Origin of the sequence: Pseudomonas sp. GD04015 (genome assembly GCF_029837675.1) — a bacterium.
GTDB lineage: Bacteria > Pseudomonadota > Gammaproteobacteria > Pseudomonadales > Pseudomonadaceae > Aquipseudomonas > Aquipseudomonas paralcaligenes.
The window spans coordinates 112,586-226,384 of sequence record NZ_JAOEEE010000004.1 but is presented as its reverse complement, the minus strand read 5'-3'; the positions used below and the strand labels follow the sequence as shown (position 1 = coordinate 226,384).

Below are 113,799 nucleotides of genomic sequence, written 5' to 3'. Positions count from 1 at the left end.
GCATGAGCGGCCACCTGGAGAACTGGTTCTTCGGCGGCGACATGCGCCTGTGGATCAGCAACGACCTCGGCATCGCCTTCGACCAGCGCAACGCCCTGGTGGTGGGCCTGGCCATGGGCTTCGCGGTGATCCCGAACATCTACTCGATCGCCGAGGACGCCGTGTTCAGCGTGCCCAAGAGCCTCACCTTCGGCTCCCTGGCTCTGGGCGCCACGCCCTGGCAGACCCTGACCCGCGTGGTGATCCTCACCGCCAGCCCGGGCATCTTCTCGGCGCTGATGATTGGCATGGGCCGCGCGGTGGGCGAGACCATGATCGTGCTGATGGCCACCGGCAACACGCCGATCATGGACATGAACATCTTCCAGGGCCTGCGCACCCTGGCCGCCAACGTGGCGGTGGAGATGCCGGAATCCGAGGTGGGCAGTACCCACTACCGCGTGCTGTTCCTCTCGGCGCTGGTGTTGCTGGCCTTCACCTTCGTGATGAACACCCTGGCGGAGCTGATCCGCACCCGCCTGCGCAAGAAATATGCGTCGCTCTGAGAACTGGGGAAGGTAGACGTCCGTGAAAACCAAAGAGCAAAACTTCAGTACCTGGTTCAAGAGTGGTTCGCCCTGGGTCTGGATGACCGCCAGCGGCGTGTCCATCGCCGTGATCATGACCATCGGCCTGCTCGCCGTGATCGCCGTGCGCGGCCTGGGCCACTTCTGGCCCGCCGACGTGGTCGAGGCCAGGTACCAGGTGCCGGGCGAGGCCGCCCGCGTCATGGCCGGCGAGCTAGTGCAGGAAGAACAGGTGCCGCGCGCCCGCCTGGCCGCCGCCGGCATGCCGGTGGATGTGAAGGGCGGCGAGTTCATGACCCGCGAGCTGTTCAAGGTCGGCAACCGCGAGGTCTACGGCGCCGACTTCAGCTGGGTGGTGGCCGAATGGACGAGCGAGCCGCGCACCCCGGAGAACCTGGTGGTCATGGAGCGCCGCGAGTGGGGCAACTTCTACGGCTACCTGGTCGACGTCAAGGAAGGCGGCCAGGTGGTCGCCCGTGGCGATAACGCCTGGGGCGAGCTGCAGAACCGCATCGCCCGAGTCGACGACCTGCACGCGCAACTGGTGCGGCTGGAGAAGAAGGAGATCGGCCACATCAACCATGGCCTCGAACAGCTGCGCCTCGAAGGTCGCCGTCTGGAGCTGAGGGACCGCCTGGACGCCGCCGCCCAGGCCGACCTCGACGCCCAGCGCGCCGAGCTGGATGCCCGCTACAAGGTGCTGGAGGGCAAGCTGGTCGAGCTGAATCAGCAGCTCGCCCGCGACAGCGTGACGGTGAAGACCGTCGACGGTCGCGAGCAGGAGATCGCCCTGAGCAAGGTGGTCCGCGCCTTCCAGCCGAACGCCATGGGCGTCGGCGCCAAGCTGGGCTTCTACTTCGCCAAGCTGTGGGAGTTCGTCAGCGACGAGCCGCGCGAGGCCAACACCGAGGGTGGCATCTTCCCGGCCATCTTCGGCACCGTGATGATGACCCTGATCATGGCCGTGATCGTCACCCCGTTCGGCGTGCTGGCGGCCATCTACCTGCGCGAGTACGCCAAGCAGGGCCCGCTGACCCGCATCATCCGCATCGCCGTGAACAACCTGGCCGGCGTGCCGGCCATCGTCTACGGCGTGTTCGGCCTGGGCTTCTTCGTCTACGTGCTAGGCGGCTCGATCGACCGGCTGTTCTTCGCCGAGGCCGCGCCGGCGCCGACCTTCGGCACGCCGGGCCTGATGTGGGCCTCGCTGACCCTGGCGATCCTCGCGGTGCCGGTGGTGATCGTCGCCACCGAGGAAGGCCTGGCGCGCATCCCGCGCGCCCTGCGCGAAGGCTCCTTGGCGCTCGGCGCGACCAAGGCCGAGACCCTGTGGAAGGTGGTGCTGCCGATGGCCAGCCCGGCCATGATGACCGGCATGATCCTCGCCGTGGCCCGCGCCGCCGGCGAAGTGGCGCCGCTGATGCTGGTCGGCGTGGTCAAGCTGGCCCCGGCGCTGCCGGTGGACGGCAACTACCCGTACCTGCACCTGGACCAGAAGATCATGCACCTGGGCTTCCACATCTACGACGTCGGCTTCCAGAGCCCCAACGTCGAGGCCGCCCGGCCGCTGGTGTACGCCACCGCGCTGCTGCTGGTGCTGGTGATCGCGCTGCTCAACCTGAGCGCCGTGTTCATCCGCAACCACCTGCGCGAGAAGTACAAGGCGCTGGATCACTAACGGCAGTTGCAAGCCTCAAGCCGCAAGCTTCAAGTAGAAGCGCGGCTTGACTTGTGGCTTATAGCTTGCAGCTTGCAGCTGCGAACGGAGTGAGCATATGCAACACGAAGTACACACCCACGGTATCGACATGGCCGCCCTCGGCCGGCAGAAGCAGGGCCTCAACCTGGCGGACGAGACCGTCGCCCTGGAAGTGCCCGGCCTCAACCTGTTCTACGGCGACAAGCAGGCGCTGTTCGACGTGTCGATGAACATCCCCAAGCAGCGCGTGACCGCCTTCATCGGCCCGTCCGGCTGCGGCAAGTCGACCCTGCTGCGCACCTTCAACCGGATGAACGACCTGGTCGACGGCTGCCGCGTGGAAGGCGAGATCCGCCTCGATGGCCACGACATCTACAAGAAGGGCGTGGACGTCGCCGAGCTGCGCCGCCGCGTCGGCATGGTGTTCCAGAAGCCCAACCCGTTCCCCAAGAGCATCTACGAGAACGTGGTCTACGGCCTGCGCATCCAGGGCGTGAACCAGAAGCGCGTGCTCGACGAGACCGTGGAGTGGGCGCTGAAGAGCGCCGCCCTGTGGGACGAAGTGAAGGACCGCCTGCACGACTCCGCCCTCGGTCTGTCCGGCGGCCAGCAGCAGCGCCTGGTGATCGCCCGTACCGTGGCGGTGCAGCCGGAAGTGCTGCTGCTCGACGAACCCTGCTCGGCGCTCGACCCGATCTCCACCCTCAAGGTCGAGGAGCTGATCTACGAGCTGAAGAGCAAGTACACCATCGTCATCGTCACCCACAACATGCAGCAGGCGGCGCGCGTCTCCGACTACACCGCGTTCATGTACATGGGCAAGCTGATCGAGTTCGGCGATACCGACACGCTGTTCACCAACCCGGCGAAGAAACAGACGGAAGACTACATCACCGGCCGTTACGGCTAACGGCAGCTGCAAGCCGCAAGCTTCAAGCGGCAAGGAAGCGCGACCTCGACGACGATTAACTTGCGGCTTGAAGCTTGCAGCTTGAAGCTCGCGGAGCGACCAAGATGATCAACAAAGACAGCCTCACCCATCACATCTCCCAGCAGTTCAACGCCGAGCTGGAGGAAGTGCGCAGCCACCTCCTGGCGATGGGCGGCCTGGTCGAGAAGCAGGTCAACGACGCGGTCACCGCGCTGATCGAGGCCGACTCCGGCCTGGCCCAGCAGGTGCGCGAGATCGACGACCAGATCAACCAGATGGAAACCAACATCGACGAGGAATGCCTGCGCATCCTCGCCCGCCGCCAACCGGCCGCCTCCGACCTGCGCCTGATCATCAGCGTGTCGAAGTCGGTGATCGACCTCGAGCGCATCGGCGACGAGGCCTCGAAGATCGCCAAGCGCGCCATCGAGCTGTGCGAGAGCGGCGAGGCGCCGCGCGGCTACGTCGAGGTGCGCCACATCGGCGACCAGGTGCGCAAGATGGTGCAGGAGTCGCTGGACGCCTTCGCCCGTTTCGACGCCGAACTGGCCCTGTCCGTGGCCCAGTACGACAAGACCATCGACCGCGAGTACAAGAGCGCCCTGCGCGAACTGGTCACCTACATGATGGAAGACCCGCGTTCGATCACCCGCGTGCTGTCGATCATCTGGGTGCTGCGTTCGCTGGAGCGCATCGGCGACCACGCGCGCAACATCGCCGAGCTCGTCATCTACCTGGTGCGCGGCACCGACGTGCGCCACATGGGGCTGGCGCGCATGCAGGAAGAAGTGCAGGGCGGCAAGAGCGAGTGAGGTTGCCGGGCGGCTTCGTGCCGCCCGGACGACCATCGGGGCGACTCGTTGGCCTTGAGCCACCATCCGCAGCTATGCTTGTCGGCATCGTTGTCGGGAGTGGTCGATGAGCAAAGTCAGTGTGCTGGTGGTGGACGACGCCACCTTTATCCGTGATCTGGTGAAGAAGGGCCTGCGCGACCACTTCCCCGGCATCCAGATCGACGAAGCGATCAACGGCCGCAAGGCCCAGCAGATGCTCGCCCGCCAGCCGGCCGACCTGATCCTCTGTGATTGGGAAATGCCGGAGCTGTCCGGCCTCGAACTGCTCACCTGGTGCCGCGAGCAGGACGAACTCAAGACCACCCCGTTCATCATGGTCACCAGTCGCGGCGACAAGGAGAACGTGGTGCAGGCCATCCAGGCCGGCGTCTCCGACTACATCGGCAAGCCCTTCTCCAACGACCAGCTGGTGACCAAGGTCAAGAAGGCCCTGCACCGCGCCGGCAAGCTGCAGGCCCTGGCCGCCAGCGCGCCGCCGAAGATGCTCAGCAGCGGCGCCTTCGCCAACGACTCCCTGGCCGCCCTGACCGGCGGCAAGGCCGAGGTGGTACAACCCGCCGCCAAGCCGGCCGCCGCGCCCAGGGCGGCGCCCGCCCCGGCCCCCGCCAGCGCATCGAAGCCCTCGGCCAGCAGCGGCGGCCGTGGCCAGGGCCAGTTGCGCCTGCCCTCCGGCAGCATGGCCTGCGTGATCAAGGCGCTGAGCCTCAAGGAGGCCCTGCTGGTGGTCCGGCGCACCGAGCAGCTGCCCCAGGTGCTGGAGAGCGCCGTGCTCGACCTGGAGCAGGGCGAGGCCGCCGAGACCGCGCGCCTCAATGGCTACCTGCACGCCGTGGCGGCCCTGGAGCCGAAGCCGGACAGCGAATGGCTGCAGCTGACCTTCAAGTTCGTCGACCGCGACCCGCAGAAGCTCGACTACCTGTCCCGCCTGATCGCCCGCGGCACCGCGCAGAAGCACTTCGTCCCGGGCGCGTAACCCCGCTGCACTTCCGTAGGGTGCGCCGTGCGCACCGTCTCGGCGCCATTGGTGCGCACGGCGCACCCTACGGCACCGGCCATCGATAAAAAAAGCCGCTTCCGGTCGTGGCGGAAGCGGCTTCGGGCATCCGGGCCGAGGCCCGAAATCAGCTCGCCATCATGCGTCCGGTTTCTTCCAGGTTGATGTGCCACTGCAGCGCCTCGCGCAGCAGGTGCGGGGTGTGGCCGCCGCGATCGCAGGCGCGGGCGAAGTAGTCGTTCAGCGGGCCGCGGAAGTCCGGGTGCACGCAGTTGTCGATGATCGCCCGGGCGCGCTCGCGCGGCGCCAGGCCGCGCAGATCGGCCAGGCCCTGCTCGGTGACCAGGATGTCGACGTCGTGCTCGCTGTGGTCCACGTGGCTGACCATCGGCACCACGCTGGAGATCGCGCCGCCCTTGGCGATGGATTTGGTGACGAAGATCGCCAGGTGGGCGTTGCGGGCGAAATCGCCGGATCCGCCGATGCCGTTCATCATCCGGGTGCCGCCCACGTGGGTGGAGTTGACGTTGCCGTACAGGTCGAACTCTAGCGCGGTGTTGATGCCGATGATGCCCAGCCGGCGCACCAGCTCGGGGTGGTTGGAGATTTCCTGCGGGCGCAGCACCAGCTTGTCCTTGTAGCGCTCCAGGTTGCCGAACACCCGCTCGTTGCAGCGTGCCGACAGGGTGATCGAGCAGCCGGAGGCGAAGCGCATCTTGCCGGCGTCGATCAGCTCGAAAGTGGAGTCCTGCAGCACCTCGGAGTACATCACCAGGTCCTCGAAAGGCGATTCCAGCAGGCCGCACATCACCGCGTTGGCGATGCTGCCGATGCCGGCCTGCAGCGGGCCGAGGTTCTTCGGCAGGCGGCCGGCCTCGACCTCGCGGCCGAAGAAGGCGATCAGGTGGTCGGCGATGGCCTGGGTGTCGGCGTCCGGCGGGGTGACCGTGGAGTAGGAGTCGGCCTGGTCGGTAACGACGATGGCGACGATCTTCTCCGGCGGGATCGGGATGGCGCCGCTGCCGATGCGCTGGTCGGCGCGCACCAGCGGGATCGGCGTGCGCGTCGGCCGGTAGGTCGGGATATAGATGTCGTGCAGGCCTTCGAGGTTGGGGTTGTGCGCCAGGTTGATCTCGACGATCACCTTGTCGGCGAAGATCGCGAAGCTGGCCGAGTTGCCCACGGAGGTGGTCGGCACGATGTGGCCTTCCTCGGTGATGGCCACCGCCTCGATCACCGCGATGTCCGGCTTCTTCAGCTGCAGGTTGCGGATCTGCTCGACGGTGTCGGACAGGTGCTGGTCGATGAACATCACGCTGCCGTCGTTGATCGCCTTGCGCAGGGTCGAGTCGACCTGGAACGGCATGCGCCGGGCCAGCACGCCGGCCTCGGTGAGCTGCTTGTCGAGGTCGTTGCCCAGGCTGGCGCCGGTCATCAGGCTGATCCGCAGCGGCTGGGCCTTGGCCCGCTCGGCCAGCGCGCGGGGCACCGCCTTGGCCTCGCCGGCGCGGGTGAAGCCGCTCATGCCGACGGTCATGCCGTCTTCGATCAGGGCCGCGGCCTCGGCCGCACTCATCAGCTTGTCCAGCAGGGCTGGCAGGCGCACGCGATCAGAATACATGGGGGCTTACTCGGCGGCGGAAAGAACAGCGGCGGAGTCTAGGGGCTGGGTCCGGCCGTGCCAGTTCGACCAAGGTCGGATTGAGCGCCTTTCGTCGGCGGGTGTGGATTTCCTCGCAGCCTGGCGCCCCGGTGCTCGCATGCTCCCCGCCGCGCTGCTAGTCTTGCCGATCCCGGGGATTCAACGACACATTCGAAGTTATGCTAGGGCGTTCATTCGTTTTCGGCGCATTGCTGCTGCTCGCCGGCCAGGCCAGTGCGCTGACCATCTACAAGTATGTCGACAAGCACGGCACCGTGACCTATAGCGACAAGGCCATGCCTGGCGCCCAGGTGCTGGTGTTCCGCGACCGCATGGTCGAGAAGCTGGACAGCCAGGTGAAGCTGGAGACCAAGAAGCACGACGGCGGCGAGACCCTGCAGGTGCGCAACGACCTGTACGCGCCGGTGGAGGTCGAGTTGCGCCTGGACGCGGTGGTCAACGCCGTGGGCGCGCCGGACGAGCCGATCCGCTGGGTGCTGCCGCCGCGCAGCGCCATTCGCCTGGCGACCCTCGCCCCGCGCGAGGGCGACAAGCCCATGAGCTACAAGCCGAAGCTGCGCTACGCCATGGGCGATCCGCGCCAGCTGCCGCAGTTGTACAACTACCCGCTGCCCTGGCGCGGCGGCCCGTTCCGCCTGACCCAGGGGGCCAACGGCAAGTACAGCCACTTCACGCCCAAGGGGCGCTACGCCATGGACATCGCCATGCCCGAGGGCACGCCGATCGTCGCGGCGCGCCGCGGCACGGTGGTGAAGACCGAGAACCAGCAGAGCGGGCGCGGCAACAACCCCTCCGGCAACTACGTGCGCATCCTGCACGACGACGGCACCATGGGCGTCTACCTGCACCTGATGCGCGGCTCGGTGGAAGTCAGCGAAGGCCAGTGGGTCGAGGCCGGCAGCCAGATCGCCCGCTCCGGCAACACCGGCAACAGCACCGGCCCGCACCTGCACTTCGTGGTGCAGCGCAACATCGGCCTGGCGCTGGAGTCCATCCCGTTCGACTTCGCCCAGCCGGTGGACAGCCTGCCCAACTTCGCCGTCGGCGGCGAATAGCCCAACCGGCTCCACTCCCCGAATCGCCTCACCGCGGCGCGCACTGAAAACAGGCGCCTGCCAGCCGGTGGTGCGCCCACGCTCGCCCGCCGGCCCGCGCGCGGCACATCGCCCACGCCGGCATCGCGGACGCAAGTCCCTGAATGCCGGCGATTTTCTTAACTGCTCCGGCAGATTTCCGATGCCTGGCACCGGACTTGCAAAATCCTCCCCGAACGGGATGAGTCACCCGCGCCGGCCGCAGTCGGCTGGCGCTCATGACGATTTGCACATCGGAGTTGCATCACAGGCGAACTAGGGTTCCGGTCCACGGCAGTGGATGGCTGGTCCGAGAGTTTTCCGGCCCTAGGGAGCAGGGCTACACGGCGGGAGAAAAGCCCGGGAGACGTGACGTCATCCCGTGCCCGATTCCCCACGTGTAGGAGCAATGCCATGAACCCGATGCTGTCCCCGCGTTTCCTGCGCAAGACCCTCCTCGGCGCCTGCTTCGCCAGCCTCGCCGCCCTGCTTCCGCTTTCTGCCCAGGCCGTCGAGAAGATGAAGATCGGCACCGTGGTGTGGGCCGGCTACGGCCCGTTCTACGTCGCCGACGCCCTCGACCTGTACAAGGCCCACGATCTCAAGGTCGAACTGCAGTTCTTCAACGACCCGGCGCTGATCCCCTCGGCGCTGGCCGGCAACGCCCTCGACGGCGGCATGCTGACCTACGACCAGGTGGTCGGCGGCGTGGCCAAGGGCCTCAAGCACCGGGTGGTGATGCCCATCGACTTCTCCAACGGCGGCGATGCCATCGTCGCCGACAAGTCGGTCGCCTCGGTGGCCGACTTCAAGGGCAAGAAGGTCGGCTTCAACCCGCTGTCGCCGTCCGACTTCCTGTTGGCCTACGCGCTGAAGAGCAACGGCTTGTCGGAGAAGGACATCAGCCCGGTGAACATGACCCCCGAGGGCATCCCCGGCGCGATGGCCAGCGGCAGCCTGCCGGTGGGCGTGACCTACGAGCCGAACGTGTCGCAGATCCTCGGCATGCCCGGCGACAAGTTCCACGTCGTGTACTCCTCCAAGGACGCTCCCGGCCTGATCACCGACGTGCTGGTGTTCGACGAGAAGGTCATCGCCAAGCGCCCGGCGGCGATCAAGGCGCTGATGCAGGGCTACCTGGACGGCCTGGCCTACATGCAGAGCCACCCGGAGGAGGCCGCCGGGATCATCGGCAAGGTGCTCGGCGTCAGCGCCGAGGAAGCCAAGGAGCAGATGAGCGGCGTGTACAACATCCCGCTGGCCGAGATGGGCAAGAACTTCGAGCCGTCCGAGGCCACCAGCTCGTTCTTCGGCAGCGGCGCGGTGATCGGCAAGCTGCTCAAGGATAACGGCCAGATTCCCGCCATCCCCGACTTCGCCAGCACCTTCGACGCCCAGTTCGTCGAGGCCCTGGCCAAGTAACGGCAAAGGCTCGCCTGGCCACTCCACCACCGTCATCCCCGCGTAAGCGGGGACCCAGCCAGGCGACGCCACTGGATTCCCGCCTGCGCGGGAATGACGAGGATGAAAGAAGGGCGGTTACCCACCCCGCCCCTGCGTTGCCCCAGGTCGTCTTCCCCGCGCAGGCGGGGACCCAGGCAGGCAGCGCACTGGATTCCCGCCTGCGCGGGAATGACGAGGATGCAAGAGGGGCGGTTATCAACCCCGCCCCTGCGCTGCCCCAGGCCGTCTTCCCCACGCAGGCGGGGACCCAGTCAGGCGACGCCACTGGATTCCCGCCTGCGCGGGAATGACGAGGATGCAAGAAGGCGGTTATCCACATCGCCCCTGTGTTGCCCCAGGCCGTCGTCCCCGCGCAGGCGGGGCCCCAGCCAGGCAACGCACTGGATTCCCGCCTGCGCGGGAATGACGAGGATGCAAGAAGGGCGGTTATCCACGCCGCCCTGCGTTGCCCCAGGCCGTCTTCCCCGCGCAGGCGGGGACCCAGCCAGGCAACGCAACTGGATTCCCGCCCACGCGGGAATGACGAGGATGAAAGAGGCGCCGGGCTATCCCGTCGCCCATGACGCCAACCGGTATCCGGAGGAACCCATGTCCACCCAGATCTACCGCTATGCCGACGGCCGCGTGCCCAACAGCCTGGCCATCGCCTACGCCCTCGGCGGCTACGCGCTCGGTATCGGCCTGCTGCTGGCCGACAGCTGGCTGCTCAACGCCGCCGGCACCCTGCTGCTCGGCCACGCGATGATCGTCGCCGCCTACCTGATCCACGAGTTCGCCCACGGCACCATCTTCGCCAAGCCCAAGCACAACGAGTGGGCCGGCGAGGTCGCCAGCTGGATCTGCGGCAGCTGCTATGCCGGCTTCCAGGACCTGCGCAAGAAGCACATGCGCCACCACGTCGACCGCGCCGACGTGATCACCTTCGACACCAAGCAGTTCCTCAACCAGAAGTGCCCGGGCTGGCTGCGCGGGCTGGTGCTGGCCGCCGAATGGGCCTACGTGCCGGCGGTGGAGCTGATCATGCACTGGTACGTGATCGTGCTGCCGTTCATCACCACCAACGAGAAGCACCGCGCGCACCGGCGCAAGGTGGCGCTGACCCTGCTGGTGCGCCTGGCGCTGTTCGGCCTGCTCGCGGCGGTGTCACCGAAGGCGGCGATCCTCTACTTCGTGGCCTGGTCGATCATGCTCACCGTGCTGCGTTTCACCGATGCCTATCAGCACACCTACGACGCCTTCGCGGTGCTCGAGGACGGCGGCAAGATCCCCGCCGACAAGCAGCGCGACCGCGCCTACGAGCAGATGAACACCTACACCAACGTGGTCTCGGTGCGCTGGCCGGTGCTCGACCTGCTGCTCCTCAACTTCGCCTACCACAACGCCCACCACGAGAAGCCGGTGGCGCCCTGGTACCGCCTGCGCAGGCTGCACCATGAGCTGTACGGCGACGACTACGGCCAGGTGCTGCCGATGCGCCTGCTGCTCAAGAGCTTCCACCAGCACCGCCTGCGCCGGGTCGTCGATGACAACTATGGCGCGGTCGAGCCGAGCGGCGCGCAGCGCGCGGACGGCTTTTACGGCGCGGTCGGCGTGTCCTTCCTGACGGCGGTGTGACGATGATCGACTATCGTGGCAAGCGCGTACTGCTCACCGGCGCCGCCAGCGGCATCGGCCGCGGCCTGGCGCGGGCCTTCGCCGAGCAGGGCGCGACCCTGGAACTGCTCGACCGCAACGCCGAGGCGCTGGCCGCGGTGGCCGACGAACTGGCGCCGCTGACCGACGTGGCCTGGACCTGCGTCGAGCTGGGCGACAGCGCCGCCGTGGCGGCCTACGTCGAGCGGCGCGGCCACCTGCCGTTGGACGTGCTGATCAACAACGCCGGGGTGGAATACGCCACCCCGCTGGCCGAGACCGGCGCCGAGGCCGATGCCCGCTGGCAGGCGTTGCTGGACAACAACGTGGCTTCGATGCTGCGCCTGACCCGCGCCCTGCAGGGGCAGTTGCGCGACGGCGCCAGCGTGATCAACCAGGCCTCGATCTGGGGCCTCAAGGGTGTGCCGGGTTTCTCCGCCTACGTCGCCAGCAAGCACGCGGTGATCGGCCTGACCCGCTCGCTGGCCTGGGAGCTGGGACCACGGCGCATCCGCGTCAACGCGGTGTGCCCGGGCTGGATCGGCACCGACGCGGCGATGCGCTCGCTGGCGGTGATGGCCCAGGCCAGCGGCCGCAGCGAGGCCGACGAACTGGCGCTGATCCTCGCCGCCCAGGCGGTGCCCGAGCTGCTCACCCCGGCCGACCTGGCCGGCACCTTCCTGTTCCTCGGCAGTGCGCTGGCCGCGCCCGTCACCGGCCAGGCGCTGTCGGTCAGCCATGGCGAGGTGATGCACTGATGAAACCCCTGGCAGGCAAGACCGCGCTGGTCACCGGCGCCACCCAGGGCATCGGCCGGGCCATCGTCCTGGCGCTGGCGGACGCCGGCGCGACGGTGTGGATCAACCACCTCGACCAGCCCGAGGCGGCCGCCGCGCTGGTGGCGCGCATCGCCGCCGATGGCGGCCGGGCGCACGCGGTGCAGGCCGACGTCGCCTCGCCGGTGCAGGTCGCCGACATGTTCGGCTGGGTGCTCGCCGAGGACGACCTGGACATCCTGGTCAACAACGCCGGGATCATCCTGGAGAAACCCTTCCTCGACATCGGCGAGGAGGAGTGGGCGCGGGTGCTCGGGGTCGACCTGCACGCGGTGTACCGCTGCTGCCGCCACGCTCTGGCGCACATGCAGGCGCGCGGCGAGGGCTGCATCGTCAACATCGCCTCGGAGCTGGGCCAGATCGGCCGCGAGCGCTATGCCGCCTACTGCGCGGCCAAGGCCGGGGTGATCGGCCTGACCAAGGCGCTGGCCCGCGAATTCGCCCCGGCCATCCGCATCAACGCGGTGGCGCCGGGCCCGGTGGATACGCCGATGGTCTCGGTGGAGCACATGAGCGCGGAGATGGTCGCGCGCGAGACGGCGATCCCCGCCGGGCGCCTCGGCCGTCCGGAGGAGATCGCCGCCGCCGTGCTGTTCCTGGCCTCGGCCGGGGCCGGCTTCTTCCACGGCCAGACCCTGGGCGCCAACGGCGGTGCCTGGATGGGCGGCTGAGATGCGCCCCCTCTTCAGACCTGAGCTGGTCCTGCTGCTCGGCGCCAGCTTCTGGGGCCTGGGCTGGCTGCCGCTGGAGCACCTCGCCGGCCAGGGCCTGCGCGGCATGCCGGTGGTGCTCTACACCTACGGCCTGCTGTGCCTGGTGGCGCTGCCGGTCATGGTCGCCCAGCAGCGCACCTGGTGGCCGCAGCGTCGCGCCCTGGCGGTGATCTGCCTGTGCGGCGGCTGGGCCACCGCCGGGCTGGTCGGCGCGCTGTCCGAGGGCGACGTGGTGCGCGCCATGCTGCTGTTCTACCTGGCACCGGTGTGGGGCCTGCTCGGCGGCTGGCTGCTGCTCGGCGAACGGCTCAGCGCCAGCCGCGTCGGCGCCCTGGCGCTGGCCATGCTCGGCATCGCCCTGACCCTCGGCGTCAGCGCCGACACCTTCCGCCCGCTCGCCGGCAGCGACTGGCTGGCGCTGTCCGCCGGCCTGGCCTTCGCCTGCAACAACCTGGCGACCCGCGCCGCCGACCGCGTGCCGCTGGCCAGCAAGGCGGTGGTGGCCTTCGTCGGCGCGGCGTTGCTCGGCGGCCTGCTGTGCCTGCTGCAGGACACCGCGCTGCCGCCGGCCGGACCCGGCCTGTGGCTGCAGATCGCCCTGTTCGGCCTGTTCTGGCTGCTCGCCATGGGCGCCGCGCAATACGGCTTCAGCCACGTCGAGGCGAGCCGCGCCGCGGTGCTGGTGGTGATCGAGCTGGTGGTGGCGGTGCTCACCGCCGCCTGGTTCGGCGAGCGCGAGCTGGGCCTGCGCGAATGGTGTGGCGGTGCCCTGGTGCTGCTTGCCGCGCTGCTCGCCGAGCGGCCGAGCCGACCTTCTTCTTCCGTTCTCTGTGAGGCCAAGTCATGACCGTACGCATGGACCAGCTCAGCTGGGTCGAATACGCGCGCCGCGTGCGCGAACTGTCGCCGGTGGTGTTCCTGCCCTGCGGCGCCACCGAACAGCACGGCCCGCACCTGCCGCTGGGCACCGACGCGCTGCTTGCCAGCGCCATCTGCGAGGACGTCGCCGCGCGTGTCGGCGGCCTGGTCGCCCCGGCGCTGTCCTACGGCTACAAGTCGCAGCCCAAGTGCGGCGGCGGCAACCACTTCTGCGGCACCACCAGCCTCGACGGGCAGACCCTGATCGCCCTGGTGCGCGACGCCGTGCGCGAGTTCGCCCGCCACGGCGTGACCCGCCTGGTGTTGGTCGACGGCCACTACGAGAACCAGTGGTTCGTCACCGAGGGCATCGAGCTGGCGATCCGCGAGCTGGGGCCGCAGAGCGCGCTGCGGGTGATGCGCCTGGAGCACTGGGACTTCTGCACCGAGCAGACCCTGGCCGACGTGTTCCCCGACGGCTTCCCCGGCTTCGCCCTGGAGCACGCGGCGGTGATCGAGACCTCGCTGATGCTGCACTACCTGCCGCAGCTGGTGCGCCTCGACCTGATTCCCGACGACGGCCCGGCCGACTTCCCGCCCTACGACATGTACCCGCCGCGTACCGAATGGGTGCCGCCGTCCGGCGTGCTGTCCTCGGCCAGGGGCTCGACGGCGGAGAAGGGCGCGCTGATGGCCGCCGACATCGCCGGTGGCATCGCCAGCGCGGTGCGCAAGGAGTTCGCCCTGTGAGCACCGCGCTGATCGTGATCGACATGCAGCGCGATTTCTGCGCGCCGGGAGGCTACGCCGACCGCGCCGGCCTCGACGTCGGCCGCCTGCGCGCGCCGATCCCGGCGATCCAGCGCCTGCTGGCCGGCGCCCGCGCCCGTGGCCTGCTGGTGCTGCACACCCGCGAGGGTCACCGCCCGGACCTGTCCGACCTGCCGGCACTCAAGCGCCGCCGCGCCGAGGCCGCCGGTGCGCCCATCGGCGGGCGTGGTCCGCTCGGCCGCCTGCTGGTGCGTGGCGAGTTCGGCCACGACCTGATCGACGAACTGCGCCCCGAGCCCGGCGAGCCGGTGATCGACAAGCCCGGCTACAGCGCTTTCGCCGCCACCGACCTGGAGCTGCTACTGCGCAATCGCGGCATCACCGAGCTGATCATCACCGGGGTGACCACCGAGGTCTGCGTGTCCTCGACCCTGCGCAGCGCGGTGGACCTCGGCTACGCCTGCACCCTGGTCTCCGACGCCTGCGCCTCGGCCGACCCGGCGCTGCACGCCGCCGCCCTGGCCATGGTCGCGGTGGAGGGCGGCATCTTCGGCCGCGTGCTGGACAGCGCCGCGTTGCTGGCCGAGTGGGAGGGCGCATGAAGTCCGTCCCCGAGCCTTACCTGGGCGTGTGGCAGCGCACCCTGCTGACCACCACCGATGGCGTGCACGACACCGCCACCGCCGTGTACTGGCTGCAGACCGCACGCCTGTTCGCCGACCTGCGCATTCCCCAGCCCGGCCCGCGGGATGCCGCCGGGCGCGCGCTGCAGGCCGGTTTCGCCGGCGTCACCGCCATCGACGGCGACATCTGCCAGTGGCACCGGGCGATCGACTTCCAGCCGCCCAACGGCCGCGACGATATCGGTCGCATGCGCTTCGAGCGCGCCGACTACCTGCTCGAAGACGGCCTCGACGGCAGCTACCACGAGGTCTGGGAGCGCCTGCCGGAATCGCTCGGGCGCAACTGGGGCGTGTGGCTCGCGGCGAACGGCGGCCGCCAGGGCTGCCTGCTGCTGGCTGGCGACTATTTTCTGTTCGCCGCCGGGCGCGGGGCCGTACTGCCGCCAGCCGAGTCGCTCAGCGCGCTGCTGGTGGAGGGCGACGCCGAGGCGCTGCTGGCCTTCGAGCTGTCCTTCGGCCGCCACCGGGGCGGCCGTACGCCCTGGGCCATCGAGCTTTCCACCCTGGCCGGCCGCGCCGGCCAGGCCCTGTTGCCGGCGACGGTCGATCCGGACGGACTCGACCGTGCCCTGACTACCGCCGTGCTGGCCGAACTCGGTGCGCTGCCTCCCGCAGGCGGATGGCAGCGCCGCGAGTCGCCCCTGTTCGCCGAGGAGGTGACGCCATGACCGCCCATCAACCCCTGCCCGAAAGCCGTCCCAGCGTCGCGCCACCGCGCCCGCGCTGGTGGGTCATCCGCGGCGAGCTGCCGCGCGGCGCGATCTGGGGTCTGGCCGCCGCCGGCCTGCTGCTGCCGCTGGCGCTGTGGTGGCTGGCCAGCGCCGCCGGGGTCTCCAACCCGATGTTCCTGCCCGGCCCGGACGCGGTGCTGGCGCGGGTCGGCCGCTGGTGGAGCGAGGAGGGCCTGCTCGCCGACATCGGCATCAGCGTGTACCGGGTCATGGCCGGTTTCGCCGCCTCGGCGCTGATCGCCCTGCCGCTGGGCCTGTACATCGGCACCTATCGCCCGGTGCAGGCCTTCCTCGAACCGCTCACCGACTTCATCCGCTACATGCCGGCGGTGGCCTTCATCCCGCTGATCATGCTGTGGGTCGGCATCGACGAGGGTTCCAAGGTGCTGATCATCTTCATCGGCACCTTCTTCCAGATGGTGCTGATGGTGGCCGAGGACGTGCGCCGGGTGCCCATGGCGCAGATCGAGGCGGCGCAGACCATGGGCGCCTCGCGCGGCGAGATCGTCAAGCTGGTGATCCTGCCCTCGGCGCGCCCGGCGCTGCTCGACACCCTGCGCATCACCTGCGGCTGGGCCTGGACCTACCTGGTGGTGGCCGAGCTGGTGGCGGCCAACTCCGGCCTCGGCTACGCCATCCTCAAGGCGCAGCGCTACATGCACACCGACAAGATCTTCGCCGGCATCATCCTGATCGGCGTCATCGGCCTGCTCACCGACCAGGCGTTCCGCTGGCTCGGCCGGGTGGCCTTCCCCTGGATGAAGAGGTAAGCGCGATGAACGAGAGCAAGATCCAAGTGCGCCGCGTGGGCAAGCTGTTCAAGAGCAAGGGCCGCGAGGTGCAGGCGCTGCAGGACGTCAGCCTGGACATCCGCGCCAACGAGTTCATCACCTTCGTCGGCGCCTCCGGCTGTGGCAAGTCGACCCTGCTGCGCAGCATCGGCGGCCTGGAGCAGCACAGTGCCGGCGAGATACTGGTCGACGGCCGGCCGATCCACGGCCCCGGCATCGACCGCGCCATGGTGTTCCAGCATTACAGCCTGTACCCCTGGCTGACGGTGATGGAGAACATCAGGTTCTGCCGCCAGCTCAAGGTGGTCAGCGACACCGTGCGCGGCGACGCCGACGTCGAGGTGGCCAGCGGCCGCGCCGACGCGCTGCTCAACCTGATGGGCCTGTCGGCCTTCGCCGGGGCCTATCCCAACCAGCTCTCCGGCGGCATGCAGCAGCGCGTGGCGATCGCCCGCGCGCTGATGCCAAAGCCGCAGATCCTGCTGATGGACGAGCCGTTCGGCGCCCTCGACGCGCAGACCCGCGAGGTGATGCACGACCTGATCCGACACGTGCACCGGCTGGAGAAGAGCACCATCCTGTTCGTCACCCACGACGTCGAGGAGGCGATCTACCTCGGCGGCCGGGTGGTGCTGATGGCTCCGCGTCCGGGGCGCATCGACACGATCTACGAGGTGCCGTTGCCGGCCGAGCGCCACCAGGACATGAAGCTATCCGCCGAATTCCTCGCCCTCAAGAAGGAAATCCTCGCGCGCATCCGCGAGACCTCGGGCATGAACACCGACCTGGAATTGCTGGAGCAGCTGACCCGCGGCGTGCCGGCCTGAGCCGGCGCCGTCCCCGTGGCGGCGCCCTGTGCGCCGTCAGTGCAGCTCGCGGCCCTGGTCCAGGTGCTGGTCCACCAGCCATTTGCCGTGGGCGATGGAGGCGTGCTGGGCCTTGTCCAGGTCGCCGAGGAAGCCGAGCTGCAACGGCAGCGGCATGCGCCGCAGCGTCTCGCCGGTAGGAGTGGTGATCAGGCAGCCGCCCGCCCAGGGGGTGGGAATGCCCGGATGTTCGACGACCGCCGCCTTGATCTGGTAGTTGCGATGGACACAGTGCAGGTTCATGGCGATACCTCGTGGCTTGCCGGCGCCGCCTTCCTCGGCGTGCGGCGGGGCTGGGGTGGGTGCGCGGGGCGTCCGTTGCCCACATCCACCATAAGCCCGTCGCTGCCCCGCGCCGCAGCGAGCCGACGAAGGGCGCGCGGCCAGCTTTTTCCTCGCCAGCGAGCACAAAAAACATAATTTCGCGAATCCCCGGCGCTGAACAGAATGCGGCCATAACCCGGCGACAGCCGAGCCACTCCGTTCAGAGCCCGAGGAAAGCAACCCATGGCCGAGCCGCAGCAACCCACCCTCCAGAGTCTCACCGGCCGGCCGGCCGAAAAGATCGAGATAGATACCCTGGTGGTCGGCGCCGGGCAGGCCGGCGTGGCCATGAGCGAACACCTGGGCAAGCTCGGCGTCCCCCACCTGGTGCTGGAGAAGAACCGCATCGCCGAGGCCTGGCGCACCTGCCGCTGGGACTCGCTGGTGGCCAACGGCCCGGCCTGGCACGACCGCTTCCCCGGCCTGGAATTCGCCATCGACCCCGACGCCTTCCCGCACAAGGACATGGTCGCCGACTACTTCGAGGCCTATGCCCGCCAGATCGACGCGCCGATCCGCACCGGCGTGGAGGTGAAGCGGGTGCTGCGCAACGCCGACCGCCCCGGCTTCACCGTGGAGACCTCAATCGGCACGATCCAGGCCAGCCGGGTGGTGGCCGCCACCGGCCCGTTCCAGCGCCCGGTGATCCCGGCCATCGCACCGCGGAACGGCGCGGTCCTGCAGCTGCACTCCGCCGACTACCGCAACCCGCAGCAGCTGCCCGAGGGCGCGGTGCTGGTGGTCGGCGCCGGCTCCTCCGGCGTGCAGATCGCCGACGAGCTGAACCGCGCCGGGCGCCGCGTCTACCTCTCGGTCGGCGCCCACGACCGGCCGCCGCGCAGCTACCGGGGCCGCGACTTCGTCTGGTGGCTGGGCGTGCTCGGCCTGTGGGACATGGAGGCCGCCCAGCCGGGCAAGGAGCACGTGACCATCGCCGTGAGCGGCGCCCGCGGCGGCGAGACCATCGACTTCCGCCGGCTGGCCGGCGAGGGCATCACCCTGGTCGGCCTGACCCGCGCCTTCGACGGCGACCGGGTGCGCTTCCAGGACGACCTGGCGGACAACCTGGCGCGCGGCGACGAGAACTACCTGTCACTGCTGGACGCCGCCGACGCCTACATCGCCCGCAACGGCCTCGACCTGCCGGAGGAGCCCGAGGCGCGCAGGACCTTCCCCGAGCCGGAGTGCGTGAGCCGGCCGATCCTCGAACTGGACCTGCGGGCCGCCGGGGTCACCTCGATCATCTGGGCCACCGGCTACGCCACGGACTTCTCCTGGCTGCAGGTGGCGGCCTTCGACGAGCGGGGCAAGCCCAGGCATCAGCGCGGCGTGTCCAGCGAGCCGGGGGTGTACTTCGTCGGCCTGCCCTGGCTGTCGCGCCGTGGCTCCACCTTCATCTGGGGCGTGTGGCACGACGCCAAGCACGTCGCCGACCACATCGCCACCCAGCGCAAGTACCAGGCCTACTGCGACGCCGCGCAGCGCGAGGCGCAGGCCCCACAGAAAGTCAGCCTTCCGGGAGTCCGCTGATGCCCACCCATACCCGCATCCGCATGTTCAACACCAGGGACACCTACCCCAACCAGACCCTGGACAACGACCTGTGCCAGGCCGTGCGCGCCGGCAACACGGTGTACGTGCGCGGCCAGGTCGGCACCGACTTCGAGGGCCGGCTGGTCGGCCTCGGCGACCCGCGCGCGCAGGCCGAGCAGGCCATGAAGAACGTCAAGCAGCTGCTGGAAGAGGCCGGCAGCGACCTCTCGCACATCGTCAAGACCACCACCTACCTCATCGACCCGCGCTACCGCGAGCCGGTCTACCAGGAGGTCGGCAAGTGGCTCAAGGGCGTGTTCCCGATCTCCACCGGGCTGGTGGTGTCGGCCCTCGGCCAGCCGCAGTGGCTGATGGAGATCGACGTGATCGCGGTCATCCCTGACGACTGGGAGGCGCGCCCATGACCTTCTCCATCGTCGGCCGCTGCGCCGAGACCGGCCAGCTGGGCATCGCCATCAGTTCGTCGAGCATCGCCGTCGGCGCCCGCTGTCCCTGGCTGCGGGCCGGGGTCGGCGCGGTGTCGACGCAGAACATCACCCTGCCGGCGCTCGGGCCGCAGGTGCTCGACCTGCTGGAAGCCGGCGAGGCGCCCGCGGCGGCGCTGGACAAGGCGCTGACGCGCAACGGCTACGGCCAGTACCGCCAGGTGACGGTGATCGACAGCCACGGCGCCTGCGCCCACTTCACCGGCAGCGAGGCGCTCGGCGTGCACCACGCCCGCGCCGGCGAACAGTGCGTGGCGGCCGGCAACCTGCTGAGCACGCCGGCGGTGATCGACGCCATGGTCGAGGCCTTCGAGCAGAGCGGCGGCGGCCTGCCGGACCGCCTGCTGGCGGCGATGCACGCGGCGATGGCCGCCGGCGGCGAGGCCGGGCCTGTGCACTCGGCGGCGCTCTCGGTGGTCGGCGATCTGGTGTGGCCGGTGGTCGACCTGCGCGTCGACTGGGCCGACGAGGACCCGATCGGTGCGCTGGACGACCTCTGGCGCGCCTACGAGCCGCAGCTGCACGACTACATCACCCGTGCCCTCGACCCGACCCAGGCGCCGAGCTACGGCGTGCCGGGCGACGAATGAACGGTTCCCGGTGCGCGCGGCTCCCCGTAGGGTGCGCCGCGCGCACCGCTCGCTCCCACGGTAGCCGCCCATGCCCTCCAGCCGCGACCTGCTCGCCGACCTGATCGCCTTCGACACCACCAGCCGCCTGTCCAACCTCGCGCTGATCGACCATGTGCGTGCCTACCTGGCTGGCCTGGGCGTCGAGAGCGAGCTGCTGTTCAACCACGACCGCAGCAAGGCCAACCTGTATGCCCGCATCGGCCCCTCCGGGCCGGGCGGCGTGATGCTCTCCGGCCACAGCGACGTGGTGCCGGCGGACGGTCAGCCGTGGACGCTGCCGGCCTTCGAACTGACCGAGCGCGACGGCCGCCTGTACGGCCGCGGCACGGCCGACATGAAGGGCTACATCGCCTGCGTGCTGGCCGCCGTCCCGGCCTTCCTCGCCCGGCCGCTGCGCCTGCCGCTGCACATCGCCATCTCTTACGACGAGGAGGTCGGCTGCCTCGGCGTGCGCAGCCTGGTCGAGCGCCTGCGCGCCAGCCCGGAGCGGCCGGCCATCTGCATCATCGGCGAACCCACCGCCATGCGCCCGGTGCTCGGCCACAAGGGCAAGCTGGCGATGCGCTGCGAGGTGCACGGCGCGGCCTGCCACTCGGCCTACGCGCCGCAGGGGGTCAACGCCATCGAGTATGCGGCCAGGCTGATCGGCCGCCTCGGCGAGATCGGCACGCGCCTGGCGGCCCCCGAGCGCCACGACCCGCGCTTCGACCCGCCGTTCTCCACTGTGCAGACCGGCGTCATCCAGGGCGGCCGGGCGCTCAACATCGTCCCGGCCGAATGCCGCTTCGACTTCGAGATGCGCGCTCTGCCGGCCGACGACCCACAACGTGTTGCCGCCGAGCTGCGTGACTACGCCGAGCGCGAGTTGCTGCCGCGCATGCGCGCGGTAAGCGCGACCAGCGACATCCGCTTCAGCGAACTCTCCAGCTACCCCGGCCTGCTCACCGGGCCGGCGAGCGAGGCGGCGCGCCTGCTGGCGCTGCTCTGCGGCCACGAGGACTTCTCCACCGTGGCCTTCGGCACCGAGGGCGGCCTGTTCGACGAGGCCGGCATCGCCACCGTCATCTGCGGCCCCGGCAGCATGGACCAGGGGCACAAAGCGGATGAGTACGTCAGCCTTGAACAGCTGGCGCAGTGCGATGCGCTGCTGGCGCGGTTGGTGGAGTGGATGCGGGTGCCTGAGGCCTAGCATTGCTGCGAGGGGCCTCACTGGATTCCCGCCTGCGCGGGAATGACGGAGTGGGCGGTACGGCACAGAGCTACATCCCTAACCCTCGTCATTCCCGCGCAGGCGGGAATCCAGCTAAGGGCCAACACTAGGGCTTCAAGCCCGCCTCACGATCTCCTCCCACAAGTCCCGCCACCCGGGGTTGCCCGCTTCGATCAGGCGCAGCTTCCATTCCCGTCGCCACTTCTTCAGCCGCTTCTCGCGCTCGATGGCGGCGGGCATGTTCTCGTGCATCTCGTAGTAGACCAGCAGGTGCACGCCATAGCGGCGGGTGAAGCCCTCGACACAGTCGTTGCGGTGTTCCCAGATGCGTTTGAGCAGGTGGCTGGTGACGCCGATATAGAGCGTGCCATTGCGCTGGCTGGCGAGGATGTAGACGGCAGGTTGCCTGGGCATGGGTGTCCTTCCTGGACGTTGCTGTTCCTTTGGCGGCGAGTCTAGTCGCCGGTGGCCGGGGTTGCCTCGTTGTTCAGGTGGTGGGTGGAGTTGCCTGCCTGGGTTCCCGCCTTCGCGGGAATGACGAGGTAGGGGGTTTGGCACATGTCTTCCCACCCACTCCGTCATTCCCGCGAAGGCGGGAATCCAGCAGGGGCAGCACATGGGCGGCAAGTCTCCCTCGAACCGGTAACCACTGTCCTTAACCTGCCCACCTCACCCCAACTGCTCCTTGCAGTAATCGACGAACAACTGCGCCGGCTTCGTCAGGTGGGCGCGCTTGAGCCAGCCGGCGACCAGGCCGGAGCCGGTGACGTCCTCGACGATGTTCACGCAGACCACCTTGCGGCCGTCATAGGTGGTGTTGCAGTGCGGGCGGGTGACCAGCACCGAGAAGCCGAAGCCCTGGCCGACCATGCCGCGCACCATCTCGATCGACGGCGAGCTGAAGACGATGTTCGGCGACAGCCCCAGCTCCTCGAAGATGCTCACGAAGTAGGTGCGGCTGGGCAGCACGTCGAGCAGGATCATCGGCTCCAGCGCCAGGTCGCGCAGCGAGACTTCCTTCTGCCCGGCGAAGCGGTGGTCCTCCGGCAGCAGGGCGTAGGGGCGCTGTGGCGGCATCAGCGGCTCGGTCTCGATGGTGCCGTCGAGGTCGTGCTCGTAGAAGATCGCCAGGTCGAAGCGACCGCCTGTCAGCCCCTGCACCAGCTCCTGCTGCTCGCCGTCGTGCAGGCGGATTTCCACGCCCGGGTAGCGTTCGCGGAAGCCGGCGATCAGGCGTGGCAGGTACAGCGGCGCGACCGTCTCGAAGCAGCCGATGTCGATCTGCCCGGCCACCACGTCGTTGTCGGCCAGGGCGTTCTGCTCGAACTCCCGGGCCATGCGCAGCAGCTCCTGGGCCTTGCGGTAGAAGCGCGCGCCGCCCGGGGTGAGCGACACGCCCTGGGCGTGATGGCGGATCAGCAGCTGCACGCCGAAGCTTTCCTCCAGGCCCTTGACCGCGGTGGAGATGGAGGGCTGGGCGATGTACAGCTTGCGCGACGCCTCGGCGACGCTGCCGCACTCCACGGTGGTGACGAAATACCTCAATTGACGCAGGGTGTAAGAAGCCACGCAAAACCTCGGACGATCTTGTTTTTCGCCCACCTTAGCCGCAGACCAAGATGTGACGAGTGAACATTTTGCTCGGCAGCGACGACATTTTTCCTGGCTCGTCGATGCCGGCCGGTGGGTATCCTGCTTGCAAGAGCCGTACACGACCGACGACAGGAGAACCACAGATGCGCCTCGCCCTCTGGCAGACCCAAGGCTTTCCCGCCGACATCGAGGCCAACCTGGCGGCGCTCGACGGCCAGCTGCGCGCGGCCGCCGCGGCGGGTGCCCGCCTGCTGCTGTGCCCCGAGCTGTGGCTGGGCGGTTACCACGTGCCGCAGCAGATGGCGGCGCTGGCCGAACCCGCCGATGGCCCGGCGGCGCAGCGCATCGCCGCGCTGTGTCGCGCCCATGGCGTGGCGGTGTGCTACGGCTATGCGGAGCGCGACCCGGCGGGCGGCAAGCCGTACAACTCGGCGCAGGTGATCGACGCCGACGGCCGGCGCGGCGCGCACTACCGCAAGACCCACCTGTTCGGGCCGATGGAGCGCGAGCTGTTCCAGGCCGGCGACCGGCTGGAGGCGCCCGTCGAGCTGGACGGCTGGCGCATCGCCCTGCTGATCTGCTTCGACGTGGAGTTCCCGGAGAACGTGCGCAGCCACGCCCTGTCCGGCGCCGAGCTGGTGCTGATCCCCACCGCGCTGACCCCGGAATACCGCGCGGTGCCGGAGCTGATCGTGCCGACCCGGGCGGTGGAGAACCAGCTGTTCGTCGCCTACTGCAACCACAGCGGTGTGGAGAACGGCCTGGCCTATCTCGGCGGCTCCTGCGTGGCCGCGCCGGACGGCCAGCGCCTGGGCGCGGTGGCCGGCGGCGAGGCCCTGCTGCTGGTCGACCTGGACCGCTCGCCGTGCGAGCAGTGGCGGCACACCTTCCCTTATCTGCAAGGCCGTCGGCCGGACCTCTACGGCGCCCTGGTCGAGGACTAGGGCGTGCGCCCCGATGGCGCACGCGACCTACTTTCTCGGACCGTGAATTGGCCGTTCTACGGACCGCGCGCCGGCGTGCCTGAAAAGCACCGGATGCAGGTGTGGCGGGGCCCGCGCGACAACTCGCATGGCCTTCCCGCGGCCTGCGCGAGAAGGGCCACGCCGGGCATGCACAACAAGCTGGCGGTGCGCCCCGTGGTGGTGCGTGCATAACCAGCTTTTTCGTATGTCCCGATGACATTTTTAATAATTTTCCTAACCCCTGCCTTGGGCCACCATCGGTTCGCATCAAGCCACAGGATCGGTTCGGGAGAATCAGGGTGCTGCAACTCAACGACTGGCAACGGCGCGCAAGCGAACAGCGTTTCATCGACCAGGCCATCATCGGCGGTCGCCGTGTCGCAGCCGCCTCCGGCGCCACCTTCGCCTCCATCGATCCGGCCACCGGCCGCCTGCTGGCCAACGTCGCCGCCTGTGGCGAGGCCGAGGTCGACCTGGCGGTGCGCAGTGCCCGTACCAGCTTCGAATCCGGTGTGTGGTCACGCTGCGCCCCGCGTGAGCGCCAGCAGAAGCTGCTGCGCCTGGCCGAGCTGATCCTGGCCAACCGTGACGAACTGGCCCTGCTCGACTCGCTGAACATGGGCAAGCCGGTGATGGACGCCTGGAACATCGACGTGCCCGGCGCCGCTGGTGTGTTCCGCTGGTACGCCGAGAGCCTCGACAAACTCTACGACCAGGTTGCGCCGACCGCCCCGGACGCCCTCGCCACCATCACCCGCGAAGCGCTCGGCGTGGTCGCCGCCGTGGTGCCGTGGAACTTCCCGCTGGACATGGCCGCCTGGAAACTCGCCCCGGCCCTGGCCGCCGGCAACTCGGTGGTGCTCAAGCCCGCCGAACAGTCGCCGTTCTCCGCCCTGCGCCTGGCCGAACTGGCCCTCGAAGCCGGCATTCCGGAGGGCGTGTTCAACGTGGTGCCCGGCCTCGGCGAGAGCGCCGGCAAGGCCCTGGGCCTGCACATGGATGTCGACTGCCTGGCCTTCACCGGCTCCACCGAGGTCGGCAAATACTTCATGGGCTACTCTGCGCAGTCCAACCTCAAGCAGGTCTGGCTGGAATGCGGCGGCAAGAGCGCCAACCTGGTGTTCGCCGACTGCCAGGACCTCGATCTGGCGGCGAGCAAGGCCGCCTTCGGCATCTTCTTCAATCAGGGCGAAGTGTGCTCGGCCAACTCGCGCCTGCTGGTCGAGCGCAGCATTCACGACGAATTCGTCGAGCGCCTGCAGGCCAAGGCCCGCGACTGGCAGCCGGGCGACCCGCTGGACCCGGCCAGCCGCGCCGGCGCCATCGTCGACACGCGGCAGACCGCGCGGGTCATGGACTTCATTCGTGGCGCCCAGGCCGAGGGCGCGAGCCTGGTCTGCGGTGGCCAGCAGCTGAGCTTCAACGGTTCGGACAATTTCGTCGCGCCGACCATCTTCACCGGCGTGGCTGCCGACAGCCGCCTGGCCCGCGAGGAAGTGTTCGGCCCGGTACTCGCCGTGCTGCCGTTCGACGCCGAGGAGGAGGCCGTGGCCCTGGCCAACGACAGCATCTACGGCCTGGCCGCCTCGCTGTGGAGCGACGACCTCAACCGCGCCCATCGCGTGGCCCGTCGCTTGCGTGCCGGCACCGTGTCGGTCAACACCGTCGATGCCCTGGACCCCTGCACCCCTTTCGGCGGCGGCAAGCAGTCCGGCTTCGGCCGCGACCTGTCGCTGCACTCGTTCGACAAATACACCCAATTGAAAACCACTTGGTTCCAATTGCGCTAAGTGGCGTTTGTAGGGTGCGCTGCGAGCACCAGGCGGAGTTGATCAAATTATTAACGGTGCGCACAGCGCACCCTACACGCCACTGGCGGAGACCTTGCGATGACTGCCCGGAAACACACCACCCAGGAATACCAGGCGCTGGACGCGGCCCACCACATCCATGCCTTCCTTGACCAGAAGGCGCTCAACGAGAAGGGCGCTCTGGTGATCGCCAAGGGCCAGGGCCTGAACCTCTGGGACACCGAGGGCAAGCGTTACCTCGATGGCATGTCCGGTCTGTGGTGCACCGCGCTGGGCTACGGCCGCGAAGACCTGAATGCCGCCGCCACCCGCCAGTTGGCCGAGCTGCCGTACTACAACCTGTTCTTCCACACCACGCACCCGCGCGTGGTGGAGCTGTCCGAGCTGCTCTTCAGCCTGCTGCCCAAGCACTACAGCCACGCCATCTACACCAACTCCGGCTCCGAGGCCAACGAGGTGCTGATCCGCGCCGTGCGTCGCTACTGGCAGGTGGTCGGCAAGCCGCAGAAGAAGATCATGATCGGCCGCTGGAACGGCTACCACGGCTCCACCCTGGGCAGCACCGCGCTCGGTGGCATGGGCTTCATGCACGAGATGGGCGGCATGCTGCCGGACTTCGCTCACATCGGTGAGCCGTACTACTTCGCAGAAGGTGGTGACTTGAGCGAAGAGGCCTTCGGCCTCAAGGCCGCCCGCGAGCTGGAAGCCAAGATCCTCGAACTGGGCGCGGAGAACGTCGCCGCCTTCGTCGCCGAACCCTTCCAGGGCGCCGGCGGCATGATCTTCCCGCCGGCCAGCTACTGGGCCGAGGTGCAGCGCATCTGCCGCCAGTACGACGTGCTGCTGTGTGCCGACGAAGTGATCGGCGGCTTCGGTCGCACCGGCGAGTGGTTCGCCCACCAGCACTTCGGCTTCGAGCCGGACACCCTGACCATCGCCAAGGGCCTCACCTCCGGCTACATCCCCATGGGTGGTCTGGTGCTGGGCAAGCGCATCGCCGATGCGCTGGTGCAGGAGGGCGGTGTGTTCGCCCACGGCCTGACCTACGCCGGCCACCCGGTGGCCGCCGCCGTGGCCATCGCCAACCTCACCGCGCTGCGCGACGAGAAGATCGTCGACACGGTGAAAGCCGACACCGGCCCGTACCTGCAGCAGCTGCTGCGCGAGACCTTCAAGGACCACCCGCTGATCGGCGACATCCAGGGCGCCGGCCTGGTCGCCGCGCTGCAGTTCGCCGAGGACAAGGGCAGCCGCAAGCGCTTCGCCAACGAGAACGACATCGCCTGGCACTGCCGCACCGTCGGTTTCGACGAGGGCCTGATCATTCGCTCCACCCTCGGCCGCATGATCATGGCCCCGGCCCTGGTCGCCACCCGCGCCGAACTGGAGGAACTGGTGGAGAAGACCCGCCGTGCGGTGGACCGCACCGGCCGCGAACTGAACCTGCTGTAGACGCACGCGAAAAAGACGCCCCGCAGAGGGCGCTACACGAAGAGAGCCGCCGGCCTTGCACGGGCCGGCGTGGGGACGCATTCGGCCACTGGCCAGCCCTGCCACACATACACCAACAAATCTGCCGTCAGGCTGTGGAGAGCTCCATGATCAACACCTTGCGCAACCGTTTCGCCCGTACCGCCCTCGGCGCCGGCCTGGCCCTGAGCCTGGCCGCCACCGCGCAGGCGGGCACCCTGTCCCTCGGTCACACCACCTGGGTTGGCTACGGCACCCTGTACCTGGCTCGCGACCTTGGCTACTTCAAGGAGCAGGGCCTGGACGTGGAGTTCACCGTGATCGAGGAGTCGGCCATGTACATGGCGGCCCAGGCCTCCGGCAAGATTTCCGGCTCGGCCTCGACCATCGACGAGATTCTCAAGTACCGCTCCAAGGACTTCTGCTTCAAGGCGGTGGCCGCGCTCGACGAATCCCACGGCGGCGACGGCGTGCTGGTGGGCAAGGACGTGACCAGCCTGGATCAGCTGAAAGGCAAGGCCGTGGCCGTCAACGAAGGTTCGGTGTCGCAGTTCTGGCTGAGCTACCTGCTCAAGCAGAAGGGCATGAACATGAGCGACCTGGAAGTGCAGAACATGACCGCCGACGACGCGGCCACTGCCTTCATCGCCGGCCGCGTTCCGGCGGCGGTTACCTGGGAGCCGCACCTGTCGCTGGTCAAGCAGAAGGGCCAGGGCAAGGTGCTGATCGATTCCAGCGAGACCCCCGGCGTGATCGTCGACGTGGTGGCGCTGTCCTGCGACGTCATCGACAAGCAGCCGGACGACGTCAAGGCGCTGGTCAAGGGCCTGTACAAGGCGGTCGAGTTCGCCAAGAACAACCCCGAGAAGGCCCACGAGATCATGGCCAAGGGCGTCGGCGGCTACCTGTCCGATCCCAAGGACCTGGCCGAGGCCGCCAAGGGCGTGAAGTTCTACGACCAGGCGATGAGCGAGAAGCTGCTCGGCACCCCGGGTAAGGAGGGCGATATCGCCGGCATCATCAAGCTGGCCAACGAGACCTGGACCCAGCTGCAGGGCAAGACCTACGACGTGAAATACGAAGACCTGGTCGATACCCGCTTCGTCACGCCATAGAACCTTTTTACGATCTGCTGCGCGTCGGCTATCTCTAGCTCGCGAGATCGTAAACAGGTTCTAACGCGCCACCGGGAGCGGCCGCGCGCCGCTCCCGTCGTTCAATTTTCGCTTCGAGAGGTGGCAGCATGGCCACGCAAAAATCCTGGCTGCAGCGCTGCCTGACCCCCAAGGTCGGGCTGCCCGGCCGACTCATTGTGGGCGCCAGCACACTGTGCTGGCTGCTGGTGATCGGCCTGTGGGCCGGTCTGTCCTACGGCGGCGTGGTGCAGTCGATGTTCCTGCCGACGCCCGGCGCGGTGGTCGACGCCGCCGTGCGCCTGGGCTCCGATGGCACCCTGGGCAAGCACGTGTGGGCGAGCATCGAGGTGGTGATGATCGGCTTCATCGTCTCCTCCCTGGTGTCGGTGCCGCTGGGCCTGCTGATGGGCAGCTTCCGCATCGTCCAGGCGTTCATCGAGCCGCTGGTGAACTTCATCCGCTACCTGCCGGTGACCAGCTTCGTGCCGCTGTTCATCCTGTGGATCGGCATCGGCCTGGAACAGCGCGTGGCGGTGATCATCTTCGGCGTGTTCTTCCAGCAACTGGTGATGATCGCCGACGTCTCCAAGGGCGTGTCCAAGGACCTGATCAACGCCAGCTACACCCTCGGCGCCAGCCGCCGAGACGTGGTCCTCCACGTGCTCGGCCCGGCTTCGCTGCCCGGCGTGCTCGACACCCTGCGGGTGACCATGGGCTGGGCCTGGACCTACCTGGTGGTGGCCGAACTGGTCGCCGCATCCAGCGGCCTGGGTTACATCAGCCTGAAGGCCATGCGCGGCTTCCAGGTCGACGTGATCTTCCTCGCCATCGCCATCATCGGCCTGCTCGGGCTGATCACCGACCAGCTGTTCCGTCTGCTTCGACTGAGGATTGCCGCATGGGCGCAGTAGCCACCAAACCCTACATCATGCCGGCGCTGGACCAGTACGCCGACGTCACCGCGCGGCTCAAGGTCGAGAACGTCAGCCTGCGCTACCAGTCGCCCAAGGGCGAGACCTTCACCGCGCTGGACAATGTGTCCTTCGAGGTGCCGGACCAGCAGTTCGCAGTCATCGTCGGCCCGTCCGGCTGCGGCAAGTCCAGCCTGCTCTACCTCACCGCCGGCCTCGCCGAGCCTTCCGACGGCGCCATCTACGTCGGCGGGCAGAAGGTCGACGGCCCCGGCGCCGACCGCGGCATGGTGTTTCAGAGCTACACCCTGTTCCCCTGGCTGACGGTACGCCAGAACGTCGAGTTCGGCCTCAAGCGCCGCGGCCTGCCGCAGGACGAGATCCGCACCATCGTCGAGTTTTACCTGGGCGAGGTCGGCCTGGCCCGCTTCGCCGAGCATTATCCCAAGCAGCTCTCCGGCGGCATGATGCAGCGCGTGGCCATCGCCCGCGCGCTGGCCAACGACCCGCAGATCCTGCTGATGGACGAGCCGTTCGGCGCCCTCGACAGCCAGACCCGCTTGCAGATGCAGCAGCTGCTGCTGCAGGTGTGGGGCAACAGCAAGAAGACCGTGGTGTTCGTCACCCACGACATCGACGAGGCCATCCTGCTCGCCGACCGCATCTACGTGATGGGTGCGCGCCCCGGACGGATCAAGGAGATCCTGCAGGTGCCGATCGAGCGCCCGCGCAGCCTGGAGGTGGTGATGGAGCCGGAATTCATCCGCATGAAGCGGCACATCCTCGAACTGCTCCACGACGACCTCGAAGAGGTGCACTGAGGGGCCACGCAGCGCGTAGGGCGGGTGAAACCCACGTCGGGGCCCTCCGGTGCACGCGGGTTTCACCCGCCCTACCTTGATCCCCGCGCAGACGGGAGCGTCCATGGAGGTTGCCATGACAGAAAACCAATACGACTACCTGATCGTCGGCGCCGGCTCGGCCGGCTGCGTGCTGGCCAACCGCCTGAGCGCCGACCCCGCCGTGCGCGTGTGCCTGATCGAGGCCGGCGGCAGCGACGCCAGCCCGCGGGTGCAGGTGCCGGCCGGCACCATCACCCTGTACAAGAGCAAGGTGTTCAGCTGGAACTACTTCTCCGCGCCGCAGGAGCACCTGGCCGGGCGCCGCCTGCACACCCCGCGCGGGCGGGCGCTGGGCGGCTCCAGCTCGATGAACAGCATGATCTACATCCGCGGCGACGCCAGCGACTACGACCGCTGGGAGGCCGCCGGCTGCCACGGCTGGGGCTGGAGCGACGTGCTGCCTTATTTCAAAAAGTCCGAAGGCAACCGCCTCGGCCAGTCGCTGCAGTACCACGGCACCCAGGGCGAACTGCTGGTGGACAGGCCGCGCGACCCCAACCCGCTGTCCGAGCGCTACATCCGCGCCGCCGAGCACATCGGCCTCAGGCGCAACGACGACTTCAACGGCGGCATGCTGGAGGGCGTGGGCCTGTACAACGTCACCCAGAAGGACGCCAGGCGCCTGTCCAGCTACCGCGCCTTCGTCGCGCCGGTGCGCCAGCGCTCCAACCTCACCGTGCTGACCGGCTGCGAGGTGGAGCGCCTGCTGCTCGACGGTGGGCGCGTCACCGGCGTGGAGCTGCGCGAGAGCGGTCAGTGGCGCACCTTGCGGTGCGACCGCGAGACCATCCTCTGCGCGGGCTCGCTGGGCTCGCCGCACCTCCTGCTCAAGTCCGGTATCGGCCCCAGGGCCGAGCTGGAGGCCGCCGGCGTGGCCTGCAAGGTCGACCTGCCCGGCGTGGGCAAGAACCTCCAGGACCACATCGACGGGCTGGTCACCGTGCGCTCGAAGAGCCCGCTGTCGCTGGGCTTCTCCCTCGGCGCGCTGCCGAAGATCATCGCCTCGCCGTTCAAGTACCTGGCGCAGAAGATGGGCTGGCTGACCACCAACTACGTCGAGGCCGGCGGCTTCGCCCGCACGCCGCTGGCCGACGGCCTGCCCGACGTGCAGATGCACTTCGTGCCCGGCTATCGCAGCCACCGCGGCCGCCTGTTCGAGTGGGGCCACGGCTACGCCATCCACACCTGCGTGCTGCGCCCGAAGAGCATCGGCGAGGTGCGCCTGGGCGAGGGCAGGAGCCTGGCCATCGACTTCAACTTCTTCAGCGACGAGGCCGACGCCCGGGTGCTGGTGGAGGGGGTCAAGCTGGCGCGCAGCATCCTCGCCCAGCCGGAATTCGACGCCATTCGCGGCGAGGAAATGCTGCCGGGGCCGCAGGTGCGCAGCGACGAGCAGCTGCTGGCGCACCTGCGCGACTGCGCCGCCACCGTGTTCCACCCGGTGGGCACCTGCAAGATGGGCACGGACGACGCGGCGGTGGTGACGCCGGAGCTGAAGGTGCGCGGCCTGGACAACCTGCGCGTGGCGGACGCCTCGATCATGCCGACGCTGATCAGCGGCAACACCAACGCGCCGTGCATCATGATCGGCGAGAAGGCCGCCGACCTCATCCGCGCCACTGCCGCGCCGCGCGAGGCGGCGGGTCGGGTGGCCGTGCTCAGTCCAGCTTGAGCACCTTGGCCAGGACGATCTTGGGCCCCTTCATCTTCTTCACGGTGATGCGCAGGCCCTCGGTCTCCAGTACCTCGTCCTCTTCCGGGACGCGGCTCAGGCTCTCGTAGACCAGGCCGGCCAGGGTCTCGGCCTCGATATGGTCGAGGTCGATGCCCAGCAGGCGCTCGATCTTGAACAGCGGGGTGTCGCCGCGCACCAGCAGCTTGCCCGGCTGGTAGGCGAGCAGGCCGCGCTCGGCCTTGTGGTGCTCGTCCTGGATGTCGCCGACCAGCACTTCCAGTACGTCCTCCATGGTCAGGAAACCGACCACCTTGCCGTCGGCCTCCTCGACCAGGGCGAAGTGCGCGCCGCCCTTGCGGAACTGCTCCAGCAGGGCGGACAGCGGCATGTGCTTGGTGACCCGCTCCAGCGGACGCATCAGCTCGGCCAGGTTGAACTTCGACGGCAACATCTCGAACAGCGACAGCTGCAGCAGCAGGTCCTTGATGTGCAGCACGCCGACGAAGCTGGCGCTGTCCTCGTCGTACACCGGGTAGCGGCTGAACTTGTGCCGGCGGAACAGAGTGAACACCTCGTCCAGCCGGGCGCCCAGGTCGAGGTAGACCAGGTCCTCGCGGGAATTGGCCCAGTCCACCACCTCCAGCTCGCCCATCTCCACGGCCGAGGCCAGCACGCGCATGTCCTGGTCGCTGGGGTCGCGGGCGCGGCTGGAGTGGAGGATCAGCTTCAGCTCGTCGCGGCTGTAGTGGTGCTCGTGGTGCGGTCCCGGCTCGCCCTGGCCGGCGACGCGCAGGATGGCGTTGGCGCTGGCGTTGAGCAGGTAGATGGCCGGGTACATCAGCCAGTAGAAGGTGTACAGCGGCGCGGCGGTCCACAGCGACAGCAGCTCTGGCTTGCGGATCGCCCAGGACTTGGGCGCCAGCTCGCCGACCACGATGTGCAGGTAGGAAATGATGAAGAAGGCGATGAAGAAGGCGATGCCGTGGATCAGCTTCTCCGACTCGATGCCGATCATGCCCAGCAGCGGCGTGAGCAGCTCGGCGAAGGCCGGCTCGCCGACCCAGCCCAGGCCCAGGGAGGCCAGGGTGATGCCCAGCTGGCAGGCGGAGAGGTAGGCGTCCAGCTGGTTGTGCACGGTGCGCAGGATGTTGCCGCGCCAGCCGTGCTGCTCGGCGATGGCTTCGACCTTGGTCGCGCGCAGCTTGACCATGGCGAACTCGGCGGCCACGAAGAAGCCGTTGAGCAGAACGAGGAAGAGGGCGAACAGGACGAGGCCGATGTCGGCGAACAACGCGGAGGTGGAAAGACTCGAAGAAGGGTCCATGGTGGTCGGGGCTGGCGGAAGATCGCTACAGGTTGGCGGCTGGCAAGGGCGATTGCAAGCCGCCGCCGAGCATCAGCCGCGTCGGCTGACCTGCTGGGCCGGGAAATGGCAGGTGAAGGTGCTGCCCTTGCCGGGCACGCTGGCGATATCCAGCCGGGCCCGGTGGCGCAGCAGCACGTGCTTGACGATGGCCAGGCCGAGGCCGGTGCCGCCGGTGTTGGAGGCACGGCTGGAGTCGACCCGGTAGAAGCGCTCGGTCAGGCGCGGCAGGTGCTTGGCCTCGATGCCGATGCCGCTGTCGGCCACGCTGAAATGGGCGCCCTGTTCGTCGCCCCACCAGCGGATGCGGATCTCGCTCTCGTCGGGGCTGTACTTCACCGCGTTGAAGATCAGGTTGGAGAAGGCGCTGCGCAGTTCCGCCTCGCTGCCCTTGAGGCGGATCTGGTTATCCGCCTCCAGGCTGATCCGGTGGCTGCGCGCGCCGGAGAGCGCCTGGGCGTCGTTGCGGATGCTCAGCAGCAGCAGGTCGACGGCCACCGGCTGGTTGTCCGACGGATAGTCGGTGGCCTCCAGCTTGGCCAGCAGGAGCAGGTCGTTGAGCAGGTTCTGCATGCGCGCGCCCTGCTGCTGCATCTGCTGCAGGGCACGCAGCCAGCGCGGATTCACGTCCTCGACGTTGTCGAGCAGGGTCTCCAGATAACCGGTGATCACTGTCAGCGGGGTGCGCAGCTCGTGGGACACGTTGGCCACGAAGTCCTTGCGCATCTGCTCCAGCTGGTAGAGGCGGGTGACGTCACGGACCAGCATCAGGTGTTCGTGGTTGCCGTACTGGGTGATCTGCAGTTGCAGGCGCTGGCGGTCGTTGACCGGCGAGGGCAGCTCCAGCGCCTCCTGGTACTGGCCGGCCTCGAAGTAGTCCTTGAAACGCGGGTGGCGCACCAGGTTGGTGATCGACTGGCCGCTGTCCTGGGGCGTCTTCAGGCCCAGCAGCTGTTCGGCGGCGAGGTTCCACCACTCCAGGTTGCCTTCGGCGTCGAGCATGATCACCGCGTCGCGCAGGGCGGCGGTGGACTCCTGCACCCGGTCGATCACCGCCTGCAGGCGGCCGCGCACGCGCTGGTCGCGGCGCTGCAGGTGGTAGATGTTGTCGAACACCTCGCCCCACAGGCCGTAGCCTTCGGGCGGCGCCTCGTCCGGCTGGCGCTCGCGCAGCCATTTGTGCAGGCGCAGCAGTTGCTTGAGGTGCCACAGCAGGTAGCCGCCGATACCGACGACCAGGGCCCAGGCGTACTCGCCGGTGATCAGGCCGAGCAGGCCGCAGGCCATCAGCAGCAGCAACAGATGGCGGCCGATGGCGCCACGCCAGTTCTGGTTCAACGCAGGGCGTCCTTGATCGGGTCAGCTCTTGGTGGAGAAACGATAGCCGGTGCCGCGCACCGTCTGCACCAGATTCTCGTAGGCCTCGCCGAGCGCCTTGCGCAGGCGGCGGATATGCACGTCGACGGTGCGCTCCTCGACGTAGACGTTGCCGCCCCAGACCTGGTCGAGCAACTGGCCGCGGGTATAGGCGCGCTCCTGGTGGGTCATGAAGAACTGCAGCAGGCGGTATTCGGTGGGACCCATCTCGGCCGGCTTGCCGTCGATGGTGACGCGGTGGCTGATCGGGTCGAGCAGCAGGCCGCCGACCTCGATCGGCGCCTCGCCGTCGCTCGGGCCGGTGCGGCGCAACACGGCCTTGAGGCGGGCCACCAGCTCGCGCGGCGAGAAGGGCTTGGTGATGTAGTCGTCGGCGCCGACTTCCAGGCCCTGGATCTTGTTGTCCTCTTCGCCCTTGGCGGTGAGCATGATGATCGGGATGTCGTCGGTCAGCTCGTCGCGCTTGAGGCGCCGGGCCAGCTCGATGCCGCTGGTGCCCGGCAGCATCCAGTCGAGCAGGATCAGGTCCGGCTTGCGGTCCACGATCAGGGCGTGGGCCTGCTGGGTGTTCTCCGCCTCCAGGCAATCGTAGCCGGCCATCTCCAGGGCCACCGCGATCATCTCTCGGATGGGCGCTTCGTCGTCAACGATCAGGATGTTCTTGCCAACCATGGGTCGAGCCTCGGGTCGTCTGTCTTGCGCCGCATTAGATAACAGAATTATTGCAGCGATGTGACAGGTGTGCGGGCTGTACGAGCGCCCTGCAAGTGCGAACTTCGTGGGGCCGGTTTGCGCAACGGGGGCTTGTTCGGCAGTTTTGCCGGAGGCTGGCAGGTACGCTTTGAAAAGGACTTTTCGATGGACAAGGAACCCTGGCGATGAAGCTGTCCGGATACTCATGGAAGACGAAGTCGATAGCCTATGCGACGGCCTACCTGCTCGCCTCGGTCGGCGTGTATTCGCTGATGCGCTGGCTGGGGCCTCCTGACAATCTTGCCTACGCGAACCTGTCCGCGTTCTGGTTCGGCTTCGTCTTCGCCGCCTACTGGGCGCCGAACCTGGGTGCGATCCTTCTGAGCGCGGTGATGTTCAGCGTGCTGTTCGTCTTCGACACCTATGGCGGTTTCTTCTGGCTGAGTGGCCCGAAGTCCGCCGAATCCTACTGGCTGATTCCCCTGGCAGGCATCGGCTGGGTCATCCCGCTCGGGATCACCTGGCTGGGCCGGCTGCTCTGGCGAAAGGCCGCGAGGCTCGGCGGCGCCTAGCGCACGGCGTAGTCCACCACGATGCCGGCGAAGATCGCCAGCCCGGCCCAGTGGTTGTGCAGGAAGGCGGCGAAGCACTTCTGCGGGTCGCGGTCGCGGGTGCTCCAGAACTCCCAGGCGAAGCAGGCGGCGGCGGCGAACAGGCCGAACAGGAACCAGATACCCAGGCTGAAGCGCGCGCCGGCCATGGCCAGGCACAGCAGGGCCAGGCCCTGCAGGGTCAGGATGATGATGCGGTCGGCGTCGCCGAACAGGATGGCGGTGGACTTCACCCCGATCTTCAGGTCGTCCTCGCGGTCGGTCATCGCGTAGTAGGTGTCGTAGGCCACCGTCCACAGCAGGTTGGCGATGTACAGCAGCCAGGCCTCGGCCGGCGGCAGTTCGCCGGTCACCGCGCTGAAGGCCATCGGCATGCCCCAGGAGAAGGCCGCGCCCAGCACCACCTGGGGGTAGTAGGTGTAGCGCTTCATGAAGGGGTAGCACGCCGCCAGGGCCAGGCCGCCGAAGGACAGCAGGAAGGTGGTCAGGTTGGTGAACAGCACCAGCACGAAGCTCATGCCCACCAGCACGGCGAACAGGATCAGCGCCTCGCGCGGTGTCACCCGGCCGTCGGCCAGTGGCCGCGCCTTGGTGCGTGCCACATGGCCGTCGAAGTGGCGGTCGGCGTAGTCGTTGATCACGCAGCCGGCGGCGCGCATGAACAGGGTGCCGAGGACGAAAATCAGCAGCAGCTTGAGGCTCGGCACGCCCTTGCTGGCCACCCACAGGGCCCAGAGGGTCGGCCACAGCAGCAGATAGATACCGATGGGCTTGTCCAGGCGCATCAGTTGGACGAAGTCCCAGGTGCGCGGATGCAGGCGGTTGAGGGCGAGCAGGAAGGATTGATACATCGGCGGGTCTCCGTGCCAGGAGCGCCGATTATACGAGCAGTGGTACGGCCCGTAGCGAGGGCGGCGTCTGGTTTCGGGATGCGCGTTCCCAAGGCGATCGGGTGAAGCAGTACCCTGACACCCCGTCGTCCCCGCGCAGGCGGGGACCCAGGAACGCGGTGTCTCGACCTGAGCATGGATTCCCGCCTGCGCGGGAATGACGGGATTTTGTGGGGCCTACCCGATGGCCTGCGCCTGCTCCCAGAACGCCGGCAGGAACACCTCGGCCACCAGCACGCCGAGGCCGTCGCGGCGGAAGCAGGAGCGCCGTCCCCAGAGCTGCTCGGCGCGCACCTCGGCCGGCAGCCAGGCCGCCGGGTAGCGGCAGGCCTGCAGCTCGCCGCGGGCGAAGGCGCGGTCGCTGAACAGCAGCTCGCCCAGGGAGCGGCTGCCCAGCTTGCCCAGCTCGAAGCCGGAGCCTTCCAGCGCATGGCGCGCCGCCACGCTGCGGGCGAACACCCAGGGCTGGCCGGCGCCGAGCAGGAACACCTCGCGCACCCAGCCCAGGCTGCCGGCCGGCACCTGCAGGGCGGCGCATTCGTCGGCGCGCAGCACCTGCCAGCCCTGCTCCAGTGGTTGCACGGCGAAGTGGTCCGCACTGAGGGCGGTGAGGCGACGGGTCAACGAACCCTGGTCGAACAGCCAGTCGCGCAGCAGCGGCGCCGGCACCGGGTGCAATTGGGCGGCGTTGAGCCAGCGGGGAGGGTGGGCGAGGGCGGAGGTGGGCACGACAACGGCTTCGGCTAACCTGTGGAAGGCGGCGAGCTTAACACGACGGACGCCCGTGCCAGGCACTTGCACGGAGCCCCGCATACCAGTACAAAGCCTGCTGATTTTTTAACCAGGGCAAGCGTCCACCAGAAGACGGCCCGCGATGAGGTAGACGATGAAGAAGTGGCAATGTGTGGTCTGTGGCCTGATCTACGACGAGAGCCTGGGTTGGCCCGATGACGACATCGCACCCGGCACCCGTTGGGAAGACGTGCCGGCGGACTGGCTGTGCCCGGACTGCGGCGTGGGCAAGGCCGACTTCGAGATGATCGAGATCGGCTGATCCAAGGCGTTATCCACCGGCAACGGCGGCCTGCGGGCCGCCGTTTGCATTTGTGGGCCGTTAGCTGGAGGTGCCCGGTCGATGGCTGAAATGGCGGCTGCTCTGTCCGTTTCGTCCTGTGATCGACCCGGCAAACCGGCGGGCAGTACTGGCGCGGTGCCGGATGGCATGCCATTCTCCCCGGGTCTGCCGCAGCGCAGAGCCGTTGCGGCGCCTTTGGCGCTGTTCTGGACGGACAGCACGGACACAACAACAACAAACCGTCAAAGAGGCATCTATGCGCAAACCTGAACTCGCCGCGGCCATCGCCGAAAAGGCCGATCTGACCAAAGACCAGGCCAATCGCGTACTCAACGCCGTGCTCGAAGAAATCACCAGTGCGCTGAACCGCAAGGACAGTGTCACCCTGGTCGGCTTCGGCACCTTCCTCCAACGCCATCGCGGTGCCCGTACCGGCAAGAACCCGCAGACCGGCGCCCCGGTCAAGATCAAGGCCAGCAACACCGTGGCCTTCAAGCCGGGCAAGTCCCTGAAGGATGCGGTAAATTAAATAGAGATTATTTCATTTTTTGTGGATAACTCTCTGTAAGCCCCGCTAGTCGGGGCTTTTCAGTTTTTGGATATTCTGATCTGTCTTGATACGCGTTTCATTTTGCTGTTCAAAAGAAAATGATCGTATAGCTAGCCGAGCGTTTCATTATTGACGCCTCATCCGCCTGCCTCTAGGCTGCCGCGCTTCTTCATGTGCGGTGTATCTTTTGAAGCCCTCTCGTTATTCATTAGTACTAGTTGAGTTCACTAAGTTAGATGATCTCAAACTACAGCTCGTGTCTGAAAATGATCAAGTTGATTTATTTGCAGGTGCATATGCTCTGCAGCGGTTTGATAACGGCGCGAAGCCCAATACTATCAGGGTAGATCAGAATGCCATTCTAACTCTGTATCGATTCTGCGAAAGCAAAGATATCAATTTGATTCAACGGATAGTGGATCTGGATCCTCTTACAATCGGTGAAATTGAATCCTTTTCCTCATATTGCGGATATGGGCAGCAGACCGGAGAACGAGTTGGCGCAAACTGGTATAGCGCGCGAATACGGAGTGCGAAGAAGTTCATAGACTATTTGTGGCTATTTTACGAGGGGCGGTGTTCGCGAAATCTGCAACAGCTTACGACAGCAAAGCGTTTATATGAGCGGATGGACGCAGGATTTAAGCTTTACCTCAAGTCTCCTTATAAAGGGGACAGAAAAGACAAGATTGGACTGACACCCGAGCTTCAGAGTCGTTTCATAGCCCTCATTGATCCTAATGCCAGTAATAATGAGAATCCTTGGAAGTCAGCAAGAGTCAAATGGCGTAACTATATCTTCCTCCTGCTTCTAATGCTTGGAGGGAACAGGAAAGGCGAAACGTTGTTGCTGAAGTTGAATAATTTTCAGCTTACTGGGCGGCGTAAGTATTACGATATTCTGAAAAATTCTGAAGTGGTTAATTACCCGCGCGCCCAATCCCCGTCCGTGAAAACATATGGTCGGCAGGTTGAGCTGCATGATGACTTTGCTGCTCTCATTGAGCACTACATTGTTAATGTGAGAAAGGAATTTGATGGTTGGCAGCGGTCTAGCTACGTATTTCTATCGTGTCGAGATGGAAAGCCGCTGTCTATACAAACTCCAAACTCGATGTTAAATGAACTTATAGAGCGATATCCAGAGTTTACAGGCTTGTTAAGCCCGCATCGCCTGCGAAATACATTTCATGATCTTCTAAATCAGGCACTGGATAAGAAATTCAAAGGAGCTGGCGGACTAAGTCGCAAGGTTATGAAGGCACCTATCCAAGAAGCAGCAGGAGGCTGGGCTAGAAATAGCAGCATGCCTGAGCACTACTCTAAGGGATCAATACAGGCCAAAGTTGCCGAGCTCCAGGTTGCTCTTCAGGAACAAATACTTAAATCGCAGGTGGGTAAATGATGGTAGTAGCTACAGGCCTGAAGTCTTCAGCCACTACTGATATCCAGTTAGACGCTCGAGATCATACGAGATACGTAAAGAGTCGGCTGGGCTATGACGTTGAGTTACTTGACGTTGGTGGCGATTTTTGCAGCGTTATAAAGTTGCCGGATGATACCAATGAGTTTACCTATTTAAGGTCAGAGTATCTCAATTTCTTGGATTGGGATTTAAAGGAGATAGTTGCCAGCTATCTGAGATACATACTGGAGCGAAATCAAAACTCTACCATCAAGGGAAAATTCAAATTCATCGACCGACTTGCCCAGGAGATGACTAGAGGCGTTGGTATTGATGAATTTCTAAAAGACGTTTCTACGCAAAATAGCCCGAATAGGCAGAATCTTATTGCAGCTTGCAAAGAGTTCTTAAGGTTTGCTTTGCTACATGAGTATGAAGGGTTGTCTTTTGAGGCATACGAAGAGTTTCATAGGCTTCGTGACTATTCGTCGAAGAGAAATTCTTATCAATCCCTTTATATGATGGATGAAGAGAGGGGGCCTTTTAGTAGTGAGGAGATCGTCATACTATCTACCCAAGTAGATAGAGAATCGCTTCCGCTAGACTTCCGAGCTATTTTAGATCTGTGTTTGTGCTTTGGATTAAGGCCTATTCAGATTTCTTTGCTAAAGCGGAAGGATTTCATCGAAGATAAGATTACTGGTGTTAGATATCTAAATGTTCCCCGCGTGAAACAGCGATCTCGAGGCAGACGAAAGCAGTTCAGCGCAAGGCTTCTTTCAGAACGAACTGCGAGCCTGCTCCGGCTATACATTGATTCCTCACCTACTCCTAATGGTTTTGATCCTGCCGAGCTCCCAATCTTCATTGCGCCAACAGTTAGAGGTCTAGAAGATGACGGGAATTATCGGGGTAGTCATTACTGGGGAGATGGTAATCGAATATCGAGCGACTATTTCTCTGAAGAAGAGAAAAGAGCTGTGCTATATCACAAATCGCCGTGTCGAATTAATTACTTGCTTTGGGGTAATGAGCATAGGCTCCCCCTATCTCCTAGAACAGGTAAGAAATTTAATTTGTGTGCATATAGGTTCAGGTACACGGTAGGTACTCAGGCGGTTATGTCTGGCTGCACGCCTGAAGAAGTAGCAGATTTGCTAGATCATGAAGGCACTAGCAGCATCAAACATTACTTTAGATTTACGCACGAAATGTGGGAGATTCTAGAGAACGCTACATTAAATCGTGTAGAGCAGAAGCAGTTCACGGCCGCTTGGATGAAAGAAGGCGATCTTAAGGGTAATGTGTATAGTCAAATATGTGAGCCAAAAAACTTTAATGTGATCGGCAAGTGTGCGTCCAACTCAATTTGTTTCGAAGAGCCTGCAATCGCTTGTTATTCGTGCAATAGATTCTGTCCAAATAAAACTACAAGTGCCCACGTGCACGCCTTGGAGGGACTGATCGAGAGAAAGGACCGTTTAGCTAAGGTAAGCACAAATAACGTTGTCTCAGTTATTGATCAGGCAATTGCTGGCTGCCAGGCCGCCATAGCATATTCAGAGGGCCATGACGTTGTGCTAATTAGTGTAAAGGATCTCTAATGCGATCTGATGTCGTAAGAGATATACAGCACGAAGAGCTGCTATTAAGGTTAAAAAGCCTAACAGCTAAGGCTGAGTCGAAATTCTCGAAGTTAGCTGTCTTTAAGGGTGCTGTTTGGCAGGAAAATGTTTGGAAGTACAAGGGGCGGGATAAGGTAAATTTACTTGTCGGTTCCGAAGATTATCCAGAGCTTACGCTTCTGAATAAAGTATTTATTGTAACCTACTTATGGGAGAGAAGAGCTGCAAGCAAGCAGGTTTCTGTCGGGCGTGTGCAGGATCTGGTTCGCTGCCTTGGGTATTTTGCTGCCCAAGGGGCTACCTCTCTCTTGGATCTGAATCAGGCTTGTTATGTTAAAACATTTGGCTTCTTGCAGTCCAAATACAAACATTCTGCTGGGCCCTGTAGGGCGATAAATATCTTCGTCCTATATTTGTCTGATTCTGGTTTGTTGTCGCAAAGCTTCGATTTAATTGGGGCTGGCAGCCATGGTCATAAAGATAAATATGGCCGTGTGGCAGTTGAGGATAAATTACCCCTTCCAGAGTTGATCCGGGCAATAATCGCGCTTAAATGGGCCATCAAAACGCAATGGGATGGGAGTCTTAGAAGCCAAGTTGATTATCTTGCCGTTCTAACTCAGATTTTTCAGTACGGACTAGGTCTGAGAATAGGGGAGGTTCTCCGTCTTCCCAAGGATTGTTTGATTATGGAGAGGGGTGAAATGTATTGCCGTGTCTGGACCGAAAAGGGAGCCGAGCCCATTGCCAGATATATTCCAACCATATGGAGGGCTGCAATACAGGATGCGGTAGATAGCATCAATGCTATTTGTCAGCCCTATAGAGTTCGTGCTGCAAGCATTGAGGACGGATCCTTTGCCATAGATTTTGATGAACGCTTCCAAGCAAGAGTTGAGTCGATAGAATATGAAGTTCAGGCTGCTTTAAAGCGGCTAGATTTGTTGGTTAATGCGAATGTCACCACAACGAAGCAAAGATTGAAGCTACTTAAAACGGTTTCTGATGACGAGTTAATAGAGCTTAAGGATCTTGCGGAGTATCTACCATTTTCTTCTAATTCTGGCAGCAGTGACTCACTGCTGAAATTTTACAAGGCTAATGGTTTTGATGTGGTTTCTAAACCATTGGGGAGAGTTAAGTGCGCGCACTATGTGCAAGGTAGGGGGCTGAAGAAGCGAATCAAAGAGCTGGTTGAGTTAAGGCGAAGCTTCTTGTTTTACGATGAGGTCTTCGAAATACTTCATGGCCGAAAACCGGCGAAAGCGAGATCTAAAGATAATATTGCTTTCAAGGATAAGCTTAAGTTCAGAGTTCTAAGGTCTCTCGAGGAGTTTGCTTTTGGGGGGGAGCCCTCTCCGCATGGGCGCCGCAGAGTATATTTGAGTCGATCCGATGCTGTGGCGGTAGTGCGCATGGTGGTAGGCGGTGGATATGATGCGGCTAAGTACATACCTGTTTTGGATGCTGAGAAACTGTATCCTGAGTTTTTTAGCCAGAAGACTATGACATCTGTGGTTGGTGCCTCGGATACCGGATTTTATTCATTCTTGAGGTTGACTAAGACAAGGAGGCATTTTTACAGGGTTTCAGCTCCACCATCATTACTACGCTATCGTCTAGCCTATGGTTTCTTAATTGAACACAGAAGCATTGTTGATGCCATTGCGTCTTCTTTTGTTTCAATAAATTCTAGAGTTTCTTCGGACTTGATTGAAGAAATTAAAGAGGAGTTCTTGGCAGAGGGTGTTGAAATCAGCTCTGCATCCTTTGGTATAAACCAAAAAGTCTCTGATTACCTGTTCGTAGTTCCAGGTGCTGTCAGTAACGTGTATAACGAATTTTTGCCATCAATCTTCTCTTATCACTCAGTCCTGCATGTAATCAAGCCTACTAGTTTATACCGTTCCGCGTTTATGCGTTATGGCGTTGATGCAGATGACACCTTAATTAGGTCGTTTCAGAGCCACAAGGGGCGGCATTGGCAGACCAATTCTTTGTTTCGTGCTGGTTTAGCTGCAAGTATCGTCAATAAATGGATGGGTAGAACTGACAGCCAAGGTGATCATTATGACCATCAAACCCCAAGAGAGCGCGCCGCGAAAGTAAGCGAGTTGATGCTCTCTGAACAATCAAGGTTCATCGGCGACTTGGCTAATAAGATCAAGTCTTGGTCAGTGCAAGATGTCCCTGAAGAGCAACTCCATGACTATTTGAATAGCACCCTTAAAACTGTACATTACGGCCCCCTTGGTCATTGTTTCCGCGATATCAATCTCAAGCCTTGTGAGTTTCACTTGAAATGCTTGACGGGGAATGCTGGTAAAGGCTGCAGAGAGTTTGTGGTGGATTTGCTTGACCCTGTGCAGGTAAAGCAGATCGAAGCGGAACGTAGTCGTGCAGAAAATGAGCTTTCCAGGCTTTTTGAAGCGCTAACTAGGCCGGGCATCCCTGCTGAGTCCGTTGAGATGCATATTGAGCACCAAATGACGGTATTCAGAAACGCCTCATATATAATAGATCGATCTGATATCGTTCTTACTCAGAACCAAGTCGAGCAAAGTCTGGACTACCAGCCGTTTCTTCATGAAGGGTCTGTCCCAAGTGATTGTGTTTTTCAGTGCGGAGCGACTTAATTGTGACTATTTCTACTAAACAGTGGGATGTTGCTTTTTCTACGCTTCAGCAGTTTGAGAGGCAACTGATTTCACCTGAGCTCTTTAGCTGGAGTTACTTCGTAGAAAAAAGTGGTATATCTAAGCCTACACTCTGGCGGAATAGAGATTTTGAACTCGAGTTTCAACGAGTTAAAGGCCTGACAAAGGGTTACGCTCAAGGGGATCAGCACTTCGATCAGCTTGGTTCGTTGAAGGCTGCTAGGGAGCGCGAACGAGACCAAGAGATCGAGAGGCTGAAGGAGCGGATAGAAGAATTGACCACGCAACTGAACAGGGAGCGGGAAAGAGTGCTTTACGCCTCGATGATTGCTCGAAGGAGGAATATCGACCCGGCAGAGTTCATGGAGGGGACTCCATTGTTCAGGAAGCCAGGCAAGGCAGCAGCCGTTGTAAAGCTTCCATCCAAGGAAACCTAGCAGGCCTCGAGTGCGAGATCGTGAGTCAAAGAGAAGCTTGGGGGAGTAGTGCTGCTGGTTCGCATTGCAGCGCCTCTGCAATGGCGTACAGCTTCTCCACAGTGAGGTTTACTTCACCGCGCTCGATGCGTCCCATGTAGCTCCGATCAATTTTGCAAGCCAACGCTAGGGCATCTTGAGGAATGCCTTTGGCTTTCCTTTGTGCTCGGATGGACTTGCCCAATGCGATCGCAAGCTGACCCATGGCCGCCTCGGCTCTTATGAGGCGGCACTATCCTGCGTTTGCGGACGAATCGGCCACGGATTATAATCCGTATTTTCAGCTGTTCCGCGCGACCCCCTCCAGGTGCCCGCATGAAATCCGATTCATTCACTTTCGATAGTCGGCTGTACCAGCTGTTGCAGCAGGAGAGGTTCGCGAAATTTACGACTCGTGATCTGCGAGACGCTTATGCCGAGTGCTTGGAAGGTGCGAGCTTCAATATCAATGAAGTTCGGATGAAGGCAAGCCGATGGCGGCGATTCATGAGATGCCGCTGGATCTGTGCTTCGGTCCGGGAGTGGTCTTCGACATGACGCACAAGAAGGAAGGTGAGGCTATCCAAGTTGAGGACATGGAGCGTTCACTCAAGAACAGCGGCGCGGTTCTGCAGTCTGGAACCATCGCTCTGATCCGCACCGGACGCGACGTGTACCAGGGCACCAAAGAGTACTGGAAGGTCGGTACCGGCATGAGTGGCCCAGCCACCGAGTGGCTTATCGACCAAGGTGTCCTGGTTATGGGGATCGACCAGTGGGGCTGGGATTTGCCTTTCCACATGCAGATTGCGAAGGCTCGGGAGAACAAGGACGACTCACTCTTCTGGGAGGGACATCTGGTCGGTCGCAAAAAGCCGTACTGGCAGATGGAGCAGCTGCGCGGGCTTGATCAGCTCCCTGCCCACGGGTTCGATGTCGCGGTTTTCCCACTACGACTGAAAGATGCGTCGGCTGCTCCTGCTCGTGTTGTGGCGTTTCTGTATGAAGGTAACTCGTGATAAGCACGCACTCCCAACCCAAAACATATTGGAACTCGCCCCCCTAAGTCACCACTACTCGGCCAAATCGATTGGTGCTCCTAGCCGAGCATGACAACGATAAGCAGAATCCATACCAATACCTGCTGTTGGTTTGCTATCAGCATTGTCATTTTCGGCTCATGCTCTCGTTAGCCACCGCTTCGTACTCTGACCACATCACTGCTGAGCAGTGACCTCCCAATCAGCGTACGTAGGTAGCTAAATGAAATTCCAGACTCTCGCCCTCGCCACCATCATGGCTCTGACTTCCACAACCATCTTTGCCAGAGGTGATGGCTACAAAAACTCTTACGAAGCGCAGAAGCGCTTCCGCGAAAACCAAGAGAAGATCCACGGCAAGAAGCAGCAAGCCGAGCCGCAACTCAAAGCGAGTAAATCCGATGCGAAGCTCCGGACCGATCAAAAGTGATTCATCATCAAATCGAAAAAGGCGCCGCGAGGCGCCTTTTTCTTTGAAGGTCTATCTATCTCAGCGTGATAGCTAATCCAACAAGAAGTTCAAGGGCAAAGCTCAATGTTGCCAGGTGGATCTACTTGCACCGTGGAGTGCTCAATCTGATGCCTTGCTCTCAATCTCTCGCCTACAAGCGCAGGCAACGATAGAGGATCTGTCCCTGGCATCGGAACGACGTGCACGGTTGCGATTCGAGTTTCATCAGTAAGGGTCCATGCGTGGAAATGACCAACCTCGGCAATACCAGGTAAACCCCGTAAATCCTCAAGAACCTCTACCGGATCCATACCCCGCGGTGTTGCCTGCAAGAGCACCTGGATTGAGTCACGGACCAACCCCCACGCAGACTTCACCACCAGCAAAGCTACAAGCACGGACAGAATCGGATCGAGGACAGTCCAACTAGTGAGCATGATCCCAATTGCAGCTGCGATTGCTCCCACGGAACCCAGCAGATCACCTACCACATGAAGAAAAGCCCCTCGTAGATTGGCATCGTCCTGGCTGCCCATACGCAGAATTAAAAAGCCGGCGATGTTCACGAGCAACCCAATCACTGCGACTGCCAGCATGGGGCCAGCCAGGACCTCAGTGGGCTCACGGAATCGATCTATCGCCTCCCAGACGATCCATGAGACGAGGACTAGCAGCGCTGCGCCATTAGCAAGCGCCGCCAGAACACGAACACGATGGAATCCATAGGTTCGGGTTGCGTCTGCCGCTCGAGATGCCACTCGATAGGCGATCAGCGCCAACAGCAAGGCAGCCGCATCCGACACCATGTGACCGGAATCTGCGATCAACGCAAGAGAGCCGGATAACCAGCCCCCAATTGCTTGAATCAGGGCATAGCCCGCCGTAAGACCAAAGACGAAGCGGATACGACGCACGTTTCCTTCCGTCACGGAGGGAGTATGGTCGTGCCCCTCGTGACCATGATCATGATGCTCGTGGCCCTCATGGCCATGGTCATGCTTCTTGCCTTCATGCTGCGCCATGATTCGCTCCACGTTGACCGGATTTGCTAGCTAGTGACCGCTACTAGCAACCGGTATGGCTTGTTCGGTCTCGTCCTCTTCGTCCCTACGATGCACCCATTGGTACAAGGCCGGCAGCACGAGCAGAGTCAGGGCCGTCGACGACAAGATCCCACCGATTACCACTGTAGCCAATGGCCGCTGTACCTCTGCGCCTGTGCCAGTTGCCAAAGCCATCGGAACAAAGCCAAGAGATGCTACCAATGCAGTCATCAACACCGGGCGCAGCCGTGTCAGTGCTCCCTCAGTAATAGCCATCGACAGCGGTCGACCTTCTTCTCTCAGATTGCGAATGAAGGAAATCATCACCAAGCCATTGAGGACCGCGACACCAGATAGAGCAATGAAGCCGACACCTGCAGAGATAGACAACGGAATACCCCTCAACCATAGGGCTAGCACGCCACCGGTGAGAGCAAACGGAATCCCTGTAAAGACAACCAATCCATCCTTCAGGTTGTTGAACATCATAAAGAGCAGCGTAAGTACTAGGAGCAGCGCTACGGGAACTACGATTTGCAGACGCTTAGCCGCAGACTGCAACTGCTCAAATTGCCCGCCCCATGTAGTCCAATAGCCCGCTGGAATCTTCACGTCCTGATCAAGGCGACTGCTCGCTTCCGACACAAACGAGCCAATGTCTCGACCGCGAACGTTGGCGCTAACTACTACCAGACGTTTGCCATTCTCACGACTCACCTGGTTTGGACCAAGCACCAGATCCAGGCTGGCAACCTCAGACAAAGAGATGAATCCGATCTGACCATTGCCTGCCGCCGCTGGCACAGGGATCAGCAGCCTCGAGAGCCCCTCGATGTCCGTACGGAGATTATCTGCCAGCCGTACCACCATATCGAAGCGACGATCCCCCTCGAACAAAGTCCCTGCGCGCTGGCCACCTACGGCCACTGCAATAGTGTCCTGGATGTCACCGACGTTCAGTCCGAAGCGAGCCGCCTTGTCTCGATCGATGTTGATGGTCAGTACTGGCAAGCCAGATGTCTGCTCTACCTTGACCTCAGAGGCGCCAGGAATCTTCTCAAGCACTTCCGATATTTCAGTTGCCGTGGCGTTGAGCGTGTCCATGTCATCGCCGAATACCTTCACAGCCACATCGCTACGTACGCCGGATATCAGCTCGTTGAAGCGCAGCTGGATAGGCTGCGAAAGCTCATAGTTACTACCGGGTAGAGACGCACTCGCACGTTGCAGATCAGCGATCAGATCTTCCCGCGACTTGCCCGGATCTGGCCATTTGTCCTTGGGCTTCAGCATGACGTATGCGTCCGAAATGTTCGGCGGCATTGGGTCAGCGGCAATCTCCGCGGTTCCGGTCCGTGCAAAGACTCGCTCCACTTCCGGGACCTTTTCCAAAATGACCTGCTCAAGCCGACTCTGCATTTCCACAGATTGCGACAGACTAGTACCAGGCACTCGCAGGGACTGCAGAGCGAAATCTCCCTCGCTCAAACTAGGTACGAACTCACTGCCCATCCGGCTGGCAAGAACACCGGACAGCAGCACAACGCTGAAGGCTCCGATAAACACCGACGTGCGATTCTTCATGACCCATAACAGCACAGGCTCGTAGCCTTGCTTCGCAGCGCGCATCAGAGCGTTCTCCTCCTCCTTCACCTTGCCGGTGATGAACAGCGCGATAGCAGCAGGTACAAAGGTGACCGAAAGGATCATCGCACCAAGCAAAGCAATGACCACGGTGAAGGCCATCGGGTGGAACATTTTCCCCTCGACGCCAGTGAGGGCAAAGATCGGCAGGTACACCACCATGATGATCAGCTGGCCGAAGATCAGCGCTCGGCGGGCTTCCTTAGATGCGGCAAATACTTCATGAAGCCGCTCGGAGCGAGTCAGCAGGCGCCCATGGTGCTGCTGAGCATGAGCCAAACGGCGGATGGAGTTCTCAACGATCACCACCGCGCCATCCACGATGATGCCAAAGTCCAGTGCTCCCAAACTCATCAAGTTTGCACTCACCTTGTTGGAGAACATCCCCGTAAAGGTGAATAGCATCGATAATGGAATGACCATGGCGGTGATCAACGCCGCCCGGATGTTGCCCAGGAAGATGAACAGAATGGCGATCACCAAGATCGCCCCCTCAATTAGGTTTTTCTTGACCGTGGCAATGGCTTTGTCGACCAGGTTGGTTCGGTCGTACACCGTGATCGCTACCACACCATCTGGCAGCGTACGGTTAATCTCGGCCAGCTTGGTTGCGACCGCCTGCGATACAGCACGGCTGTTTTCGCCAATCAGCATGAACACCGTGCCGAGCACCACCTCTCGACCATTCTCAGTTGCCGCACCAGTACGCAACTCTCGGCCAATTTGAACCTCGGCGAGCTGCTTTACACGAATAGGTGTCCCATCGACATTGCTGACGATGATGTTGGCAATGTCGTTTGCATCCGCAACCTGCCCAGGAGCCCGAATAAGCAACTGCTCTCCGCTTCGCTCGATAAATCCGGCACCGACGTTAGCGTTGTTCCGCTCAAGAGCAGTAACTAGATCTGAAAGCGTCAGTTGGTAAGCGGCCAGGCGCTTGGGATCTGGGGCAATCTGGAATTCCTTGGTGAACCCACCAATGGTGTTGATCTCAGCTACACCAGGGACGTTGCGCAACTGCGGTTTGATGATCCAGTCCTGGATCACTCGTAGGTCGGTCGGCGTATATGCGCTTCCGTCTTCCTTCCGGGCCTCCGGTGTGGCCTCGACAGTCCACATGAAAATTTCGCCGAGGCCCGTAGAGATTGGCCCCATGCCGGCTTCCACACCCTCTGGCAACTGCTCCCGAGCACTCTGTAGCCGCTCGTTCACGAGTTGGCGAGCAAAGAAGAGATCAGTTCCGTCAGCAAAAATGACAGTGACCTGGGAGAAGCCAGAGCGAGAAAGTGATCGTGTTTGCTTCAGATGAGGCAAACCTGCCATCGCCGTTTCAATGGGAAAGGTAATGCGCTGCTCGGTTTCCAGGGGTGAGTAGCCAGCTGCGGCTGTGTTGATTTGGACCTGGACGTTTGTAATGTCCGGTACTGCGTCGATGGGGAGCTTCTGGTAGCTGTAGACACCCAGCCCCGCCATCGCCAGAACAGCAAACAGCACAAGTGCTCGCTGCTCGATTGCGAACTGAATAATGCGCTCAAACATAGTGGAGATTCTCGGCTAGGCCTGTCAGTGTGCGTGGTCAGCAGAGCCCTTACCGAGCTCCGACTTCAGGATGAAACTCCCCGCAGAGGCAACCTGAGCCCCTGCCGATAGCCCTTTCTGTATCTGGACATAACCATCGCTGCTGAGCCCTAACTCAACTGGTTGGGCTACGAATCCATCAGTCACCCGTACAAACACAGTCGGAGACTCATCGATGGTTTGCACTGCCGCGCTAGGAACTACCACGCTGGCCTCGCTTATCTCCGATGCAAACTGTACGGAAACAAACAAACCTGGACGCCATCCCCCATCTGGGTTCTCAATCACCGCTCGGGCGACAGCTGTACGGGTTTGCTCCCCCAGAAGGCTCCCAACATAGGAAACCTTTCCGGTTACCTCGTTACCCAGCTCGGCAGCCGTAACGCTGACTTTCGTACCGACTTGTACCTTGTTGAGATCCTTGGGTGCGACATTGAACGTCGCCCATACTCGGTCCAAGTCCGAGATGGTGAAGGCGCTAGTGGATTCACCTACAACCTCACCACGTACGAGGTGCTTCTCGACGACCATGCCGTCAAATGGAGCTACCAATTCGTATCGATTACCGCCTGAAGCTGCACTCACCCCACTGAGGGTCTGCATCTTCTGACGTGCATTTGCTAGTGCAATATCGGCCTCTTGAAGGGCCTGTCTTGCAGCAAGGTAGTCCTGCTCCGCCGAGATCTTGTCTTCCCAGAGCTGGCGTTCTCTCTCAAACGTGGTTTTCGCGAGCTCCGCTCTACGCTGAGCTCCGGCTAGCTCGCTACGGAGATCTGAAATTTGCTGGCTAGCGATGACAGCAAGTACTTGGCCTCTCTTAACACGCTCGCCTAGGTTGACTTGGACACTCTCGACAACGCCCGCCGCTCGAGGAACTACGTGAGCCGTGTGGTCCTCGTCAAAACGAATTTCTCCTGGAAGAGAAATCATTGATCCAAGGGTACGTGGCTGTGCCTGCGCTAACTCGATCCCTGCAGCCTTCATTTGCTCAGAACTAATCTCCAACATTCCTTCACGCTTGGTGTAAGCAAAGTCGTAGACCCGCTCAGAAGTGCTGACCCTGATTCGGCCGTCAAAGAAATGCGGCTCAGCAATGCCTGCGCTGCTCACGTAAGACTTCCCGTTTGGCCTGAAGTCGTACGTGGTGGTTTCTCCAGTCGGCCGCCGAACCTCTATCGAAACTCGGTTTGATGCTGTTGGGCTAAGAGCCACCCCTTGCCATGTCAGATAGATCGACATTGGAGCTGAGCCATCGGCGCTTTCAGGAGCAACCAGCTCCGCACTAAATCCATCCTGGACAAACAACTTCCCTCCATTCGGACCGCGCTTGGCCTTCACCTTTTCGCCATGCGAGTCCTCGGCACCAGTATCCCCACTCCCATGGCCATGCCCATCTTCCTTCTGATGGCTGTCGGTGTGGCTCCTCTCTTGGAGCCAATAAACCCCTGCGCCACTGAGACCGACGGCAATCACAGCCGCAATGGCCAGGGTTAACTTCTTGCTCATAGAAACTCCTGATGTAACGCAGGCATCGCTCAGCTATTAGGTTGGGGCTAGGGCTGTGCAACACGCACAAGCCCGCGCCTCGCTCCGAGCGAACCGCAAAGTGAACTAGGGGTTAGGGAGGGCCAGGGTGTCGCCATACACCCGCTCGATTTGCACCCATGAGTCGGTGGCGCTGCTAAGTGCCGCCACGTACTGATTCCGCGCACCGATCAGTGTGCGCTGGGCATCAAGCACCTCAATGAAACCGAACTTGCCCATTTCAAAGCCGCGAGTGGCGCTGTCCACTGCACTTTTGGCGGAGGGCAAAATGTCAGTGTTGAAGGAGTCGATTTCTTCTGATGCTGTGCGCCAGAGATCGACCGCCTGCTGGATAGTGGACTGCATACGGAGCAGGGAAGCATTACGGGAGTCCCGTGCTTGATCGGCGCGCCGAGCAGCCGCGTACACATTGCCCTGATTGCGGTTAAACAGAGGAATTGGCATCGATATGCCGACCAGATTGACTCTCTCCCTATCAGCAGCGCTGTACTGGCTTCCGAGGCTTATGCTCACGTCTGGGATACGTTGAGTTCTCTCTAGGCTGTACGTGGCATCCTGCTGAGCAATGGCCAGCGTCGCCAAGCGCATTTCTGGAGTGCTATCCAATCGCTTCAATAGGTCCGACAGCATCGGAGGAGGAGGAATGCTGGAAGCATCGCCCTCTACAAAAATCTGTCCGGCTGAAGCATCAGCCCCCATAGCAGCCTTCAGCAAGACCTGAGCATTGGCCAGCTCTGCGCTAGCGCGCTTGAGCTCAAGGCGGACCTCGGAGAGCTGTACTGTGGCTCGGGTTGCCTCAACTGGCGAAGCACTGCCTGCACGAACACGCCCCTGGGCAATGTTCACACCTCGCTCAGCAAGCCTCATTGACTCTGTCGCTAGGTCAACGCGCAACTGCGAAAGCAGCACCCCGTGAAAGGCCTGAATCACCTCAGCACGCAGTGCGTTGCGTGCACGCTCTACTTCAACTTGCGCCGCATCGATACCACGATCAGCAAGCTCAACTCGGGCACTACGCTTTCCACCCAGCTCAATCGGCTGGGTCAGCTGCACGGTGGTAGTACGGGTATCGCTACGGGTGTCTTCCATCTCCCAGGAAATCTCCGGGTTCTGGATCAAGCCAGCTTGCGTCCTTTCTCCTTGAGAAATTGAAACGCCCCAATTAGCAGCGGCCATCTCAGGGTTGTTTTCAACGGCAATTCGTAGCGCATCACTCAATGAGACCTCTGGGGTGGCTGCCAAAGCCTGCTGCGAGCTCCCAAGAAACAATACAAATGCAATTGATACATACCCCAAGGGAATGTTGCCGACTTTATTAGCAAGTTTCCTCAAAACCAGATCCTCCACGGAAACTCCTGACGACCAGCTGCAATATCCATTACATGGGAAGCAGCAGGCCTCACGAGAGAAAAATTCCGGACCGAATCTAGTTCATTAGCCCTATCGCCACGGTGACCACAGAATTACAAATATGTAATCAACTGCTGAGAATGACATGTAATAAAGTTACCCAACGCCGTATCAGCCCCAAACAATTAGATACAACTCCGCAATACAGAGCATCTCCAAGGCCCGCATTCATGGGGCTTTCAGAGCATCCTGCGGCACCCGGCCGCATCATTACCGCTTGACCCTGTAGTCGCTACAGCCTTTACCATCCACTAACTTTCCGCCCAAATGAACTTATCTTTAATCTGGCGATAACAAAATAAAAGCGCCCCTCACCAGGTAACTAAAATGCGAATTTTAGTCGTCGAAGACGAAATCAAAACTGCCGAATATCTGTATCAAGGACTGAAGGAAAGCGGATACGTCGTCGACAACGCCGCCACAGGTCGAGATGGGCTACATCTCGCCAAACAATTCGATTACGACCTGATCATGCTTGATGTAAATCTCCCCGAAGTTGACGGCTGGGGGGTGCTAGAGAAAATCCGCCACAGCAACAGTGATACGAAAATCATGATGCTCTCAGCTCGCGGACGCTTGGCAGATAAAGTTAAGGGGCTAGATTTAGGTGCCGACGACTACCTCGTGAAGCCTTTTGAATTTCCTGAATTGCTTGCACGCACCAGGACTTTGCTCAGGCGGGGTAACCGAGTAGCCATTTCTGACAGCCTCAAAGTTGCCGATCTAGAGCTCGATGCAAGCCGCCATCGCGCCTACCGCGGCGCAACGAAGATCAGTCTGACCTCAAAAGAGTTTGCTCTGCTGCATCTGCTGATGAGGCACTCTGGAGAAGTGCTTTCCCGCACTCAAATTATTTCTTTGGTGTGGGATATGAACTTTGACTGCGACACCAATGTAGTCGAAGTATCAATACGGAGACTTCGAGCCAAAATTGATGACCCGTTCGAGAGAAAGTTGATCCACACCCTCCGGGGTGTTGGATACACCCTCGAAGAGCGCGAGTAGATCATATGGAATGGCTTAGCCAGTGGCTAGGCCATTCCATTTACGCTCACCGGTTGTTCCAGCACTGACCCTGAACGAGGTAGCGGATGGTGTATAGCTCACCCATAGAGTCCTCATAGGTCATGAGCTTGCTCACATTCCCACAGTGGTTAACGGTTGGCGTCATGTAAACAACCTTAGCCACATCAAGCTTCATTCCATATGTGTAGTCAACTGGCTTTGGAACAGCCTTCCCAGTGCGCTCTGCGTAACGTTCCGCAGCGAGGAGGCTACTTTGCTCAATATCCTGTTTGACTTTATCTGGCAGACCAACAGAGTACGCGTGCGCGCTCTGAAACATTAGCAGCACTGCAGCAGCTGTCAGATACTTTATGACTTTCATGGCTATTCCTCATAAGAGTTTACGCTATCTTATCGCCCCATCACTTACACCGAGATGGCGCAACAATTACGTTTATGAAACTTATGAACAATAAAAAAGGCGCTCATCTCTGAGCGCCTAGGATTCACCTCTTCCAAAGGAGCACTAGGCTTCAAAGGTGAATTACTAAAGACCCTGGGACTCCGCCAAGAGACAACCAAGGCCTTGTAGATGGAGAAATTTCGCAGTTGCAGCCCTAACTTATACGACAGCAACTAACGAGAAGATGGTTGGAAGATTACAATTTTGAAAAGGTTGCGCCTGCGCGAACAGGCGCTCCCTGGGGTGGGTTAGAGCACGCTCAGCGGGTACTCAACAATCAGACGAAACTCATCCAGGTCCGACTCAAACTGAGTAGCACGTGTATTGGCCTGCCGAATACGGAAAGACATATCCTTGAGCGAGCCCGTTTGCACCACGTACTTAGCTTCGATATCACGCTCCCAACGCTTCTGATCGGTCAGCGGGTTGCCTGCATCGTCGCGACGCATGTAGACATCGTTAGCATTGGAGTAGTCAGCATCCGTGCCTTTGCCATAACGCGCCATGAACGATAGGCCGGGGACACCATAAGCCTGCATATCCAGGTCGTAGCGCACCATCCAAGAGCGTTCTTTTGGCGAGTTAAAGTCGGTGTACTGAATGGAGTTGTCCAGGAAGATAGAGTCCGACTGACGGAGGTAGTCGAAGTCGTCATCACCATTGTTACGCTGGTGCGACAGGGTGACCGTGTGCGCTCCGAATTGCACGCCGAGTTTGGCACTCCAGATGTTGTTGTTCAGCTCGCCTAGCAGCTGCTTACCTTCATCTTGGACGTTGTAGTAGTTAAACCCTGCGATCAGAGCAAGGTCATCGCTGAGCGGCTGGGTCAGGGAGGTACCGAAATAGTACTGGTCCCAAGCATCCTTCAATCGAGCGCTGTAGGCGCTGACTGAGATGTTGTCGTTGATGCTGTAATCACCGCCAAAGTAGCCGACCCAAGGCGAGTCGACGGGCCCAGCATAGAAGGTGACGAAGTTGTCACGCATGTTGCTCGACACCGGCTGGCTCATGGAGTGCAAACGGCCACCTTGCAGAGTCAGCCCCTCTACGCTGCCATTCTCCACGGTAACGCCCCGGAAGGACTCAGGAAGAAGACGCGAATCGCCATAGTGAACAACTGGGGTAGTTGGAAAGACGTCACCGACTTTCACAACAGTGTCAAAAGCCTGCGCCTTCAGTGCACCGCCAACCTTGGTGTACTCATCTCGAGCCTCGCCCTCACTGTTCACAGGCAGGATGTCGAACGAGCTTCGACCGCCATTGCGACCGTCGCCGGTGTCCAACTTCAGGCCGATCATTGCAAAGGCATCGACACCCACGCCGACAGTGCCCTTAGTGAATCCTGACTCGAAGTTAGCCATGATCCCGTGAGCCAGCGTCTCGGAATAGCCTGCACCGCCGGGAGCGTCAGCACCGTTCCGGTCATCGCGATTAAAATAAAAGGTGCGATTTAAGATGTTGAAGCTGCTTCCTTCGATAAAGCCTTCCTTCTGCTCTTCAGCAAAGGCAACAGGACTCATCCCGCAAATCGCGGAGAAGACAGCAAGCGAAAGCTTAGCTTTGGCGTTCATGATAGCTCCATTGGTTCTGGCAGTTCTTGTCGATAGAGCGGTCTAATTTAGTTATATGTATAACGTCCGCGGCCCTATCCTTACTGCCTGAAGCTAACTGCAAGATGATTGAAGAATTACAATTTTGAAAGAATTGATATCCCCCTTATGAAGATCACAATAGGTTGTTACAGTTAGAGAGCCCTTCAGTGGCGCCTAGCTTTCAACGACGCCATCCTCTCTTGTTCCGGTAGACTGGTACGCAAGCTCTGCTCAATCCGCCTTCGCTCACGCACCGGAACAACCCTCACATCCCCCTTTGCGACAACTGAACCAACGCCAGATACCGGCCCAGCATCACTTGCTGGGCTGCTCATCAACACCATCAACATCAGTAAATTTTCCATTCATGACCTTCGGGATCAGCATTCTGCCGCCCTAACATTATTGGGCACAAAGTGAAAATTTCATGATCAGCAGCCACACCCAAATGGCTTTGTGTCACTCCAGGCAGAATCTATCTCTTCATATCACGCACCTTACGCTAAAATTACAAATTTGTAGGCTTTCACCGCCACATGAAGAGGCAGGTTAGAATGATGAACACTTGAAATTAACTGCCGAAAATAACAAATAACACCATCGGCACTTAATAGCTCTACGAAATCAAATTTATTAGGTAGCCGCCGCCAAATGCGAGTACTAGTTGTTGAAGACGAGACAAAAACTGCCGAGTATCTACAACAAGGTCTTTCAGAAAGCGGGTACGTTGTCGATAGAGCAAGCAATGGTGTCGATGCCTTGCACCTTTTCAACCACAATACCTACGGGCTAATCATTCTGGATGTAAACTTGCCCAGTATTGATGGGTGGGGAGTCTTGGAATCAATTCGCAAGACCAGTCGTGTACGAATCATGATGTTGACTGGCCGAGGGAGACTTGCTGACAAGATAAAAGGCCTCGATGCCGGTGCTGACGACTACCTCGTGAAGCCATTCGAGTTTCCAGAACTCCTAGCTCGTGTTCGCTCACTTCTCCGCCGCGGCGATGAGCTCATCGAAAGCAATACTCTGCACGTAGCTGACTTGGAGCTCGACCCAGGCCGGCACCGTGCGTACCGTGGAAAACACCGCATTGACCTCACAACCAAAGAGTTTGCTCTTCTACACTTACTCATGAGCAGAAGCGGAGAAGTATTGACACGCTCTCAAATAATCTCCCTTGTGTGGGACATGAACTTTGACTGCGACACCAATGTCATCGATGTATCAATCAGGCGTCTTCGCGCAAAAATTGATGACCCTTTCGACTCAAAGCTCATACATACCCTTCGCGGCGTTGGATATGTGCTCGAGGATCGCTCATGAGCAGAAACAGCCTGGCCACTCATCTGGGCCTTAAGGTTGGCCTCATGAGCCTCGCCCTGGTGGCGGTGTTCTCAGCCTTTGGTTACTTCATGCTGTCCCAAGGGCTCGATCGCATAGCTAAAGCCGCGCTTGAGTCAAAAATGAGCAGCTTCTCTCATAGCCTTGCTGCCTCTTCTGATGCCCAGGACGTGACGGCACGCTCACATGCATTGATAGAGCTCGCAATGGGGCACTCCAACCTCTACGTCTATATCGTTCGCCCTGATCACCTTTACTCGCCGTTACTGACTATTGGTCCACAGCCTATGCAGTTTCAGCCGGGTATTGCTCCGTCAACTCCAGAGCTGGCTCTTCAAGAGTGGCAAGACGGGCCCAATCGCTTGATGCTCACCGGGGCTCAGACCGTTCAGCTCAAGGATGGAACATCACTCACGGCCTACCTGACAGTAGACCGCACCTCTGACCAAGAACTTCTTAATGCGTTATTGAAATGGGGCTTAGCAGCATCCCCACTCATTTTGATGGTGATCCTCACAGTGTCCTGGATCACTGTCCGACAAGGGCTTCGGCCGCTGACCAGCTTCTTGAAGGTTGCAGCCAGAATTTCAACGGACAACCTGGAGCACCGCCTCCCCACAGAAGGGCTTCCATCGGAGCTGCATCAGCTCGCCGATGGCATCAATTTCATGCTCCATCGATTGGACAATGGAGTGCAACAGCTCTCCCAATTCTCTGACGATCTGGCCCATGAACTGCGATCGCCTATCGCTAACCTCATGGGCAAGGCCCAAGTTGCACTCTCGCGCGGCAGAACCTCCGAAGAGTACAGAGAGGTGCTGGAGTGCTGTACGGAGGAGCTGGATCGGGTCACCCGCATTGTTTCAGACATGCTCTTCTTAGCGCAGGTAAGCCATCCAGCTGCGCTAGTGCATTTCGAAACGGTCTGCCTGCAGGATGAGCTAGAGCGGGTGAAGGATCTCTTTCTACTGACGGCTGAGGAGAAAGACGTCCAAATCACAGTCAGCGGGCAGGGGGCAGTTAGAGGTAACCGCCTGATGATTCAACGCGCCATCTCCAACCTTCTATCCAACGCTATTCGCTATTGCCCCGCCGGGAGCACCGTCGCAATGCGCGTTGAGCCGCTCCCCTCTGGCTTCCGGTTAAGCGTGGGGAATCCAGGCTTGGGTATTGCACCTGAGCATCTACCGCATCTTTTTGAGCGATTCTATCGAGTAGATAAGAGCAGAGCTCGAAGCGAAGGGGGAACAGGCCTAGGGCTCGCAATAGTGCGCTCAATCATGAGCCTACATCACGGCACTGCTGCTGTAAGCGTTGAAGAGAATGGATTTACTCAGTTCTATCTGGATTTCCAGCAGGAAAAGCCCCTTAAAAGTTTGCCTTAAACTTTGCGCTCATGCGAACACCCTTATGAAGAAAGCCACACTGGCACTTCCAATTTTGCTTGCACTCGCGGCGGATCAATACAAAGCACCGCCCAGTTCACACTGGTGCATTCATGACATGCACATATCAATCTTCAACATATTCACCACTGGATAATCGATCCAACCTTACGAATTAGTAATTCTGCTGCGATCTTGCTGACAGGTTTGACTGGGTATTCTCAATGCATCGAGATACTCCCGTCCAACTTGCCCCAAACTCCAAACGTTGGTTCTTTCCATCGTTGGGGGCCATGCTTATAGGCCACCACGCATGATCGAAAAGCAAACTATTAGCCGCGAACTTGCCATGGCGTTTTCAACCACGGCTCGCTGCGCCTGCTTCAGGCAGGCCGCTAGATCTTTAAATGTCCACACCACCGCTCTTAGAAAGCAGATAAAGCAGCTAGACAATGAAGTTGGTGAGCCGCTGTTCTATTTACAGGATAGGTCACTGAGACTAACTCTAGCCGGTGAGTCTCTGTTTCAAGAGCTAGCTCGAAAGTTTGGAGATCTGCGCCCCTCCACACCTCAGATTAGCGAGCCACTACGAATCGCGGCTCCAGAATCATTAATGCATGACGTTCTAGCCCGAAACCTTATTGCCTTCATTCGGCGAAATGGTGCTCTGCGGGTTGAGCTATCTCCGCTCGATGGCCCCAACATAGAACAGGCTGACGTAATGATTTGGCTAGCAGAACAGGGCAGTCGGCGCCCCGACCCTGGATTTGCTATGACTAAGCCCCACTTACTAGGAACTATAAACTACTACCCTCACATTGCTACAAGATACTCATCGGACACCCGCCATCCATCCGACATAAGCGCTCTTGATGACTACATGCTAGTGCAGCAACAAATTAACTATCCTGTAGATGCCTTTACACCATGGAACAACCTGGTCGATCAGCGTAAAAACTCCGTTACGCTCGCGCATAAAAATGAGCTAGTTAGGGAGCTCATCAAAAATTCATCCTGCATCGGCTTACTACCCGAATACGTATCCAATCTGGATAAAAAGCTGCACCCATTGAAGAATATCTTCGACAAGAAAATGCAAAGATCAGCCTGGATAGCTACAACGCCAATATCGTCAAAGAGGGACGAGGTACAAAGCGCTGTAAAACTTGTTCTCAACGCCTTTTCAGAACGCCATGAATGGTTTGAATGAGCGTGTAGCCATCCGACCTAGCATCAATAAAAATGACATACTCCTGAAATATTTAGAGCTGCACCAACTGTCATGGCAACCTCAGCAATTACTAGGGCTGCAGCCATTTCACGACTACATGAAACATAAATGTCATTAAAATAAACAAAAACAGCAATGCGGCACTTAGAACCTCCTCCACGCCAACCAAAACCAAGCGTTATTGAGGAGAAATTCATGTTCAATTCAATCCCAAATTTCAAGATCCTGAATCGAATTACAGTGGGGCTTCTGCTTAGCAGCACTGCTGCCATTGCAACTGCTGGAACCGTCACCACCGACGGTGCAGACCTTGTGATCAAGACCAAGGGCGGCCTAGAGGTCGCTACCACTGACAAGGAATTCAGTTTCAAGCTGGGCGGCCGACTCCAAGCCGATTACGGCATGTTCGATGGCTACTACACCCGTAATGGAAACTCGGCAGATGGCGCATACATCCGCCGAGCATTTCTTGAGTTAGGCGGCACGGCTTACAAAGACTGGAAATATCAAATCAACTACGACATGTCCCGTAACACGGGCAACGACAGCTCCGGTTATTTCGACGAAGCAAGCGTGACCTACACAGGCTTCAGCCCGGTTAATCTGCGATTTGGTCGTTTCTATACCGATTTCGGCCTGGAGAAAGCCACAAGCTCGAAATGGACTACCGCGCTCGAACGCAACCTTTCTTACGACACAGCTGAGTGGATCAACGATAACTCGGGCATGGGCATTCAGGCCTCCTCCGTCGTGGGCAACATGACTTATCTCTCTGGTAGCCTGTTCAGCGAGAACAACAACGACACCGACGGTGATAGTGTTAAACGCTACAACGTCCGTGGTGTATTTGCGCCTCTCAACCAGCCAGGTAACGTGCTGCACGTTGGCGTGCAATACGCATATCGAGATCTGCAGGACGCAGCTGTCGACACCCGCATCCGCTCCCGAATGGGTATTCGCGGGGTAGATACCAACGGCGGCAATAGCGCTGGTAGTAACGGTACACGATCGCTCTTTGGTGGTGCTTCTGCCACAGAAGGTCTGTGGGAAGACGATTCTGTTTGGGGCGTAGAGGGCGCTTGGGCAAAAGATGCCTTCTCCGTCCAAGGTGAATACCTACGCCGCACCATCAAGGCTGATGAAGCGGCCGAAGATATCAACGTCGATGGTTACTACGCTCAAGTCGCATATACCCTCACGGGTGAACCGCGCATTTACAAGCTGGATGGTGCGAAATTCGATTCTATTAAACCGGCCAATAAGCAGATTGGTGCCTGGGAGATCTTCTATCGCTACGACTCTTTCACTGTCGAAGATGACAACTTCACCGTTAGTACTGCTGTGCGCCAGGTAGGCGACACGGAAGGCAAGTCCCACACTGTAGGCGTCAACTGGTATGCAAATGAAGCAGTGAAGGTCAGCGCAAACTACGTTAAAGCAAGCACCGACAACATCAACAACGAAGCAGGTGATGATAGCGGTGACGGAGTGGTAATGCGGATACAGTACGTTTTCTAAATACGTTCTCAGCAAAGGGCGCTACGGCGCCCTTTGCTGCTTTAACCACAGCTTGAGCCTAAGAAGGCAGACCTATTAGCTGATACAGGCTATAGTCTTGGATTCCTTTGTGTATTGAGCTTTAATGGAGGTCTACTCTATAACCACGCCTCAAACACAGAGAACCGACATGTCGATCATCGCAGAATTCAAAGCCCTTGAAGCTAAAATTGCCGAGCAGCAAAAACGCCTCGAAGCCCTCAAAGGTGATGAAAAACTCAAGAAGGAAATCGAGTTTGAAGCCAAGCTCCGCGCACTCCTGGGCGAGTATGGGTACTCCCTGCGTAACATCGTTAACCTGCTAGATCCAAATGCCAGCAAAAGTACTGTTGCGCCAGTCAAAGGGGCTCGCCGCGAGCGCACCTTGAAGCGCTACAAGAATCCGAATAACGGTGAAGTGATTGAAACCAAGGGTGGCAATCACAAAGTGCTGAAGGCCTGGAAAGAGCAATACGGTGCTGAAAAGGTAGAAAGCTGGCTTCAATAAGCTAGTTGCTGCATGCACAAGGGGCCGCGAAAGCGGCCCCTTTTGTTTCCAGCAAGGACGACGACTGAGGATGCTTATTCCGGTTATGCGTGAGAGAGCGGCCTACTCGAATAATCGGCTCACTGGCCAGGCCGTGACATTCTCATGAGTCGTAAGGCTGCTGGCGCAACGGATCTATGAGCCTGCACTGCCCAACCCGTTCCCACACTGCAAGCAATTAGACGTTGCAGTTCTTTTCTTGGCGATGGCGGTTGTTGAGCTGACACTGCACTCGCCGGTGGCCACAGGCTGCTCATCACTTTCATGCGTTAACACCCACCAAGGCAAATAAGGAAATCACATGAATCGCCTCCCTATCACACGCAGCTGGAGTCTGCTGCTACTAGCATGGCTAGTCGCTCTGATGTCGAGCCTCTCCGCGTTATTCATTGGCGAGGTAATGGGTCAAGTCCCGTGCGTGCTGTGCTGGTTCCAACGTGCCTGCATGTTCCCATTGGCCGTGATTTTGGCTATCGCCTGTTACCGCTCAGACTTCGCAATTTGGCGTTATGCCTTGCCACTGGCCATTATCGGCGGAGCGTTGGCCTTGGCCCATACGCTGCTCTATGCGGGACTTATTCCCCAGCCGATTCAACCGTGCACAGCTACTGGTCCGTCTTGCTCGGGAGCCAACATGACCATCTTCGGCGGCGTACCGCTGCCTGTTCTGGCCCTATTCGCGTTCACGCTGATCAGCACCCTACTCATCCTCATCCGCCGGAGAACTCTCTAATGAACCGCCGCCCCCTAGTCCTGATCATCAGCGTGGTGATTCTGGCTGTCTTCGGTGTTGCTGCTTATCTGTATTCACCATCGACCCCACCCAAATCACTGCAGACCGAAACGGGACCAGCACAATCCGCACCTGCCGGCTCAGCGAACAGCAGTAACTTGGTTCGGTTCCACTCGCCAGTGTTCGGTCCCGCACAAGCGCCGGTGACCATCGTTGAGTTCTTTGATCCGTCGTGTGAGGCATGCCGGGCTTTTTACCCGCATGTTAAGACGATCCTCGCCGAGAATCCCAACGACGTGCGCCTGGTGCTGCGCTATGTGTTGTTCCATCAGGGATCCGAAGAGGTTGCACGCCTATTGGAAGCGTCGCGCAAGCAGAACCTGTTCACACAGGTACTGGAGGCCGTTCTTGAAGCACAACCTGGCTGGCATGACGATCCAAAAGCCCAAGAGGCCTGGGTTGTCGCCGAGCGGATCGGCCTTGATGTCGAGAAAGCCCGCGCCGACATGTACACACCCGCTGTCGACGCCGTGCTGAAGATGGACATGCAGGACGTAAAAGCCGTGGGCATCCAAGGCACTCCGACCTTCTTCGTTAATGGCCGGCCGTTGGACAATTTTGGTCTCGAGCCACTTCGCCAATTGGTCAGCAGTGAAGTAGCAAAGGTAAGGAACTGACATCATGGGCGCGCTAGAGAATCGTATCCCGCCACCTCTGGTCGCGACCCTGATCGGCGTGCTGATGTGGGTGAGTGCTCGCTATCTACCAGGTTTCGAGCTTGCATTCAGCTGGCGCCTAACCCTCACTTTGCCCGTCCTACTGCTAGGCGCCAGCGTGTGCCTTGCTGGCGTCTTGTCATTCCATCGCGCTCGCACCACCGTCAATCCACTGCGCCCAGAGAAGGCCTCCACTCTGGTCGACAGCGGCATCTACCGATACACCCGTAACCCCATGTATTTGGGGTTTGCCACTATGTTAATGGCATGGGCTCTGGCGCTTGCCTCACCTCTAGCAATGTTCGGCCTGGTCGCCTTCGTGCTGTATATGAATCGCTTCCAAATTGCTCCCGAGGAGCGAGCGCTGGCCATTTTGTTCGGCGACGAGTTCTCCCACTACTGCTCGCGAGTGCGACGCTGGCTCTGAGGAAAGCACCGGAAACAGAAGGCGACATGTCGCCAACAGGCGCCTTAGCTACTGGTGCAGGCATCTGCTGTAGGGTTGAGGAGCAGCATACTCAGTTGCTGTGGTGGCTTATGTACGAGCCCTGATGGGGACTCACAAACCCGCTGGATGAAGTTGTCTGTGAACAGTAGCTTGCCGTGCACAAAGTATTCGTTCGGCCGCAGGTTGGGATTGTTGATCTTCGTCCCTAGTCGTGCGGCCAACCACTTGCCCGCCTCGTAGTGGCTAATCCATCGTTCGCGGGAAAAATCTGCCAGTGCGCCCCCCGGAGCATCGCGAGCGACCACGATCACCGGTACATCGCTGACTTCCGGCACCAGATCGTTGTGCCCCCAGTAGCCGTCCTCACCCAAGCGCTGACCATGGTCACCCGTGATGATCAGGTAGCGTTCTCCCTCCAAGCGATCGAAGTCAGCAAGAATCTCCGCCAGCATGTCATCGAGGTAGCGGATCGAGTTGTCATAGGCATTACTCTGGCCCTCAGGCCCTTGATCCGGCCAGGGCGAAGGTGTCGACTCATGGCGATAGTTCTGTGCATACGGTAGGTGAGCCGTACGCAGGTTGAGTACAACAAAGTTGCGATCGGCCCAGCGCTGTTGATCAAGTAAATCGAGTAGCGCCCGATCCTGACGCCGGAGGAAACGTAGCGGGTGATCCTCGCGGGTGATGGACACATCCAAGTAGCGGCTCCCCAGGTGTGCCAATAGCTTGGACTCCTGCGAAGACAGCCAGTACGTACGGAATCCCGCCTCGCGAGCAAAGCGGAATAAGTTGATCTTTCCTGTGCGCAGCAAGTTGTCCTGCCCCGGCTCACGAATGGGGTTGAGCAGGTATGGCAGGCTCACGTCTGTTGCTACACCCGCAGCTACACCAGGCCTCACAAAGGCACTTGGATGGTTATGTAGGTAGGCCGCCAACTGAGGTGTCGTATCACGGGCGTAACCGAATAGCCCAAGCCGGTCGCTACGCAATGAGTCAGCAACGACGAGCCACACGTGGCGCGCCGCACTCGGTACCGTTTTGAGGGTGTAGGGCGCGAACGGAGTCGGAGGCAGGCTGACTTCATCCCGGAAAGCCAGCCTCACTGCCCAAGCTGAGAACACGTTGAGGCTGTTGTGTAGTGCACTGCGACTCGGGCTGGGAACGAATGAATCCAGGTTTCGGTAAGTCGCCCGATAGGGCTTGGACATCAGCACCACGGCAATCAACACCAGTGCCCAGCGACTCTGCGGCAGCGCAACTTTTCCCGGAACACTCAGGTGAAGAGCCAATAGCAGGCTGTAGGGCAACATCACACAGAGCAGCACTGGCCAGTGCTGTTCCATGCTGAGTGCTGCCGCCTGGCGAACCTCTGTTGGATCATTGATCAGCGATTGGATATCGATGGCGCTGAGTGGCTCACCGAAGAAGCTGATGTTTCCAAGCTGCATCAGTTGCATCAGTGCGAACAGCAGTAAGATCGCCGCCGTCAGCAAGCGCAGGTTGCACAACCAGAGAGCCGCACTGAACAGCCATAGTGTCACCCCATAACTGAGCTCCAGCTCAGCGCGATTACCTGGTGTGAATAGCTGCTGCAGGAAATCATCGGACAGCAGCAACAGAGTGCTCAGGCAGGCCAACAAAATGAGGTTGAGCCAAGTCCGGGCCGCTCTGGGAAAGTGCGGAAGCTGCAGAGAGAGCATCATAGGGAGCTCCGGATCAGTGCTCGTCGGGTAGAGGGCGTCGGCGCCCTGTGAGCATCGAAAGGGGTAGGTTTTCCCGCAGACGTAGGCTTTCGTAGACAGCGGCAGTCACGTGCAAGCCGACTAGAGCGAGTAGCCCATCGGCAATCCAGGAGTGCAGTGTCATTGGCCAGTCGACACCCCACAGGGCATCCACCTCTTGCATCAGGAAGCCGGTTACTCCCAACGCAGCGACCGCGGCCATCATCAGCACCATGACCAAGGCGCCGAGGGGCGAATGGCCAAGACGGTGAAGGGGGAGCCTGTGACGCAGTGCGAACAGGTGGCGGGCTAGGCGCGTGCGGGTAGGCCAGAAGTCTGCCCAGCGGGCACTGCGTGGCCCGACGAAACCCCATATCAGACGAAGCACTAGCCAGGCGCAGGCGTAATAGCCGAGCCAGGAGTGCCAATCATCCCCAGCCTCGTTGAAGAAGTAGTTGGCGACGAATACCCCGGCGAGCGACAGGTGGAAAAGCCGAACCAGCGGGTCCCACAGGCGGATCGTCGCCGCCCGCATCAGTCTTCGATCTCAGTCTTCACAGCCTTACCACTGACCGGGTCATGGTAGATCTCGACCTTGCGCTTATCTTTGTCGAAACCGTAGATCTCGTAGCAGTTGCCCTCAGTGATCTTGAACTTGTTGATTTGGTAGCCCTGCTCCTTCAACTGCGCCTGGAACTGCTCCGGGTCTTGCCAGGTGGAGCGATCGGCAGTGGTGCATTCGGTCTTGGCGAATGCGAAGGGGCTGGCCAGCAGCAGAGCCGGAAGCACTAGATAGCGCATGGTGAAACCTCTCCTGTAGATGGGAGATTGCACGGTGAGTGGCGAAGCTTAAGGAAGTCTTAGCGGGCAATGCCCAGTAACACTTGGCGTCTGCTAAACCGAACCCATGCTCGCCATCATGGCGGCTTTCAAGCGAAGGAGACGGCTGCCTTGCGCGTGCTGCTGGTAGAAGATGATCGCGCCCTAGCTCAGGGCATTCGCGTTGCCCTACGTGGCGAGGGCTACACCCTGGATTGGGTGGCCGATGGTCTGGAGGCCAGCCACGCCCTACGCTGCGAGCGCTTCGATCTGGTACTGCTTGATCTGGGGTTGCCACGCCAGAACGGCTTGGAGCTACTGCGCGAAACACGTGCACGAGTCGACGGCAATGTGCCGGTACTTATCCTGACCGCCCGCGACACCACCACCGATCGTATTCAGGGTCTGGATGCCGGCGCCGACGACTACCTAATCAAGCCCTGCGACCTAGATGAGCTGAAGGCCCGCATCCGCGCACTACTGCGCCGCAGCCAGGGCCGTGCACAGCCACTGCTGGAGCATGCCGGGGTCAGCCTGGATCCGGCCACCCAGGAGGTTCGCTACCAGGGCAACGTGGTAACGATGACCCCCATGGAGTACCAGTTACTGCACCAGTTGTTGGTGCGACCTGGCGTGGTGGTGACGCGTGAGCGACTCAGCAACACCCTGTACGGCTGGCAGGAAAGCGGACCGGGCAACACTCTGGAAGTGTTGATCCATAACCTGCGCAAAAAGCTAGATAGCGGATTGATCCGCACCGTGCGAGGCGTCGGCTACTTGGTGGAGCGTTGCCCGTGATCGCCATCCGTACTCGTATTCTGGCGCCGACCATCGCCCTGGTCATTATCGGCAGCCTGACGCTAGCACTGCTCGCGTTGCGCGACAGCCACCGTGAGATTGAGGAAGTCTACGATGCTCAGTTGGTGCAAGCCGCTCGAGTACTGCAAGGCCTTTTACAGCGTGAAGACCCGCAGCAAGCCGACTGGGGGCAGATAGGAGCAACTCTAGAGACGGCGCTTGATCTATCTAGTGAGGGCATCCTGAGCCACCCCTATGAAATCAACCTGTCCTTTCAGATCTGGTCTTCTGACGGTCAACTTCTCGCGCGCTCAAAGGACGCCCCATCCTTACCTGCACCGCCCTCTGCAGGCATCCATGACATGCTCATCAATGGTCAGGATTGGTGCGGGGTTTTGCTGGAGGACGACGTACGTGGGCTACGCATCTGGGTGGGCGAGCGAGACGACCTGAGACAGGACCTGATCCAGCGTATCGTCCAACACACGTTATTGCCCACGCTGATCGGCCTTCCGTTGCTGGCACTCATCATTTGGCTGTTGCTTGGTTGGGGCCTGAAGCCTCTGCAGCGCCTGGCGTGGCAAATTCGCTCACGCCCCGTGGACAGTCTCGAGCCACTTGCTAGCGGGCCGCAGCCTCCTGAGTTGGAGCCCATGCGAGCGGCACTCGATCACCAACTATCTCAGCTACGAGCACTACTGGAGCGTGAGCGTCGCTTCATTGCCGATGCCGCCCATGAGCTTCGTACACCGCTGGCGATCCTTGATATCCATGCGCGCAATGCTCGCCAGGCCACTAGTGATCAGGAGCGGGAGGAAGCCTTGGCTTTCCTGCAACAGGGCGTAATTCGCGCCACACGAATTGCCAGCCAATTGTTGACCATGGCCCGGCTGGAGCCTGCGACACATGAGCAACACCCACTAAACCTGACCGCTTTAGTACGAGAAGAGCTAGCCGAACTAACCCCTCTGGCCCTGCGCCGTCAGGTGGATCTAGTACTAGACAACGAGACTGACTGCACCCTGATGGGGGACCCAGGTTCGATTGCCATCATGCTGCAGAACCTGGTCAGCAACGCCCTGACATTCGCCCCTCAAGGCACTGAAGTCCGGGTCCGTCTGCGCCAGAGCGGCGATGGTCAGGTGGTCGTACAGGTGCTGGATGATGGTCCTGGCGTCAGCGAAGCTGTGCTTGGCCGCCTGTGTGATCGCTTTTACAGTGATGGCAACCCCGAAGGCGCAGGCCTGGGTCTCGCCATTGTGGAAATGATCAGCCGCCGACTAGGGGCAGCTCTGCACTTCTCCAACCGTGGCCAGGGTGGCTTCTGCGTGCAGCTCAGCTTCCCGCAACTGACCAGAGGACACTGAGAGCCTGTCTCTCACGTTTTTTTCACACCCCATCGCGTTAACATAGAGACTTCTTTGGGGAGTAACCTGCCGCCTCGCAAGATGTGGCGCTCTGGTCAACATAATCGGCAACCTGCCGTGGCCACAGCATCCAGCCGGATTGGTGAGACCAACGACATACCTGCGCAGTAGTTGGGCGTGCAGGGTTATGTCGTGGACTCATGCCCGACTGGAGTAATGCGTTGAACCCCATCTCTCTCATCTTCCTAGCCTTCGCCATGTCCACGGATGCCTTCGCGGCAGCCATTGGCAAAGGCTCGGGCCTGCAAAAACCACGATTCGCAGAGGCACTCCGTACCGGCCTCATATTCGGCGTGATCGAAGCCATCACGCCCATCATCGGCTGGTTTATCGGTCAGGCAGCCAGTCAATTCGTCGAAGCCTGGGACCACTGGATTGCCTTCGGTCTGCTCCTGGTTCTGGGGCTGCACATGATCTACGCCGGACTCAAGCCAGAGGGTGAGCAAATGGATAAGGCGACCCAACATTCCTTCTGGCTGCTAGCCCTGACTGCAGTCGCGACCAGTATCGACGCACTGGCGGTAGGCGTTGGGCTGGCCTTCGTCGACGTCAACATTGTGGTCGCCGCGCTCGCCATCGGCCTAGCGACCATGACCATGGTGACCATCGGCACCATGCTTGGTCGCGCGCTCGGTGAAATGGTCGGAAAGCGTGCCGAGATCATCGGTGGCGTGGTTCTGATTATCGTCGGCGCCACCATCCTCTACGAGCACATCGGAGTCGTGCAGCCATGAGCATGCTTTCGAGTCTGCGCTGGATTGGCGTAACACTGCTCGCCGTGATTGGAGCCACGCTGGCGTTCTTCACCTGGCAGAACTTCTACCCGGTGACGGTCGCCTCGGGCTGGAGCTATCAGGTCGCCTATCAAGACGTGCGCAAAGCCGCCTCGCTGGTCCCGCAGCAGGGTGGTGGGGTTCTGGTCAGCCAGGAGCTGAAGAACGGCTACGGCAACATTCTCAGTATTTCGTCTGACGGCACCCGCCAGGTGATAGTCGGCGGGCTGTCCAAGCCGGATGGAATGACGGCCGCACTCGGCGGCATAGTGTTCAGCCAGGAATCGATGAATGCGCCGGTGAGCCTGCTCAAGCAAGGTCGCGTCTACCCACTATTCGAGGCAAACAATGTGCAGGGCCTTTGGGCCGATGACGACTATCTCTACGCCATCGAGGATCGCAAGGGCGATGGACGCCTGCTGCGTTACCGCTGGAGCGATGCCGACCTCACGGTACTGCGCGGCAGCCTGTCAGAGGCAGAAGCCATCACCCGCTGCTCGGATGGCCGCCTGCTGTATACGGAAAAAGAGAAAGGAACGGTTCGCCAGCTATCAAGCGACGGGCATGATCCGGTGGTGTTGGCGGGATTGAACAACCCCACCTATCTGTTGTGCGACCAACGAGGTATCTGGGTAAGCGAGGACTCCACTCACCGTGCACGATTAGTGCTCGTGAAACCGAGTGGCCAGCAACAGACGGTGATGTCCTTTCTGAAGGCGCCACAGAGCATCGTGGCCGTTGGTGATGGCACCTACCTGGTCGCTGAAGGCGGACGAAACCGAGTTCTTGCCTTGCAGTACCTAGAAGAAAAAAGGGCCCGTTTTAACTAAGACAAACCACTTCTCCAATGCCCGCTTAATGGCTACGACTGCCTAGTTAGTACCTGCACCCATCTTGCGACATTTGCCTCCGGGCGGCGGCCGCTCGTAAAGGCCACCTTTAGGAAAAACAGGTTCTCCGGGGCCCTGCTTACAATGCCTAGAAGGGTACTAGAGGCTTAGAAAGGCTCAGTCAGGTAACAGGCATCAATTGCGAAGGCATCTCGTCATTCGGGCTCAAAAATAATCTAGTACTAGCGTCTTGAAATCCTCATAAGTGACCTCAAATTGGCATCAAAGGGCCACTACGACGGAGCGTTTCATGCTGGCACATAGCAGTGACATCAAAATCCTCAGCCTGAATGGCGGGGGCGCTAGAGGTCTGTTTACCATCAATGTGCTCGCGGAGATTGAGCGCATCATTGAGCAGCAGACGGGGCAGTCGAACGTAAAAGCAGGAGAGTACTTCGACCTGATTACCGGCACCTCAATTGGTGGAATTCTAGCGTTAGGACTTGCGTCCGGAAAAAGCGCCAGAGAACTGGAGGCGGTCTTCCGCGTACAAGCCCCCCTGATCTTTCCGCAAATCAGCCCCTGGCGGAAAAAATTGAAGGCTGCTTTTAGTGCCCGCTACAGCAGCAAACCACTCTTTGATGCCATCGCCAGCATGATTGGAACCGAGGCCACTTTTGGTGATTTGGCACGTCGCGTCATGATTCCCGCGGTAAACCTATCAACTGGCAAGCCTCAGTTTTTTAAAACCCCTCATAACCCGAATTTCAATCGGGACAGTCGCCTCAAACTAATAGATGCGGCAATGGCCACATCTGCTGCGCCCACCTATTTTGCGCCTCATCATTGCGCGGACTTGGACGCTTACTTCGCAGATGGGGGCTTGGTTGCTAATAACCCAAGCTTCATCGGATTACATGAAGTTTTTCGGGACATGTCCAGCGACTTTCCAGGTGCCACAGTTGCCGATGTCCGGATATTAAATATTGGCACGCTAGGTGAAGAGTACACGGTGAGCCCAGCGGCGCTGGAGTCAAAGAGCAACAACGGCTATCTGGGGTTGTGGGGCATTGGTGAGCGATTAGTGCTGACCACTATGACCGCGAATCAGCAGCTTCATAGAGCGATGCTGGAGCGGGAGCTGAGAAGCCATAACGCCTCAGAAAACTACGTCTATCTGGACGATATCGTTCCTAACGAAGCCGCGTCTGACATCACTCTCGATAACGCAAGCGAAAGTAGTTTGCGCAACCTCGCTAGCAGGGGCAAACAGTTGGCTACAACCGAATTTACTAAGAACCCTCTCTTGCAAGGCTTCTTCAAAAATCCAGCAGCTCCCTTTGCTGTACGTGGTCTCGCCCATCATGAGCAAAAGCAATGACTTGGAATTTCCACCGCTATTACAACGACAGCACCGACGGGCTCATTGGTAAGCTGAAATTGGCGAAGCCTCGTGTCGTGGAGCTTAGGGCGTTACGTGATCGCGTCCGAAGCCGCACGAAAGAGGTTTTCAACGAGGCTAAAGAGCTCGTCAAAACAACCAACGTGTCGATCTCACTCGAAAGTATCTCTGCTCGAGTTGCAAACACCCGACTCAAGTACCTTAGCCCACAGGCTCAGGCTGAGGCCGCGCGACTTCTCAGAGATATGGATGATGAGGCGCGGAAAGCCTTTCTGGCTCTTACACCACGTTTCTGGACACAGGGCAGTTTTCAGTACGATACGCTCAACAACCCGTACGCCACACCGCCTCAGGAAATGGACATCGATGATGGCACATACCTTCCGATGGCCATCTTTGAGGATCGCCCCGTCATTGGCCATCAGTTGCTCCTGCTTCTTGTGGACTCATCCTTGAAATCGTTGGTGCACGAAAACGCCGGCTGGCAATTTGAGGCCAAGCGAACCTGTGCTCGAATCAAAATCCCCGCAGAGCACACACACATTGATGTACCTATGTATGCAATTCCAGAAGCCCAATTTGTGCTTAAGGAAGCTGCTCTAACGAAAAGCTTTGAGGCGATGGACTCGGCAAGTGCGTCGATCGTATTCAATCGTGCCGACTATGAGCTTGATGAAGGCAGCGTAAACCTTGCGTTACGCGAAGGTGATCAGAAGTGGATGAAAAGTGATCCCAAAATTGTCGAAGACTGGTTCAACGACAGCTGTCAACGCATAGGCACTCATCTGCGCAGCATTTGCCGCTTCATGAAGTCGTGGCGGGATGCCCAATGGGAAAAAGGTGGCGGCCCTTCGTCCATTTCACTTATGGCAGCTACCGTCGCTATTCTCGACCGGATTGCACACGACAAAGATGATCTTGGGGCAACGATGCGTATCCTCGCAAAGAACCTCCCTGGTGAGTTTTCAAAGGGAGTGGAAAGCCCAGACCACACTGACGAGAAGCCGCTCTTCCCGCCACGAAGTGAGCACGGGGCGCGAGAGTTGGAAATCATGGCGAAACTCTCTGAGCTGCACGGCATTCTGACTGATGCTCAGCAGTGCTCAACCAAAGAACTCGCTCTCGAATCCATCAATCGAGCGTTCGGCAAGCGGGTACTTCAAAGCGACCTTATTGTTAGTGAGAAGTCTGCCCCGGCGTTTGCCAACGAACCTGCACGTGGTGTCAAAGCCGCGACCATCAGCACCACCATGGCTAGCGGTTAACACTACGTGTTTAGTGAGCTTCATCAGGTATTGCTGGGGTGCGGCTATCAATACACCAAGGCCCAGCACATTCCTGAAGGCACTCCTCTGTGTCTCATCAACCCGTCTAAAGGGTTTTACGTCAAATCTTACGAAACTACGGGTGGTGAGTTCAGCATTGCTTTGAGCCTCCCATCAGATCCCCATATCACTTTACCTAGTGCATACATTCTCAAAAAGCCTGATCAATACAAGAACAAGCTGCTACCACACGTCAATCTTGGGTGGCATCTATGTTATGTCCGAGAGTTGGAGGCTGACTGGGACTCGAATAACCTAAACGAACTCTATCTACAGGTCGATTCGCAAATCCAGAGAACACTTGACGCCTCAGTCAACTCAGCAGATCAAGGATCGGTCGATGATCAGGAAATGGAGGGCGAGTTCTCCTCGTATTGGCTGCCACGGAAGAGGCTATATCTCCTCTCTGATGCCTCAGAAAAATTAGAGATGCAGTGCTACGTGACTCTCAATGAGAGCGGATTAGCAAACCCAGGAAAAGCCACTGGTGAGGAGTGGGTTGCCTATGAAAAAGAAGACGAAATCGAGTTCAATCAGTGGCTGAAACAAAGGCATCTCACAAAACAAGACGGAAGGACAATTCTCACCAGTTATTTCAAAATCAATCCTTCCCGTCTAGCTGGTGTGGAGTGGCCACCACAAGATCTTAGAGCACTACTCCAGTGGCTTACTGAGGTAGACCTCAGCGCTCGGAGCCGCCTCCTGGATCACTTTGTGAATAATCCGGTGAAGCGGCATGTTCTTCTTTTCGATGTACGCAACCAAGACCTGGTAGGGCTTTTTGTTGAGCTCGATATTGCGGCCACTGGATTAAACACTTATCCAAAGAAAAATAATCGGAAGAAACACACAGGACGCGTCGTCAAATCTAAGACTTTAATTCCATGCCTTTCTGCCAAGCACTCGGTTCATAAGTTCACCCGTATAGGGATAACAAGGGCTGACAAAAAGACGATTTTGAGTAGAAATCGGCGCCGTTCAGCCACCGGCGACTTGGGCAGCAAACGCATTGCTCTTATAGGCTGCGGAACCATAGGGGGATATTTATGCGGGTTGCTGCTTCGATCTGGTGCAGGCTGTGGCGGCGTTAAATTTGACCTCTATGACGACGACTCATTTGGCCCTCAAAACTTTGGTCGCCATCCGCTCTCTACCATGGATTTTGGGCAGAACAAGGCAACCGCATTAGCAGCTACGCTTAGATCCTCTACTCATTTGAATTGCCAGGTAGAGGGAAAGCCGTCAAAGTTCCCAATTACACCTGAGCTATTAAGCCAGTACGACGTCATAATCGACACAACTGGCCGCCCCCCAGTGGCAAAGCGCTTGGCCCACGTTGTTCGTACAATACCTGATAATAAGAGACCTACAATCATTCACGGCTTTAACGATGGAAACGGGCGCTCATCGAAAGTGATGATAGACGACGGTAGTTGCTGCTACGGGTGCATGCTTGCTGACCCCGCCTTTTACAAGAATGACTTGGACCTACGGTTCATCAAGATTGATTCTAACGAGGAGCGATTCATCAGTTGCGGGAGCACTTTCACACCCTATGACGCAGCAGTTAGTGTTATTACTGCGGCTATGGCGCAAGAGGCTGTACTTTCTATCTTAGAGCAAAGCCCTAGTTGGACGTACAGCGAACACATGTTGGACGGTAGTCGTTCCAAGCAATCTCGGCTATTACCTCGGCAACCAAACTGCCCTATCTGCCATGATTGACACTGAGCTAACACTTACAGATAACCAGGGGAGATTGCTTGTGATCATGCCATCGCCCCTGAGGAGAATGCTTGCCTATCGCCAGCTCGACTACTTCAGCACCGAGGCTGCCGGCGTTCTCATCGGCGAACGTCGGGGGCAGCACTTGGTGGTCCATCAGATATCCGAGCCTGGGCCGGGAGATATAAGGCGGCGCTGCTCTGTGGATCGAAGAGGACCGCACCATCAAGCTACTGTGTATGAAGCCTTCAACAGCTCGTCAGGAACACTTCAATATCTTGGTGAATGGCACACCCACCCAGAAGACTATCCATTACCTTCGCCTAAAGATTTAAACACATGGAATAGTTACCTTAATGCCGACGATATGCAAATGGCACTATTAATAGTAGGCCGTAAAGATGTATGGGGAGCGAAAAAGAGCGCCGGCACAATCATTCCTCTCATTAAGGCGCGCTAATCTTAATTTAACGCACGGACAACCTTTAATTTCCCCGCAAAGAAGTGCACGACCCAGATTCGAGACAAGCCAGAATGATTCACGCTCGTCCGTTCACTTCTGGCCAGCAGTAACCCTTCCGAGGTGTTTGGCTCTGTCAGCATAAGAACATGACAGGGGTAAATTTGTACTTTTCGAAGCCGGAGGCACTATGGCGAATCAGAGCAGAGACTCGTCTTCTTGGGAGCATTCCCTGCTCCAGGTGATCGAGAGTGAAGTAGAGCAACTGCGATATCTCATCGAAGATCAGAGCGGAGATACAGAGCCACCTGACGTGCGCGCCCAGATAAGCCGACTCGGTGGCCTAACAGACCTCATTTTTGCCGATGACTTAGTGCTTTCTACAGGTACTAGAACTGCCATCCAGACGCTGGCACATCAAGCTGAGGAAATGGTGCGTAGTGGAATAGGGTTCTCACGACCTAGCTCAGGCATGCAGTTGGAAACCGAGCAGCAAGCTGCCCACCAGATGTATGAAGCAATACTCCTAAATCTGCCCTACCTAGCTGGAGGCGCTGGGTCGCAATATGCCTTGGCACTATCGAAAGAAGCTTTTTCATCTCTGCAGCGGCATGTAGGTGATCGAGCCGATTTTGAGGTTGTTATGCGGGCTGTCCTGGTGCAGGACTATCGAGTGATGAAATTGGCTGGCAATAGTTGAGCAATGGCAGATCTCTGATTGCTCTTAGCCGCTTGCGGTCGTTCGTGACAGGCACGGATCCCTGGATTGGCACTTACGCATTTTTCACCACCAGAAACCAATTCTTGCGGCCCTAGCGAACTGCAGAAATATGTGCAAAAAAATCTGCAAATAAATGCGCTGCATGATGTAGCCACATCCTCTGTACAAGCCGTAATTGCTGGGCTGGCTTGGCATGGGAAATGTGCAATTAAATCTGCATTTTGATCTGCAAAACGGTGGGCATTCTCGCCCACTTTCTTACCCACTCACTCCGATCAGCTCATCCCAATGAGTCGTATAGCGCTGGCTCAGCATGTCGCGCCGCATGGCCCACTTGGGCTTTTCGGGAATTCGTCCTATGCGGATGGCACCACGGCCTTCCTTCAGGTTGATTCGGTCGATCGCAGCCATCAGTTGGTCTGCACCAGGTCGAGGCTTAGGTGCGAACAAGTCCGGTGTCAGCTCCCCGCGTTGGCTCAAATCCATTAGCAAGATGGAACACTTCGAGAATGGGTACCCCGGCCGGTAGATCTGCCCTAGCCCCCGCTGAGCGAGCGCCAGAATCTCGCGGGTGTCATCAGTTGCCGCCGGCAGGGCCAGAGTGACCGCATTGGCGTAGCGCGGTCCCTTGAGATCGGCCAGCTGCGTCTGCAGGCCTACCTGGATGGTGCTGCACAGCGAAGACTGGCTGCGTAGTTTTTCCGCGGCCCGGCTCACGTAGGCGGCCAATGCTTCGCGAATGGGTGGCAGTTCTGATTGGCGTTCACCGAACATCTTGCTCGAACAGATGGCCTCCTTCGGCGGTGGTCCCTCGTGGAGACCGATGCAGCTGATTCCCCGCAGTTCGCGAGCGGTGCGCTCCATGGTCACTCCGAATGTGTCCCGGAGCGTGCTGATATCGAACTGGGCCAGGTCCCAGGCAGTGGAGATTTTCAGCGCTGACAGCCTGGCCGCCGAGCGGTGGCCAACACCCCACACCTCACTGACCGGCGCCAAGCGAAGTAACTTCTCCTGGCGGCTTGGGTCGGTAAGGTCCAACACGCCCCCGGTGCCTTTCCACTTCTTCGCCGCCCAGTTCGCCAGTTTGGCCAGAGTCTTTGTGGTGCTGATACCCACCCCAACGGGCATGCCAATCTCGCGTGCAAGGCGGTCACGAATCTGATGCCCGAGGCCTTCCAGATCGGGTACGCCGGTCATGTCCCCCCAGGCTTCGTCGATCGAGTAGACCTCAATGCCAGGCAGCATGTCGGCCATGATCCGCATCACGCGATTGCTGATGTCGGCATACAGGGTGTAGTTGCTTGAGCAAGCCACCACGCCCTGGCGGCGAATCTCGGCACGCACCTTGTAGTAGGCCGCGCCCATGCCGATACCGAGGGCCTTGGCTTCAGCGCTGCGGGCGATAACGCATCCGTCGTTATATCTGAATGACGCTAACAGTTAGTAGTGCATAACATATTGATATTTAACGATATTGTTACGCTAACAATTTTTCGTCCTTCGCAGCCTAAATCAGGGCTTTTCAGTCCGACCCACCCCCATGCGGCCAACTAGCTGCCCGCCTCGAATGTCGTGTCCCTGGGGCCGCGAGGCCCCAAAAAACTTTGAATGAACTTCATGAGCGTGCACATCTGTTGTCGGCTGGAGTCGTTCGGTTGTTCGGAAGAGCAGGCGAAACCGAAAAGCACACGGAGTCCTCGCATAACGTCCTTGGCTCGCAGCACTATTACGGAGACCGAAGCGTTCCCGGCCAATCAGGGCTGCTGAGAGGGCCTACATCACCGACACTCCCGGCCTTCTCCGCACCCTGGAGCGCCAAGGTACTTTCGGCCGGCCAGGCGCTCGGGCAGCCAGATGAGCAAGGGTGCCGCCCCCAGTGCCAGCAATAGCCACAGTCTGGAGAACTGCTCGCCATGCGGGTCGAAGCCATAAGCCAGCAGCCCGCCGAGCGCGAGCAACAGGAAGTACGGCGCCGTGAGGTAGCAGTGAAGTCGGCGGCAGCGTGCGGCATTGACCAGGCAGGCGCCACCCATCACCGCCAGCGCGGCGCTTGCGGCCAGGAATAGCGTGGGGTGTCGATCTGCCAGAAGAATGGTTAGCGTCGCGACAACGGCAGGCAGCCCCCAGAAGCTGATCACCTGCCATGTCTGGCGCAGGCTGTCACCCCTGCCGAGTTCATTAGTCTTAATGTTCATGTTTGCACCTCGCATTCTTTACCCGGCGCAGCAGGACAATTGCTTCACGTCCTTACTGAAGGTTTGCGCCGCGAGCTTCAGGCCCTCGACCATGGTCAGGTAGGGGAACAATTGGTCGGCTAGTTCCTGCACCGTCATCCGGGCGCGGATGGCGAGGGCGGCCGTCTGAATCAGCTCGCCCGCTTCCGGGGTCACTGCCTGCACGCCCAGCAGTCGGCCCGAGCCCGTTTCGGCGACCAGCTTGATGAACCCCCGTGTGTCAAAGTTCGCCAGAGCGCGCGGCACGTTGTCCAGGGTCAAGGTGCGGCTGTCGGTTTCGAGGCCGGCTTGGTGCGCTTCCGCTTCGCTGAAGCCGACGGTGGCCACCTGCGGATCGGTGAACACCACGGCCGGCATGGTGTCGAGATTGAGCATTGCCTCGCCGCCGGTCATGTTGATCGCCGCGCGATTGCCGGCCGCCGCCGCGACATAGACGAACTGCGGCTGGTTGGTGCAGTCGCCGGCCGCATAAATATCCGCTTTGCTGCTGCGCATGCCCTGGTCGATCTGGATGGCACCGCGTTCATCCAGCTGCACGCCGGCCGCTTCCAGGTTCAGGCCGTGGGTGTTGGGCGTGCGTCCGGTGGCGACGAGCAGTTGGTCGACCCGCACTTCACCGTGCTTGGTGGTCAGCACGAACTCGCCGTTGGCATGGGCCACCTGGCTGGCTTGCGTCTGTTCCAGCACTTCGATGCCCTCCAGGCGGAAGGCCGCCGTCAGCGCTGCGCCGATGGCCGGATCTTCACGGAAGAACAGCGAGTTGCGCGCCAGGATGGTGACGCGGCTACCCAGCCGGGCAAAGGCTTGCGCCAGCTCCAAGGCCACCACGGATGAGCCGATCACGGCGAGCCGTTGCGGAATACTGCTGCTTGCCAGCGCCTTTTCCGAGTTCCAAAAGGGGGTATCTTGCAGTCCGGGAATCGGCGGCACGGCCGCACTGGCGCCGGTGGCAATCAGGCAGCGGTCGAAGGTCACGATGCGCTCGCCCCCCTCGACCAGTTCCACACTGAGCGTGTGGCTGTCCTGGAAGCGGGCGGAGCCACGCAGCACGGTGATGGCTGGGGTGCTTTCCAGAATGCCTTCGTACTTGGCGTGGCGCAGTTCGTCGACACGACCCTGTTGCTGGGCGAGCAACCGTTCGCGCAAGACAAGCGGCGGCGTGGCGGGCAGTCCGCCATCAAACGGACTTTCGCGGCGCAGATGGGCCACGTGCGCGGCGCGAATCATGATCTTGGAGGGCACGCAGCCGACGTTGACGCAGGTGCCGCCGATGATGCCGCGCTCGATCAGGGTGACGCGGGCCCCCCTTTCTACCGCCTTGAGCGCGGCCGCCATGGCGGCGCCACCACTGCCGATAACCGCCACGTGAAGCCTGTCACCCTCTTTCCCGGCGTCAGTGCCACCGCTCAGCCAGCCCCGTGCCTTATCGAGCAGGCCGGGACGGGTAGGTAGCGTGATGTCTTCGAACGCCGCTCGATACCCCAGGGCCTCGACGGCGGCCTGCATTTGTTCACGGCTTACGGCCTCGTCGACCTTCAATTCGGCCCTCCCACTGGCGTAGGAAACATCCGCCCGATGCACGCCCGGAATCTTCTCCAAGGCCTCTTTCACATGCACGACACAGGATGCGCAGGTCATGCCAATGATTTTCAGTTCGGTCATAACGTTACTCATTGAATCGTCTCTTGTCAGGTTCACTGGTTTGGCGGCGTCGGACAGGACGCCGGGGAGCAACGGCGGTGCGCGGGCGACACGAAGTCCCAGATGGACACCCCAAACATGACGGCCAGGCCGATATAGAGCAGCCAGCCGCTCCGCCAGCCGTGAGCCAGCATCAAAAACACCGCTACCAGCACCAGGGCCGGGCCGATCAGGCCAGGCGCAGCGCGTCGCCACTGCCGGTGACTGAACCAGCCGAGGGCATTGACGAGCAGAGCCACGCCGGCAAACAACGGCAACAGCGTGGTGATGAACAGGCCTTCCCATTGGCTCAAAAAGCCCAGTCCGATCGTGGCGCCCAGGCTGGCAAGGGCGGGAAAGCACGAGGCGCAACCTATGGCGGAAACCAGCACGCCGACGGAACCGGCTTTGTCACCGATCCGTGTGAACAGATTGAAAGAATTTGCCATCGGAATGCCCGCCTATTGCTTGACGCTGGACGGGTAGCCGGCGTCCTCTGTCGCCTTGGTCAGCGCCTGCGCACTGGTCTTGGCATCGTCGAAGGTGACGATGGCTTCGCGCTTCTCATAACTCACCTCGGCCTTGGTCACGCCCTCGACCTTGGTCAGCGCTTTCTTCACCGTGATTGGGCAAGCGGCGCAGGTCATGCCCGGCACCGACAGGGTGATGATTTGGGAGGCGGCCCACACTGGGGAAACCACGGCAATGAGGGCGAGAGCGGCAAGCAGCTTTTTCATGACCAACTCCTGATTAGTAGAACAAGGGGAGGATGTAGGGGAAAGCGAGCGCGACCAGCACCAAGGCCGTCACGACCCAAAAAACGAGCTTGTAGATGGTGCTTACCTGGGGATCAGCGCAGACCTCACCGGGTATGCAGACTTGAGCCGGGCGGAAAATGCGCCGGTAAGCGAAGAACAGCGCAACCAGTGCCGCGCCAATGAAGAACGGGCGGTAAGGTTCCAGAACGGTGAGGCTGCCGATCCAGGCACCGCTGAAGCCCAAGGCGATCAGCACCAGCGGCCCCAGGCAGCACGTGGACGCGAGGATTGCCGCCAGACCTCCAGTGAGGAGTGCACCGCGCCCATTTCGCGATTCAGACATACGTTCATCCTTCCGAGTGGTTGATCGATGGGTTAAGGTTATTTCCGTAGTTAGGTACGGGGTCAAGCGGCATGCACAACGCGGTGGAAAGCCTGACCATCGGCGCCTTTGCCAAGGCAGCCGGGGTTAACGTGGAAACCATTCGGTTCTATCAACGCAAGGGGCTGTTACCCGAACCGGACAAGCCCTACGGCAGCATTCGCCGCTATGGCGAGGCGGATGTCGCACGGGTGAGATTCGTGAAGTCCGCGCAACGGCTGGGCTTTAGCCTTGATGAAGTGGCCGGACTGTTGCGACTGGACGACGGCGCGCACTGCGACGAAGCGCGTGTGCTCGCCGAGCAGAAGCTTGAGGATGTGCGTGAGAAACTCGCGGATCTTCAGCGGATCGAGTCGGTCTTGGCGCAGCTGGTTGATGACTGTTGCGCGAGCCAAGGGACAGTGAGCTGTCCGCTGATCGTTTCGCTGCAAGCGAGCAAGTGACCGCCCGCACTTCGCGCGTTAGCCCACGATTTCCCGTTTGTCAGGGCTCTCTGTTTGTCGGTCTGAAGGTGGAAAGAGCGGCGCTCATTGAGCGCCGCTGACTGGGCAAAGGAGCACTTGCAAAGGCCCTAGGTTGGTACTGCTATTTGCCCTTGTGCATCAGTGGGGCGGGCCCACGTTGCATCTGGTCGAGTAGCACATATCTACCTTGCAGGCGGACAGCCGGGCTGCGCTTCGCTTCGCCACGGCCTGCCGCCGTGGCGCCCAGTTGTTCAATCTTCTTGACGGTTTCCGCCACTAGGATTGCGTCAGCCTTGTCGCGCATGGAGACAATCTGCTCGGTCGCTCTCGTGACATCGTGATCGCCGCCGTACAGCCCGTCGCCTCTGAGAAGGTCATGCAGGTGATGGATCGGATCAATTCCAAGTGGGGTCGAGGCACGCTCCGCCTGGGCGGGGTGCCGGTGACTCCTGACTGGGGATGTGTCGGGAAATGCTCGGCCCAAGCTATACCACACGGTTAGATCAGCTCTGGACAGTGAGGTGAGGCACACCCCAGCGCTGCTAGGAAGCCGGCTTACTGCTCAGAAGAACCACCTTACCAGTGGCTACGCCCTTCAGTTGAGCTAGTTCGAGAATCAGGGTCTGATTCACTGAGGCCAGTCGAGCCAGATCCTGGCTTAGCTGTGCGTTCTCCGCGCGCAATGCTCTGTTCAGCTCCCTCTCCTTCAACAATGCTTGGTGCTTCGAATCGCGCTGTGCTCGGACTGATTTCCCCATCAGACCACGAATGCGTTCAGCCACGGCTGGGTAGGTGTTGTGGATGAGACCTGGAGTGACCCCTGCCGCTTTCGCTACGCCAGAAATGGACAGCTTTCCGTTTGTTGAAAGGATGCCGTCGATGACCTTATCGAGCATCTCCGAGGTCTTCTGTCTGGAGCGTCCGGAGGATCGTTCGATTTCTTTTAAAGCGCCGGATGCGGCGGGCTGGCTCTGTCAGCCTCGAACAAGGTCGAGAAGGCATGGAGCGCCTTACTCAGCGTCATTCAGTACCGTTCGATGTGACAGTGCGTGCGATAGAAGTCGCTGGACGGCCGGCTGAGTGGCTACAGCCAAGAAACGAAGTCTCTGATGCCGTCATTCTCTACCTGCATGGGGGAGGTTACGTTATGGGGTCGTGCAATACCCATCGCGCTCTAGCAGCTCGGATTTCAAGATCCTGTGGCATTCCTTCGCTGCTATTGGACTATCGCCTAGCACCAGAGCATCCGTATCCCAGCGGTTTGGAGGACGCACTTGGCGCGTGGGAATGGCTTCGCAATGTGAAGAAGATTCATCCATCACGTATTGTTCTGGTAGGTGATTCGGCGGGAGGTGGCTTGGCTTTGGCAACCTGCCAACGGCTTCGGCTACGAGGGGAGATGCCTGCTGCGCTGGTGTGCATGTCTCCTTGGACGGACCTGCAACTGAGCGGAGAGAGTATGGTCACCCGCTTCGGTCGCGATCCTTTTTTCCCCTCTTTGGAGGGTCTAAAGGGTTGTGCCGCTCTTTATGCTGGGAACGTTGATCCAGCATTGCCCGAGCTATCCCCAATCAATGCAGACTTCACAGGGTTCCCACCGTTACTGATTCAAGTGGGCGACTTAGAGGTTCTTCTAAGCGACTCTCAGACACTTGCCGCGAGGGCAAGCGCCGCAGGGGTCGATGTTCAGCTAGATGTATGGAATGGAATGTGGCATGTCTGGCAAATCATGGGCGACGTGATACCAGAGGCTACGCGTGCAATTGATGAGATCGGATCATTCGTTCGAGCAAGGCTAAACGTGGTTTAGGCTAGAAACTCGAGTTAAGCGTTCGTGAGTAGGTCGTAGGGGCATTCGCACCAGCTACGCCAAGGAGCTGTTTAGTCAGTGTTTGCGAGTAATATGGTGTGCGTCCTTGATTAAAGTTTTGGCTTAATTAATCGTTAGCAAATCAAGATAAGGTGGTGGATATGGCAGTATACGTTGTTACTTGGAACCTGAATAAGGAGCGCAGCAACTATGACACTGCGCGCCGTGAGTTCATTAAGCACCTTGAGCGCTATGACAATACGAAAGATTCTGGTCTAGAGTCGGTGCGCTGGGTTAGCAGTGCTCGCTCGGTTGGTGAGGTGGAGGCTGACCTTCGTACCAAGCTGGATGCAAACGATCGCATTTTTGTGTCTCAGGTTTCTCATAACAACCATCAGGGCTGGTTGGACAGGCAAGTTTGGGATTGGATTAATGCTCGCCTATGACTCGGCTGGAGGTCTTCTGCGAGATTAATCAGAGAAGTCAAAATCTTATGACTTGAGTGGGGGCTGCAAGGGGCTGCTGGGATTGCTCGCAGAATATTTGCAAATTTCTTCGCGGATTCATTGTAGATAATTGAAGTCGCTTGCGATTCTTGTAGTTATACTCACTTAAATGAAGCATTTAAACGTTTCTTGCGATGCCGGCACCTAGTCGGCGACAGATCAAGTCAGGCGACTTCCAGGTGGGGCATGCAGCGTCTCCATGGAAAAGCCCTATAGGCTAAGACCCATTTCAGCTGAAAACTTTCAATGGATATTTCTCATTGATATTTGAGTTTTTAGTGCGTGTTTGATCCAGACTTGAGGAATCCCTCATTTCGTAGATTTGGTCTGTGAGATTTGGATCCTGTACCCACATCCTCGAACGGTTTTGATTTGGACGTCACTGTTAATATTTCGCAATCTCTTGCGTAGTAGAAAAATAGTAGACTGGATAGCGATGTCGGTGCTGGATTTGCATTTTTGGTGAAGTCCGATCGCATCAGTTATTAGCTCTAGAGCGACTACTCGGGGTGCATGCTTGGCCAGCGTTGAGAGTACCTGCTGTTGTCTTTTCGGTAGTTTCGACGTTAATCCGCTAATAGTGACGGTGCCTCTTATGCTGCACATGGTCATGCTGCCTATAGGCCTTGTTGGTTCGTAATGCATTGGATTTAAAACGGCATCGATTCGTCTTGCGAGGTCCTCATTTTTAAATGGTTTAAGTATGTAGTCATCTATCTTCGGGTCGAAGTCCTTCTTATGATTTGTCAGAGAATTAACTTTCGCTAACAGAATGCATGGGGTGTCTTTATTTATAGTGGATTGCCTGATGGTCAAAGGCGCTTCTGATATAAAGTCTGGGGTGTCACAGTTAATAACCATCACCGAGAATTTGCATGTATTGATAGCGTTAGCGGCTTGCTTGCAGCTTTCTACCTCTGTTACGTCGTAGCCCAATGTCTCGAGGCAGTTTCGAATATGTGAGCGCAGCGCGGGGTGATCGTGGGCGACAAGGATTCTGGTGGATACAAGTTTTGCAATAGCTGTCATTGGGGGCAGGGTAAGGAAGCATGGAGGAAAGTTTGGTGTGCCGGGCAGAGCCACTTGAGTCGTGTTTATGCACGAATGGACCAGCGATTTTCCATCAAAATGAAACGAATTCTCGACGTGATCACTGGGATTATCAATGCCGACCTGATTTGGTTGAGATAGCTGTGTTTCATTTATTTGAAACGATATTTCTCAATGGTTATTGAAAGACGCCGTCAACTGATCCGTTGCTGCAGCCCGGAGCCTCGTCGCTCCGGGCTGCGTTCCCCGGGCATCCCTGCCCTTCGCATCACCTCCCTGCCCTTTATGTCACCGGTCTGGCGTCACTGCGCGTAGATCTGGTCGAACACGCCACCATCGTTGAAGTGGGTCTTCTGGATGCTCGGCCAGTCGCCGAAGGTTTCGTTCACATTGAGGAAAGTGACCTTCGGGAAGCGGTCGGAGAACTCGGCGAGGATTTTCTCGTTGCGCGGGCGCAGGTAGTTGTTGGCGGCGATGCGCTGGCCCTCTTCGGACCACAGGTATTTCAGGTACGCCTCGGCTTCGGCACGGGTGCCCTTGCGATCGACCACCTTGTCGACCACCGTCACCGGCGGCTCGGCCTGGGCGGACACGGTCGGGTAGACCACTTCGAAGCCGCCGCGGCCGAATTCGCGGGCGATCATCTCGGCCTCGTTCTCGAAGGTCACCAGCACGTCGCCGATCTGGTTCTGGATGAAGGTGGTGGTGGCGGCGCGGCCGCCGGTGTCCAGCACCGGCGCCTGCTTGAACAGTTTGCCGACGAAGTCCTTGGCCTTGTTCTCGTCACCGCCATTCTGCAGCACGTAGCCCCAGGCGGAGAGGTAGGTGTAGCGGCCGTTGCCCGAGGTCTTGGGGTTGGGCACCACCACCTGCACGCCGTCCTTGAGCAGGTCCGGCCAGTCGTTCAGGGCCTTGGGGTTGCCCTTGCGCACGATGAACACGGTAGCGGAGGTGAAGGGCGCGCTGTTGTCGGGCAGGCGCGCGGCCCAGTCCTGGGGCACCAGGCCGCCGTTGTCGGCCAGCGCGTTGATGTCGGTGGCCATGTTCATGGTGATCACGTCGGCCGGCAGACCGTCGATCACGGCGCGGGCCTGCTTGCTGGAGCCGCCGTGGGACATCTGGATGGTCAGCGGCTTGCCGCCCTCGGCCTGCCAGTGCTTCTGGAAGGCGGCGTTGTAGTCCTTGTAGAAGTCGCGCATCACGTCGTAGGAGACGTTGAGCAGGTTCGCCGCCTGGGCGGAGGCGGCAAAGGCGAAGCTGGCGGCCAGCAGGGAGAGAGGCAGTAGGCGTTTCATCGGACGTCCTTGGAATGGAAGAGCGGTGCTGACTATATGGGCTGCTGCTTATTCATTGAAAGAATAATTGATTAGATGCTTATGCGTTTATGCATGAAATGCATATCTTAAAATGGAATAAATAAATCATTATTTATTCTTTTTCTTCCTTTTCGTTCCTGCGCATAGTGAGCCCCACGCAACGAACCTGAAGGAACACCACCATGAGCATCCGCCTGGGCGACATCGCCCCCGACTTCGAGCAGGACTCCAGCGAGGGTCGCATCCGTTTCCACGACTGGCTGGGCGACAGCTGGGGCGTGCTGTTTTCCCACCCCGCCGACTTCACCCCGGTGTGCACAACCGAGCTGGGCTTCACCGCCAAGCTGAAGGACGAGTTCGCCCAGCGCGGGGTGAAGGCCATCGCCCTCTCCGTGGACCCGGTGGATTCGCACCTGCGCTGGATCGACGACATCAACGAGACCCAGAACACCCTGGTCAACTTCCCGATCCTGGCCGACGCCGACCGCAAGGTATCCGGCCTGTACGACCTGATCCACCCGAACGCCAACGACACCCTCACCGTGCGCTCGCTGTTCATTATCGACCCGAACAAGAAGGTGCGCCTGATCATCACCTACCCGGCCAGCACCGGGCGCAACTTCAACGAGATCCTGCGGGTGATCGACTCGCTGCAGCTCACCGACAACCACAAGGTCGCCACCCCGGCCAACTGGCAGGACGGTGACGAGGTGGTGATCGTGCCCTCGCTGAAGGACGAGGAAGAGATCGCCCGCCGCTTCCCGAAGGGCTACCGCGCGGTGAAGCCGTACTTGCGCCTGACGCCGCAGCCGAACCGTTAAGGAAGTCATCATGCTGGTAGTTTCACTGGGCGGCAGCCCGAGCCAGAAGTCCCGTTCCAACGGTCTTCTCGACTATGCCCGGCGCCGCCTGGAGTTGCGTGGCGTGGAGGTGGTTTCCTACCAGGTCCGCGACTTTCCGGCGGAAGACCTGCTGTACGCCAACTTCGCCAGCCCGCAGATCCGTCACTTCATCGAACAGGTCTCCCTGGCCGATGGCCTGCTGGTGGCGACGCCGGTGTACAAGGCCTCGTTCTCCGGGGCGCTGAAGACGCTGCTGGACGTGCTCCCCGAGCGCGCCCTGCAGCACAAGGTGGCGCTGCCCATCGCCAGCGGCGGCAGCCCCGCCCACATGCTGGCGGTGGACTACGCGCTGAAGCCGGTGCTGGCCGCGCTCAAGGCCCAGGAAGTGCTGCACGGCGTGTTCGCCGACGACAGCCAGATCCAGTACTTGGAAGAGTGCGTGCGGCTGGTGCCGGACCTGGAGCTGCGCCTGAACGATGCGCTGGAGCAGTTCCTCGCCGCCCTGGCCCGCCGGCCGAAACCGATCGACCCGCAATTGTTGAACGACCGGCTGGTGAACGCCCGCTGGAGCATTTGAAGAGCAGCTACGAGCTTCAAGCTACACGCTGCAAGTAAAGGCCAGAGCAAGAGCGGGCACGTCCGCTTGCCGCTTGAGGCTTGTAGCTTGCCGCTGATTATCCCGCCTTACTCGCCCGCCAACGGGCAAGCAGGTAGCCAACCTAGAAAAACCACAGCAAAGGGAGAGCGCCATGCGCACCATTACTTTGCGTCGGAGCCTGGTCGCCCTGTTTGCCGCGGCCATCTCCTTCGGCGCCATCACTCAAGCACAAGCCGAGACCCTGCGGATCGGCTACCAGAAATACGGCACCCTGGTGCTGCTCAAGGCCAAGGGCACGCTGGAGAAGCGCCTGGCCGAGCAGGGCGTCGAGGTGAAGTGGACCGAGTTCCCGGGCGGCCCGCAGCTGCTCGAAGGGCTCAACGTCGGCTCGGTGGACTTCGGCGTCACCGGCGAGACCCCGCCGGTGTTCGCCCAGGCCGCCGGCGCCGACCTGCTCTACGTGGCCCACGAGCCGCCCGCCCCGACCGGCGAGGCGATCCTGGTGCCGAAGGACTCGCCGATCAAATCGGTCGCCGAGCTGAAGGGCAAGAAGGTCGCCCTGAACAAGGGTTCCAACGTGCACTACCTGCTGGTGCGCGCCTTGGAAGACGCCGGCCTCAAGTACGCTGACATCCAGCCCGTGTACCTGCCGCCGGCCGACGCCCGCGCCGCCTTCGAGCGCGGCAGCGTCGACGCCTGGGTGATCTGGGACCCCTTCCAGTCCGCCGCCGAACACCAGCTGCAGGCCCGCACCCTGCGCGACGGCACCGGCCTGGTCGACAACCACCAGTTCTACCTGGCCACCCGCCCCTATGCCGAGAAGAACCCGCAGGTGATCGGCGTGCTGATCGACGAGATCCGCGGCGTCGGCGAGTGGGTGCAGGGCAACCTGGACGAAGCCACCGACCAGGTCGCGCCGCTGCTCGGCCTGTCGCGCGAGATCACCTACAGCGCTGTCAAGCGCCAGGGCTACGGCGCCAGGCTGATCGGCCCGGAGGTGGTGGTCGCCCAGCAGAAGATCGCCGACACCTTCACCGACCTCAAGCTGATTCCGAAGAAGCTGGTCATCCAGGACGTGATCTGGAATCCGCCGGCGTCCGCCAAGGTCGCCCAGCAGTAAGCCCCACGCCGCGGCCCGCCGGGCCGCGGCGACACCGAATCCATCTAGGAGACCACTCCATGAGCCTCAACATCTTCTGGTTCCTGCCCACCCATGGCGACGGCAAATACCTCGGTACCGCCGAAGGCGCCCGCGCCGTCGACCATGGCTACCTCACCCAGATCGCCCAGGCCGCCGACCGTCTCGGCTACGGCGGCGTGCTGATCCCCACCGGACGCTCCTGCGAGGACTCCTGGCTGGTGGCCGCCTCGCTGATCCCGGTGACGCAGAACCTGAAGTTCCTGGTCGCGCTGCGCCCGGGGATCATCTCGCCCACCGTGGCCGCGCGCCAGGCGGCGACCCTGGACCGCCTGTCCAACGGACGCGCGCTGTTCAATCTGGTCACCGGCGGCGACCCGGACGAACTGGCCGGCGACGGCCTGCACCTGTCCCACGAGGAGCGCTACGAGGCCTCCGTCGAATTCACCCGCATCTGGCGCCGCGTGCTGGAGGGCGAGAGCGTCGACTACGAAGGCAAGCACCTCCAGGTGAAGGGCGCCAAGCTGCTCTACCCGCCGATCCAGCAGCCGCGCCCGCCGCTGTACTTCGGTGGTTCCTCCGAGGCCGCCCAGGACCTGGCCGCCGAGCAGGTCGAGCTGTACCTGACCTGGGGCGAGCCACCGGCCGCGGTGGCCGAGAAGATCGCCGCCGTGCGCGAGAAGGCCGCCAAGCTGGGCCGCGAAGTGCGCTTCGGCATCCGCCTGCACGTGATCGTGCGCGAGAGCAACGAAGAAGCCTGGGCCGCCGCAGACCGCCTGATCAGCCATCTGGACCAGGACACCATCGACCGCGCCCAGGCCTCCCTGGCGCGCTTCGACTCGGTCGGCCAGCAGCGCATGGCCGCCCTGCACGGCGGCCGCAAGGACAACCTGGAAGTGTCACCCAACCTCTGGGCCGGGGTCGGCCTGGTGCGCGGCGGCGCCGGAACCGCCCTGGTCGGCGACGGCCCGACCGTGGCCGCGCGGGTCAAGGAGTACGCCGAACTCGGTATCGACACCTTCATCTTCTCCGGTTACCCGCATCTGGAGGAGTCGTACCGGGTCGCCGAACTGCTGTTCCCGCACCTCGATATCGCCCAGCCGGAACGCCCGCAGAGCCGCGGCTACGTCAGCCCGTTCGGCGAGATGATCTCCAGCGACATCCTGCCCAAGGCGGCTGCGGCGAGTTGAAGGCATGCCCCTCACCCCGACCCTCTCCCGGAGGGAGAGGGGGCAGCCCGCGCTGCGCCCAAATCCCCCTCTCCCCCTGGGAGATGGGTCAGGGGTGAGGGAGATCGGCCAGGTGCGAGCCTGACGTATGACGAACATGAAAAGGAGCGTTGCCATGTCGACGCACACGCTACACAACATCGGTCGCCGCCTGGCGCCCTGGGCCTTGCCCGTGGCCCTGCTGGCGATCTGGCAGGGCGCGGTGGCGGCCGGCTTGCTGTCCACCCGCATCCTGCCGGCGCCCAGCGCCGTGCTCGAAGCCGGCTGGGCGCTGCTCAAGAGCGGCGAGATCTGGACCCACCTGGCCATCAGCGGCCAGCGCGCGGCCATCGGTTTCGCCATCGGCGGCGGCCTCGGCCTGCTGCTGGGCTTCATCACTGGCCTGTCCAACTGGGGCGAGCTCTTCCTCGACAGCTCGGTGCAGATGATCCGCAACGTGCCGCACCTGGCGCTGATCCCGCTGGTGATCCTGTGGTTCGGCATCGACGAGGCGGCGAAGATCTTCCTGGTCGCCCTCGGCACCCTGTTCCCGATCTACCTGAACACCTACCACGGCATCCGCAACGTCGACCCGGCCCTGGTGGAGATGGCACGCAGCTACGGCCTCAAGGGCTTCGCCCTGTTCTGGCAGGTGGTCCTGCCCGGCGCGCTGCCGTCGATCCTGGTCGGCGTGCGCTTTGCCCTCGGCTTCATGTGGCTGACCCTGATCGTCGCCGAGACCATTTCCGCCAGCAGCGGCATCGGCTACCTGGCGATGAACGCCCGCGAGTTCCTGCAGACCGACGTGGTGGTGCTGGCGATCCTGCTCTACGCGGTGCTCGGCAAGCTGGCCGACGTGGCCGCCCGCGGCCTCGAACGCGCCTGGCTGCGCTGGCATCCGGCCTACCAGGCCAAGGCGGGTGCGCGATGACCGCCCTGCACAACATCCGCCAGGGCATCCCCCTGGCCATCCAGGGCATCCGCAAGGCGTTCGGCGAGCGTGAGGTGCTGCAGGGCATCGACCTGCACATCCCGGCCGGCCAGTTCGTCGCCGTGGTCGGCCGCAGCGGCTGCGGCAAGAGCACCCTGCTGCGCCTGCTGGCCGGCCTCGATGCGCCCAGCGGCGGCCAGCTGCTGGCCGGCAAGGGCCCGCTGTCGGCGGCCCGCGAGGACACCCGGCTGATGTTCCAGGATGCGCGCCTGCTGCCGTGGAAGCGGGTGATCGACAACGTCGGCCTGGGCCTGTCCGGCGACTGGAAGCCCAAGGCCCGTGAGGCGCTGGCCGCCGTCGGCCTGGCCGACCGCGCGGGCGAGTGGCCGGCGGCGCTGTCCGGCGGGCAGAAGCAGCGTGTGGCCCTGGCCCGTGCCCTGATCCACCAGCCGCGCCTGCTGCTGCTGGACGAGCCGCTCGGCGCCCTGGACGCGCTGACCCGCATCGAGATGCAGCAGTTGATCGAGCGCCTGTGGCAGAAGCACGGCTTCACCGTGCTGCTGGTGACCCACGACGTGGCGGAGGCGGTAGCCATCGCCGACCGGGTGATCCTGATCGAGGAGGGTCGCATCGGCCTGGACCTGGCCGTCGACCTGCCGCGTCCGCGCCAGCGCGGCTCGGCGAGACTCGGCGCGCTCGAAGCCCAGGTGCTCGACCGCGTGCTGGCGCTGCCCGGCATGCCGCCGGAGCCGGAACCCGTTTCACCCCTGCCCACGCAATTGCGCTGGGCGCTTTAGAGCAGCGGCAAGCTGCAAGCGACAAGCCGCAAGTGAAAGCGCCCCGCTCTTTCTTGCAGCTCGAAGCTTGCCGCTTGTAGCTAATTTCGACGTTAGGAGAAATACCATGACCATCAAAGCCATCAACGTACGCAACCAGTTCAAGGGCAGCATCAAGGAAATCGTGATCGGCGACGTGCTGTCCGAGATCGACGTGCAGACCGCCGCGGGCATCGTCACTTCGGTGATCACCACCCGCTCGGTGCGCGAGCTGGACCTGCAGGTGGGCAGCGAAGTGATCGCCTTCGTGAAGTCCACCGAGGTGTCGATCGCCAAGCTCTGAGAGCCTGTTCATGGCCTCGGGCATGAGGCAGGCGCAGTTGTAGGAGCGGCTTTAGCCGCGAACCGCGGTGGCGCAGTAAAGCTTCGCGGCTAAAGCCGCTCCTACAGTGTGTGTGCCCGGTACACGGGGGATCGTGAACAGGCTCTGCGGCGCGCAGGTCGCGGGCGCGGGTTGCACCCGCCCTACGGCTTCGTGGTGGACATGAGCTGTTCGGCCGGTTGCGGCCGGCCGAACCAGTAGCCCTGCCCGAGGTTGCAGCCCAGGCCACGCAGGAACGCGGCCTGGGATTCCTTCTCGATGCCTTCCGCCAGCACGCGCAGCCCCAGGCTCTGGCCGAGGGTGATCACGGCGCGGGCGATGGCGGCGTCCTCATGGTCGTCCGGCAGGCCGCAGACGAAGCTCTGGTCGAGCTTGAGCTTGTGCACCGGCAGGCGCTTGAGGCGCGCGAGCGAGGAGTAGCCGGTGCCGAAGTCGTCGATGGCCAGGCGCACGCCCAGTTCACGCAGCTGGGCGAGCACCGTCTGCGCCTGTTCCGGGTTGTCCATCACCGCGCTCTCGGTCACTTCGAGTTCGAGGTGCGCCGGGTCGAGCCCGGTGTCCGCCAACACTTGGGCTACCTGCTGGGCCAGGTCGCCACGGCCGAACAGGCGGCTGGAGACGTTCACCGCGACGAATTCCAGGCCGCGTCCTTCCCTGATCCAGGCCTGCATCTGGTTGCAGGCGTGCGCCAGCACCCAGGCGTCGATGGCGCCGATCAGCCCGCTGTCCTCGGCGATGGGGATGAACTCGCCCGGCGTGACCAGGCCGCGCTGGGGATGCTCCCAGCGCACCAGCGCCTCGACGCCGATCAGGCCGCGGTCGTCGAGGCGGTGGATCGGCTGGTAGTGGACGCGCAGGTCGCCCTGTTCCAGGGCCGCGCGCAGCTCGGATTCCAGGCGCACGCGCTGCTGGGCGACGGCGGTCATGTCCTGGCTGTAGAAGGCGAAGGTCTGGCGTCCGCTGCTCTTGGCCCGGAACAGCGCGGAGTCGGCGTTGCGCATCAGTTGCTCGACGCTGTCGCCGTCCTCGGGGAACAGGCTGATGCCGATGCTGGCGCTGATGAACAGGGTCTGGCCGTCGATCATGAACGGCTGGGCCAGTTCGTCCAGCAGGTGCTGGGCCAGCAGCGAGGCCTGCTCCGCCCCCGCGCAGTCGTCGCTGAGCAGGCCGAACTCGTCGCCGCCCAGGCGTGCCAGAGTCAGTTGCGGCGCCAGGCACTGGGCCAGGCGTTCGCCGATCAGCTTGAGCAACTGGTCGCCGATGTTGTGGCCCAGGCTCTCGTTGACGATCTTGAAGTGGTCCAGGTCGAACAGCAGCAGGGCGCCGCGCAGTTTGTCCCGGCGCGCCCGCTGCAGTGCCTGCTCGATGCGCTCGCCGAACAGCAGGCGGTTGGGCAGGGTGGTCAGTGGGTCGTGGTGGGCGAGGAAGTCCAGTTCGTGCTGGGAGCGTTTCAGCGCGCTGATGTCGGAGAACACCGCCACGTAGTGGCTGAGCTTGCCGCGCTCGTCGTGGATGCTGCGGATGCACTGCCACATGGGGAACACCTCGCCGCTCTTGCGCCGGTTCCAGATTTCCCCGCTCCACGAGCCGCGCTGCTCCAGGGCGTGCCACAGGTTGTGGTAGAAGGCCGCGTCGTGGCGGCCGGACTTGAACAGGTTGGGCTCCTTGCCCAGCACTTCCTCGGCGCTGAAGCCGGTGATGCGCGAGAAGGCCGGGTTGACGTGGACGATCTTGCGCGTCTGGTCGGTGACCAGCACCCCTTCCTGGGTGCTGTCGAACACCGCGGCGGCCTGGCGCAGGCTGTCCTCGTCGGCGCGGCGCTGGGTGATGTCGCTGGAGGTGCCGATGAAGCGGCGCGGCTGGCCGTCCTCGTCGAGCAGCAACTGGCCGCGCGAATGCAGCCAGCGGTAGCCGCCGTCGCGGTGGCGCAGGCGGGCGATGTTCTCGTAATAGGGCTGGCGGTCGACCAGCAGTGTCTCCAGGCGCTGGATGGCCGGTTCTCGGTCGTCGGGATGGAGGCGATCCCGCCAGGCCTCCTGGCTGTCGCCGAACTCCTCGGGTGTGTAACCAAGCATGTCGCAGTAGCGCTTGGAGAAGAACACCTTGGCGCTTTTCAGATCCCAGTCCCACATGCCTTCCTGGGCCGCGTCGAGGGCCTGGGCGAGGCGTTCCTCGCTGCGCCGGATGCGCGCCTGCACCCGGCGCTGCTCCTGCTGGTACTGGCTGAGCGCGCAGTACAGCAGCGCAGCGGTGATCAGCACGAAGACCAGGCCCTTCAGCACTTCCAGGCCGGTGCGCAGTTTCCCGTCGAGCGCCAGCCACAGCAACAGGCAGTCGCTGAGGAGAATCCACAGCGTGGCGAAGAGCAGGTAGAGCAGGGTCAGCTGCAGCGGGGTACGCTGAAATTTCATGGGCGACTTGGCATCGAAAATGTGCACGGCGGCACATTATAGATAAGTCGGCATCCAGTGCATTCTCGTCTAACGATGGTCTGGCTTTCTCCCTGTCGTTGGTGATAATGCGCGCAAGGCCAGGGCCCGGCCGCTATCTCTCTCCCCGCGAGGCAATACCCTTCTATGTGGTACAACGGTTTTCTCGATCTTTCGCCGTGGCAACTGGTGGCGGTCACCCTGGTGATGACCCACATCACCATCGTCAGCGTTACCGTCTACCTGCACCGCTACTCCGCGCACCGCGCGCTGGAGCTGCACCCCGCCCTCAAGCATTTCTTCCGCTTCTGGCTGTGGCTGACCACCGGCCAGAACACCCGCGAGTGGACCGCCATCCACCGCAAGCACCACGCCAAGTGCGAAACCGCCGACGACCCCCACAGCCCGGTGATCAAGGGCCTGGGCACCGTGCTGCGCAAGGGCGCCGAGCTGTACCAGGAGGAGGCGAAGAACGAGGAGACCCTGCGCATCTACGGCAAGAACTGCCCGGACGACTGGGTCGAGCGCAACCTCTACAGCCGCTTCCCCATGGGCGGCATCATCCTCATGGCGATCATCGACCTGGCCCTGTTCGGCGTGCTCGGCATGACCGTCTGGGCGGTGCAGATGATGTGGATTCCGGTGTGGGCCGCGGGCGTGATCAACGGCCTCGGCCATGCCGTGGGCTACCGCAACTTCGAGTGCCGCGATGCCGCCACCAACCTGGTGCCCTGGGGCATCCTGATCGGCGGCGAGGAGCTGCACAACAACCACCACACCTACCCGAACAGCGCCAAGCTGTCGGTGAAGAAGTGGGAGTTCGACATGGGCTGGGCCTGGATCAAGCTGTTCGGCTTCCTGCGCCTGGCCAAGGTGCAGCGGGTGGCGCCCATCGCCCACCGGGTCGAGGGCAAGCGCAGCCTGGACATGGACACCGCCATGGCCATCCTCAACAACCGTTTCCAGATCATGGCCCAGTACCGCAAGCTGGTGATCAAGCCGCTGGTCAAGCAGGAGTTGGCCAAGGCCGACGAGTCGGTGCGCCACCTGTTCCGCCGCGCCAAGCGCCTGCTGTCGCGCGAGACCAGCCTGCTGGACGACCGCCACCACGCGCGCATCGCCGACCTGCTGGCGCAGAGCCAGGCGCTCAAGGTGATCTACGAGAAGCGCATCGCTCTGCAGCAGATCTGGGTCAAGACCAGCAGCAACGGTCACGACATGCTCGAAGCGATCAAGCAGTGGATACACGAGGCCGAGGCCAGCGGCATCCAGTCCCTGCGCGAGTTCGCCGAGCAGTTGAAGACCTACTCGCTGCGCCCGACCACCGCCTGATTCGCGGTCGCGCCGCCAAAACCCCACCTCTGGTGGGGTTTTTTGTGTCCGGATGTAAGCGAGGCGGCAGCGCATTGACCTGAGTCAGCTTCCCGCTCTTCGTGCGCGCGCATGGTGAATCCAGACCGTGTGCCAACACTAATAACGAGGAGATAAAACATCATGCGCGCCGCTACCCTGCTGTTCGCCGGGCTCTGTCTCGGCTCGACCGTCGCCGAGGCCAACAAGGAACCGGTGGAGCCCATCGCCCCCGCCCAGGTCACCGATGCCGCCAAGGTCGAACTGGGCAAGCAACTGTTCTTCGACCCGCGCCTGTCGCGTTCCGGCTTCATTTCCTGCAACTCGTGCCACAACCTGTCCATGGGTGGCAGCGACAACCTGCCGACCTCCATCGGCCACAACTGGCAGGAGGGGCCGATCAACTCGCCCACTGTGCTCAACTCCAGCCTCAACCTGGCCCAGTTCTGGGACGGCCGCGCCGCCGACCTCAAGGAACAGGCCGCCGGCCCGATCGCCAACCCGAAGGAGATGGCCTTCACCCACATCCTGGCGCTCGACGTGCTGCGCTCCATCCCGCAGTACCGGGAGTCGTTCAAGGCGGTGTACAAGAACGACGAGATCACCCTGGACGAGGTGACCGACGCCATCGCCGAGTTCGAGAAGACCCTGGTCACGCCGAACTCGCGCTTCGACAAGTGGCTCAAGGGCGACGCCAACGCGATCAGCGCCGCTGAACTGGAGGGCTATGAGCTGTTCAAGTCGATCGGCTGCGTGGCCTGCCACAACGGCCCGGCGCTGGGCGGCAACTCGTTCCAGAAGATGGGCCTGGTCGAGCCCTATCAGACCCAGAACCCCGCCGAGGGCGTCGCCGGCCTGACCGGCAAGGACGCCGACCGCTTCAAGTTCAAGGTGCCGACCTTGCGCAACGTGGAGCTGACCTACCCCTACTTCCACGACGGCGCCTACTGGAAGCTGGAAGAGGCGGTGGACGTGATGGCGCGCCTGCAGCTGGGTCGCCAGCTGAGCGCCGACGAGGTGGGCAAGGTCACCGCCTTCCTCAAGACCCTGACCGGCGAGCAGCCGAGCTTCGCGCTGCCGATCCTGCCGCCGTCCACCGGCGCCACGCCGCCGCCGAAGCCGTTCCGGTAGCGCAGCGCAGGCTGTGGGAGCGGACTTGTCCGCGAGCTTTTAAGCCCTGCGAAGATTCGCGGCCAATCGGAATGCCGCCCAACCGCTCCCACACAAGCCTGCTCCCCCACCAGGCCCTCTTCACAGAGGGCCTCTTTCATCCAGGCCTCAGCGCCGCTGCGGTGCCGGCTGCTGCTGGGTGATGCAGTGGATGTTGCCGCCACCGAGCAGGATCTCGCGGCCCGGCACCATCACTACCTGGTGCTCGGGGAACACGCGCTGGAGGATGGCGCGGGCCTCCTCGTCCTTCGGGTCGTCGAAGCTCGGCGCGACGATGCCGCCGTTGACGATCAGGAAGTTGACGTAGGAGCCGGCCAGGCGCACGTCCGGGCTGCGCTCCTGGCTGCCGGCGGCGGCGTCGACGCCGGCGCATTCTTCCTCGCTGGCGTGCAGCGGGCCGGGGATCGGCATCTTGTGCACCACCAGCTGGCGGCCCTTGGCGTCACGGGCGGACTCCAGCACCTTCATCGCCGCCTGGCAGCGCGGGTAGTTCGGGTCGTTGACGTCGTCGGTCCAGGCCAGCAGCACCTCGCCCGGGCGCACGTAGCAGCAGAAGTTGTCGACGTGGCCGTCGGTCTCGTCGTTGAACAGGCCGTCCGGCAGCCAGATCACGCGGTCGATGGCCAGATGGTCGCCCAGCACCGCCTCGATCTGTTCGCGGTTCAGGTGCGGGTTGCGGTTCCTGTTGAGCAGGCATTCCTCGGTGGTGATCAGGGTGCCTTCGCCGTCGACGTGGATCGAGCCGCCCTCCAGCACGAAGCCCTCGGTGCGGTAACGGTCGCGGCGCTCGATCTCGAGGATCTTGCTCGCCACCTGGTCGTCGCGCTGCCACGGCCAGTACAGGCCGCCGTCGAAGCCGCCCCAGGCGTTGAAGGTCCAGTCCACGCCGCGCACCTGGCCGTTGTCGTCGATGACGAAGGTCGGGCCGGTATCGCGCACCCAGGCGTCGTCGGTGGTGATCTCCAGCAGGCGGATGTTGGCGTCGTCGAGGCGCGCGCGGGCGTTCTCGTACTGGCCGGCGGAGACGCACACGGTCACCGGCTCGAACTGGGCGATGGCCTTGGCCACGGCGGTGAAGGCGGCCTGCGCCGGCTTGCCGCCGAGGCGCCAGTTGTCCGGGCGCTCGGGCCAGACCATCCAGGTCTGGTCGTGGGGTTCCCACTCGGCGGGCATGCGGAAACCGTCGGCGCGTGGGGTGCTGGTCAGGGTGGGCATTGCTTGGCTCCGTAGGGTGCGCCATGCGCACCGGCGAAGGTATCGGGATGGCAAGGTGCGCGTGGCGCACCCTGCCCATTGTGTACGGTTACTCGGACAGGCTTTCGCCGTCGAGGGTCGAGATCGGCCAGTATAGGTTCGGCCGGCGGTCGCGGAACACGCCCCAGGCGCTGCGCACGTGTTCGAGGCGGTCCAGGTCGAAGCTGTGCACCAGCACGCCTTCCTCGGTCTCGCCCAGTTCCTCGACCTTGGCGCCGAACGGGTCGGCGATGAACGAGGAGCCGTAGAAGGTGATGTCGTAGCCGTCCTGCTCCTCACGGCCGATGCGGTTGGAGGCCACCAGCGGCATCAGGTTGGCGCCGGCGTGGCCCTGCTGCACGCGCTGCCAGTGGTCGCGCGAGGTGATGGCCGGGTCGTGCGGCTCGCTGCCGATGGCGGTCGGGTAGAACAGCAGCTCGGCGCCCATCAGGGCCATACTGCGGGCCGCCTCGGGGAACCACTGGTCCCAGCAGATGCCCACACCGATCTTCGCGTAGCGGGTGTCCCACACCCGGAAGCCGCTGTCGCCTGGGTTGAAGTAGTACTTCTCGTGGTAGCCGGGGCCGTCCGGGATGTGGCTCTTGCGGTACACGCCGAGGTTGCTGCCGTCGGCGTCGATGATGGCGATGCTGTTGAAGCGGGCGCGGCCGGCGCGCTCGAAGAAGCTGATCGGCAGTACCACCTGCAGCTCCCGGGCGAGGGCCTGGAAATGCAGGATGGCCGGATTCTCATCGGTCGGCGTCGCCAGCTGCAGGTAGTCCGGGTTCGGCTTCTGGCAGAAGTAGGGCGTCTCGAACAGTTCCTGCAGCAGGATGATCTGGGCCCCCCTGGCGGCCGCCTGGCGCACCAGCTTCTCGGCATTGGCGATATTGGCGGCGCTGTCCCAGGAGCAGGCCATCTGGGTGGCGGCGACGGTAACGATACGCGACATGAAGCACCTCTTGGCTCGTTCGCAGGCCGATCCGGGGTTCTCGGCGGCCTTTTCGGAGTGCCATGGCCGAGCATCGACCAGGGCGTAATGGCCGATTTATATCCGATAAATATCGGTATTGAAAGATGTATGCGGTATATTTCGTAAAATAAACGGATTTTTATCGATATTAATCCGGGGCTTTTATGTGGGAGCGGACTTGTCCGCGACAAGGCAGGCACGGTGCCAATCCCTTTCGCGGACAAGTCCGCTCCCACAGAGGCGGCTGGCTTTCGCAGCGGCCCCTTTCTACAGGGAAGATCGGTCAGGCCAGCGGGGCTGGCCTTTTCGGCAGGGCGGCGGGCAGGTACAGGCCGAGGTAGGCATCGAACACCCGCATGCCTTCCTCGGCCAGGCGCGGGGTGATCTCGCCGTGCAGCTGCACCGAGCGAGCGTAGACCCGATCGCCCAGCTCCATGGCCAGGGCGAACACGTCGATGTCGTCCGGCAGTTGCGGCAGCGGGAAGTGGCGCTCGAACAGCCGCTGCATCAGGCGGCCCAGCTCCAGGTCGTGCTGGCGGTCGGCCTGGGTCACCTCGGCCAGGCCGTGCTGGGCCAGGATCAGCTGGCGCGCGGCGTGGTCGTTGGCGTAGATCGCCAGCATGCGCCGCTCGACGATGCGCGACAGGTCGCGCCAGTCGCTCAGCTCGGCGTGCTCAACCGGCTGCAGCAGGCAGTCGCGGAAGGCGGCGTGGATGTCGGCCGTCAGCGCCTCCAGCAGCGCCGGCACGCTGGCGAAGAAGTGGTAGACGGAGGAGGGCGGGATGCCCGCCCGCTCGGCCACCCCATAGATGGTCAGGCTGGCGATGCCCTGGGCGCTCAGCAGCTCGCGCGCCGCCTGCAGGATCAGGCCGATGCGCGCCTGGCTGCTGGCGCGGGGCTTGCGGGCGGTGGCGGTGCGGGTCATGCCGGTCTCCTGTCCGAGTGAGGCGCTATTGGACGCCAGGCGGACAGGAGTGGCAAGCCGTCAGCTGCCGTCGCGGAAGCGAGTCCAGACTTCGTCGCGGGCGGTCTTGAGTTTGTCCGGCAGTGGCATCAGGGCGAACAGGCGGTTCTTGACGTCGTCCAGGTTGCTGCCCAGCTGGTCGCGCAGATGAGGCTCGAGGAACTGCCGGGCGTCGGTGTTGGCGCTCGGGTAGAGGGTTTCGGCGCTGATCCGCGCGGCCACCTGGGGCTGCATCAGGTAGTCGATGAACTTGTGCGCCAGGTCGGCGCGGCGCGCGCTGGCCGGGACCACCAGGTTGTCGATGAACAGGGTGGAGCCTTCCTCCGGCACCACGAACTGCACCGGCTGGCCGGCGTCGCTGGCGCCCAGGGCGTCGCCGACCCAGGCCACGGCCATGCACAGGCGGCCCTGGTTGAGGTCGTCGATGTAGCGCTCGCTGTCCACGTAGCGCAGGTTCGGGCGCAGGCCCTGGAGGGTCTCGCCGGCCTTGCGGATACGCCCCGGCGAACTGTTGGCGAGGCTGCGACCCTGGTAGCTGAGCAGGTTGTAGAGCAGCTCGTCCGGTGCATCCAGCACGCTGATGCCGCAGCCGGTGAGCCGGGCGCTCTGCGCCGGGTCGAACAGCAGGCTCCAGCTGTGCGGCAGCGGGCCGCCGTAGGCCGCCTCGGCCTGCGGCGTGTTGATCGCCAGGCCCACGGCACCCCACAGGTAGGGTACCGCGTGGCGGTTCTGCGGGTCGACCGCGGCCAGCTTGCTCAGCAGTTGCTTGTCCAGGTGCTTGCGGTTGGGCAGCAGGCTCATGTCCAGCGGCTGGATCAGCTTCTGCCGGATCAGCGCCGGCAGGTCGTTCTGCGACGGCACCGCGATGTCGATGCTCTCGCCGCTGGCGAGGATCTTGTCCAGTTCCTCGGCCGAGGCGTAGGTGTGGTACTCGACGGCGATGCCGGTGGCCTTGCTGAAGTCCTCCAGCACCTGCGGCGCGATGTAGTCGTTCCAGTTGTAGACCCGAATGCTGTCGGCGGCGGCCGCCAGTCCGGGGGCGAGGGCCAGCAGCAGCGGAGCAAGAATGCGAAACATGACGACCTCCTTGGCGAATGGATGGGCAAGGCTCCGCCATTCCGCGCACCAGGGGCAGGCGGGAGGGCAGAACCAGGGCAGTAAAAACAAGGCCATGCACCCGTTATGCGTTGCACCTGATCACGCATTGCTGAAGGCGCGGCGCTCTGCCGTAGGGTGCGCCGCGCGCACCGGGGCCATGTACGGGGGCTCGCCGGTGTGCATGGCGCACCCTACGCCACAGCTCAATGGGACATGGCTAAAACAACGCCAGCACGAGGGCTGGCGTCGGGTGTTGCATCAAACGGTATGCAGGTACCAGTTGTATTCGAGGTCGGAGATGGTGGTCTCGAACTCCTGCAGCTCGGCTTCCTTGCACGCGACGAAGATGTCGATGTAGTCCGGGCTGATGTACTTGTTCAGCACTTCGCTGTCGTCCAGCTCGCGCAGGGCGTCGCGCAGGTTGTTCGGCAGGCTCTGCTCCAGCTGCTCGTAGGAGTTGCCCTCGATCGGCTCGCCCGGCTCGATCTGGTTGGTCAGGCCGTGGTGGATACCGGCGAGGATCGCCGACATCATCAGGTACGGGTTGGCGTCGGCGCCGGCCACCCGGTGCTCGATGCGCACGGCGTCGGCGCTGCCGGTCGGCACGCGCACGGCCACGGTGCGGTTGTCCAGGCCCCAGCTCGGCGCGTTGGGCACGTAGAACTGGGCGCCGAAGCGGCGGTACGAGTTGACGTTGGGGCAGAGGAAGGCCATCGACGCGGGCATGGTCTCCAGGACACCGCCGATCGCATGGCGCAATGCGGCGTTCTCCTGGGGATCATCGCTGGTGAAGATGTTCTTGCCGGTCTTCTTGTCGAGCAGCGAGATGTGCACGTGCAGGCCGTTGCCCGCCTGGCCCGGGTAGGGCTTGGCCATGAAGGTGGTGTCCATCTCATGGTCGTAGGCGATGTTCTTGATCAGGCGCTTGAGCAGCAGCGCGTGGTCGCAGGCCTTGATGGCGTCCTCGACGTGGTGCAGGTTGACCTCGAACTGGGCCGGGGCGCTCTCCTTGACGATGGCGTCGGCCGGGATGCTCTGTTCCTTGGCGGCTTCCAGCATGTCCTGCAGGCAATCGACGTATTCGTCGAGGTCGTCGATCAGATACACCTGGGTGGAGATCGGACGCTTGCCCGACAGTGGCGAGCGCGGCGGCTGCGGGCGGCCGTTCACGTTCTCCTGGTCGATCAGGTAGAACTCCAGTTCGAATGCGGCGCAGATCTTCAGGCCCATCTCGTCGAACCTGGCCACCACCTGGCGCAGCACTTCGCGCGGGTCGGCGAAGAACGGCTTGCCGTCCAGCTCGTGCATGGTCATCAGCAGTTGCGCGGTGGGACGCTTCTGCCAAGGCTCGTTGCACAGGGTATTGGCGATGGGGAAGCAGATACGGTCGGCGTCGCCGATGTCCAGGCCGAGGCCGGTGCTTTCGACGGTGGAGCCGTTGATGTCGAGGGCGAACAGCGAGGCGGGCAGGTTGATGCCCTTTTCATACACCTTGTGCAGGCTGTTCCGTTCGATGCGCTTGCCGCGCACCACGCCATTCATATCCGCAATCAGAAGGTCAACGAACTGGACCTCGGGATGTTCCTTGAGGAACGCGTTCGCTTCGTTGAGCTGAACGGCACGCGGGGGTACCGACATGATGCAACACCTTTCTTGTTAAAAATTTCAATCATTCAGTCATATAGCCGTGAGTCAATCTCAATCGCCCAAGGCTGTCAATAGTGACGCATTCTGCCCCGAAACGGGGCTCGATGGCCAGTTTTGGGGCATTTTGGGCGCCTTCGAAGGCGCTGGCGGCCCCGTTATCGCTGGTGCTCAGTGGGGCGTGTTCGATTTTTTACAGCCCTATTGTGTAATAAATTGAACGGCGCTAATCTCGGCTCCACCTGACAACAGCATAAGAACGGGTGTCCCATGTTGCGCCTGCCGATCATCGGCGTCACCGCCTGCACCAAGCAGGTCGGCCTCCATCCCAACCACATCGTCGGCGACAAATATGTTCGCGCGGTGGCGGTAGGAGCCGAAGGGCTGCCCCTGGTGATTCCGGCGCTGGGTGATCTGATCGACCAGGGCACCCTGCTGGACGCCATCGACGGCCTGCTGTTCACCGGCTCGCCCTCGAATGTCGAGCCCCATCATTATAGTGGCCCGGCCAGCGAGGCCGGCACCCATCACGATCCCGCCCGCGACGCCACCACCCTGCCGCTGATCCGCAAGGCCATCGCCGCCGGCGTTCCGCTGCTGGGCATCTGCCGCGGCTTCCAGGAAATGAACGTGGCCTTCGGCGGCAGCCTGCACCAGCGCGTGCAGGACGTGCCCGGGATGATGGACCACCGCGAGCCGGCCGACGCGCCGGTGGAAATCCAGTATGCCCCCCGCCACGCCGTGCGCGTGCAGCCGGGCGGGGTGCTCGCCGGCATCGGCTTGCCGGACGAGTTTCAGGTCAATTCCATTCATGGCCAGGGCGTTCAGCGTCTGGCGCCGGGCCTTCGCGTAGAAGCACTGGCGCCCGACGGGTTGATCGAAGCCTTCTCCGTCGAAGGTTCGCCTAGCTTCGCGCTCGGGGTGCAGTGGCACCCGGAATGGCAGGTAGGCTCCAACCCGAATTATCTCGCCATCTTCCAGGCCTTTGGTGAGGCTTGCAGGGAGAGGGCGGGGCAACGCTGAGTAGGTGAGCATCCGGCAGGCGGTGAAACCCCCGGGGTTTCGCTAGGCTTCAACCGGTCCGCAGTAGCCGCTCTACAACCCTGAGGTCTCTATGAGTACCAAGCTAGACCAGCTCACCAGCTGGCTGAAAGAACGCAAAATCACCGAAGTTGAATGCTTGATCAGCGATCTTACCGGCATTGCCCGGGGCAAGATCTCGCCGACCAACAAGTTCCTCGACGAGAAGGGCATGCGCCTCCCCGAGAGCGTGCTGCTGCAGACCGTGACCGGCGACTACGTCGAGGACGACATCTATTACGACCTGCTCGACGAGGCAGACATCGACATGTTCTGCCGCCCGGACGAGAGCGCCGTGTACGTCGTGCCCTGGGCCATCGAGCCCACCGCGATGGTGATCCACGACACCTTCGACAAGCAGGGCAACCCCATCGAGCTGTCGCCGCGCAACATCCTCAAGAAAGTGCTGAAGATGTACGCCGACAAGGGCTGGAAGCCGATCGTCGCGCCGGAGATGGAGTTCTACCTGACCAAGCGCTGCGCCGACCCGGACTTCCCGCTGGAGGCGCCGATCGGCCGCTCCGGCCGCCCGGAGACCGGCCGCCAGTCCTTCTCCATCGACGCGGCCAACGAATTCGATCCGCTGTTCGAGGACATGTACGACTGGTGCGAGCTGCAGGGCCTGGACCTGGACACCCTGATCCACGAGGAAGGTCCGGCGCAGATGGAGATCAACTTCCGTCACGGCGACGCCCTCGACCTGGCCGACCAGATCCTGGTGTTCAAGCGCACCATGCGCGAGGCCGCGCTCAAGCACGACGTGGCGGCGACCTTCATGGCCAAGCCGATCACCGACGAGCCGGGCAGCGCCATGCACATCCACCAGAGCGTGGTGGACCTGAAGACCGGCAAGAACATCTTCTCCAACGCCGATGGCACCATGAGCGAGCTGTTCCTGCACCACATCGGCGGCCTGCAGAAGTACATCCCCGAGCTGCTGCCGCTGTTCGCGCCGAACGTCAACTCGTTCCGCCGCTTCCTGCCGGACACCTCGGCGCCGGTGAACGTGGAGTGGGGCGAGGAGAACCGCACCGTGGGCCTGCGCGTACCGGAAGCCGGCCCGCAGAACCGTCGCGTGGAGAACCGCCTGGCCGGCGCCGACGCCAACCCCTACCTGGTGCTGGCCGCCACCCTGCTGTGCGGCTACATGGGCATGGTCGAGCACGTGAGGCCGAGCGCGCCGGTCAAGGGCCGCGGCTATGAGCGTCGCAACCTGCGCCTGCCGGTGACCATCGAGAGCGCCCTGGAGCGCATGGAAGCCTGCAAGGACGCCGAGAAGTACCTGGGCGAGAAGTTCATCCGCGGCTATGTCGCGGTGAAGCGCGCCGAGCACGAAAACTACAAGCGGGTGATCAGCTCCTGGGAACGCGAGTTCCTGCTGCTCTCCGTCTGACAGGGAAGGGGCCGGGCGGCGACGCCCGGCGCCCGACCGGATGCGCAATCTGAGGTGAACGATGACCAATCAAGCGAACAACCCGAAAACCCGCGAATGGCAGGCCATGAGCCGTGAGCACCATCTCGCGCCGTTCAGCGACTACCAGCAGCTGCACGACAAGGGCCCGCGCATCATTACCAAGGCCGACGGCGTCTACCTCTGGGACAGCGAAGGCAACAAGATTCTCGACGGCATGGCCGGTCTCTGGTGCGTCGCCGTCGGCTACGGCCGCGAAGAGCTGGTCGAGGCGGCCAGCCACCAGATGCGCGAGCTGCCGTTCTACAACACCTTCTTCCAGACCGCCCACCCGCCGGCGCTGGAACTGGCCAAGGCCATTTCCGACGTGGCGCCGGCAGGCATGAACCACGTGTTCTTCACCGGCTCCGGCTCGGAAGGCAACGACACCATGCTGCGCATGGTCCGCCACTACTGGGCGCTCAAGGGGCAGCCGGAGAAGAAGGTCATCATCAGCCGCCACAACGGCTACCACGGCTCCACCGTGGCCGGCGCCAGCCTGGGCGGCATGACCTACATGCACGAGCAGGGCGACCTGCCGATCCCGGGCATCGTGCACATCCCGCAGCCGTACTGGTTCGGCGAGGGCGGCGACATGAGCCCCGAGGAATTCGGCATCTGGGCCGCCGACCAGCTGGAGAAGAAGATTCTCGAAGTCGGCGAGGACAAGGTCGCCGCCTTCATCGCCGAGCCGATCCAGGGCGCGGGCGGCGTGATCATCCCGCCGGACAGCTACTGGCCGCGCATCCGCGAGATTCTCGCCAGGTACGACATTCTGTTCGTCGCCGACGAAGTGATCTGCGGCTTCGGCCGTACCGGCCAGTGGTTCGGCAGCGACTACTTCGGCAACACGCCGGACCTGATGACCATCGCCAAGGGCCTGACCTCCGGCTACGTGCCCATGGGCGGCCTGATCGTCAGCGACAAGGTGTTCCAGGTGATCAACGCCGGTGGCGACTTCAACCACGGCTTCACCTACTCCGGGCACCCGGTGGCGGCCGCCGTCGGCCTGGCCAACCTGCGCATTCTCAAGGAAGAGAAGATTCTCGAGCGCGTCCAGGCGGAAACGGCACCCTATTTGCAGAAACGTTTGCGTGAGCTGGCGGATCATCCGCTGGTGGGCGAGGTACGCGGCGTGGGCATGCTCGGCGCCATCGAACTGGCGAAGAACAAGCAGACCCGCGAGCGTTTCCCGGGCGATATGGGCGTCGGCATGATCTGCCGCAGCCACTGCTTCGAGAACGGTCTGATCATGCGCGCCGTGGGCGACACCATGATCATCGCGCCACCGCTGGTGATCAGCAAAAGCGAGATCGACGAGCTGGTCGAGAAGGCGCGCAAGTGCCTCGATCTGACGGCCCGCGCGGTGCTGGTGTAAGGCTTGAGCGACAGGCCAGACCTTGCCAGACTGCGGGGTGCGTTGGCCAGGCTCACCGGAGGGTGCGTCGCTCAGGCGACGCAGCCCCGGATACTACAAACGACAATGGAGCTAACCCGCATGATCAAGACCTTCGGCAAGACCCTCCTTGCCATGACTCTGGCAGGCGCCGTGGCCGGCATGGCGCAGGCCAATGACAAGGTGCTGCACGTCTACAACTGGTCGGACTACATCGCCCCGGAAACCCTGGAGAAGTTCACCAAGGAAACCGGCATCAAGGTCGTCTACGACGTCTTCGACAGCAACGAAGTGCTGGAAGCCAAACTGCTTGCGGGCAGCTCCGGTTACGACATCGTCGTGCCCTCCAACCCCTTCCTGGCCAAGCAGATCAAGGCCGGCGTGTTCCAGAAGCTGGACCGCGAGAAGCTGCCGAACTGGAAGAACCTCGACACCACCCTGCTCAAGGCCCTGGAGCCGAGCGATCCGGGCAACCAGTACTCCTTCCCCTACATGTGGGGCACCATCGGCCTGGGCTACAACGTCGACAAGGTCAAGGCCGTGCTGGGCGACAACGCCCCGGTCGATTCCTGGGACCTGGTGTTCAAGCCGGAGAACATCGCCAAGCTGAAGGAATGCGGCGTTTCCTTCCTCGACTCGCCGACCGAGATCCTGCCGGCCGCCCTCAACTACCTGGGCTACAGCCCGACCAGCGAGAAGCCGGATGAGCTGAAGAAGGCCGAGGAACTGTTCCTCTCCATCCGCAAGAGCATCTCCTACTTCCACAGCTCGAAGTACATCGGCGACCTGGCCAACGGCAACATCTGCGTGGCCGTCGGCTACTCGGGCGACCTGTACCAGTCCAAGTCCCGCGCCGAGGAAGCCAAGAACGGCGTGAACATCCTCTACAGCATTCCGAAAGAAGGCGCCGGCAGCTTCTTCGACATGCTCGCCATCCCGACCGACGCCAAGAACGTCGATGGCGCCCATGCCTTCCTGAACTTCCTGATGAAGCCGGAAATCATGGCCGAGATCACCAACTTCGTGCAGTTCCCCAACGGCAACGCGGCGGCCACCCCGCTGGTCGACGAGGCGATCCGCAACGACCCGGGCATCTACCCGAGCGAAGCGACCATGGCCAAGATCTACACCTTCCCGGACCTGCCGGCGAAAGTGCAGCGCACCATGAACCGCAGCTGGACCACCATCAAGTCCGGCAAGTAACCGACAGCAGCGACACCCTCCGGCGGGTGCTCCGCCGGAGCAACCGCCAGGAGGTCCCATGACCCACCTCGACTACCGTTACACACGAGCCCCACACAGCTCCGTGCGCGGGCGGCTGGGCGATCGGCATGGGCGCCAGGGATAGGACACAGATTCTCCACCACCCCCGGAGCGCGCCAGCGCTCCGCTAGATCAACAAGAAAGAGGAACGACGTGTGCGAATTTCCTTCCGCAAAACCCTGACCGCCGTTGCGGTGACCCTGGGTGTGGCGGGTGCCGTCCAGGCAGCGCCCACCGTGCACATCTACAACTGGAGCGACTACATCGGCGAGACCACGCTGGAGGACTTCCAGAAGGCTACCGGCATCAAGCCGATCTACGACGTGTTCGATTCCAACGAGACCTTGGAAGGCAAGCTGCTGGCGGGCCGCTCCGGCTACGACCTGGTGGTGCCGTCCAACCACTTCCTCGGCAAGCAGATCAAGGCCGGCGCGTTCCAGAAACTCGACCGCTCCCTGCTGACCAACTGGCAGAACCTCGACCCGGCGCTGCTCAAGCAGCTCGAGACCAACGACCCGGGCAACCTGTACGCCGTCCCCTACCTGTGGGGCACCAACGGCATCGGCTACAACGCCGAGAAGATCAAGGCCGTGCTGGGCGTCGACACGATCGACTCCTGGGCCGCCGTCTTCGAGCCGGACAACATGAAGAAGCTCAGCGCCTGCGGCGTGGCCTTCCTCGACTCGGCCGACGAAATGATTCCGGCCGTGCTCAAGTACCTGGGCAAGGACCCGAACAGCACCGACGCCGACGACTACCGGGTGGCCGAGGAGAAGCTGCTGGCCGTGCGCCCGTACGTGACCTACTTCCACTCCTCCAAGTACATCGGCGACCTGGCCAACGGCGACATCTGCGTCGCGGTCGGCTTCTCCGGCGACATCCTGCAGGCCGCCGACCGCGCCGAAGAGGCCGGCAAGGGCGTGGAGATCACCTACTCCATTCCCAAGGAAGGCGCCAACCTGTGGTTCGACATGATGGCCATCCCGGCCGACGCGAAGAACGTCAAGGAAGCCCACACCTTCATCAACTACCTGCTCGACCCGGCGGCCATCGCCAAGGTCAGCGACTACGTCGGTTATGCCAACCCCAACCTCAAGGCCGGCGAGCTGATGGACCAGGACGTGCGCAACGACGAGTCCGTTTACCCCCCGCAGGCGGTGCTGGATAATTTGTTCATCTCCGCCGAACTGCCGCCGAAAGTGCAGCGCCTGATGACCCGCAGTTGGACCAAGGTCAAGTCGGGCAAGTGAATTAATTGCCCGGCCAGCGGCCGGGCGCGATTTCTTTTTCCGGGAGTTTTGGAAATGGCTGTTGCTTCCAGCGCCTACAAGAAAGCCCTCGAGGGCAGCCAGCAACCCAAAGAGGTGCTGGTCAAGATCGACCGCGTGACCAAGAAGTTCGACGAGACCATCGCCGTCGACGACGTCTCGCTGACCATCAACAAGGGCGAGATCTTCGCCCTGCTCGGCGGCTCCGGTTCGGGCAAGTCGACCCTGCTGCGCATGCTCGCCGGCTTCGAGCGCCCCACCGAGGGCCGCATCCTGCTCGATGGCGTGGACATCACCGACATGCCGCCCTACGAGCGGCCGATCAACATGATGTTCCAGTCCTACGCGCTGTTCCCGCACATGACCGTGGCGCAGAACATCGCCTTCGGCCTCAAGCAGGACGGCCTGCCCAAGGCCGAGATCGACGAGCGCGTGGCCGAGATGCTCAAGCTGGTGCACATGACCCAGTACGCCCGGCGCAAGCCGCACCAGCTGTCCGGCGGCCAGCGCCAGCGCGTGGCCCTGGCCCGCTCCCTGGCCAAGCGGCCCAAGCTGCTGCTGCTCGACGAGCCGATGGGCGCGCTGGACAAGAAGCTGCGCTCGCAGATGCAGCTGGAACTGGTCGAGATCATCGAGCGCGTGGGCGTGACCTGCGTGATGGTGACCCACGACCAGGAAGAGGCCATGACCATGGCCCAGCGCATCGCCATCATGCACCTCGGCTGGATCGCCCAGACCGGCAGCCCGGTGGACATCTACGAGACCCCGGCCAGCCGCCTGGTCTGCGAGTTCATCGGCAACGTCAACCTGTTCGACGGCGTGATCACCACCGACGAGGCTGACCACGCCATCATCGGCTGCCCGCAGCTGGACAAGCCGATCTACATCGGCCACGGCGTGACCACCCGCGCCGAGAGCAAGGCCGTCACCTACGCCCTGCGCCCGGAAAAACTGCTGATGGCCACCACCCTGCCGGCGGACCACGAGCACCCCGAGTACAACTGGTGCAACGGCACCGTGCACGACATCGCCTACCTGGGCGGCCACTCGGTGTATCACGTCAAGCTGGCCTCCGGGCAGATCGTGCAGTGCTTCATCGCCAACGCCGAGCGCCGCGGCAAGCGTCCGACCTGGGACGACCACGTGGTGGTGTACTGGGAAGACGACAGCGGCGTGGTACTGCAATCATGAGAATCGGCAAACTGAAGCGCTATCTGCCCACCGGGCGGCATGCCGTGATCGGTGTGCCGTTCTTCTGGCTGTTCCTGTTCTTCCTGCTGCCGTTCTTCATCGTCCTGAAGATCAGCTTCGCCGAAGCCGACGTGGCCATCCCGCCCTACACCGAGATCTACAACTGGGCCGACAACCAGCTGTCGATCGTGCTCAACCTGGGTAACTACATCTTCCTAAGCGAGGATGAGCTGTACCTGGCGGCCTACCTGGGATCGCTGAAGATAGCCTTCGTCAGCACCGTCCTCTGCCTGTTGCTCGGCTACCCGATGGCCTATTCCATCGCCCGTGCCAGCAAGGAAGCGCAGACCGTCCTGCTGCTGCTGATCATGATGCCGACCTGGACCGCGATCCTGATCCGCGTCTACGCCTGGATGGGCATCCTCAGCAACAACGGCCTGCTCAACGGCTTCCTGCAGATGATCGGGGTGATCAACGAACCGCTGCAGATCCTCAACACCAACCTCGCGGTGTACATCGGCATCGTCTATTCGTACCTGCCGTTCATGGTCCTGCCGCTCTACGCCAACCTGGTCAAGCACGACATGAGCCTGCTGGAAGCGGCCTCCGACCTGGGCTCGAGCAACTTCAACAGCTTCTGGAAGATCACCGTGCCGCTGTCCAAGAACGGCATCATCGCCGGCAGCATGCTGGTGTTCATCCCGGTGGTGGGCGAGTTCGTCATCCCCGAACTGCTCGGCGGCCCGGAGACCCTGATGATCGGCAAGGTGCTGTGGCAGGAGTTCTTCAACAACCGCGACTGGCCGGTGGCATCCGCCCTGGCGGTGGTGATGCTGGCGATCCTGATCATCCCGATCATCCTGTTCAATCGTAACCAGGCCAAAGAGATGGAGGGCCGCGCATGAAACGCTTCAGCTTCTCCAACGTGATGCTCTGGGTCGGCCTGCTGTTCATCTACCTGCCCATGCTGATCATGGTCATCTACTCCTTCAACGCCTCCAAGCTGGTCACCGTATGGGGCGGCTGGTCGGTGAAGTGGTACGTCGGCCTGCTCGACAACAGCCAGCTGATGGGCTCGGTGATGCGCTCCCTGGAGATCGCCCTGTACACCGCCGTCGCGGCGGTGGCGCTGGGCACCCTGGCGGCCTTCGTGCTGACCCGGGTGACCCGCTTCAAGGGGCGCACCCTGTTCGGTGGCCTGGTCACCGCGCCGCTGGTGATGCCGGAAGTGATCACCGGCCTGTCCCTGCTGCTGCTGTTCGTGGCCATGGCCCAGCTGATCGGCTGGCCCGCCGAGCGCGGGCTGATGACCATCTGGATCGCTCATACCACCTTCTGCTCGGCCTACGTGGCGGTGGTGGTGTCGGCGCGCCTGCGCGAGCTGGACCTGTCCATCGAAGAAGCGGCCATGGACCTCGGCGCCAAGCCGTGGAAGGTGTTCTTCCTGATCACCATCCCGATGATCGCGCCGTCCCTGGCGGCCGGCGGCATGATGTCCTTCGCCCTGTCGCTGGACGACCTGGTGCTGGCCAGCTTCGTCTCCGGCCCGGGCTCCACCACCCTACCGATGGAAGTCTTCTCCGCCGTGCGCCTGGGTGTGAAGCCGGAGATCAACGCGATCGCCAGCCTGATCCTGCTGACCGTGTCGATCTTCACCTTCTTCGCCTGGTACTTCGCCCGCCGTGCCGAGGAGCGCCGCAAGCGCGCGATCCAGCAGGCCATGGAGTCCATGGCCGAGGAAGCCACCAACTCCAACTGGAAGCCGGCCCAGCCCGCCTGAGCCACTTCCCGCCCATGAAAAAGGCCACCCTCGGGTGGCCTTTTTCATGGCTATGTCCACATTAGCCGTTGCACACCTTGTGGGAGCGGATTTATCCGCGAAAGTCGCGGCCAATCGGAATGCCGCCCAGTCGCTCCCACAACAGCAGGATTGCGCCACCAACCCGTAACGGGGGCACAGCCTTCTTCATGGCTCCGCAGGGTGGGTGAAGGGGACGGTCCGATCTTGCGGGTCGCCATGCATCGACGCTTCCATCGCTGTACACACGGAGCATGAGGAGTGAGCTGTTGGGATATCGGCACGCACGGCACACGCTATCCCGGTCTCAGCGCACCAGATGCAGGTAGTGCATGTGCTTCTCGTACTGGTCGAGGATGTCGCCGATCAGGTCGTCGCGGCTCCAGCCCATCACGTCGTAGTCCTGGCCGCCTTCCTTGAGGTGTACCTCGGCGCGGAAGTACTTGCGTTCCTCGCGGCTGTCCTCCTGGCTGCCGACCAGGGCGAAGCCGGGCATCACGTAGGCGCGCGGGCGGACCTGGTAGACGAACTCCGGTGACTCGGGCGCGCCCAGCGACAGGCGCACGCGGCCGTCGTCGCCGTCCTCCACCTGTACCGGGAAGCCCTGCTTGCGCAGCTCGTCGGCCACCGCGTCCATCGCCGGCCGCGCCACTTCGGCGAGGAAGCGCACCACGTGGGCGCGGCGCGGGAACATCATCATGCCGCGCAGGCGGCGCTGCCAGCCGCCGGCATGGTGCGGCGCCGGGCGCGAGGTGTTCAGCGCCTGGTAGCGGATGCCGCGCTTGGTGGCGTCCAGCTTGAGCGCCTTGAACAGCCCCCAGATGGCGCACATCAGCGCCAGGGTGAAGGGCAGGGCGCTGACGATGGTGGCGGTCTGCAGGGCTTTGAGGCCGTCGGCCAGCAACAGGGCGATGGCCACCAGGCCCATGGAGCTGGACCAGAAGATGCGCTGCCACACTGGCGTGCGGTCGGCGCCGCCCGAGGCGAGCATGTCCACCACCATGGCACCGGAGTCGGCCGAAGTGACGAAGAACACCACCACCATGACGATGGCCGCCAGCGACAGCGCCGAGGCGAAGGGGAACTGTTCGAGGAAGGCGAACAGCGCCAGCGACGAGTCGGCCCTGACCGCCTCGGCCAGGCTGTCGATGCCGTCGAACAGGATCATGTGGATGGCGGTGTCGCCGAACACGGTCATCCACAGCAGGGTG

108 protein-coding genes, 2 pseudogenes and 1 riboswitch (2 of these 111 only partly in view) are annotated in these 113,799 nt (G+C 61.6%); of the genes and pseudogenes, 74 read left to right on the top strand and 36 right to left on the bottom strand.

The features are described from left to right. The 5 genes from N7640_RS05430 to N7640_RS05410 all read left to right on the top strand — a co-directional run. Window positions 1-545 carry the final stretch of an ABC transporter permease subunit gene (locus N7640_RS05430; RefSeq protein ID WP_279903042.1) on the top strand. 1,738 nt of this gene lie to the left of the window's left edge, so only the last 545 of its 2,283 coding nucleotides appear in the window; the start codon falls outside the window, past its left edge; its stop codon occupies window positions 543-545. 22 nt (window positions 546-567) lie between these two features. Then, window positions 568-2,244, top strand: coding sequence for a phosphate ABC transporter permease PstA (gene pstA, locus N7640_RS05425; RefSeq protein ID WP_279903041.1), 1,677 nt, complete (start codon window positions 568-570; stop codon window positions 2,242-2,244). A 97-nt stretch (window positions 2,245-2,341) separates the two neighbouring features. Continuing rightward, complete coding sequence (gene pstB / locus N7640_RS05420) at window positions 2,342-3,175, top strand: phosphate ABC transporter ATP-binding protein PstB (protein WP_220812587.1); 834 nt, start codon at window positions 2,342-2,344, stop codon at window positions 3,173-3,175. A gap of 104 nt (window positions 3,176-3,279) precedes the next feature. Then, window positions 3,280-4,008, top strand: coding sequence for a phosphate signaling complex protein PhoU (gene phoU, locus N7640_RS05415; RefSeq protein ID WP_220812586.1), 729 nt, complete (start codon window positions 3,280-3,282; stop codon window positions 4,006-4,008). A gap of 106 nt (window positions 4,009-4,114) precedes the next feature. Then, window positions 4,115-5,023: a response regulator gene (locus N7640_RS05410; protein WP_279903040.1), complete on the top strand. Its 909-nt coding sequence runs from the start codon at window positions 4,115-4,117 to the stop codon at window positions 5,021-5,023. 148 nt (window positions 5,024-5,171) lie between these two features. Here N7640_RS05410 and N7640_RS05405 read toward each other — a convergent pair whose 3' ends face one another. Next, a complete protein-coding gene (locus N7640_RS05405) occupies window positions 5,172-6,665 on the bottom strand; it encodes an acetyl-CoA hydrolase/transferase family protein (RefSeq protein ID WP_279903039.1) in 1,494 nt (497 codons plus the stop codon). Window positions 6,666-6,865: 200 nt separating this feature from the next. Here N7640_RS05405 and N7640_RS05400 point away from each other — a divergent pair, with 200 nt between their 5' ends. From N7640_RS05400 to N7640_RS05350, 11 genes are all read left to right on the top strand, one after another. After that, complete coding sequence (locus N7640_RS05400; RefSeq protein ID WP_220812583.1) at window positions 6,866-7,762, top strand: peptidoglycan DD-metalloendopeptidase family protein; 897 nt, start codon at window positions 6,866-6,868, stop codon at window positions 7,760-7,762. A gap of 283 nt (window positions 7,763-8,045) precedes the next feature. Beyond that, window positions 8,046-8,149: riboswitch (guanidine-I (ykkC/yxkD leader) on the top strand. A 54-nt stretch (window positions 8,150-8,203) separates the two neighbouring features. After that, window positions 8,204-9,202 carry an ABC transporter substrate-binding protein gene (locus tag N7640_RS05395; protein WP_347815583.1) on the top strand — a complete coding sequence of 333 codons (999 nt, stop codon included), beginning with the start codon at window positions 8,204-8,206 and terminating at the stop codon, window positions 9,200-9,202. Between the two features lie 630 nt (window positions 9,203-9,832). Next, window positions 9,833-10,858, top strand: coding sequence for a fatty acid desaturase (locus N7640_RS05390; protein ID WP_279903037.1), 1,026 nt, complete (start codon window positions 9,833-9,835; stop codon window positions 10,856-10,858). Window positions 10,859-10,860: 2 nt separating this feature from the next. Then, window positions 10,861-11,634 carry an SDR family NAD(P)-dependent oxidoreductase gene (locus N7640_RS05385; protein ID WP_279903036.1) on the top strand — a complete coding sequence of 258 codons (774 nt, stop codon included), beginning with the start codon at window positions 10,861-10,863 and terminating at the stop codon, window positions 11,632-11,634. Continuing rightward, the gene (fabG, locus tag N7640_RS05380; RefSeq protein WP_279903035.1) at window positions 11,634-12,383 is read left to right on the top strand and encodes a 3-oxoacyl-ACP reductase FabG; all 750 of its coding nucleotides are present in this window, start codon (window positions 11,634-11,636) and stop codon (window positions 12,381-12,383) included. The genes N7640_RS05385 and fabG overlap by 1 nt, the downstream gene beginning before the upstream one ends. Before the next feature lies 1 nt (window position 12,384). Then, window positions 12,385-13,272 carry a DMT family transporter gene (locus tag N7640_RS05375; protein ID WP_279903034.1) on the top strand — a complete coding sequence of 296 codons (888 nt, stop codon included), beginning with the start codon at window positions 12,385-12,387 and terminating at the stop codon, window positions 13,270-13,272. After that, window positions 13,269-14,033, top strand: coding sequence for a creatininase (locus tag N7640_RS05370; protein WP_279903033.1), 765 nt, complete (start codon window positions 13,269-13,271; stop codon window positions 14,031-14,033). The genes N7640_RS05375 and N7640_RS05370 overlap by 4 nt, the downstream gene beginning before the upstream one ends. Next, on the top strand, window positions 14,030-14,656 hold the full coding sequence (locus N7640_RS05365) for an isochorismatase family cysteine hydrolase (RefSeq protein WP_262880298.1): 627 nt from the start codon (window positions 14,030-14,032) through the stop codon (window positions 14,654-14,656). The genes N7640_RS05370 and N7640_RS05365 overlap by 4 nt, the downstream gene beginning before the upstream one ends. Beyond that, the gene (locus tag N7640_RS05360; protein ID WP_279903031.1) at window positions 14,653-15,405 is read left to right on the top strand and encodes a hypothetical protein; all 753 of its coding nucleotides are present in this window, start codon (window positions 14,653-14,655) and stop codon (window positions 15,403-15,405) included. The genes N7640_RS05365 and N7640_RS05360 overlap by 4 nt, the downstream gene beginning before the upstream one ends. Then, window positions 15,402-16,238: an ABC transporter permease gene (locus N7640_RS05355; RefSeq protein WP_279903030.1), complete on the top strand. Its 837-nt coding sequence runs from the start codon at window positions 15,402-15,404 to the stop codon at window positions 16,236-16,238. The genes N7640_RS05360 and N7640_RS05355 overlap by 4 nt, the downstream gene beginning before the upstream one ends. Before the next feature lie 5 nt (window positions 16,239-16,243). Next, the gene (locus tag N7640_RS05350) at window positions 16,244-17,086 is read left to right on the top strand and encodes an ABC transporter ATP-binding protein (protein WP_279903029.1); all 843 of its coding nucleotides are present in this window, start codon (window positions 16,244-16,246) and stop codon (window positions 17,084-17,086) included. Between the two features lie 36 nt (window positions 17,087-17,122). Here the strand turns inward: N7640_RS05350 and N7640_RS05345 are convergent, their stop codons facing one another. Then, window positions 17,123-17,368, bottom strand: coding sequence for a hypothetical protein (locus N7640_RS05345; RefSeq protein WP_220812574.1), 246 nt, complete (start codon window positions 17,366-17,368; stop codon window positions 17,123-17,125). Between the two features lie 264 nt (window positions 17,369-17,632). Between N7640_RS05345 and N7640_RS05340 the strand changes: the two genes are divergently transcribed. The 4 genes from N7640_RS05340 (at window position 17,633) to argE (ending at window position 21,309) form a co-directional block, all read left to right on the top strand. Continuing rightward, window positions 17,633-18,979 carry an NAD(P)/FAD-dependent oxidoreductase gene (locus tag N7640_RS05340; protein ID WP_279903027.1) on the top strand — a complete coding sequence of 449 codons (1,347 nt, stop codon included), beginning with the start codon at window positions 17,633-17,635 and terminating at the stop codon, window positions 18,977-18,979. Beyond that, window positions 18,979-19,407, top strand: a complete 429-nt coding sequence (locus tag N7640_RS05335) for a RidA family protein (RefSeq protein WP_220812572.1) — start codon at window positions 18,979-18,981, stop codon at window positions 19,405-19,407. The genes N7640_RS05340 and N7640_RS05335 overlap by 1 nt, the downstream gene beginning before the upstream one ends. Beyond that, window positions 19,404-20,078, top strand: coding sequence for a DUF1028 domain-containing protein (locus tag N7640_RS05330; protein ID WP_220812571.1), 675 nt, complete (start codon window positions 19,404-19,406; stop codon window positions 20,076-20,078). The genes N7640_RS05335 and N7640_RS05330 overlap by 4 nt, the downstream gene beginning before the upstream one ends. Window positions 20,079-20,148: 70 nt before the next feature. Continuing rightward, a complete protein-coding gene (gene argE / locus N7640_RS05325; RefSeq protein ID WP_279903025.1) occupies window positions 20,149-21,309 on the top strand; it encodes an acetylornithine deacetylase in 1,161 nt (386 codons plus the stop codon). 135 nt (window positions 21,310-21,444) lie between these two features. Here argE and N7640_RS05320 read toward each other — a convergent pair whose 3' ends face one another. Together N7640_RS05320 and N7640_RS05315 are read right to left on the bottom strand one after the other, a co-directional pair. Next, window positions 21,445-21,744, bottom strand: coding sequence for a GIY-YIG nuclease family protein (locus tag N7640_RS05320; RefSeq protein WP_279903024.1), 300 nt, complete (start codon window positions 21,742-21,744; stop codon window positions 21,445-21,447). 255 nt (window positions 21,745-21,999) lie between these two features. Further along, on the bottom strand, window positions 22,000-22,899 hold the full coding sequence (locus N7640_RS05315; protein WP_220812568.1) for a LysR family transcriptional regulator: 900 nt from the start codon (window positions 22,897-22,899) through the stop codon (window positions 22,000-22,002). Window positions 22,900-23,066: 167 nt separating this feature from the next. On the opposite strand from N7640_RS05315, the gene N7640_RS05310 reads away from it, so the two are divergent. From N7640_RS05310 to N7640_RS05280, 7 genes are all read left to right on the top strand, one after another. Next, window positions 23,067-23,867 carry a carbon-nitrogen hydrolase family protein gene (locus N7640_RS05310; RefSeq protein ID WP_279903022.1) on the top strand — a complete coding sequence of 267 codons (801 nt, stop codon included), beginning with the start codon at window positions 23,067-23,069 and terminating at the stop codon, window positions 23,865-23,867. Window positions 23,868-24,187: 320 nt separating this feature from the next. Next, window positions 24,188-25,678, top strand: coding sequence for an aldehyde dehydrogenase (locus N7640_RS05305; protein ID WP_279903020.1), 1,491 nt, complete (start codon window positions 24,188-24,190; stop codon window positions 25,676-25,678). A 99-nt stretch (window positions 25,679-25,777) separates the two neighbouring features. Continuing rightward, on the top strand, window positions 25,778-27,151 hold the full coding sequence (locus tag N7640_RS05300; RefSeq protein ID WP_279903018.1) for an aspartate aminotransferase family protein: 1,374 nt from the start codon (window positions 25,778-25,780) through the stop codon (window positions 27,149-27,151). Between the two features lie 146 nt (window positions 27,152-27,297). Then, window positions 27,298-28,284 (top strand): ABC transporter substrate-binding protein, encoded by a 987-nt coding sequence (locus tag N7640_RS05295; RefSeq protein WP_279903017.1) that lies wholly within the window; start codon window positions 27,298-27,300, stop codon window positions 28,282-28,284. Window positions 28,285-28,412: 128 nt separating this feature from the next. After that, window positions 28,413-29,216, top strand: a complete 804-nt coding sequence (locus N7640_RS05290) for an ABC transporter permease (RefSeq protein WP_279903016.1) — start codon at window positions 28,413-28,415, stop codon at window positions 29,214-29,216. A 17-nt stretch (window positions 29,217-29,233) separates the two neighbouring features. Beyond that, window positions 29,234-30,037 carry an ABC transporter ATP-binding protein gene (locus N7640_RS05285; RefSeq protein WP_279903095.1) on the top strand — a complete coding sequence of 268 codons (804 nt, stop codon included), beginning with the start codon at window positions 29,234-29,236 and terminating at the stop codon, window positions 30,035-30,037. Window positions 30,038-30,152: 115 nt separating this feature from the next. Beyond that, window positions 30,153-31,790 carry a GMC family oxidoreductase N-terminal domain-containing protein gene (locus tag N7640_RS05280; RefSeq protein ID WP_279903014.1) on the top strand — a complete coding sequence of 546 codons (1,638 nt, stop codon included), beginning with the start codon at window positions 30,153-30,155 and terminating at the stop codon, window positions 31,788-31,790. On the opposite strand, the gene N7640_RS05275 is transcribed toward N7640_RS05280, so the two are convergent. The 3 genes from N7640_RS05275 to phoB form a co-directional block, all read right to left on the bottom strand. Beyond that, window positions 31,777-33,117 (bottom strand): hemolysin family protein, encoded by a 1,341-nt coding sequence (locus N7640_RS05275; protein WP_220812561.1) that lies wholly within the window; start codon window positions 33,115-33,117, stop codon window positions 31,777-31,779. The genes N7640_RS05280 and N7640_RS05275 overlap by 14 nt on opposite strands. A 72-nt stretch (window positions 33,118-33,189) precedes the next feature. After that, complete coding sequence (gene phoR, locus N7640_RS05270) at window positions 33,190-34,443, bottom strand: phosphate regulon sensor histidine kinase PhoR (protein ID WP_262880311.1); 1,254 nt, start codon at window positions 34,441-34,443, stop codon at window positions 33,190-33,192. Window positions 34,444-34,515: 72 nt separating this feature from the next. Continuing rightward, window positions 34,516-35,205, bottom strand: coding sequence for a phosphate regulon transcriptional regulator PhoB (gene phoB / locus N7640_RS05265; RefSeq protein ID WP_043307681.1), 690 nt, complete (start codon window positions 35,203-35,205; stop codon window positions 34,516-34,518). 206 nt (window positions 35,206-35,411) lie between these two features. On the opposite strand from phoB, the gene N7640_RS05260 reads away from it, so the two are divergent. Continuing rightward, window positions 35,412-35,798: a hypothetical protein gene (locus N7640_RS05260; protein WP_279903011.1), complete on the top strand. Its 387-nt coding sequence runs from the start codon at window positions 35,412-35,414 to the stop codon at window positions 35,796-35,798. Here N7640_RS05260 and ubiA read toward each other — a convergent pair. Both ubiA and N7640_RS05250 read right to left on the bottom strand, forming a co-directional pair. Continuing rightward, complete coding sequence (ubiA, locus tag N7640_RS05255) at window positions 35,795-36,688, bottom strand: 4-hydroxybenzoate octaprenyltransferase (protein ID WP_220812557.1); 894 nt, start codon at window positions 36,686-36,688, stop codon at window positions 35,795-35,797. The genes N7640_RS05260 and ubiA overlap by 4 nt on opposite strands. 216 nt (window positions 36,689-36,904) lie before the next feature. Then, entirely contained in the window at window positions 36,905-37,456 is a 552-nt protein-coding gene (locus N7640_RS05250) for a chorismate lyase (protein WP_279903010.1), read from the bottom strand. 157 nt (window positions 37,457-37,613) lie between these two features. Here N7640_RS05250 and N7640_RS05245 point away from each other — a divergent pair, with 157 nt between their 5' ends. From N7640_RS05245 to N7640_RS05220, 6 genes are all read left to right on the top strand, one after another. Further along, window positions 37,614-37,781: a rubredoxin gene (locus N7640_RS05245; RefSeq protein ID WP_220812555.1), complete on the top strand. Its 168-nt coding sequence runs from the start codon at window positions 37,614-37,616 to the stop codon at window positions 37,779-37,781. A gap of 277 nt (window positions 37,782-38,058) precedes the next feature. After that, on the top strand, window positions 38,059-38,331 hold the full coding sequence (locus N7640_RS05240) for an HU family DNA-binding protein (RefSeq protein WP_043307679.1): 273 nt from the start codon (window positions 38,059-38,061) through the stop codon (window positions 38,329-38,331). A 208-nt stretch (window positions 38,332-38,539) separates the two neighbouring features. Next, entirely contained in the window at window positions 38,540-39,757 is a 1,218-nt protein-coding gene (locus N7640_RS05235) for a tyrosine-type recombinase/integrase (protein ID WP_279906183.1), read from the top strand. After that, window positions 39,754-41,361, top strand: coding sequence for a site-specific integrase (locus tag N7640_RS05230; RefSeq protein WP_279903005.1), 1,608 nt, complete (start codon window positions 39,754-39,756; stop codon window positions 41,359-41,361). Before N7640_RS05235 ends, N7640_RS05230 begins: the two co-directional genes overlap by 4 nt. Beyond that, entirely contained in the window at window positions 41,361-44,018 is a 2,658-nt protein-coding gene (locus N7640_RS05225; RefSeq protein ID WP_279903003.1) for a hypothetical protein, read from the top strand. The genes N7640_RS05230 and N7640_RS05225 overlap by 1 nt, the downstream gene beginning before the upstream one ends. A 2-nt stretch (window positions 44,019-44,020) precedes the next feature. Continuing rightward, a complete protein-coding gene (locus tag N7640_RS05220) occupies window positions 44,021-44,476 on the top strand; it encodes a hypothetical protein (RefSeq protein WP_279903002.1) in 456 nt (151 codons plus the stop codon). Window positions 44,477-44,501: 25 nt separating this feature from the next. Here N7640_RS05220 and N7640_RS05215 read toward each other — a convergent pair whose 3' ends face one another. Further along, window positions 44,502-44,720 carry a helix-turn-helix transcriptional regulator gene (locus N7640_RS05215; RefSeq protein WP_279903000.1) on the bottom strand — a complete coding sequence of 73 codons (219 nt, stop codon included), beginning with the start codon at window positions 44,718-44,720 and terminating at the stop codon, window positions 44,502-44,504. 268 nt (window positions 44,721-44,988) lie between these two features. On the opposite strand from N7640_RS05215, the gene N7640_RS05210 reads away from it, so the two are divergent. Together N7640_RS05210 and N7640_RS05205 are read left to right on the top strand one after the other, a co-directional pair. Further along, a complete protein-coding gene (locus tag N7640_RS05210; RefSeq protein WP_279902998.1) occupies window positions 44,989-45,513 on the top strand; it encodes a cyclase family protein in 525 nt (174 codons plus the stop codon). Between the two features lie 244 nt (window positions 45,514-45,757). Then, on the top strand, window positions 45,758-45,964 hold the full coding sequence (locus N7640_RS05205) for a hypothetical protein (RefSeq protein WP_279902997.1): 207 nt from the start codon (window positions 45,758-45,760) through the stop codon (window positions 45,962-45,964). An 89-nt stretch (window positions 45,965-46,053) separates the two neighbouring features. On the opposite strand, the gene N7640_RS05200 is transcribed toward N7640_RS05205, so the two are convergent. The 4 genes from N7640_RS05200 to N7640_RS05185 form a co-directional block, all read right to left on the bottom strand. Beyond that, a complete protein-coding gene (locus N7640_RS05200; RefSeq protein WP_279902996.1) occupies window positions 46,054-47,007 on the bottom strand; it encodes a cation diffusion facilitator family transporter in 954 nt (317 codons plus the stop codon). 30 nt (window positions 47,008-47,037) lie between these two features. Then, entirely contained in the window at window positions 47,038-50,211 is a 3,174-nt protein-coding gene (locus tag N7640_RS05195) for a CusA/CzcA family heavy metal efflux RND transporter (protein ID WP_279902995.1), read from the bottom strand. A 24-nt stretch (window positions 50,212-50,235) separates the two neighbouring features. Then, window positions 50,236-51,756, bottom strand: a complete 1,521-nt coding sequence (locus N7640_RS05190) for an efflux RND transporter periplasmic adaptor subunit (protein WP_347815580.1) — start codon at window positions 51,754-51,756, stop codon at window positions 50,236-50,238. Window positions 51,757-51,861: 105 nt separating this feature from the next. Continuing rightward, window positions 51,862-53,142, bottom strand: coding sequence for a TolC family protein (locus N7640_RS05185; RefSeq protein ID WP_279902994.1), 1,281 nt, complete (start codon window positions 53,140-53,142; stop codon window positions 51,862-51,864). Window positions 53,143-53,532: 390 nt separating this feature from the next. On the opposite strand from N7640_RS05185, the gene N7640_RS05180 reads away from it, so the two are divergent. Then, a complete protein-coding gene (locus tag N7640_RS05180; protein ID WP_279902993.1) occupies window positions 53,533-54,210 on the top strand; it encodes a heavy metal response regulator transcription factor in 678 nt (225 codons plus the stop codon). Window positions 54,211-54,256: 46 nt separating this feature from the next. Here the strand turns inward: N7640_RS05180 and N7640_RS05175 are convergent, their stop codons facing one another. Together N7640_RS05175 and N7640_RS05170 are read right to left on the bottom strand one after the other, a co-directional pair. Then, window positions 54,257-54,592: a DUF2790 domain-containing protein gene (locus N7640_RS05175; RefSeq protein WP_279902992.1), complete on the bottom strand. Its 336-nt coding sequence runs from the start codon at window positions 54,590-54,592 to the stop codon at window positions 54,257-54,259. Between the two features lie 329 nt (window positions 54,593-54,921). After that, complete coding sequence (locus tag N7640_RS05170; protein ID WP_279902991.1) at window positions 54,922-56,244, bottom strand: OprD family porin; 1,323 nt, start codon at window positions 56,242-56,244, stop codon at window positions 54,922-54,924. A gap of 672 nt (window positions 56,245-56,916) precedes the next feature. Here N7640_RS05170 and N7640_RS05165 point away from each other — a divergent pair. The 3 genes from N7640_RS05165 (at window position 56,917) to N7640_RS05155 (ending at window position 60,204) form a co-directional block, all read left to right on the top strand. Then, complete coding sequence (locus tag N7640_RS05165) at window positions 56,917-57,591, top strand: heavy metal response regulator transcription factor (RefSeq protein ID WP_279902990.1); 675 nt, start codon at window positions 56,917-56,919, stop codon at window positions 57,589-57,591. Next, window positions 57,588-58,994: a heavy metal sensor histidine kinase gene (locus N7640_RS05160; RefSeq protein ID WP_279902989.1), complete on the top strand. Its 1,407-nt coding sequence runs from the start codon at window positions 57,588-57,590 to the stop codon at window positions 58,992-58,994. Before N7640_RS05165 ends, N7640_RS05160 begins: the two co-directional genes overlap by 4 nt. Before the next feature lie 313 nt (window positions 58,995-59,307). Next, window positions 59,308-60,204 carry a LysR family transcriptional regulator gene (locus N7640_RS05155; RefSeq protein ID WP_279902988.1) on the top strand — a complete coding sequence of 299 codons (897 nt, stop codon included), beginning with the start codon at window positions 59,308-59,310 and terminating at the stop codon, window positions 60,202-60,204. Between the two features lie 23 nt (window positions 60,205-60,227). On the opposite strand, the gene N7640_RS05150 is transcribed toward N7640_RS05155, so the two are convergent. Then, window positions 60,228-60,422, bottom strand: a complete 195-nt coding sequence (locus N7640_RS05150; protein WP_279902987.1) for a hypothetical protein — start codon at window positions 60,420-60,422, stop codon at window positions 60,228-60,230. On the opposite strand from N7640_RS05150, the pseudogene N7640_RS05145 reads away from it, so the two are divergent. The 5 genes and pseudogenes from N7640_RS05145 (at window position 60,407) to N7640_RS05125 (ending at window position 64,184) form a co-directional block, all read left to right on the top strand. Continuing rightward, window positions 60,407-61,743: pseudogene (locus N7640_RS05145) on the top strand (OprO/OprP family phosphate-selective porin). The gene N7640_RS05150 and the pseudogene N7640_RS05145 overlap by 16 nt on opposite strands. Window positions 61,744-61,912: 169 nt before the next feature. Beyond that, complete coding sequence (locus tag N7640_RS05140) at window positions 61,913-62,269, top strand: histone-like nucleoid-structuring protein, MvaT/MvaU family (RefSeq protein WP_279902986.1); 357 nt, start codon at window positions 61,913-61,915, stop codon at window positions 62,267-62,269. A 340-nt stretch (window positions 62,270-62,609) separates the two neighbouring features. Further along, window positions 62,610-63,041 (top strand): disulfide bond formation protein B, encoded by a 432-nt coding sequence (locus N7640_RS05135; RefSeq protein WP_279902984.1) that lies wholly within the window; start codon window positions 62,610-62,612, stop codon window positions 63,039-63,041. Next, the gene (locus N7640_RS05130; RefSeq protein ID WP_279902983.1) at window positions 63,041-63,718 is read left to right on the top strand and encodes a thioredoxin domain-containing protein; all 678 of its coding nucleotides are present in this window, start codon (window positions 63,041-63,043) and stop codon (window positions 63,716-63,718) included. The genes N7640_RS05135 and N7640_RS05130 overlap by 1 nt, the downstream gene beginning before the upstream one ends. A gap of 4 nt (window positions 63,719-63,722) precedes the next feature. Then, window positions 63,723-64,184 carry an isoprenylcysteine carboxylmethyltransferase family protein gene (locus tag N7640_RS05125; RefSeq protein WP_279902982.1) on the top strand — a complete coding sequence of 154 codons (462 nt, stop codon included), beginning with the start codon at window positions 63,723-63,725 and terminating at the stop codon, window positions 64,182-64,184. A gap of 44 nt (window positions 64,185-64,228) precedes the next feature. Here N7640_RS05125 and N7640_RS05120 read toward each other — a convergent pair whose 3' ends face one another. From N7640_RS05120 to N7640_RS05110, 3 genes are read right to left on the bottom strand one after another with little or no spacing between them, the layout of a single operon-like run. Further along, window positions 64,229-65,908 carry a phosphoethanolamine transferase gene (locus tag N7640_RS05120; protein ID WP_279902981.1) on the bottom strand — a complete coding sequence of 560 codons (1,680 nt, stop codon included), beginning with the start codon at window positions 65,906-65,908 and terminating at the stop codon, window positions 64,229-64,231. A gap of 13 nt (window positions 65,909-65,921) precedes the next feature. Further along, on the bottom strand, window positions 65,922-66,461 hold the full coding sequence (locus N7640_RS05115) for a cytochrome b/b6 domain-containing protein (RefSeq protein ID WP_279902980.1): 540 nt from the start codon (window positions 66,459-66,461) through the stop codon (window positions 65,922-65,924). After that, entirely contained in the window at window positions 66,461-66,727 is a 267-nt protein-coding gene (locus N7640_RS05110) for a PepSY domain-containing protein (protein ID WP_279902979.1), read from the bottom strand. The genes N7640_RS05115 and N7640_RS05110 overlap by 1 nt, the downstream gene beginning before the upstream one ends. Window positions 66,728-66,877: 150 nt before the next feature. Between N7640_RS05110 and N7640_RS05105 the strand changes: the two genes are divergently transcribed. From N7640_RS05105 to N7640_RS05065, 9 genes are all read left to right on the top strand, one after another. Further along, window positions 66,878-67,543: a response regulator gene (locus tag N7640_RS05105; RefSeq protein WP_279902978.1), complete on the top strand. Its 666-nt coding sequence runs from the start codon at window positions 66,878-66,880 to the stop codon at window positions 67,541-67,543. After that, window positions 67,540-68,910, top strand: a complete 1,371-nt coding sequence (locus N7640_RS05100) for a sensor histidine kinase (protein WP_279902976.1) — start codon at window positions 67,540-67,542, stop codon at window positions 68,908-68,910. Before N7640_RS05105 ends, N7640_RS05100 begins: the two co-directional genes overlap by 4 nt. Before the next feature lie 221 nt (window positions 68,911-69,131). Further along, the gene (gene mntP / locus N7640_RS05095) at window positions 69,132-69,704 is read left to right on the top strand and encodes a manganese efflux pump MntP (RefSeq protein WP_279903093.1); all 573 of its coding nucleotides are present in this window, start codon (window positions 69,132-69,134) and stop codon (window positions 69,702-69,704) included. Between the two features lie 2 nt (window positions 69,705-69,706). Continuing rightward, entirely contained in the window at window positions 69,707-70,573 is an 867-nt protein-coding gene (locus N7640_RS05090; protein ID WP_279903092.1) for a hypothetical protein, read from the top strand. 310 nt (window positions 70,574-70,883) lie between these two features. Then, window positions 70,884-71,954 carry a CBASS cGAMP-activated phospholipase gene (locus N7640_RS05085; protein ID WP_279902975.1) on the top strand — a complete coding sequence of 357 codons (1,071 nt, stop codon included), beginning with the start codon at window positions 70,884-70,886 and terminating at the stop codon, window positions 71,952-71,954. Then, entirely contained in the window at window positions 71,951-73,240 is a 1,290-nt protein-coding gene (locus N7640_RS05080; protein ID WP_279902974.1) for a CBASS cGAMP synthase, read from the top strand. The genes N7640_RS05085 and N7640_RS05080 overlap by 4 nt, the downstream gene beginning before the upstream one ends. 6 nt (window positions 73,241-73,246) lie before the next feature. After that, on the top strand, window positions 73,247-75,025 hold the full coding sequence (locus N7640_RS05075) for an E2/UBC family protein (RefSeq protein ID WP_279902973.1): 1,779 nt from the start codon (window positions 73,247-73,249) through the stop codon (window positions 75,023-75,025). Between the two features lie 67 nt (window positions 75,026-75,092). After that, window positions 75,093-75,485, top strand: coding sequence for a Mov34/MPN/PAD-1 family protein (locus N7640_RS05070; protein WP_279902972.1), 393 nt, complete (start codon window positions 75,093-75,095; stop codon window positions 75,483-75,485). Window positions 75,486-75,675: 190 nt separating this feature from the next. After that, the gene (locus tag N7640_RS05065) at window positions 75,676-76,185 is read left to right on the top strand and encodes a hypothetical protein (protein ID WP_279902971.1); all 510 of its coding nucleotides are present in this window, start codon (window positions 75,676-75,678) and stop codon (window positions 76,183-76,185) included. Between the two features lie 279 nt (window positions 76,186-76,464). On the opposite strand, the gene N7640_RS05060 is transcribed toward N7640_RS05065, so the two are convergent. The 6 genes from N7640_RS05060 to merT all read right to left on the bottom strand — a co-directional run bounded on the left by N7640_RS05060 (window position 76,465) and on the right by merT (window position 81,221). Next, window positions 76,465-77,610, bottom strand: coding sequence for a DUF4113 domain-containing protein (locus N7640_RS05060; RefSeq protein ID WP_347815582.1), 1,146 nt, complete (start codon window positions 77,608-77,610; stop codon window positions 76,465-76,467). A 374-nt stretch (window positions 77,611-77,984) separates the two neighbouring features. After that, window positions 77,985-78,401: a hypothetical protein gene (locus tag N7640_RS05055; protein ID WP_008567175.1), complete on the bottom strand. Its 417-nt coding sequence runs from the start codon at window positions 78,399-78,401 to the stop codon at window positions 77,985-77,987. Between the two features lie 18 nt (window positions 78,402-78,419). Continuing rightward, window positions 78,420-80,102 (bottom strand): mercury(II) reductase, encoded by a 1,683-nt coding sequence (gene merA, locus N7640_RS05050; protein WP_008567178.1) that lies wholly within the window; start codon window positions 80,100-80,102, stop codon window positions 78,420-78,422. Between the two features lie 32 nt (window positions 80,103-80,134). Then, window positions 80,135-80,569, bottom strand: coding sequence for an organomercurial transporter MerC (gene merC, locus N7640_RS05045; RefSeq protein ID WP_008567179.1), 435 nt, complete (start codon window positions 80,567-80,569; stop codon window positions 80,135-80,137). A 12-nt stretch (window positions 80,570-80,581) separates the two neighbouring features. Beyond that, a complete protein-coding gene (merP, locus tag N7640_RS05040; protein WP_008567180.1) occupies window positions 80,582-80,857 on the bottom strand; it encodes a mercury resistance system periplasmic binding protein MerP in 276 nt (91 codons plus the stop codon). Window positions 80,858-80,870: 13 nt separating this feature from the next. Continuing rightward, a complete protein-coding gene (merT, locus tag N7640_RS05035; RefSeq protein WP_008567181.1) occupies window positions 80,871-81,221 on the bottom strand; it encodes a mercuric ion transporter MerT in 351 nt (116 codons plus the stop codon). Window positions 81,222-81,292: 71 nt separating this feature from the next. Between merT and merR the strand changes: the two genes are divergently transcribed. Further along, entirely contained in the window at window positions 81,293-81,703 is a 411-nt protein-coding gene (gene merR / locus N7640_RS05030) for an Hg(II)-responsive transcriptional regulator (RefSeq protein WP_008567182.1), read from the top strand. Between the two features lie 142 nt (window positions 81,704-81,845). On the opposite strand, the gene N7640_RS05025 is transcribed toward merR, so the two are convergent. Then, window positions 81,846-82,028, bottom strand: coding sequence for a hypothetical protein (locus N7640_RS05025; RefSeq protein WP_008567184.1), 183 nt, complete (start codon window positions 82,026-82,028; stop codon window positions 81,846-81,848). A gap of 48 nt (window positions 82,029-82,076) precedes the next feature. Here N7640_RS05025 and N7640_RS05020 point away from each other — a divergent pair. After that, window positions 82,077-82,249: pseudogene (locus tag N7640_RS05020) on the top strand (DUF4113 domain-containing protein); the annotation flags it as partial. Window positions 82,250-82,266: 17 nt separating this feature from the next. Here the strand turns inward: N7640_RS05020 and N7640_RS05015 are convergent. Then, window positions 82,267-82,620: a hypothetical protein gene (locus N7640_RS05015; protein WP_008567186.1), complete on the bottom strand. Its 354-nt coding sequence runs from the start codon at window positions 82,618-82,620 to the stop codon at window positions 82,267-82,269. Window positions 82,621-83,695: 1,075 nt separating this feature from the next. On the opposite strand from N7640_RS05015, the gene N7640_RS05010 reads away from it, so the two are divergent. Next, window positions 83,696-83,980, top strand: coding sequence for a hypothetical protein (locus N7640_RS05010; RefSeq protein WP_279902968.1), 285 nt, complete (start codon window positions 83,696-83,698; stop codon window positions 83,978-83,980). 1,412 nt (window positions 83,981-85,392) lie between these two features. On the opposite strand, the gene N7640_RS05005 is transcribed toward N7640_RS05010, so the two are convergent. Then, window positions 85,393-86,385: a sulfate ABC transporter substrate-binding protein gene (locus tag N7640_RS05005; RefSeq protein WP_220812554.1), complete on the bottom strand. Its 993-nt coding sequence runs from the start codon at window positions 86,383-86,385 to the stop codon at window positions 85,393-85,395. A gap of 203 nt (window positions 86,386-86,588) precedes the next feature. On the opposite strand from N7640_RS05005, the gene N7640_RS05000 reads away from it, so the two are divergent. The 7 genes from N7640_RS05000 (at window position 86,589) to N7640_RS04970 (ending at window position 92,242) form a co-directional block, all read left to right on the top strand. Further along, window positions 86,589-87,227 carry a peroxiredoxin gene (locus tag N7640_RS05000; RefSeq protein ID WP_220812553.1) on the top strand — a complete coding sequence of 213 codons (639 nt, stop codon included), beginning with the start codon at window positions 86,589-86,591 and terminating at the stop codon, window positions 87,225-87,227. A 10-nt stretch (window positions 87,228-87,237) separates the two neighbouring features. After that, complete coding sequence (ssuE, locus tag N7640_RS04995; RefSeq protein WP_220812552.1) at window positions 87,238-87,825, top strand: NADPH-dependent FMN reductase; 588 nt, start codon at window positions 87,238-87,240, stop codon at window positions 87,823-87,825. Between the two features lie 172 nt (window positions 87,826-87,997). Next, window positions 87,998-88,966: a sulfonate ABC transporter substrate-binding protein gene (locus tag N7640_RS04990; RefSeq protein WP_279902964.1), complete on the top strand. Its 969-nt coding sequence runs from the start codon at window positions 87,998-88,000 to the stop codon at window positions 88,964-88,966. Window positions 88,967-89,025: 59 nt separating this feature from the next. After that, window positions 89,026-90,174, top strand: coding sequence for an FMNH2-dependent alkanesulfonate monooxygenase (gene ssuD / locus N7640_RS04985; protein WP_279902962.1), 1,149 nt, complete (start codon window positions 89,026-89,028; stop codon window positions 90,172-90,174). 154 nt (window positions 90,175-90,328) lie between these two features. Then, window positions 90,329-91,123, top strand: a complete 795-nt coding sequence (gene ssuC, locus N7640_RS04980) for an aliphatic sulfonate ABC transporter permease SsuC (RefSeq protein ID WP_279902961.1) — start codon at window positions 90,329-90,331, stop codon at window positions 91,121-91,123. Further along, window positions 91,120-91,920 (top strand): aliphatic sulfonates ABC transporter ATP-binding protein, encoded by an 801-nt coding sequence (ssuB, locus tag N7640_RS04975; protein ID WP_279902959.1) that lies wholly within the window; start codon window positions 91,120-91,122, stop codon window positions 91,918-91,920. Before ssuC ends, ssuB begins: the two co-directional genes overlap by 4 nt. Window positions 91,921-92,026: 106 nt before the next feature. Then, on the top strand, window positions 92,027-92,242 hold the full coding sequence (locus tag N7640_RS04970) for a TOBE domain-containing protein (protein WP_220812547.1): 216 nt from the start codon (window positions 92,027-92,029) through the stop codon (window positions 92,240-92,242). Between the two features lie 182 nt (window positions 92,243-92,424). Here N7640_RS04970 and dibA read toward each other — a convergent pair whose 3' ends face one another. Next, on the bottom strand, window positions 92,425-94,692 hold the full coding sequence (gene dibA, locus N7640_RS04965) for a phosphodiesterase DibA (RefSeq protein ID WP_279902957.1): 2,268 nt from the start codon (window positions 94,690-94,692) through the stop codon (window positions 92,425-92,427). Between the two features lie 165 nt (window positions 94,693-94,857). On the opposite strand from dibA, the gene desA reads away from it, so the two are divergent. Continuing rightward, complete coding sequence (gene desA / locus N7640_RS04960) at window positions 94,858-96,042, top strand: delta-9 fatty acid desaturase DesA (protein ID WP_220812545.1); 1,185 nt, start codon at window positions 94,858-94,860, stop codon at window positions 96,040-96,042. 162 nt (window positions 96,043-96,204) lie between these two features. Next, complete coding sequence (locus N7640_RS04955) at window positions 96,205-97,191, top strand: cytochrome-c peroxidase (RefSeq protein ID WP_279902955.1); 987 nt, start codon at window positions 96,205-96,207, stop codon at window positions 97,189-97,191. 147 nt (window positions 97,192-97,338) lie between these two features. Here the strand turns inward: N7640_RS04955 and aguA are convergent, their stop codons facing one another. From aguA to N7640_RS04930, 5 genes are all read right to left on the bottom strand, one after another. Beyond that, window positions 97,339-98,445 carry an agmatine deiminase gene (aguA, locus tag N7640_RS04950; protein ID WP_279902954.1) on the bottom strand — a complete coding sequence of 369 codons (1,107 nt, stop codon included), beginning with the start codon at window positions 98,443-98,445 and terminating at the stop codon, window positions 97,339-97,341. Window positions 98,446-98,533: 88 nt separating this feature from the next. Then, window positions 98,534-99,415 (bottom strand): N-carbamoylputrescine amidase, encoded by an 882-nt coding sequence (gene aguB / locus N7640_RS04945; RefSeq protein ID WP_279902953.1) that lies wholly within the window; start codon window positions 99,413-99,415, stop codon window positions 98,534-98,536. Window positions 99,416-99,719: 304 nt separating this feature from the next. After that, the gene (locus tag N7640_RS04940; protein ID WP_279902951.1) at window positions 99,720-100,361 is read right to left on the bottom strand and encodes a TetR/AcrR family transcriptional regulator; all 642 of its coding nucleotides are present in this window, start codon (window positions 100,359-100,361) and stop codon (window positions 99,720-99,722) included. A 60-nt stretch (window positions 100,362-100,421) separates the two neighbouring features. Then, complete coding sequence (locus N7640_RS04935; RefSeq protein ID WP_220812540.1) at window positions 100,422-101,477, bottom strand: extracellular solute-binding protein; 1,056 nt, start codon at window positions 101,475-101,477, stop codon at window positions 100,422-100,424. 279 nt (window positions 101,478-101,756) lie between these two features. After that, complete coding sequence (locus tag N7640_RS04930) at window positions 101,757-103,136, bottom strand: glutamine synthetase family protein (protein WP_220812539.1); 1,380 nt, start codon at window positions 103,134-103,136, stop codon at window positions 101,757-101,759. A gap of 276 nt (window positions 103,137-103,412) precedes the next feature. Here N7640_RS04930 and N7640_RS04925 point away from each other — a divergent pair, with 276 nt between their 5' ends. The 8 genes from N7640_RS04925 to N7640_RS04890 all read left to right on the top strand — a co-directional run bounded on the left by N7640_RS04925 (window position 103,413) and on the right by N7640_RS04890 (window position 112,570). Then, window positions 103,413-104,165, top strand: coding sequence for a gamma-glutamyl-gamma-aminobutyrate hydrolase family protein (locus tag N7640_RS04925; protein ID WP_279902949.1), 753 nt, complete (start codon window positions 103,413-103,415; stop codon window positions 104,163-104,165). A 91-nt stretch (window positions 104,166-104,256) separates the two neighbouring features. Beyond that, window positions 104,257-105,615 (top strand): glutamine synthetase family protein, encoded by a 1,359-nt coding sequence (locus tag N7640_RS04920; RefSeq protein WP_220812537.1) that lies wholly within the window; start codon window positions 104,257-104,259, stop codon window positions 105,613-105,615. 61 nt (window positions 105,616-105,676) lie between these two features. Continuing rightward, entirely contained in the window at window positions 105,677-107,050 is a 1,374-nt protein-coding gene (locus N7640_RS04915) for an aspartate aminotransferase family protein (RefSeq protein ID WP_279902948.1), read from the top strand. Between the two features lie 120 nt (window positions 107,051-107,170). Further along, window positions 107,171-108,271, top strand: coding sequence for a polyamine ABC transporter substrate-binding protein (locus N7640_RS04910; protein ID WP_279902947.1), 1,101 nt, complete (start codon window positions 107,171-107,173; stop codon window positions 108,269-108,271). 215 nt (window positions 108,272-108,486) lie between these two features. Then, complete coding sequence (locus N7640_RS04905) at window positions 108,487-109,581, top strand: polyamine ABC transporter substrate-binding protein (protein WP_279902946.1); 1,095 nt, start codon at window positions 108,487-108,489, stop codon at window positions 109,579-109,581. 54 nt (window positions 109,582-109,635) lie between these two features. Then, window positions 109,636-110,790, top strand: a complete 1,155-nt coding sequence (gene potA, locus N7640_RS04900) for a polyamine ABC transporter ATP-binding protein (RefSeq protein WP_220812533.1) — start codon at window positions 109,636-109,638, stop codon at window positions 110,788-110,790. A 23-nt stretch (window positions 110,791-110,813) separates the two neighbouring features. After that, the gene (locus N7640_RS04895; protein WP_279903090.1) at window positions 110,814-111,695 is read left to right on the top strand and encodes an ABC transporter permease subunit; all 882 of its coding nucleotides are present in this window, start codon (window positions 110,814-110,816) and stop codon (window positions 111,693-111,695) included. After that, a complete protein-coding gene (locus tag N7640_RS04890) occupies window positions 111,692-112,570 on the top strand; it encodes an ABC transporter permease subunit (RefSeq protein WP_220812532.1) in 879 nt (292 codons plus the stop codon). The genes N7640_RS04895 and N7640_RS04890 overlap by 4 nt, the downstream gene beginning before the upstream one ends. 325 nt (window positions 112,571-112,895) lie before the next feature. Here the strand turns inward: N7640_RS04890 and betT are convergent, their stop codons facing one another. Further along, a protein-coding gene (gene betT / locus N7640_RS04885) for a choline BCCT transporter BetT (protein ID WP_220812531.1) crosses the window boundary here: on the bottom strand, window positions 112,896-113,799 show its end. 1,073 nt of this gene lie beyond the right edge of the window; the window shows 904 of its 1,977 coding nt (coding positions 1,074-1,977); the start codon falls outside the window, past its right edge; its stop codon occupies window positions 112,896-112,898.

Coding starts and splice junctions, on each gene's coding strand:
- pstB (WP_220812587.1), top strand. CDS start 2,342: ATGCAACACGAAGTACACACCCACGGTATCGACATGGCCGCCCTCGGC.
- phoU (WP_220812586.1), top strand. CDS start 3,280: ATGATCAACAAAGACAGCCTCACCCATCACATCTCCCAGCAGTTCAAC.
- N7640_RS05410 (WP_279903040.1), top strand. CDS start 4,115: ATGAGCAAAGTCAGTGTGCTGGTGGTGGACGACGCCACCTTTATCCGT.
- N7640_RS05405 (WP_279903039.1), bottom strand. CDS start 6,665: ATGTATTCTGATCGCGTGCGCCTGCCAGCCCTGCTGGACAAGCTGATG.
- N7640_RS05400 (WP_220812583.1), top strand. CDS start 6,866: ATGCTAGGGCGTTCATTCGTTTTCGGCGCATTGCTGCTGCTCGCCGGC.
- N7640_RS05395 (WP_347815583.1), top strand. CDS start 8,204: ATGCTGTCCCCGCGTTTCCTGCGCAAGACCCTCCTCGGCGCCTGCTTC.
- N7640_RS05390 (WP_279903037.1), top strand. CDS start 9,833: ATGTCCACCCAGATCTACCGCTATGCCGACGGCCGCGTGCCCAACAGC.
- N7640_RS05385 (WP_279903036.1), top strand. CDS start 10,861: ATGATCGACTATCGTGGCAAGCGCGTACTGCTCACCGGCGCCGCCAGC.
- fabG (WP_279903035.1), top strand. CDS start 11,634: ATGAAACCCCTGGCAGGCAAGACCGCGCTGGTCACCGGCGCCACCCAG.
- N7640_RS05375 (WP_279903034.1), top strand. CDS start 12,385: ATGCGCCCCCTCTTCAGACCTGAGCTGGTCCTGCTGCTCGGCGCCAGC.
- N7640_RS05370 (WP_279903033.1), top strand. CDS start 13,269: ATGACCGTACGCATGGACCAGCTCAGCTGGGTCGAATACGCGCGCCGC.
- N7640_RS05360 (WP_279903031.1), top strand. CDS start 14,653: ATGAAGTCCGTCCCCGAGCCTTACCTGGGCGTGTGGCAGCGCACCCTG.
- N7640_RS05355 (WP_279903030.1), top strand. CDS start 15,402: ATGACCGCCCATCAACCCCTGCCCGAAAGCCGTCCCAGCGTCGCGCCA.
- N7640_RS05350 (WP_279903029.1), top strand. CDS start 16,244: ATGAACGAGAGCAAGATCCAAGTGCGCCGCGTGGGCAAGCTGTTCAAG.
- N7640_RS05345 (WP_220812574.1), bottom strand. CDS start 17,368: ATGAACCTGCACTGTGTCCATCGCAACTACCAGATCAAGGCGGCGGTC.
- N7640_RS05340 (WP_279903027.1), top strand. CDS start 17,633: ATGGCCGAGCCGCAGCAACCCACCCTCCAGAGTCTCACCGGCCGGCCG.
- N7640_RS05335 (WP_220812572.1), top strand. CDS start 18,979: ATGCCCACCCATACCCGCATCCGCATGTTCAACACCAGGGACACCTAC.
- N7640_RS05330 (WP_220812571.1), top strand. CDS start 19,404: ATGACCTTCTCCATCGTCGGCCGCTGCGCCGAGACCGGCCAGCTGGGC.
- argE (WP_279903025.1), top strand. CDS start 20,149: ATGCCCTCCAGCCGCGACCTGCTCGCCGACCTGATCGCCTTCGACACC.
- N7640_RS05320 (WP_279903024.1), bottom strand. CDS start 21,744: ATGCCCAGGCAACCTGCCGTCTACATCCTCGCCAGCCAGCGCAATGGC.
- N7640_RS05310 (WP_279903022.1), top strand. CDS start 23,067: ATGCGCCTCGCCCTCTGGCAGACCCAAGGCTTTCCCGCCGACATCGAG.
- N7640_RS05300 (WP_279903018.1), top strand. CDS start 25,778: ATGACTGCCCGGAAACACACCACCCAGGAATACCAGGCGCTGGACGCG.
- N7640_RS05295 (WP_279903017.1), top strand. CDS start 27,298: ATGATCAACACCTTGCGCAACCGTTTCGCCCGTACCGCCCTCGGCGCC.
- N7640_RS05290 (WP_279903016.1), top strand. CDS start 28,413: ATGGCCACGCAAAAATCCTGGCTGCAGCGCTGCCTGACCCCCAAGGTC.
- N7640_RS05285 (WP_279903095.1), top strand. CDS start 29,234: ATGCCGGCGCTGGACCAGTACGCCGACGTCACCGCGCGGCTCAAGGTC.
- N7640_RS05280 (WP_279903014.1), top strand. CDS start 30,153: ATGACAGAAAACCAATACGACTACCTGATCGTCGGCGCCGGCTCGGCC.
- N7640_RS05275 (WP_220812561.1), bottom strand. CDS start 33,117: ATGGACCCTTCTTCGAGTCTTTCCACCTCCGCGTTGTTCGCCGACATC.
- phoR (WP_262880311.1), bottom strand. CDS start 34,443: ATGGCCTGCGGCCTGCTCGGCCTGATCACCGGCGAGTACGCCTGGGCC.
- phoB (WP_043307681.1), bottom strand. CDS start 35,205: ATGGTTGGCAAGAACATCCTGATCGTTGACGACGAAGCGCCCATCCGA.
- N7640_RS05260 (WP_279903011.1), top strand. CDS start 35,412: ATGAAGCTGTCCGGATACTCATGGAAGACGAAGTCGATAGCCTATGCG.
- ubiA (WP_220812557.1), bottom strand. CDS start 36,688: ATGTATCAATCCTTCCTGCTCGCCCTCAACCGCCTGCATCCGCGCACC.
- N7640_RS05245 (WP_220812555.1), top strand. CDS start 37,614: ATGAAGAAGTGGCAATGTGTGGTCTGTGGCCTGATCTACGACGAGAGC.
- N7640_RS05240 (WP_043307679.1), top strand. CDS start 38,059: ATGCGCAAACCTGAACTCGCCGCGGCCATCGCCGAAAAGGCCGATCTG.
- N7640_RS05230 (WP_279903005.1), top strand. CDS start 39,754: ATGATGGTAGTAGCTACAGGCCTGAAGTCTTCAGCCACTACTGATATC.
- N7640_RS05225 (WP_279903003.1), top strand. CDS start 41,361: ATGCGATCTGATGTCGTAAGAGATATACAGCACGAAGAGCTGCTATTA.
- N7640_RS05215 (WP_279903000.1), bottom strand. CDS start 44,720: ATGGGTCAGCTTGCGATCGCATTGGGCAAGTCCATCCGAGCACAAAGG.
- N7640_RS05210 (WP_279902998.1), top strand. CDS start 44,989: ATGGCGGCGATTCATGAGATGCCGCTGGATCTGTGCTTCGGTCCGGGA.
- N7640_RS05205 (WP_279902997.1), top strand. CDS start 45,758: ATGAAATTCCAGACTCTCGCCCTCGCCACCATCATGGCTCTGACTTCC.
- N7640_RS05200 (WP_279902996.1), bottom strand. CDS start 47,007: ATGGCGCAGCATGAAGGCAAGAAGCATGACCATGGCCATGAGGGCCAC.
- N7640_RS05195 (WP_279902995.1), bottom strand. CDS start 50,211: ATGTTTGAGCGCATTATTCAGTTCGCAATCGAGCAGCGAGCACTTGTG.
- N7640_RS05190 (WP_347815580.1), bottom strand. CDS start 51,756: ATGAGCAAGAAGTTAACCCTGGCCATTGCGGCTGTGATTGCCGTCGGT.
- N7640_RS05180 (WP_279902993.1), top strand. CDS start 53,533: ATGCGAATTTTAGTCGTCGAAGACGAAATCAAAACTGCCGAATATCTG.
- N7640_RS05175 (WP_279902992.1), bottom strand. CDS start 54,592: ATGAAAGTCATAAAGTATCTGACAGCTGCTGCAGTGCTGCTAATGTTT.
- N7640_RS05170 (WP_279902991.1), bottom strand. CDS start 56,244: ATGAACGCCAAAGCTAAGCTTTCGCTTGCTGTCTTCTCCGCGATTTGC.
- N7640_RS05165 (WP_279902990.1), top strand. CDS start 56,917: ATGCGAGTACTAGTTGTTGAAGACGAGACAAAAACTGCCGAGTATCTA.
- N7640_RS05160 (WP_279902989.1), top strand. CDS start 57,588: ATGAGCAGAAACAGCCTGGCCACTCATCTGGGCCTTAAGGTTGGCCTC.
- N7640_RS05155 (WP_279902988.1), top strand. CDS start 59,308: ATGATCGAAAAGCAAACTATTAGCCGCGAACTTGCCATGGCGTTTTCA.
- N7640_RS05150 (WP_279902987.1), bottom strand. CDS start 60,422: ATGAATTTCTCCTCAATAACGCTTGGTTTTGGTTGGCGTGGAGGAGGT.
- N7640_RS05140 (WP_279902986.1), top strand. CDS start 61,913: ATGTCGATCATCGCAGAATTCAAAGCCCTTGAAGCTAAAATTGCCGAG.
- N7640_RS05135 (WP_279902984.1), top strand. CDS start 62,610: ATGAATCGCCTCCCTATCACACGCAGCTGGAGTCTGCTGCTACTAGCA.
- N7640_RS05130 (WP_279902983.1), top strand. CDS start 63,041: ATGAACCGCCGCCCCCTAGTCCTGATCATCAGCGTGGTGATTCTGGCT.
- N7640_RS05125 (WP_279902982.1), top strand. CDS start 63,723: ATGGGCGCGCTAGAGAATCGTATCCCGCCACCTCTGGTCGCGACCCTG.
- N7640_RS05120 (WP_279902981.1), bottom strand. CDS start 65,908: ATGATGCTCTCTCTGCAGCTTCCGCACTTTCCCAGAGCGGCCCGGACT.
- N7640_RS05115 (WP_279902980.1), bottom strand. CDS start 66,461: ATGCGGGCGGCGACGATCCGCCTGTGGGACCCGCTGGTTCGGCTTTTC.
- N7640_RS05110 (WP_279902979.1), bottom strand. CDS start 66,727: ATGCGCTATCTAGTGCTTCCGGCTCTGCTGCTGGCCAGCCCCTTCGCA.
- N7640_RS05090 (WP_279903092.1), top strand. CDS start 69,707: ATGCTTTCGAGTCTGCGCTGGATTGGCGTAACACTGCTCGCCGTGATT.
- N7640_RS05085 (WP_279902975.1), top strand. CDS start 70,884: ATGCTGGCACATAGCAGTGACATCAAAATCCTCAGCCTGAATGGCGGG.
- N7640_RS05080 (WP_279902974.1), top strand. CDS start 71,951: ATGACTTGGAATTTCCACCGCTATTACAACGACAGCACCGACGGGCTC.
- N7640_RS05070 (WP_279902972.1), top strand. CDS start 75,093: ATGCTTGCCTATCGCCAGCTCGACTACTTCAGCACCGAGGCTGCCGGC.
- N7640_RS05065 (WP_279902971.1), top strand. CDS start 75,676: ATGGCGAATCAGAGCAGAGACTCGTCTTCTTGGGAGCATTCCCTGCTC.
- N7640_RS05055 (WP_008567175.1), bottom strand. CDS start 78,401: ATGAACATTAAGACTAATGAACTCGGCAGGGGTGACAGCCTGCGCCAG.
- merA (WP_008567178.1), bottom strand. CDS start 80,102: ATGACCGAACTGAAAATCATTGGCATGACCTGCGCATCCTGTGTCGTG.
- merC (WP_008567179.1), bottom strand. CDS start 80,569: ATGGCAAATTCTTTCAATCTGTTCACACGGATCGGTGACAAAGCCGGT.
- merP (WP_008567180.1), bottom strand. CDS start 80,857: ATGAAAAAGCTGCTTGCCGCTCTCGCCCTCATTGCCGTGGTTTCCCCA.
- merT (WP_008567181.1), bottom strand. CDS start 81,221: ATGTCTGAATCGCGAAATGGGCGCGGTGCACTCCTCACTGGAGGTCTG.
- merR (WP_008567182.1), top strand. CDS start 81,293: ATGCACAACGCGGTGGAAAGCCTGACCATCGGCGCCTTTGCCAAGGCA.
- N7640_RS05025 (WP_008567184.1), bottom strand. CDS start 82,028: ATGCGCGACAAGGCTGACGCAATCCTAGTGGCGGAAACCGTCAAGAAG.
- N7640_RS05015 (WP_008567186.1), bottom strand. CDS start 82,620: ATGCTCGATAAGGTCATCGACGGCATCCTTTCAACAAACGGAAAGCTG.
- N7640_RS05010 (WP_279902968.1), top strand. CDS start 83,696: ATGGCAGTATACGTTGTTACTTGGAACCTGAATAAGGAGCGCAGCAAC.
- N7640_RS05005 (WP_220812554.1), bottom strand. CDS start 86,385: ATGAAACGCCTACTGCCTCTCTCCCTGCTGGCCGCCAGCTTCGCCTTT.
- N7640_RS05000 (WP_220812553.1), top strand. CDS start 86,589: ATGAGCATCCGCCTGGGCGACATCGCCCCCGACTTCGAGCAGGACTCC.
- ssuE (WP_220812552.1), top strand. CDS start 87,238: ATGCTGGTAGTTTCACTGGGCGGCAGCCCGAGCCAGAAGTCCCGTTCC.
- N7640_RS04990 (WP_279902964.1), top strand. CDS start 87,998: ATGCGCACCATTACTTTGCGTCGGAGCCTGGTCGCCCTGTTTGCCGCG.
- ssuD (WP_279902962.1), top strand. CDS start 89,026: ATGAGCCTCAACATCTTCTGGTTCCTGCCCACCCATGGCGACGGCAAA.
- ssuC (WP_279902961.1), top strand. CDS start 90,329: ATGTCGACGCACACGCTACACAACATCGGTCGCCGCCTGGCGCCCTGG.
- ssuB (WP_279902959.1), top strand. CDS start 91,120: ATGACCGCCCTGCACAACATCCGCCAGGGCATCCCCCTGGCCATCCAG.
- N7640_RS04970 (WP_220812547.1), top strand. CDS start 92,027: ATGACCATCAAAGCCATCAACGTACGCAACCAGTTCAAGGGCAGCATC.
- dibA (WP_279902957.1), bottom strand. CDS start 94,692: ATGAAATTTCAGCGTACCCCGCTGCAGCTGACCCTGCTCTACCTGCTC.
- desA (WP_220812545.1), top strand. CDS start 94,858: ATGTGGTACAACGGTTTTCTCGATCTTTCGCCGTGGCAACTGGTGGCG.
- N7640_RS04955 (WP_279902955.1), top strand. CDS start 96,205: ATGCGCGCCGCTACCCTGCTGTTCGCCGGGCTCTGTCTCGGCTCGACC.
- aguA (WP_279902954.1), bottom strand. CDS start 98,445: ATGCCCACCCTGACCAGCACCCCACGCGCCGACGGTTTCCGCATGCCC.
- aguB (WP_279902953.1), bottom strand. CDS start 99,415: ATGTCGCGTATCGTTACCGTCGCCGCCACCCAGATGGCCTGCTCCTGG.
- N7640_RS04940 (WP_279902951.1), bottom strand. CDS start 100,361: ATGACCCGCACCGCCACCGCCCGCAAGCCCCGCGCCAGCAGCCAGGCG.
- N7640_RS04935 (WP_220812540.1), bottom strand. CDS start 101,477: ATGTTTCGCATTCTTGCTCCGCTGCTGCTGGCCCTCGCCCCCGGACTG.
- N7640_RS04930 (WP_220812539.1), bottom strand. CDS start 103,136: ATGTCGGTACCCCCGCGTGCCGTTCAGCTCAACGAAGCGAACGCGTTC.
- N7640_RS04925 (WP_279902949.1), top strand. CDS start 103,413: ATGTTGCGCCTGCCGATCATCGGCGTCACCGCCTGCACCAAGCAGGTC.
- N7640_RS04920 (WP_220812537.1), top strand. CDS start 104,257: ATGAGTACCAAGCTAGACCAGCTCACCAGCTGGCTGAAAGAACGCAAA.
- N7640_RS04915 (WP_279902948.1), top strand. CDS start 105,677: ATGACCAATCAAGCGAACAACCCGAAAACCCGCGAATGGCAGGCCATG.
- N7640_RS04910 (WP_279902947.1), top strand. CDS start 107,171: ATGATCAAGACCTTCGGCAAGACCCTCCTTGCCATGACTCTGGCAGGC.
- potA (WP_220812533.1), top strand. CDS start 109,636: ATGGCTGTTGCTTCCAGCGCCTACAAGAAAGCCCTCGAGGGCAGCCAG.
- N7640_RS04890 (WP_220812532.1), top strand. CDS start 111,692: ATGAAACGCTTCAGCTTCTCCAACGTGATGCTCTGGGTCGGCCTGCTG.